At 70.8% G+C, this 114004-nt stretch carries 102 protein-coding genes, 2 tRNA genes and 2 pseudogenes (2 of these 106 only partly in view); 54 read left to right on the top strand and 52 right to left on the bottom strand.

Annotated elements, in window-relative coordinates:
- The 3 genes from OG700_RS26855 to OG700_RS26845 form a co-directional block, all read right to left on the bottom strand.
- On the bottom strand, positions 1-1059 hold the 5' portion of the coding sequence (locus OG700_RS26855; protein WP_405617831.1) for a hypothetical protein. The gene continues 1044 nt to the left of window position 1, outside the view; only the first 1059 of its 2103 coding nucleotides appear in the window; it begins with the start codon at positions 1057-1059; the stop codon falls past the left edge of the window.
- Between the two features lie 358 nt (positions 1060-1417).
- A complete protein-coding gene (locus OG700_RS26850; RefSeq protein ID WP_405621997.1) occupies positions 1418-2686 on the bottom strand; it encodes an MFS transporter in 1269 nt (422 codons plus the stop codon).
- Positions 2687-3011: 325 nt separating this feature from the next.
- The gene (locus OG700_RS26845; RefSeq protein WP_405621995.1) at positions 3012-3812 is read right to left on the bottom strand and encodes an APH(3'') family aminoglycoside O-phosphotransferase; all 801 of its coding nucleotides are present in this window, start codon (positions 3810-3812) and stop codon (positions 3012-3014) included.
- A gap of 477 nt (positions 3813-4289) precedes the next feature.
- Between OG700_RS26845 and OG700_RS26840 the strand changes: the two genes are divergently transcribed.
- The gene (locus tag OG700_RS26840; RefSeq protein ID WP_405617829.1) at positions 4290-5561 is read left to right on the top strand and encodes a monodechloroaminopyrrolnitrin synthase PrnB family protein; all 1272 of its coding nucleotides are present in this window, start codon (positions 4290-4292) and stop codon (positions 5559-5561) included.
- 17 nt (positions 5562-5578) lie between these two features.
- Here the strand turns inward: OG700_RS26840 and OG700_RS26835 are convergent, their stop codons facing one another.
- The 5 genes and pseudogenes from OG700_RS26835 to OG700_RS26815 form a co-directional block, all read right to left on the bottom strand.
- Positions 5579-6124: a DUF6630 family protein gene (locus OG700_RS26835; RefSeq protein WP_405617827.1), complete on the bottom strand. Its 546-nt coding sequence runs from the start codon at positions 6122-6124 to the stop codon at positions 5579-5581.
- Between the two features lie 184 nt (positions 6125-6308).
- Positions 6309-6584: pseudogene (locus tag OG700_RS26830) on the bottom strand (MFS transporter); the annotation flags it as partial.
- A 271-nt stretch (positions 6585-6855) separates the two neighbouring features.
- Positions 6856-7359 carry a GNAT family N-acetyltransferase gene (locus tag OG700_RS26825; RefSeq protein WP_405617825.1) on the bottom strand — a complete coding sequence of 168 codons (504 nt, stop codon included), beginning with the start codon at positions 7357-7359 and terminating at the stop codon, positions 6856-6858.
- Positions 7356-8681: a DUF4032 domain-containing protein gene (locus OG700_RS26820; RefSeq protein WP_405617823.1), complete on the bottom strand. Its 1326-nt coding sequence runs from the start codon at positions 8679-8681 to the stop codon at positions 7356-7358. Before OG700_RS26820 ends, OG700_RS26825 begins: the two co-directional genes overlap by 4 nt.
- A 53-nt stretch (positions 8682-8734) precedes the next feature.
- Positions 8735-9976: a damage-control phosphatase ARMT1 family protein gene (locus OG700_RS26815; RefSeq protein ID WP_405617821.1), complete on the bottom strand. Its 1242-nt coding sequence runs from the start codon at positions 9974-9976 to the stop codon at positions 8735-8737.
- A 290-nt stretch (positions 9977-10266) separates the two neighbouring features.
- On the opposite strand from OG700_RS26815, the gene OG700_RS26810 reads away from it, so the two are divergent.
- A complete protein-coding gene (locus tag OG700_RS26810) occupies positions 10267-11100 on the top strand; it encodes a class I SAM-dependent methyltransferase family protein (protein ID WP_405617819.1) in 834 nt (277 codons plus the stop codon).
- On the opposite strand, the gene OG700_RS26805 is transcribed toward OG700_RS26810, so the two are convergent.
- Entirely contained in the window at positions 11081-11554 is a 474-nt protein-coding gene (locus OG700_RS26805) for a DUF1772 domain-containing protein (RefSeq protein ID WP_405617817.1), read from the bottom strand. The two genes, OG700_RS26810 and OG700_RS26805, sit on opposite strands and share 20 nt — an antisense overlap.
- A gap of 152 nt (positions 11555-11706) precedes the next feature.
- Positions 11707-13320, bottom strand: coding sequence for a von Willebrand factor type A domain-containing protein (locus tag OG700_RS26800; RefSeq protein ID WP_405617815.1), 1614 nt, complete (start codon positions 13318-13320; stop codon positions 11707-11709).
- A 368-nt stretch (positions 13321-13688) separates the two neighbouring features.
- Between OG700_RS26800 and OG700_RS26795 the strand changes: the two genes are divergently transcribed.
- Positions 13689-14519: a DNA-binding response regulator gene (locus OG700_RS26795; protein WP_405617813.1), complete on the top strand. Its 831-nt coding sequence runs from the start codon at positions 13689-13691 to the stop codon at positions 14517-14519.
- 113 nt (positions 14520-14632) lie between these two features.
- On the opposite strand, the gene OG700_RS26790 is transcribed toward OG700_RS26795, so the two are convergent.
- Together OG700_RS26790 and OG700_RS26785 are read right to left on the bottom strand one after the other, a co-directional pair.
- Positions 14633-15508 (bottom strand): ABC transporter permease, encoded by an 876-nt coding sequence (locus tag OG700_RS26790; RefSeq protein ID WP_405617811.1) that lies wholly within the window; start codon positions 15506-15508, stop codon positions 14633-14635.
- Positions 15505-18153: an alpha/beta fold hydrolase gene (locus OG700_RS26785; protein WP_405617809.1), complete on the bottom strand. Its 2649-nt coding sequence runs from the start codon at positions 18151-18153 to the stop codon at positions 15505-15507. Before OG700_RS26785 ends, OG700_RS26790 begins: the two co-directional genes overlap by 4 nt.
- A 111-nt stretch (positions 18154-18264) precedes the next feature.
- On the opposite strand from OG700_RS26785, the pseudogene OG700_RS26780 reads away from it, so the two are divergent.
- Positions 18265-18562, top strand: a pseudogene (locus tag OG700_RS26780) (GNAT family N-acetyltransferase); the annotation flags it as partial.
- A 19-nt stretch (positions 18563-18581) separates the two neighbouring features.
- On the opposite strand, the gene OG700_RS26775 reads toward OG700_RS26780, so the two are convergent.
- The 8 genes from OG700_RS26775 to iolC form a co-directional block, all read right to left on the bottom strand.
- Entirely contained in the window at positions 18582-19433 is an 852-nt protein-coding gene (locus OG700_RS26775; protein WP_405617807.1) for a class I SAM-dependent methyltransferase, read from the bottom strand.
- A gap of 88 nt (positions 19434-19521) precedes the next feature.
- Positions 19522-20571 (bottom strand): S1 RNA-binding domain-containing protein, encoded by a 1050-nt coding sequence (locus tag OG700_RS26770; protein WP_405617805.1) that lies wholly within the window; start codon positions 20569-20571, stop codon positions 19522-19524.
- Positions 20572-20633: 62 nt separating this feature from the next.
- The gene (locus OG700_RS26765) at positions 20634-21320 is read right to left on the bottom strand and encodes a DUF4291 domain-containing protein (RefSeq protein WP_405617802.1); all 687 of its coding nucleotides are present in this window, start codon (positions 21318-21320) and stop codon (positions 20634-20636) included.
- An 86-nt stretch (positions 21321-21406) separates the two neighbouring features.
- On the bottom strand, positions 21407-22906 hold the full coding sequence (locus OG700_RS26760) for a CoA-acylating methylmalonate-semialdehyde dehydrogenase (RefSeq protein ID WP_405617800.1): 1500 nt from the start codon (positions 22904-22906) through the stop codon (positions 21407-21409).
- A 73-nt stretch (positions 22907-22979) separates the two neighbouring features.
- The gene (iolD, locus tag OG700_RS26755; protein ID WP_405617798.1) at positions 22980-24866 is read right to left on the bottom strand and encodes a 3D-(3,5/4)-trihydroxycyclohexane-1,2-dione acylhydrolase (decyclizing); all 1887 of its coding nucleotides are present in this window, start codon (positions 24864-24866) and stop codon (positions 22980-22982) included.
- Positions 24863-25837 carry a 5-deoxy-glucuronate isomerase gene (gene iolB, locus OG700_RS26750; RefSeq protein ID WP_405617796.1) on the bottom strand — a complete coding sequence of 325 codons (975 nt, stop codon included), beginning with the start codon at positions 25835-25837 and terminating at the stop codon, positions 24863-24865. Before iolB ends, iolD begins: the two co-directional genes overlap by 4 nt.
- Before the next feature lie 78 nt (positions 25838-25915).
- Positions 25916-26797, bottom strand: a complete 882-nt coding sequence (locus tag OG700_RS26745; protein WP_405617794.1) for a deoxyribose-phosphate aldolase — start codon at positions 26795-26797, stop codon at positions 25916-25918.
- Entirely contained in the window at positions 26794-27897 is a 1104-nt protein-coding gene (iolC, locus tag OG700_RS26740; protein ID WP_405617792.1) for a 5-dehydro-2-deoxygluconokinase, read from the bottom strand. The genes OG700_RS26745 and iolC overlap by 4 nt, the downstream gene beginning before the upstream one ends.
- 126 nt (positions 27898-28023) lie before the next feature.
- Between iolC and OG700_RS26735 the strand changes: the two genes are divergently transcribed.
- Positions 28024-28935 carry a sugar phosphate isomerase/epimerase family protein gene (locus OG700_RS26735; RefSeq protein WP_405617790.1) on the top strand — a complete coding sequence of 304 codons (912 nt, stop codon included), beginning with the start codon at positions 28024-28026 and terminating at the stop codon, positions 28933-28935.
- 254 nt (positions 28936-29189) lie between these two features.
- Positions 29190-29387: an AlpA family transcriptional regulator gene (locus OG700_RS26730; protein ID WP_023541603.1), complete on the top strand. Its 198-nt coding sequence runs from the start codon at positions 29190-29192 to the stop codon at positions 29385-29387.
- Between the two features lie 102 nt (positions 29388-29489).
- Here the strand turns inward: OG700_RS26730 and OG700_RS26725 are convergent, their stop codons facing one another.
- Positions 29490-31757 (bottom strand): MMPL family transporter, encoded by a 2268-nt coding sequence (locus OG700_RS26725; RefSeq protein WP_405617787.1) that lies wholly within the window; start codon positions 31755-31757, stop codon positions 29490-29492.
- Between the two features lie 153 nt (positions 31758-31910).
- On the opposite strand from OG700_RS26725, the gene OG700_RS26720 reads away from it, so the two are divergent.
- Positions 31911-32642 carry a TetR/AcrR family transcriptional regulator gene (locus OG700_RS26720; RefSeq protein ID WP_405617785.1) on the top strand — a complete coding sequence of 244 codons (732 nt, stop codon included), beginning with the start codon at positions 31911-31913 and terminating at the stop codon, positions 32640-32642.
- Between the two features lie 143 nt (positions 32643-32785).
- Positions 32786-33103: a heavy-metal-associated domain-containing protein gene (locus OG700_RS26715; RefSeq protein WP_405617783.1), complete on the top strand. Its 318-nt coding sequence runs from the start codon at positions 32786-32788 to the stop codon at positions 33101-33103.
- A 588-nt stretch (positions 33104-33691) separates the two neighbouring features.
- Here the strand turns inward: OG700_RS26715 and OG700_RS26710 are convergent.
- The 5 genes from OG700_RS26710 to OG700_RS26690 form a co-directional block, all read right to left on the bottom strand.
- Positions 33692-34981, bottom strand: coding sequence for a citrate synthase (locus OG700_RS26710; protein ID WP_382564490.1), 1290 nt, complete (start codon positions 34979-34981; stop codon positions 33692-33694).
- A 208-nt stretch (positions 34982-35189) separates the two neighbouring features.
- Positions 35190-37484, bottom strand: a complete 2295-nt coding sequence (locus OG700_RS26705) for an ATP-dependent RecD-like DNA helicase (RefSeq protein WP_405617780.1) — start codon at positions 37482-37484, stop codon at positions 35190-35192.
- A gap of 325 nt (positions 37485-37809) precedes the next feature.
- The gene (locus tag OG700_RS26700; protein WP_405621993.1) at positions 37810-38601 is read right to left on the bottom strand and encodes a sugar phosphate isomerase/epimerase family protein; all 792 of its coding nucleotides are present in this window, start codon (positions 38599-38601) and stop codon (positions 37810-37812) included.
- A 92-nt stretch (positions 38602-38693) separates the two neighbouring features.
- Entirely contained in the window at positions 38694-39923 is a 1230-nt protein-coding gene (locus OG700_RS26695) for a dihydrodipicolinate synthase family protein (protein WP_405617778.1), read from the bottom strand.
- Complete coding sequence (locus tag OG700_RS26690; protein ID WP_405617776.1) at positions 39920-41071, bottom strand: Gfo/Idh/MocA family protein; 1152 nt, start codon at positions 41069-41071, stop codon at positions 39920-39922. Before OG700_RS26690 ends, OG700_RS26695 begins: the two co-directional genes overlap by 4 nt.
- Before the next feature lie 124 nt (positions 41072-41195).
- Between OG700_RS26690 and OG700_RS26685 the strand changes: the two genes are divergently transcribed.
- The 3 genes from OG700_RS26685 (at position 41196) to OG700_RS26675 (ending at position 44203) form a co-directional block, all read left to right on the top strand.
- Positions 41196-42257, top strand: coding sequence for a LacI family DNA-binding transcriptional regulator (locus OG700_RS26685; RefSeq protein WP_405617774.1), 1062 nt, complete (start codon positions 41196-41198; stop codon positions 42255-42257).
- A 160-nt stretch (positions 42258-42417) separates the two neighbouring features.
- Positions 42418-43389, top strand: a complete 972-nt coding sequence (locus OG700_RS26680) for a GNAT family N-acetyltransferase (RefSeq protein ID WP_405617772.1) — start codon at positions 42418-42420, stop codon at positions 43387-43389.
- A 13-nt stretch (positions 43390-43402) separates the two neighbouring features.
- Entirely contained in the window at positions 43403-44203 is an 801-nt protein-coding gene (locus OG700_RS26675; RefSeq protein ID WP_405617769.1) for a sugar phosphate isomerase/epimerase family protein, read from the top strand.
- Between the two features lie 53 nt (positions 44204-44256).
- Here OG700_RS26675 and OG700_RS26670 read toward each other — a convergent pair whose 3' ends face one another.
- Complete coding sequence (locus OG700_RS26670; protein ID WP_405617767.1) at positions 44257-44913, bottom strand: class I SAM-dependent DNA methyltransferase; 657 nt, start codon at positions 44911-44913, stop codon at positions 44257-44259.
- Positions 44900-45832, bottom strand: coding sequence for an EamA family transporter (locus OG700_RS26665; protein ID WP_405617765.1), 933 nt, complete (start codon positions 45830-45832; stop codon positions 44900-44902). Before OG700_RS26665 ends, OG700_RS26670 begins: the two co-directional genes overlap by 14 nt.
- A gap of 113 nt (positions 45833-45945) precedes the next feature.
- On the opposite strand from OG700_RS26665, the gene OG700_RS26660 reads away from it, so the two are divergent.
- Positions 45946-46854 carry a LysR family transcriptional regulator gene (locus OG700_RS26660; protein WP_405617763.1) on the top strand — a complete coding sequence of 303 codons (909 nt, stop codon included), beginning with the start codon at positions 45946-45948 and terminating at the stop codon, positions 46852-46854.
- Positions 46855-47079: 225 nt separating this feature from the next.
- Here the strand turns inward: OG700_RS26660 and OG700_RS26655 are convergent, their stop codons facing one another.
- Positions 47080-48507 carry a S28 family serine protease gene (locus OG700_RS26655; RefSeq protein ID WP_405617761.1) on the bottom strand — a complete coding sequence of 476 codons (1428 nt, stop codon included), beginning with the start codon at positions 48505-48507 and terminating at the stop codon, positions 47080-47082.
- Positions 48508-50224: 1717 nt separating this feature from the next.
- On the opposite strand from OG700_RS26655, the gene OG700_RS26650 reads away from it, so the two are divergent.
- Positions 50225-50851 carry a phosphotransferase gene (locus tag OG700_RS26650; RefSeq protein WP_405617758.1) on the top strand — a complete coding sequence of 209 codons (627 nt, stop codon included), beginning with the start codon at positions 50225-50227 and terminating at the stop codon, positions 50849-50851.
- Between the two features lie 421 nt (positions 50852-51272).
- On the opposite strand, the gene OG700_RS26645 is transcribed toward OG700_RS26650, so the two are convergent.
- The 4 genes from OG700_RS26645 to OG700_RS26630 all read right to left on the bottom strand — a co-directional run bounded on the left by OG700_RS26645 (position 51273) and on the right by OG700_RS26630 (position 59711).
- Positions 51273-55172 (bottom strand): ABC transporter ATP-binding protein, encoded by a 3900-nt coding sequence (locus OG700_RS26645; protein ID WP_405617756.1) that lies wholly within the window; start codon positions 55170-55172, stop codon positions 51273-51275.
- A gap of 182 nt (positions 55173-55354) precedes the next feature.
- On the bottom strand, positions 55355-57064 hold the full coding sequence (locus OG700_RS26640; RefSeq protein WP_405617754.1) for a thiamine pyrophosphate-binding protein: 1710 nt from the start codon (positions 57062-57064) through the stop codon (positions 55355-55357).
- A complete protein-coding gene (gene speB / locus OG700_RS26635) occupies positions 57061-58074 on the bottom strand; it encodes an agmatinase (RefSeq protein ID WP_405617752.1) in 1014 nt (337 codons plus the stop codon). Before speB ends, OG700_RS26640 begins: the two co-directional genes overlap by 4 nt.
- A gap of 128 nt (positions 58075-58202) precedes the next feature.
- Positions 58203-59711 carry a sodium:solute symporter gene (locus OG700_RS26630; protein ID WP_405617750.1) on the bottom strand — a complete coding sequence of 503 codons (1509 nt, stop codon included), beginning with the start codon at positions 59709-59711 and terminating at the stop codon, positions 58203-58205.
- Positions 59712-59840: 129 nt separating this feature from the next.
- Here OG700_RS26630 and OG700_RS26625 point away from each other — a divergent pair, with 129 nt between their 5' ends.
- The 3 genes from OG700_RS26625 (at position 59841) to OG700_RS26615 (ending at position 63551) form a co-directional block, all read left to right on the top strand.
- Positions 59841-61289, top strand: coding sequence for a PucR family transcriptional regulator (locus OG700_RS26625; RefSeq protein WP_405617748.1), 1449 nt, complete (start codon positions 59841-59843; stop codon positions 61287-61289).
- A 172-nt stretch (positions 61290-61461) separates the two neighbouring features.
- Positions 61462-62619 carry an acyl-CoA dehydrogenase family protein gene (locus OG700_RS26620; RefSeq protein ID WP_405617746.1) on the top strand — a complete coding sequence of 386 codons (1158 nt, stop codon included), beginning with the start codon at positions 61462-61464 and terminating at the stop codon, positions 62617-62619.
- A gap of 29 nt (positions 62620-62648) precedes the next feature.
- Entirely contained in the window at positions 62649-63551 is a 903-nt protein-coding gene (locus OG700_RS26615) for an acyl-CoA thioesterase (RefSeq protein ID WP_405617744.1), read from the top strand.
- A 143-nt stretch (positions 63552-63694) separates the two neighbouring features.
- Here the strand turns inward: OG700_RS26615 and OG700_RS26610 are convergent, their stop codons facing one another.
- On the bottom strand, positions 63695-64483 hold the full coding sequence (locus tag OG700_RS26610) for a phosphatase (protein ID WP_405617742.1): 789 nt from the start codon (positions 64481-64483) through the stop codon (positions 63695-63697).
- 177 nt (positions 64484-64660) lie between these two features.
- Between OG700_RS26610 and OG700_RS26605 the strand changes: the two genes are divergently transcribed.
- Positions 64661-65146 (top strand): peroxiredoxin, encoded by a 486-nt coding sequence (locus OG700_RS26605; RefSeq protein WP_405617740.1) that lies wholly within the window; start codon positions 64661-64663, stop codon positions 65144-65146.
- A 67-nt stretch (positions 65147-65213) separates the two neighbouring features.
- Here the strand turns inward: OG700_RS26605 and OG700_RS26600 are convergent, their stop codons facing one another.
- Positions 65214-65828, bottom strand: a complete 615-nt coding sequence (locus tag OG700_RS26600; protein ID WP_405617738.1) for a TetR/AcrR family transcriptional regulator — start codon at positions 65826-65828, stop codon at positions 65214-65216.
- 88 nt (positions 65829-65916) lie between these two features.
- Between OG700_RS26600 and OG700_RS26595 the strand changes: the two genes are divergently transcribed.
- The 4 genes from OG700_RS26595 to OG700_RS26580 are packed head-to-tail and all read left to right on the top strand — an operon-like array spanning position 65917 to position 71660.
- Positions 65917-67548 (top strand): carboxyl transferase domain-containing protein, encoded by a 1632-nt coding sequence (locus tag OG700_RS26595; RefSeq protein WP_405617736.1) that lies wholly within the window; start codon positions 65917-65919, stop codon positions 67546-67548.
- Positions 67549-67603: 55 nt separating this feature from the next.
- On the top strand, positions 67604-69571 hold the full coding sequence (locus OG700_RS26590) for a biotin carboxylase N-terminal domain-containing protein (protein WP_405621991.1): 1968 nt from the start codon (positions 67604-67606) through the stop codon (positions 69569-69571).
- On the top strand, positions 69568-70503 hold the full coding sequence (locus tag OG700_RS26585; RefSeq protein ID WP_405617734.1) for a hydroxymethylglutaryl-CoA lyase: 936 nt from the start codon (positions 69568-69570) through the stop codon (positions 70501-70503). The genes OG700_RS26590 and OG700_RS26585 overlap by 4 nt, the downstream gene beginning before the upstream one ends.
- Positions 70504-70505: 2 nt before the next feature.
- Positions 70506-71660, top strand: a complete 1155-nt coding sequence (locus OG700_RS26580) for an acyl-CoA dehydrogenase family protein (RefSeq protein ID WP_405617732.1) — start codon at positions 70506-70508, stop codon at positions 71658-71660.
- Between the two features lie 101 nt (positions 71661-71761).
- On the opposite strand, the gene OG700_RS26575 is transcribed toward OG700_RS26580, so the two are convergent.
- Together OG700_RS26575 and OG700_RS26570 are read right to left on the bottom strand one after the other, a co-directional pair.
- Entirely contained in the window at positions 71762-72211 is a 450-nt protein-coding gene (locus OG700_RS26575; protein ID WP_405617730.1) for a hypothetical protein, read from the bottom strand.
- A 173-nt stretch (positions 72212-72384) separates the two neighbouring features.
- Complete coding sequence (locus tag OG700_RS26570; protein ID WP_405617728.1) at positions 72385-72738, bottom strand: VOC family protein; 354 nt, start codon at positions 72736-72738, stop codon at positions 72385-72387.
- 151 nt (positions 72739-72889) lie between these two features.
- Here OG700_RS26570 and OG700_RS26565 point away from each other — a divergent pair, with 151 nt between their 5' ends.
- Positions 72890-73918, top strand: a complete 1029-nt coding sequence (locus OG700_RS26565) for an ABC transporter substrate-binding protein (RefSeq protein ID WP_405617725.1) — start codon at positions 72890-72892, stop codon at positions 73916-73918.
- 3 nt (positions 73919-73921) lie between these two features.
- Positions 73922-74812 carry a siderophore-interacting protein gene (locus tag OG700_RS26560; protein WP_405617723.1) on the top strand — a complete coding sequence of 297 codons (891 nt, stop codon included), beginning with the start codon at positions 73922-73924 and terminating at the stop codon, positions 74810-74812.
- Positions 74813-74820: 8 nt separating this feature from the next.
- Here the strand turns inward: OG700_RS26560 and OG700_RS26555 are convergent, their stop codons facing one another.
- From OG700_RS26555 to OG700_RS26545, 3 genes are all read right to left on the bottom strand, one after another.
- On the bottom strand, positions 74821-75498 hold the full coding sequence (locus OG700_RS26555) for a lysophospholipid acyltransferase family protein (RefSeq protein ID WP_405617721.1): 678 nt from the start codon (positions 75496-75498) through the stop codon (positions 74821-74823).
- Between the two features lie 121 nt (positions 75499-75619).
- Positions 75620-75919, bottom strand: a complete 300-nt coding sequence (locus OG700_RS26550; RefSeq protein WP_405617719.1) for a hypothetical protein — start codon at positions 75917-75919, stop codon at positions 75620-75622.
- Positions 75920-75964: 45 nt separating this feature from the next.
- Complete coding sequence (locus OG700_RS26545) at positions 75965-77302, bottom strand: MFS transporter (RefSeq protein WP_405617716.1); 1338 nt, start codon at positions 77300-77302, stop codon at positions 75965-75967.
- Positions 77303-77412: 110 nt separating this feature from the next.
- Here OG700_RS26545 and OG700_RS26540 point away from each other — a divergent pair, with 110 nt between their 5' ends.
- The 4 genes from OG700_RS26540 (at position 77413) to glmS (ending at position 81221) form a co-directional block, all read left to right on the top strand.
- Positions 77413-77871 carry a winged helix-turn-helix transcriptional regulator gene (locus tag OG700_RS26540; RefSeq protein WP_405617715.1) on the top strand — a complete coding sequence of 153 codons (459 nt, stop codon included), beginning with the start codon at positions 77413-77415 and terminating at the stop codon, positions 77869-77871.
- Between the two features lie 134 nt (positions 77872-78005).
- A complete protein-coding gene (locus tag OG700_RS26535) occupies positions 78006-78899 on the top strand; it encodes a DUF4429 domain-containing protein (RefSeq protein ID WP_405617712.1) in 894 nt (297 codons plus the stop codon).
- Positions 78900-79044: 145 nt separating this feature from the next.
- On the top strand, positions 79045-79326 hold the full coding sequence (locus OG700_RS26530) for a hypothetical protein (protein ID WP_405617710.1): 282 nt from the start codon (positions 79045-79047) through the stop codon (positions 79324-79326).
- A gap of 65 nt (positions 79327-79391) precedes the next feature.
- On the top strand, positions 79392-81221 hold the full coding sequence (gene glmS, locus OG700_RS26525) for a glutamine--fructose-6-phosphate transaminase (isomerizing) (RefSeq protein WP_405617708.1): 1830 nt from the start codon (positions 79392-79394) through the stop codon (positions 81219-81221).
- A gap of 22 nt (positions 81222-81243) precedes the next feature.
- Here glmS and OG700_RS26520 read toward each other — a convergent pair whose 3' ends face one another.
- Positions 81244-81765, bottom strand: coding sequence for a universal stress protein (locus OG700_RS26520; RefSeq protein ID WP_356590306.1), 522 nt, complete (start codon positions 81763-81765; stop codon positions 81244-81246).
- A 486-nt stretch (positions 81766-82251) separates the two neighbouring features.
- Here OG700_RS26520 and OG700_RS26515 point away from each other — a divergent pair, with 486 nt between their 5' ends.
- The 8 genes from OG700_RS26515 (at position 82252) to OG700_RS26480 (ending at position 87137) form a co-directional block, all read left to right on the top strand.
- The gene (locus OG700_RS26515; protein WP_405617704.1) at positions 82252-82557 is read left to right on the top strand and encodes a hypothetical protein; all 306 of its coding nucleotides are present in this window, start codon (positions 82252-82254) and stop codon (positions 82555-82557) included.
- 361 nt (positions 82558-82918) lie between these two features.
- Entirely contained in the window at positions 82919-84139 is a 1221-nt protein-coding gene (locus OG700_RS26510; protein ID WP_405617701.1) for a GlxA family transcriptional regulator, read from the top strand.
- 10 nt (positions 84140-84149) lie between these two features.
- Positions 84150-84743, top strand: a complete 594-nt coding sequence (orn, locus tag OG700_RS26505; RefSeq protein WP_405617699.1) for an oligoribonuclease — start codon at positions 84150-84152, stop codon at positions 84741-84743.
- A 126-nt stretch (positions 84744-84869) separates the two neighbouring features.
- Positions 84870-84942 (top strand) — tRNA-His (locus OG700_RS26500).
- 544 nt (positions 84943-85486) lie between these two features.
- Entirely contained in the window at positions 85487-85885 is a 399-nt protein-coding gene (locus tag OG700_RS26495; RefSeq protein ID WP_405617698.1) for a hypothetical protein, read from the top strand.
- The gene (locus tag OG700_RS26490; RefSeq protein ID WP_405617696.1) at positions 85882-86106 is read left to right on the top strand and encodes a hypothetical protein; all 225 of its coding nucleotides are present in this window, start codon (positions 85882-85884) and stop codon (positions 86104-86106) included. The genes OG700_RS26495 and OG700_RS26490 overlap by 4 nt, the downstream gene beginning before the upstream one ends.
- Before the next feature lie 127 nt (positions 86107-86233).
- Positions 86234-86794 carry a DUF5565 family protein gene (locus OG700_RS26485; RefSeq protein ID WP_405617694.1) on the top strand — a complete coding sequence of 187 codons (561 nt, stop codon included), beginning with the start codon at positions 86234-86236 and terminating at the stop codon, positions 86792-86794.
- Between the two features lie 10 nt (positions 86795-86804).
- Positions 86805-87137: a hypothetical protein gene (locus tag OG700_RS26480; protein ID WP_405617691.1), complete on the top strand. Its 333-nt coding sequence runs from the start codon at positions 86805-86807 to the stop codon at positions 87135-87137.
- A gap of 50 nt (positions 87138-87187) precedes the next feature.
- On the opposite strand, the gene OG700_RS26475 is transcribed toward OG700_RS26480, so the two are convergent.
- Complete coding sequence (locus OG700_RS26475; RefSeq protein ID WP_405617689.1) at positions 87188-87619, bottom strand: DUF6233 domain-containing protein; 432 nt, start codon at positions 87617-87619, stop codon at positions 87188-87190.
- A 272-nt stretch (positions 87620-87891) separates the two neighbouring features.
- Positions 87892-88533 (bottom strand): hypothetical protein, encoded by a 642-nt coding sequence (locus OG700_RS26470; protein ID WP_405617687.1) that lies wholly within the window; start codon positions 88531-88533, stop codon positions 87892-87894.
- Between the two features lie 155 nt (positions 88534-88688).
- Here OG700_RS26470 and OG700_RS26465 point away from each other — a divergent pair, with 155 nt between their 5' ends.
- Positions 88689-89024 (top strand): hypothetical protein, encoded by a 336-nt coding sequence (locus OG700_RS26465; protein ID WP_405617685.1) that lies wholly within the window; start codon positions 88689-88691, stop codon positions 89022-89024.
- A 33-nt stretch (positions 89025-89057) separates the two neighbouring features.
- Entirely contained in the window at positions 89058-89252 is a 195-nt protein-coding gene (locus OG700_RS26460) for a hypothetical protein (protein WP_405617683.1), read from the top strand.
- A gap of 52 nt (positions 89253-89304) precedes the next feature.
- Here the strand turns inward: OG700_RS26460 and OG700_RS26455 are convergent, their stop codons facing one another.
- Together OG700_RS26455 and OG700_RS26450 are read right to left on the bottom strand one after the other, a co-directional pair.
- Positions 89305-89793 (bottom strand): hypothetical protein, encoded by a 489-nt coding sequence (locus tag OG700_RS26455; protein WP_405617681.1) that lies wholly within the window; start codon positions 89791-89793, stop codon positions 89305-89307.
- Positions 89794-89903: 110 nt separating this feature from the next.
- Positions 89904-90350 (bottom strand): DUF6221 family protein, encoded by a 447-nt coding sequence (locus tag OG700_RS26450; protein WP_405617680.1) that lies wholly within the window; start codon positions 90348-90350, stop codon positions 89904-89906.
- Between the two features lie 522 nt (positions 90351-90872).
- Between OG700_RS26450 and OG700_RS26445 the strand changes: the two genes are divergently transcribed.
- Together OG700_RS26445 and OG700_RS26440 are read left to right on the top strand one after the other, a co-directional pair.
- Positions 90873-91025 (top strand): hypothetical protein, encoded by a 153-nt coding sequence (locus OG700_RS26445; protein WP_405617678.1) that lies wholly within the window; start codon positions 90873-90875, stop codon positions 91023-91025.
- Between the two features lie 168 nt (positions 91026-91193).
- Positions 91194-91283, top strand: coding sequence for a hypothetical protein (locus OG700_RS26440; RefSeq protein ID WP_405617676.1), 90 nt, complete (start codon positions 91194-91196; stop codon positions 91281-91283).
- Positions 91284-91486: 203 nt separating this feature from the next.
- On the opposite strand, the gene OG700_RS26435 is transcribed toward OG700_RS26440, so the two are convergent.
- Positions 91487-91726 carry a helix-turn-helix domain-containing protein gene (locus OG700_RS26435; protein WP_405617674.1) on the bottom strand — a complete coding sequence of 80 codons (240 nt, stop codon included), beginning with the start codon at positions 91724-91726 and terminating at the stop codon, positions 91487-91489.
- Between the two features lie 481 nt (positions 91727-92207).
- Between OG700_RS26435 and OG700_RS26430 the strand changes: the two genes are divergently transcribed.
- From OG700_RS26430 to OG700_RS26415, 4 genes are all read left to right on the top strand, one after another.
- Positions 92208-93581: an ABC transporter substrate-binding protein gene (locus OG700_RS26430; RefSeq protein ID WP_405617672.1), complete on the top strand. Its 1374-nt coding sequence runs from the start codon at positions 92208-92210 to the stop codon at positions 93579-93581.
- A 5-nt stretch (positions 93582-93586) separates the two neighbouring features.
- Positions 93587-94588, top strand: coding sequence for a carbohydrate ABC transporter permease (locus OG700_RS26425; protein ID WP_405617670.1), 1002 nt, complete (start codon positions 93587-93589; stop codon positions 94586-94588).
- On the top strand, positions 94585-95451 hold the full coding sequence (locus OG700_RS26420; RefSeq protein WP_405617668.1) for a carbohydrate ABC transporter permease: 867 nt from the start codon (positions 94585-94587) through the stop codon (positions 95449-95451). The genes OG700_RS26425 and OG700_RS26420 overlap by 4 nt, the downstream gene beginning before the upstream one ends.
- 115 nt (positions 95452-95566) lie before the next feature.
- Positions 95567-96991, top strand: coding sequence for a glycoside hydrolase family 1 protein (locus OG700_RS26415; protein WP_405617666.1), 1425 nt, complete (start codon positions 95567-95569; stop codon positions 96989-96991).
- 221 nt (positions 96992-97212) lie between these two features.
- On the opposite strand, the gene OG700_RS26410 is transcribed toward OG700_RS26415, so the two are convergent.
- Together OG700_RS26410 and OG700_RS26405 are read right to left on the bottom strand one after the other, a co-directional pair.
- A complete protein-coding gene (locus OG700_RS26410) occupies positions 97213-98616 on the bottom strand; it encodes a sensor histidine kinase (RefSeq protein ID WP_405617664.1) in 1404 nt (467 codons plus the stop codon).
- Positions 98613-99347: a response regulator transcription factor gene (locus OG700_RS26405; RefSeq protein WP_405617662.1), complete on the bottom strand. Its 735-nt coding sequence runs from the start codon at positions 99345-99347 to the stop codon at positions 98613-98615. Before OG700_RS26405 ends, OG700_RS26410 begins: the two co-directional genes overlap by 4 nt.
- A 51-nt stretch (positions 99348-99398) precedes the next feature.
- On the opposite strand from OG700_RS26405, the gene OG700_RS26400 reads away from it, so the two are divergent.
- Entirely contained in the window at positions 99399-99953 is a 555-nt protein-coding gene (locus tag OG700_RS26400; protein ID WP_405617660.1) for a hypothetical protein, read from the top strand.
- A gap of 67 nt (positions 99954-100020) precedes the next feature.
- Here OG700_RS26400 and OG700_RS26395 read toward each other — a convergent pair whose 3' ends face one another.
- The gene (locus OG700_RS26395) at positions 100021-100977 is read right to left on the bottom strand and encodes a spermidine synthase (RefSeq protein WP_405617658.1); all 957 of its coding nucleotides are present in this window, start codon (positions 100975-100977) and stop codon (positions 100021-100023) included.
- Between the two features lie 45 nt (positions 100978-101022).
- Positions 101023-101475 (bottom strand): hypothetical protein, encoded by a 453-nt coding sequence (locus OG700_RS26390; RefSeq protein ID WP_405617656.1) that lies wholly within the window; start codon positions 101473-101475, stop codon positions 101023-101025.
- 290 nt (positions 101476-101765) lie between these two features.
- On the opposite strand from OG700_RS26390, the gene OG700_RS26385 reads away from it, so the two are divergent.
- Positions 101766-103166, top strand: a complete 1401-nt coding sequence (locus OG700_RS26385) for a tetratricopeptide repeat protein (RefSeq protein ID WP_405617654.1) — start codon at positions 101766-101768, stop codon at positions 103164-103166.
- A gap of 96 nt (positions 103167-103262) precedes the next feature.
- On the opposite strand, the gene OG700_RS26380 is transcribed toward OG700_RS26385, so the two are convergent.
- Positions 103263-103859 (bottom strand): histidine phosphatase family protein, encoded by a 597-nt coding sequence (locus tag OG700_RS26380; protein ID WP_405617652.1) that lies wholly within the window; start codon positions 103857-103859, stop codon positions 103263-103265.
- A 232-nt stretch (positions 103860-104091) separates the two neighbouring features.
- On the opposite strand from OG700_RS26380, the gene OG700_RS26375 reads away from it, so the two are divergent.
- From OG700_RS26375 to OG700_RS26340, 8 genes are all read left to right on the top strand, one after another.
- On the top strand, positions 104092-105192 hold the full coding sequence (locus OG700_RS26375; protein WP_405617650.1) for a phosphatase PAP2 family protein: 1101 nt from the start codon (positions 104092-104094) through the stop codon (positions 105190-105192).
- Positions 105092-106336, top strand: a complete 1245-nt coding sequence (locus tag OG700_RS26370) for a hypothetical protein (RefSeq protein WP_405617648.1) — start codon at positions 105092-105094, stop codon at positions 106334-106336. The genes OG700_RS26375 and OG700_RS26370 overlap by 101 nt, the downstream gene beginning before the upstream one ends.
- The gene (locus OG700_RS26365; RefSeq protein WP_405617645.1) at positions 106327-108081 is read left to right on the top strand and encodes a hypothetical protein; all 1755 of its coding nucleotides are present in this window, start codon (positions 106327-106329) and stop codon (positions 108079-108081) included. The genes OG700_RS26370 and OG700_RS26365 overlap by 10 nt, the downstream gene beginning before the upstream one ends.
- Positions 108078-109457: an AAA domain-containing protein gene (locus tag OG700_RS26360; protein WP_405617643.1), complete on the top strand. Its 1380-nt coding sequence runs from the start codon at positions 108078-108080 to the stop codon at positions 109455-109457. The genes OG700_RS26365 and OG700_RS26360 overlap by 4 nt, the downstream gene beginning before the upstream one ends.
- A gap of 254 nt (positions 109458-109711) precedes the next feature.
- Positions 109712-110323, top strand: coding sequence for a hypothetical protein (locus tag OG700_RS26355; RefSeq protein ID WP_405617641.1), 612 nt, complete (start codon positions 109712-109714; stop codon positions 110321-110323).
- A gap of 154 nt (positions 110324-110477) precedes the next feature.
- Positions 110478-110825, top strand: a complete 348-nt coding sequence (locus OG700_RS26350; RefSeq protein ID WP_405617639.1) for a hypothetical protein — start codon at positions 110478-110480, stop codon at positions 110823-110825.
- Between the two features lie 118 nt (positions 110826-110943).
- Positions 110944-111606: a hypothetical protein gene (locus OG700_RS26345; RefSeq protein WP_405617637.1), complete on the top strand. Its 663-nt coding sequence runs from the start codon at positions 110944-110946 to the stop codon at positions 111604-111606.
- A 107-nt stretch (positions 111607-111713) separates the two neighbouring features.
- Positions 111714-111787 (top strand) — tRNA-Lys (locus tag OG700_RS26340).
- A 45-nt stretch (positions 111788-111832) separates the two neighbouring features.
- On the opposite strand, the gene OG700_RS26335 is transcribed toward OG700_RS26340, so the two are convergent.
- The gene (locus OG700_RS26335) at positions 111833-113149 is read right to left on the bottom strand and encodes a M6 family metalloprotease domain-containing protein (protein ID WP_405621989.1); all 1317 of its coding nucleotides are present in this window, start codon (positions 113147-113149) and stop codon (positions 111833-111835) included.
- A 309-nt stretch (positions 113150-113458) separates the two neighbouring features.
- On the opposite strand from OG700_RS26335, the gene OG700_RS26330 reads away from it, so the two are divergent.
- On the top strand, positions 113459-114004 hold the 5' end (the start) of the coding sequence (locus tag OG700_RS26330) for a putative bifunctional diguanylate cyclase/phosphodiesterase (RefSeq protein WP_405617635.1). It continues 1392 nt past the right edge of the window; 546 of the gene's 1938 nt are visible here — the first part of the coding sequence; the start codon lies at positions 113459-113461; its stop codon lies off the right edge, out of view.

The raw sequence follows: 114004 nt of genomic DNA, 5'->3' as shown, positions 1-114004 counted from the left end.
CATCGCGCCGCGCCACAGCGTGCCGACGAGGCTGGTCCCCGGGTAGTCGGGCAGGCCCAGCTCGGCCCAGCCGATGGAGCGGGCGTTCTGCACCCGGCCGGTGAAGGTGAGGCCGGTGCCGGTGAGTTGGCGGGTGGCGGGGTCGTAGCGGCGCAGCTCGCTCTTCTGGATGAGATAGACGCCGCCGTCCGCGTCCGGCGGGGAGATGTTGAGGCCGTGCGCGTCGGGGATCTCGTCGGTCCAGGCGCGGGCGGCGAGGTCGTAGACGAACATCGGACCGGGGAAGGCGCTGCCCATGCGGGCGTAGAGGCGGCCGTCGTGGATGTCGAGGTCGTACACCACCTGGCCGTCGGCGGACGGCAGTCCCGGCGGCTTGGGCAGCTCGGTGAAGGTGCGGGTGGCGGGGTCGAACTCGGCGATACGGGCCTGGGAGTACGCGCCGCTGTAGACCTTGCCACCGGCGCAGGCGAGGCTCTTGACGTACGTCTGGTCGGCGATCGGGCGGCCGAAGTCCTCGACGGCGCCGGTGTCGGGGTCGTAGCGGAAGAGGTGGCCGTTCGGCGACCCGCCGCCCCAGACCTTGCCGTCGGCGTCGACGGCGAGCCGCCAGACGAACGTCTCGCCGGGGACGGGCACGCCGAGATCCTCGACGGTGTCGCCGCCGCGCCAGCGGTAGAGCCGGCCGCCGTTGCCGTACGAGCCCACGTACACGGCTCCGTCGGGGGCGGCGGCCGTCGCCCAGGCGCCCTGGGCGCCGGGGAGGGGTGCGGAGACGAGGACGTCGCCGGTGGCGGGGTCGATGGCGTTGAGGTGGGCGGGCGCGCCGGTGGACACGTTCCAGCAGGCCGGGCGGCCGTCCGGGCCCGGCGCCACGGTGCCGCCGATGAGGAGCACGTCGGTGAGGGGAACGCCGAGGGAGTCGGGGCCGGCCGGCACTGGGCCGTTCGGGGCGGCCGCCCGTACTGGGGCCGCCGCTGTGGCTGTGGTTGCGGCTGCGGGCAGGGCGGTGGCGGACAGTGCTGCGGTCGTGCTCACCAGAAACGCACGGCGCGTCGGCATGGTGTGGAACACCTCCGGTTCCGGGCTTGAGTTACGGCGCCTGAGTTACGGCACTAGCCGAAAGTGATACGCCGTGCCCTAAGGGGCCGTCAAGACTCTGTTCGTGTCCGCAACTTGACCGCAACCATTGACGGTAGGCGTCAGGCTCGCTCTACTTACGGCACTGACCGAAATCTAGACCAGGGGGTGGAACGCCCATGAGGCATTGATCCCTCGCGTTGCCCCTCGCGTTGCCCCTCGCGTTGTCCCTCGGTCTGCTGCTCGGTCTGCCGCTCACCCTTCTCGGCATCACGCCACCCGCCGACGCCGACATCGGCGGGTGACCCGCGGCACCACGACATGCTGTCGGCCTTCCGGATCACGGACTTCCGCCGACCGGGGGCGCCTCCGGCCTGAGTGCGGCCGGGGCCGGCAGTTCTCTGCCCAGGCGCGCGAGAGGGGAAAGCGCCATGAAGAGCGGAGACAGAAGCATGCCGATGACGGTCAGCAGCACGCCGGTTCGTAAATCCAACCGGGTGGCGAGAAAGCCGCCGAGCAGCGAGCCGAGTGGAGTCAGCCCCATGCCCACGAAATCGAGCGTCGCGACGACTCGGCCCTGTATCGACAGCGGCGTGATCGACTGCCGAACGGCCATGACCGTGACATCGACCAGCTGACTGAAAGCGCTGAAAAGGAAGTTGATCGCCATGAGGGCGGCGATCGTAAGAGCGGCGGAGCCACGCAGCGCGGGTACGAACAGCATCACGCCTTCGGCGAATACCGCCGAGGACACCAGCACCACGCCGTAGCCGAATCTCTTCGGCAGCCTGGCCGACAGCACGGAACCCACGAGCGCGCCCGGACCCATGGCCGCGAGCACCAGGCCCACGGCCGTCGCCGAGAGGTGGAGCGTGCGGGAGAGGAAGAGCAGATAGACGGTCATCAGGGCCGCGAAGAAGAAATGGAAGAGGGCCGAGGCGAGACCGACGGCCCGCAATGAGGGATCGCCGACGACGAAACGGAGACCTTCGGCGATCTGCCGTCGCATCCGGGCGGGTCGTTCGACGTGCCGGGGTATCGGCTCACGGTGCCGAATGCGCCGGATCGACAGGAAGGACACGGCGAAGAAGAACGCGCCCGTGACGACGGCGATCGGTGCCGTGAGAAGCGACACGAGCGCACCACCGAGCGCGGGTCCGCCGATCTGCGCCGCGGATCTGCTGCCCTCCAGCGCACTGTTTCCCTGCACCAACTGATCGCGTCTGACGAGCCGTACGAGAGCGGCCTGGTAAGCCACGTCGAAGAACACCGTGAGTACGCCGACGAGAAAACCGAGAACGAGCAGTAACGGAATTCCGAGTACGCCGAAAAGAAAGGCGACCGGGATCGCGGCCAGTGCCACCGCCCGGCCGAAGTCCGCCAGCACCATCACGTTGCGGGAGCGCCAACGGTCCACCCACACGCCGACGAAGAGCGAGAACAGCAGGATCGGTACCTGCTGGACCGCGCGGAGCGCGCCGAGTTGAGTGGCGTCGGCGTTGAGCGCCACCACGGCGAGGAGCGGTACGGTCACCTGGCCGGCCTGCGCCCCGAACTGGGAGGCGGTCTGGCCTGCCCAGAGACTACGGAAGTCGTGATCCCGCCACAGACTCGGCACAGCGGGCCGGGCCTTTCGGGGCGACCGGGCCGGTTGTGGCGGGCGGGGTGGGCGGGGTGGGCGCGGCGGCGGCGGTTGACCGGAGTTGGAGAACGGAGTGGGCACGGACGGCACAAGGCCCCCTTGGAGTTGCTGGGACGAAACCCGCTGAAATGGGGCGGGGAAGCGTTCGCTGTGCCGCAGCTCAAAGGGCAGCACGCGATGACAGGTCGGTCGTGACCTACGACGTCAACGCGCGCTCGGGTAACCGGGCATCTCAACTCCTCTGGAATCACTTGGTGGTTCGAGACTGAAGCGGTGCCTCAGCCCCAGAGCCTCAGCCCCACGTGAGCGGGTCGAGGCGCAGATAGAACTTCTCCCGGTCACGGTCGAGCACGATGCCGTACCTCTTCGCGAACGCCTCGTCCGCGGAGTTCGCCTGCCGTTCGTCCGCCCACGTCTCGCGGGAGTTGGCGAGCAGGAGGGCGATATCGACGTACGGGTCGGCTCCTCCGAGGCGGCCCAGATCGATGAAGCCCGCCACGTTCATGGTCTCCGGGTCGAGGATGATGTTGGGCAGGCACAGGTCCCCGTGGCAGACGACGGTCTCGGCGGCCTCCTGAGCGAGGCGCTGTTCGAGCTGCGGGACGAGGCGCGCGAGCAGTTCGTCGGGGGAAGTCCGCCGCTGGTCCTCGGAGAGGAAATCCGGATTGACCGCCCCTCGCGCGACGACATCACGGGCGGTCGCGAACATCCCCGAGAGGTCGCGCGTGAACGGGCACCGCCGCACCGGCAATTCGTGCAGCCTGCGCACGGCATCCGCGATCGACTCCCACGCCGCCTGGAGTCCCGGAGCCGGCACACGGTCGGCGGGGACTCCCGAGACGGCGCTGGTCACCAGGCAGGCAGCGTCGGGGGTGTCGCGCCAGTCGAGTACGCGTGGACCTGGAATGCCCTGCTCGCCGAGCCAGCGGACACGCTCGCGCTCCTCCTCCAGCGAGGTCGCGGAGTCGGCGGGGACGCACTTGGCGTACCGCGAGCCGTCTTCCGAACGAAAGACACTCGCCTCGGACTCGCCGTCCGTGACGGGCTCCCAGGCGCCACCGCCGTGGCCGGCGTTCAGCAGTGTTCGGAACATCGAATCGATCACGATGGCCAGCCTAGCCAGCACGGCCCCGATCGCACTCGGTTTTAGGCCCTGTCCGGCGAGGACGGGGCGGGACGAGTCAAACCCCTGCCAAGGGTGACACCGCCGCCGGTACGGGTTGTGCGGAGGCGTTCCGCGAATCATGAACGCCCCCGATGCCATCTGTGACCCACCACCCCAACTGGCTACCTTCAGTGGTGAGTCGAACGCAGAAGGCGACATTCGCTGATGGTGCGCCTCTGCTCCTCGCCGCGCATGATCACGGCGAGGAGCAGAGGCGCACCACCCGAGGAGCGAACCACCGTCGACAGGGGCCACGGCCGCGCCGAAGCCGATACGGCACGGCCGTGGCGCCCGTATGAAACTCTTTGGACCTGGACAGCAGGTCACGATTGGTCCTGGTGGCCGGGCCGTCGGGGCGGTCGGATGGGGCGAGCAGCCTTTCCCGACCTTTGGAGGACCCACGCCGTGAACAGCGCCGCTGAGGACTTCGACCGGTGGATCAGGAACGACTTCGTCGCTCTCAACACGCGGCTGGAGGAGGCGTACTTCGCGGCCGGGACACAGATTCTGCACGGTCGACCGGAGCTTGAGACGGTCAAGCGGAGGATCGGCCGAGAGGGTGCCGAACTGGTTCTCCGGGCAGCGGAAGGCGGCTCGACGCCCTCGCCGCGCCCGACACCCTCGGTGCGCCCGATACTTTCGACACCCTTGCTGCCCTCGATGCCCACGGGTGACGACGAACGGTACGAACTCCTGGGCTTGGTGGGGTTCTACCTCGCCGCGTGCCGCCGTCATGAGATCGACGGGCCGCAGTCCGCCGCCTGGCCGCTCGCCCAGTTGCTGGCGTCGTCGCTCGGCGTCGCGCCGCGCTTCGTCTTCGCCCATCAGGCTCTGTACAACCGGGCGGTCGGGGACACCTTCCGTACGTTCACCTCGCTGGCCGACGAACGCGCCTTCATCCTCTACAACGGCCTGTCGGTGCTCGCCTACCAGCGCACGGCCACCGCTCTGCGGCGCATAGCGGCGCTCGGGGTCTCCAGCCCGCTGACGGCGTATCTGCTGCGGGAGGCGCGGTCGGGGCTCGACGACGTGCTGGACCTGGGCAGGACGCTGGGCAAGACACTCGACGTCGACCGGTTCTTCCTCAACATCCGGCCGTACTTCAAACCGCATCGCGTCGGCGGCACGCAGTACCGGGGCGTGAACGCGGGCGACTTCGCGGCGATCAACTCCATCGACGTGCTGCTCGGTCTCTGTTCGCCGTACGACCCCTTCTACCAGGCGCTGTTGACGGAGAAATACCCGTACACACCGCCGGAGGACCAGGCGCTGCTGCGGGCCACCGCCACGGCCGAGCCACTGCTCGACGCCTTCCTCCGGGAGACGGCGGCCGGACCGCTCACGCCTCAACTACGCGACAACACCGAGCTGTTCCTCACCGTCTGCCGTCTGCACGGCGCCGCGTCCGCCTTCCACCACCACCGGCTCGTCGTCCCCTTCCTCCAGGAGCCCGCCGCCCGCGTGCCGCAGGACCAGGAGCCCGAGGCGGCCGACCTGACGACGAGCGGGCCGCCGCTCCACGTGGTCATGGGCACCCTGGCGCGCCTGGTCGACCTCAGGACCGCGCGGCGGCGGCCAGGGGCGGACAGCGGCGCGCGGACGGCGCTCGACCAGCTGCGGCACGCGCTGGACGCCGCCCCGGACACCCATCTCAAGCCCGCCCCCACCTCCACATAGCGGCCGGTCGGGCAGTTCTAGACACCGAGCGGCCAGACGGCGAGGCCCGCGTCCTTCGCGAGCGACACCAGTTCGTCGGCACGCCGGGCCCGCAGGCACGCCACCGGATAGCAGTCCGACTCGATGTCGAGCACCACCAGGGCCGCGCCGACCTCGCGGTAGTGCCGGCCGCACGCCTCAAGGAAGTCATGGGTCGGCAGCTCCGTCTCGCCCTCGTCGAACAGCACCCAGGGATCGACGGACGGGCGTGAGGCCAGCCCTCGCAGCCGGCACCGGATCTCGTCCGCGTCCTCCTTCCAGTCGAACTCCGCGAGCAGCTTGTGCTCGTCGAGCGCGTCCACGAGGGATATCCAGGCGAGCCCCGGAAACGGCTCACCGATGCCGCGGTCCTCCAGCCGGTCCGCGTACGTACGCACGTAGCCCTCGGGGTCCTCGTGGGCGTGCCGCACCTGTTCGGCGACGGCGGGCAGGTCGGGCGCCAGCAGTGCCGCCGCGCCGGTCAGGGACGTGAGGGCTCCGCTGTCGGCAGGACCGGGAACGGGGCCGGAACCGGGACCGGACATGGGTGTGCTCCTTCTGCGGCCAAGGTCAACGAGTCGAAGAGTGCGCGTCGTTCGGCACCTGAATCACCTTGCCACAGGGGTACGACAACGGGCCGCGGCGGTCGCTAGCGTCCGGTCGCCCCCCGCCCCCGGCCCCGTGGACTCCCCCGGCGCCGTGGACGGCGGCGTGCCCGTCGCCCGAGTCCATGATCCGGCGGTGTCCCACGATGTCGGCCAGCCGCCCGCCGAGGGCGAAGAACGCCGCCAGCGTCAGGGGATACGCGTTGATCACCCACTGCATCCCGGAGGACGAGAGCCCGAGTTCGCCGACGATGTCGGGTGCGGCGATGGAGACGATCGCCTGGTCGATGAACGTCATCGAGACGGCGAACAGCATGGCCGCGAGGGCCACTGTCTGATTCGGCGCGCCCTTCGTACTAGGTCCTGTCCGGCGGATCTTCGGGGAGCGCCGGGGTCCGATGAATCGTCTCTTTCACTCATGGGCCGGAATTTTTTTCCCGTTCTGTCACCTTGCGTATATTCGGCGCGCATGATGACGAAGGGTGACAGGTGTTCGCCGACGCGGACACGTCGAGCCTCGGTTCCCCACCGGGTGCCGGCCCGAGTACCGGCCCGGAACGGCGCTTCCGCCGGAGTGGTCCGCGCCGCATGAAGGCCTATGTGTAAGCGGCGGGCCGCAGGGCATCCGCACCCAAGGTCCCGCCGCGTTTCCCCCGTCGCGGCGGGGCCGCTCAGCTGCTCCGGCCGGGCCAGGCGATCTCGTAGAACTTCAGCCGGCCGTCGTCCGCGATCAGCCGCATCCCCACCGAGACCATGACGTGCTGGGATCCGATGTTGTCGTGATCGGTGTCGCCTCTTACGGAGGTGACACCGCCGGCCCACGCGAAGAGCAGCAGGCCGCGCAGCGCCTCGGAGGCGTAACCCCGGCCCCGTACGGCGGGGACGAGGCCGTAGCCGATGGTCACGGCACCGCTGTCGTCCGGCGGGCCGTGGAAGTCCACCCCGCCGACCGCCTGGCCGGTGTCCCTGAGGCGGATCTCGTACGTGCCGAACGGCCGGGGGTCGCCGACGGCCGCACAGGTCGTCAGGAAGCGCGTGGCACCGGAGACGTCGCCCTCGTCGGGGTAGCCGGGCGCCCAGTGCGCGCCGCTCGTCCGGTCGCCCGCGACCAGGCGCTCGGCCTCCGGGGGACTCAGCGGGTGGAGCAGCAGCCGCTCCGTCACCAGGTCGCTCATGCCCCGTGGACCCCTGTTCCGTCGAGCGGCTCACCCGAGTCCAGCGGCCTACCCGGATCCGGCTGCTCACCCGGCTCCGGCGGTTCCTCCATGAGGAGATCCGGCGCGGACGGGTCCGGCGTACGCGGCAGTATGTTGGCGACGTAGTCCTCGATGGTCGCGTCCAGCCCCACGTCGTTCCCGGCGCTCTCGGACAGATACCACCGGTGCTCCAGCACCTCGTGGTAGATCTGCGCCGCGTCCGCCCTGTGGCGCAGATCCAGCGGTACGGCCCGTACGGTCGGCCGGAACACGTCCCGCACCCAGCGGTGCGCCAGAACCTCGGGGCGTGCCCCCAACGGGTCGCCCGGCGCGTAGTCGTCCTGGCCGACCATCCAGCTCTCCAGGTCGTTGAGCAGGCGCCGGGCCTGGTTCTCCTCCGCGTCCAGACCCGTCAGCCGCAGCAGTTGGCGCTGGTGGTGGCCCGCGTCGACCACCTTGGGGAGGAACGTGACGGTGCCGCCCGCAGGCGAACGCTCTATCTGCATCTCCGCGACATCGAAACCCAGTTCGTTGAGCCGACGGATCCGGCGGTCGATGTAGTGCCGCTTGTCGACCGGGTAGACGGACTCACGCGTCAGCTCGTGCCACAGGTCTTCGTAGCGCCGTACGATCGCCGCCCCGAACGGCACCGGGTCGACCGACGGATGGAGCGAGCCCGAGGCTTCGAGGTCCATCAGCTCCCCGGCGATGTTCACACGCGCCAGCTCTATGTCGTAGTCGCGCTGGCCACGGCTGAGCTTCGGCTGGATCTGGCCCGTCTCGGCGTCCACCAGATACGCGGCGTACGCGCCCGCGTCACGCCTGAAGAGCGCGTTCGACAACGAGCAGTCGCCCCAGGCGAAGCCGGTCAGATGCAACCTCACCAGGAGGACGGCGAGCGCGTCCATGAGGCGATTCACGGTGCTCGGCCGCATGGTCGACTCGAACATCGAGCGGTACGGCAGCGAGCCCTTCAGGTGCCGCGTGATCAGCGCGGACTCCAGCGGCCTGCCGTCCGCGTCCACCCGCCCCGTCACCACGGCGACCGGGTCGACCGCCGGTATGCCCAGCCGGTGCAGATCCCTGAGCAGCCCGAACTCGCGCACCGCCGGACGCTCGGCGATCTCCTTGACCGCCAGCACCTCGGAGCCCGCGTCGGCGAAACGCACCACATGGCGCGAGATGCCGCGCGGGAGCGCCACCAGGCAGTCGTCGGGCCACTCTTCGAGTGGGACGCCCCAGGGCAGGTCGAGGAGCACGGCCGGCTGCTCCGGGTTGGTCGCGCTGATCTGGAGCGCCATGGCGCCTGCCTCCGAGGTTCGTCTCTTCGTTCCGTGTCGCCGACTCCGCTTGGCTAGGGTCTGACCTGGACGAGCGCGTGCGTTCCGCTCGTGCGCCAGGCCCCGTTCGCCCCGTCCCCCGTGACCGTGGCTTCGAGTCGCGCCACGGTGCGCGGGGCGAGGCCGACGATCACATCGGACTTCAGGGTACGCAAAGCGGCCACGGGCCCCGGAAAGTGCGCCGTGCGCTCGGCGAACGACGTGGTGGGCGGCCAGAGACGGTCATCGACGAGGCGACGGTAGTTGAGGTCGCCCTTCACGATCGTCAGGGCGGCACCCGCGAACTCCCGCCGCAGGTCGGCGGGCATCGCACGGTAGGGGAACGGGGCGCAGAAGAACCCGTGCGCCCGCACGTCGAGCCGCCCGTCGCCCATCGCGGCCCAGAGCCGCTTTCCCGCCTCGCCCGCGCTGCCCGACGCCTGGGCCAGGCGGCGCGCGCAGTCCACGACGTCGGCCATCGTGGCGTCGGACACGTAGTACGGATACGGCTTCACGTGCAGAACGACGTCGTCCGCGCGCCCCGTCGTAAGGAGGTGGTCGACAAGGACGAGGTCGGGGATCAGCTCGCGGCCGGAATTGTCGGCGATGACGTGGACGGTGGTCCGCACGGCGCCGGGCGAGCGGCCGGTGGCCAGCAGCGACCACAGCACCTCACTGTCGTCCGCGACGAGGGGCGGCGGCTCCTCACCGGCGGAGCCACCCCCGGAGCCCTCGAAGCCCTCAGAGCTCCCGGGGCCCTGCGCACCGACCGAGAAGCCGAGGTCCGCGCGGTTTCCCCACAGCGAGCCCTGGAGGTAGGCGGCGGCCCGCTCCTCGGCCGGTCGTCGGGCGAGCGCGTCGAGCGCCGCGAGTTCGTCGTCGACGAGCGAGCCGCGCAACTCGGCCCGTTTGAAGGGCGCGAACGGGTCGATGCCCTGCCACGGCCCCGGAGCGAAGTAGCCGACCGCTTCGAGGAGCCGGCGGTAGAAGTAGCTCTCGGACCAGAGGAACGGCACGTCGAACCACGAGCGGCCGAAGTACTCGCCGCCCCACGCGTCCCACCGCGCACGGTCGTGCGCGTCCGGACCCAGCGGTTCCAGCACGCCCTCCGTACAGGAGCGGAGCAGCGCGTCGAGCGCCCGGTGCCGTTCCGGGGACCACGGGAAGGCGACCCGTACCTGCTGGATGAGGGCGGGATGGCGCTCGGCCAGCACGCTCCGCGCGAACGAGCCGGGTGCGCTGCTCACGATCACGGGCGCGTCGTCCGCTTCAGGCATGGCTTCCCTGTCCTCCGGAGCTGCTCGGTGCCGGCCGATGTCACCGCCGGTCGCGGTGACCGTCGGTCGCGGTGACCGTCGCACCGTACCCCCCGCGATCGCGCCCGCTCGTCACGCCTCCGCCGCCCCGCTCGGCCCCGATCGGGAGCGTACGCAGAACTACTCATACCCCGCCCGAGTAGCCGCGCGGATACCGAGGCCCGAGCTCCGGGCCGACGCTGATGCGCATGATGAAGACGAACGCGAAGACGCACACGCGGAGGCAGAGGCAGACTCCGACGCACTCGACCGTGGCGGCCCCTCGGAAACGGACCGGTTCGCTGAAGGGCGCGCGGTGGGCGGCGATGCGCGTCCTGCTCGGCACCGTCGGCCGTGCGAGCGCCGGGGTCCGGATCGGATACCGGCACGGCTTCGACAGCGGATCGATGCTGGACTACGTGTATGTGAACAAGGCCGGCGGCTTCCCGGTCGTCGGACACCTCATCGACCGCGTGTATCTGAACGCCGTCGGATGGCGCGCCATCCGGGCCCGTCGTGAACTGCTCAAGGACGTCCTCCGTAAGGAGATCGCGCGGCGCGCGGGCGGCGGCACCGGGGGTGCCGACGGCGGCGTGCGCGTACTGGACGTGGCGTCGGGGCCCGGACGGTACCTCCAGGACCTGCTCGCGGAGTACGAGCCCGGCACCCTGCGCGTCGAGTGCCGCGACATGGACCGCGCGGGTCTCGCGCAGGGCGGGCGTCAGGCGGCCGAGCGCGGGCTGACGGGGATCTCGTACGCGTACGGAGACGCCCTCGACCCGGCGCCCGCCTCCCGGGCACCCGACATCGTCGTCGTGTCGGGGCTCTACGAACTGCTGCTGGACGACGCCGTCATCGCGGCGTCCGTCGCGCGGCTGCGCGGGATGCTGGCACCCGGCGGGGTGCTGGTCTTCACGACGCAGACCCACCATCCTCAGTTGGAGTTCATCGCGAACGTGCTGCCGAACCGCGAGGGCGTCCTGTGGGAGATGAAGTGTCGTCCCGTGGAGCTGGCCGAACAGTGGGCCGCTCAGGCCGGGTTCGGGGAGGTCGCGAGCCGGCGGGAGTCCGTGGGGCTGTTCACCGTCACGACAGCGAGGCGCTGACGATCAGCGCGAATCCCCCGACGGCGAAGAGCGTACGGACGGCGTGGAAGCGGTTCCAGCGGCCCTCGAAGGCCGCGCGGACGGCACTGTCGGGGTTGGTCCCGGGCGAGGCCTCCGACGCCGCGAGGGCGTTGTTGAGCGGGATGTTGCCCGCGACGGTGACCAGGTGGTTGACGACCACGCAGATCAGGCCGGCCAGCAGCAGCCACCCGTGGGTGTCCGAGCGGCCGTCGACGGGGACGGCGAGCGCGGCGGCCGGGAAGGCCACTTCGGCGAGGAACACGAGCACGAACAGCCCGCGCGGGACTTCCTCGTTGATCCGGCGCATGGCCACCACGAACTGGCCGTCCGTGAGCCGGGTCAGCGCGGGCATGATCCCGGTCAGGAAGATGAGCATCATGCCGGCGTACAGACCGGTGAAGACGACAGCGAGCGCGAGCAGAATGGTGGCCATGCCACACATCATGGCTCGCCGGGAGGGTCGGCGCGGCACCATTTCCGCCGGTGACCTTCCGGCGGACCGCCGCACCACCCCCCTACCGCCGATGACTTGACCCGCGACAGGCCCTCACAGCCACCCCGGTTCGGCCCCGGATCAGCCCTCGGTCACTCCCGGACGCGGCCCGCCTGATCGATCGCCTCCGCCAGCTTCCGCACCGATCCGTCCTCCGTCGATTCGGCCAACGCGTGTGCCCGCTCGGCCAGTTCACCGAGACCGGGAGCGCCGGGCAGGGTGCCGTCGGCTGTCGCACCGCCGCGCAGCGCCTCGGCGAAGTACGCGGCGAGGGCCGTGACCTGGAGCCGCGGCTTCGTGTCACCCCAGAGCCGGGGGTCGACCGCGCCCGCGCCGACCGACCCCGACCGCTCGCGCGGCGCCCGGGTCTCGGGGTTCAGCCAGCGCACCGTGGCCTTGGCGACTTCGCCGCTCGCGCCGGGCCGCAGCCTGACGGCGTACAGCGCCGTCACCGTGTGTCCCGGCCCGACCTCGCCGCCGTCGACCCGGTCGTCACGGAAGTCCTCGTCCGCGACGGCCCTGTTCTCGTAGCCGATCAGCCGGAACCGTTCGACCGTGTCGCGGTCGAACGCCACCTGAGCCTTGGCGTCCCTGGCGCGCAGTTCGACGTTCATGGGGAGCTGATCGACGAAGACCTTCCTGGCCTGTTCCCTGTCGGAGACATACGTCGTGTGTCCGTCGCCCTTGTCTGCCAGCTGTTCCATCAGGGTGTCGCCGTAGTCGCTTCCGACACCGACACCGACGCCGAAGAGGGTGATCCCGTGCTCGGTACGCGCGTCCGCGACGCGTTCGAGGATCCCGTCCGCCTGCGTCTCGCCGGTGTTGGCCAGCGCGTCCGACAGCAGGACGACCCGGTTGGCCGCGCCGCTCCTGCGGCCGTCGACGGCCTCGTCGTAGCCCGCCTCGACGCCCGCCCCGACGTTGGTCGAGTCGGACGGTTCCAGCTCCTCGATCACGTCGTGGATCCGGGAGCGGCTGTCGGCGACACGGGTCATCGGCAGCCGGGTCTCGGCCTCGCCGCTGAAGGTGACCAGGGCGATCGAGTCGTCGCCGCGCAGCTCGTCCGTAAGGATGCCGAGTGATTCCTTGACGAGGTCGAGGCGGCCGGACTCGGCCATGGAGCCGGAGATGTCGATCACGAACGTGAGTGCGGCCGGCGGGCGTTCACCTCCGTGGTCGGCCTGGCGGGTGGCGAGCCCGACGCGCAGGAGGGACCAGTCGTCGTCCGCGCCGGGCGCCGCGGCACCGTCCATCGTGACGGAGAAGCCGTCTCCCTCGGGCCGTTCGTAGTCCTGGCGGAAGCTGTTGACGAACTCCTCGGGCCGTACGGTGCCGGGATCCGGCCGCCGTCCCTCACCGAGGGTGCGGAGCGCGTATCCGTAGGAGGCGGTGTCCACATCCAGGGCGAAGGTCGACAGAAGGTCCGGCTCCGGCGCGAACTCCCCCGCCCGCCCCTTGTCGCGCTGACCCTGTTCGCCGTCCCGCCGCCCTTCCCGCCCTTCGCCCTGCTCGACGCCGTCGGCCGACCCCGTGGCACCCGAGCCCGCGGTGGACCCCGAGCCGCTGCCGGGCTCGCCCGCGCCGGCCGGTCTGTCGGCCGCCTTGCTCATGTCCCCCTCGACGCCGCCGGAGCAGCCGGTGAGCAGCAGGGCGCCCGCCAGCAACGCGGCCACCGCCACTCGATACGTCCTCGTGCGGAGCCTCATCACGGTCCCCCAGGAATCGTCAACACGTGTGCATGCGACGTCCGGGACGGCCGGCGGGACCGGCACGGGAGGTTGCGGATGAATCTCAATGCCGCAACGGGCCAAGGGAGTTGCCCGTCGCCGCCCGCTCTTCGCGCCCGCGCCGCGTGAACTCGTTCGCCGCCCGGCGCCGTTGATGCGCGATTCGACTCGTTTGGCATGGAGTCGCCACTCCCTGAACTGGCACTTGTCACGGTGTGCAGTCTCGTGAGTACATGGAGTGGCGTACGGCTCCGAGGGGATGGCGGGGGTGGTCAGCCGTGGCACATGTTCCGGGCTCTGTACTCGACAGGTCGGCCCTGCCGAGAAGCGCACTGCGGGGGGACGCGGTGGAGACTCTCCGACCGGCCGGCCGATCGGTCCGCGGCGCCCATCAGGTGGCCGCCGCGTTGGCGGCGCTCGTCCGTTCCGCGCGTCACGAGCTGCTGACGTTCGACGATCCGGGCCGTTCCCTGGGGAGGGGTCTGCCACCGCCGTTCCTGGAGTTCGCCACCGCGTGCGTCCGCGCGGCCGCGGAACGGGCGGACCCGGAGGCGCCACCCGACGCGGGGGACGACCCGTGTCCCGGCGTGGGGTCCGACGCCGGGATCGCTCCGCTGCCCGCCGTTCCGCTCACGGTCCGCCGGATCGTGCCGCGCCGGGGCCTGGAGGGGCTGCCGTACGCGCTGCGGGTGCTTGCCCGCGGCGCACGGCAGACGGAGTCGATCCCGTTCAAGATGGTCCTCGTGGACCGTACGACGGCCGCGCTCCCCCTCGACTTCGATCTCCATTTCAACGGGGTGCTGTTGATCAGGGACCCTGTCGTCGTCGGGGCTCTGGTCCGTATCCATCAGCACTGGTGGGACCACGGGGAGGAGTTTCCCGTAGAGCCGGATCCACCGGCGCGTCCACCGGCGGGCTCACCGAGGGACCCGTCCGACCCGGCACCGGTCGCCGTGGGGGCGGATCCCGGGGCCGGTTCCCGGGCGGGTGTCCTTCCCTCTCAGTTACGGCCCGTGCTCGATGCCATGTTGTGCGGACTCACCGACGAGGCGGCGGCTGCACGGCTCGGCATGTCACCCCGTACGTACAGCAGACGGGTCGGCGAGCTGCTCACCGCCCTCGGCACGACGAGCCGCTTCCGCGCGGGGGCGGAAGCGGCTCGTCGGGGCTGGGTATGAACGCGACGCGGGGGCCGGCTCACGGCGTCGGGCCACCCGCTCGATTCGGCCGCCCGACCCGACCACCCGCTCGACAGCTCGCTTCAGTGCGGCTCGGCTCAGTGCCGCTCGGCTCAGCTCACGATGTCCTTGCGGGAGAAGTTCCTGAACGCGAGCGCGAAGAGCACCAAGGCGTACGTCACCGAGATCGCCGAGCCCTTCAGCATGCCGCTCCACTCCAACTGGGGCTGGAGCGCGTCCGCCCAGGCGAACTGCCAGTGCGCGGGCAGGAAGTCCCGCCACGTCCCCAGCGCCGTCACCTGGTCCAGGACATTGCCGATGATCGTCAGTCCGACCGCGCCGCCGACCGCGCCGAGCGGGGCGTCGGTCTTCGTGGAGAGCCAGAACGCGAGGCCCGCCGTGACCAGTTGGGAGACGAAGATGAACGCGACCACGATCGCGAGGCGCGGCACGGTGTCGGCCGTGCCCAGCGACCCTCCGGTGGGCAGCTCCAGCGGCCCCCAGCCGTAGGCGGCCGTGCCCGCCGCCAGCGCGACGACCGGCAGCATCACCATCGCCGCCAGGCTCATGGCGAGCGCCACCGCCAGCTTGCTCCACAGCAGGCGGGCGCGCGGCACGGGCGCGGCGAGCAGATAGCGCAGGGAGGACCAGCTCGCCTCGGAGGCCACGGTGTCCCCGCAGAACAGCGCGACGGGTACGACCAGCAGGAAACCCGCCGAGACGAAGAGGCAGGTGGCGGCGAAGTTGGCCCCGGACGAGGTCGCGGTGTCCATCAGGTTCAGCCGACTGCCGCCACCGCCACCGCCGTTCTCGTCGGCTCCCGGTGTCCCGCCGATGGCGAAGGCCACGATCAGCACGAACGGCAGGACGGCGAGCACCCCGCCCATCGCCATCGTCCGCCTGCGCTTGAGCTGTCGTACGAGTTCGACACGGAGCGGGAGGGTGCGGCCCGCCCGGTAGCCCGGAGCCGATTCGGTCAGCGCGCTCATGCGGAGGCTCCTGAGATGAGAGTGAGGAAGGCGTCCTCCAGGCGGCGGTGCGGTCCGACGCCGGTCAGCGTCACATCCATCCGGATGAGCTCGGTGACCAGGGTGTTGGTGTCGGCCCCGTCGAGCCGTACGAGCAGTCCCTCGTCCGTACGGATCGCGGATCCGATCCCGGCCATCGCGGCGATCTTGTCCATGACCGGATCGGGCACCTGTCCTTCCGTGGTGACGAGCACGGTGTCGCCGGAGCCGGTGATCTCGGCGACCGGGCCGGCCTGGACGAGCCGGCCGCGGTCCATGACCACCAGGTGCGTACAGGTCTGTTCGACCTCGGAGAGGAGGTGGCTGGAGACGATGACGGTCCGGCCGTCGGCCGCGTAGCGGATCATCACGTCACGCATCTCGCGGATCTGCGGCGGGTCGAGGCCGTTGGTCGGCTCGTCAAGGATGAGGAGGTCCGGCAGGCCGAGCATGGCCTGCGCGATCGCGAGGCGCTGCCGCATGCCCTGCGAGTAGGTGCGCACCGCGCGGGCGAGGGCGTCGCCGAGCCCGGCGATCTCCAGGGCCTCCTCGATGTGCGAGTCCTCTGCGGGGCGGCCGGTGGCCCGCCAGTACAGCTCCAGATTCTCCCGCCCGGACAGGTGCGGCAGGAATCCGGCGCCTTCGACGAAGGATCCGACGTGCGACAGCACGGGTGCGCCGGGCCTGATGGAGTGCCCGAAGACCCGGATGTCTCCGGCGTCGGGGGTGATGAGGCCCATGAGCATGCGCAGGGTCGTCGTCTTGCCCGCGCCGTTCGGACCGAGGAGCCCGAGCACCTGGCCCTTCTCGACCCGGAAGGAGAGATCCCGTACGGCATAGCGGTCGGCGGACTTGGCGTAGCGCTTCGACAGGTCCGTGATCTGGAGGGGGACGTGGGCCAGTTCCGGATCGGGCGCCGGCGCGCTGACCCGGCGGCGCGCGGTGAGCAGCAGCGCGGCGGCGATCAGCGCGCCTGCCAGTGGCAGGCCCCAGACCCACCAGGCGAGGGTGGGCGCGGCGGTGGTGAGGGCGGGCGCCGTGGGTACGGACAGGCCGCCGTCCAGGGTGACGGTGTAGGTGGCGGGTGCGGCGGGTGAGGCGTAGGCGAGGTCGGTCGCGGCGAAGACGACACGTAGCCGGTGCCCGGCCTCCACCTTGTGGTCGATGGCCGGCAGTGTCAGGTCGACGGTCCTGCCGTCGCCCGCCTTGACTCCCTCGACCCTGATCGGGGCGACGAGTTGTGAGGGCAGTACCTGTTGGCGGCCGTCCGGGCCCACGTCGTAGACCTTGCCGAAGAGCACGGCGTCGTCGCTGTCGGCCTTGACGTTGACACGGACGGTCGGTGAGCCGGTCACCTGGAGCGACGTGTCGAGCGGCCGGGAGTCGAAGCGAGCGAACTGGCCGGGGAAGTCGAGGGCGAGGCCCATACCGAACGAGGACAGCTGGGACAGTCCGCTGCCGAGGCCCGGCACGGTGGAGATGGCGGGCGGGCTCGCGCCGGCGGGATTGTCGAACGACTGCTCGCGCCCGGTCAGCGGGATGTTGGCTATCCCGCTCCGCAGGCCCGGATAGCTGTCGCTGCTGGCCCCCCTCAACAGCGCCCGACCGTCGGTGGAGTCGACTCCTCCGGTCCGGCTGACGCGGAACGCGGGCCCGGTGTCGACGCCCGTGTCCTTCTTGAGGTAGTGGTCGAACCAGGAGGAGATACGGCTCTCGACGCGACCGGTCTCGGCGTTCCCGCCGTCGTGGCCGCCCGCCATCCAGTCGACGGCGACAGGCGCGCCGTTGGCCTTGATCGTCTTCGCCATGGCGTCGGACTGGCCGAGCGGGAACAGGGAGTCGGTCTGGCCCTGGATGATCAGCGAGGGCACCTTGATGCGGTCACCGATCGCGGACGGGCTGCGCTCCGCGAGGAGTTCCCCGGCCGCCGCGTCGGGCTTCCCGGCGACGGCGACCCGGTCGTACATCTCGCAGAGCTGCTTCTCGAAGGTGTCGCAGCCACCGCCGGTGGAGAAGAAGATCCCGGCCCAGAGCTTCTTGAAGACGCCGTCGGGGAAGAGCGAGTCGGCGAGATTCCAGTAGGTGATCACGGGCGCGATCGCGTCGACGCGCGGGTCGTAGCCGGCGCCGAGCAGGGAGATGGCTCCTCCGTAGGAGGCTCCGCTCATGCCGACGCGTGGGTCGCCGTCGGCGTCGAGCTGGACCTCGGGACGCTCGGCGAGCCAGTCGATCATCCGCGAGACGTCCTTGACCTCGTGGGCCGGGTCGTTGAGTCCGATCTTGCCGGTGGACTTGCCGAACCCTCGTGCCGACCAGGTCAGTACGGCGTATCCGTCGCGTGCGAGCTTCTCGGCCTGCGCCCGTACGTCGTTCTTGCTGCCGCCGAAACCGTGGCCGAGCAGGACGGCGGGCCTGCGCCCTTCATCGCCGCCGTCACCGGCGGTGAAGTACGAGGTGTCGATCCGGGCGCCGGGCATCTCCATCGTCTGGTCGTCTCGCTGCACGGTGGGCGCGCTGTCCGAGGCGACGGCGGTCCAGGTGCCGGCGCCGACGAGCACGGCGGCGGCGGCCACGCCCGCGAGCCATCGTTTGCGCAGCCGTGGCCGTCGGGGGGTTGGGATCTCCATGCTTGAACCCTAAACGGCCCTTCGCACCGCCCGCGCTGACACCAGTCGGAACTCACCAGCCTCCTTGAGGAGTACGGGGGAGCGTCGCCGTACACCAGGCGTGGTACGCGGCCCCCGGAGGCCCGGCCGGAGTGGGCGGAGCGCTTTCTCGCCGCTCCGGGTCATCTGATGCTGATCGCCCATGTCGAAGGCGTCCCGGCCGAATCTGTCTCCGGTATCGAGATGCCGCATCCGGACAAAGGCGTCGAGATGTGTCTGTACGAGCTGTCCGTGGACGAGTCGTACCGCCGGCGCGGCATCGGGCGCGCGCTGGACGAGGCCCCCAGGTATCGCCCGCGAGCGCGGCTGCCACGACATGTGGGACGAAGGCCGATTCGCCATGCCGACCTGGGAGTTCCCGAACTCGTAGACCATGCGGAATGCCCTGCTCAGGGGCGCTCGGCGGTGACGAGCCACAGGCGGCTGGTCAGCCGTACGCCCTGCCGGGTCTCGAAGGCGTGGAACGCTTCCGTGGCGGCGTCGTGCGCCCGCGTACGCGTCCGCTCGTCGGCCTCCGCCAGGGCCAGCCAGTGTTGCAGAGGCCCCCACCCCATCAGGAAGGCCGAGGCTTCGGAGGCGTCCCTGCCCCAGTGCTGGGTCAGTGCCAGTGCCCGCAGACCGATGCCTTTGAAGCCCGCCTCGCTCAGCACCCGCTCGGTGTGCGCGGGGTCCGCGAAGGAGGTCGGCTGGTGTCTGCTGTCCTCGTGGAGGGCGGGCAGCGTGACCTGGGTGCCGATCGCCGCGAAGATCACCGCCTGGTCCATCAGGCTGAACGACTGTGGGCAGACGAAGGCGAGCCGCCCACCGGGCCGTAACGCCCGTCCGATGTTGCGGAACGCGGCGGCGGGATCGGCGAAGAACATCACCCCCAAGCGGCTCACGGCGATGTCGAAGGACGCCTCCTCGAAGGCGTGCACCTGTGCGTCGCCCCGCACGAACGTGACGTCCTCGACCTCCTCCGCCACCGCGGACTCCCTGGCCCGCGCCAGCATCGGGGCCGACAGGTCGATCCCGACGGCCCGAGCCCCACGGCGTGCCGCGAGCCGCGTGACCCGTCCGTTCCCACACCCGATGTCGAGGAGCCGGTCACCTTCCTTTATGCCCGCCGCTTCCAGCAGCGGGGCATTGGCCGCGTCGTTCAGATGGTCGTACCGATCCTGGTGCTCCGCCCAGTGCCTGCCCTCGTAGCCGTTCCACGCCGCGGCCTGGGCTGAATTCACCATGTCCGTCATGCCTTCCATACTGCCGCTCCTCCCGTCTTGCGCCCATAGCGTGGCGAGAACTCGACGCGCTCGGCGCGCCTGTTTCGCGGCGACGGTCGCGGAGGGGTCAGCCGGCCTCGCCGGTGGCGGAAGCCCGCACAGGCGCCAGCAGGATCCGGCGGGTCGTGGGGTCGACCGCGGTGATCCGCACCGTGAGCGGGTCGCCGACGCGGGCGGTGTCCCCGGCCGGTTCGGACGCCGGCACCAATCCTTCGAATCCGTCGTCCCGTTCCTCGATACGGACGAAGACACCAAAGGCTTCGATGCGCGTGACCCGACCGGTGACTGTCTCGCCCACGCGCTCGGCGAGCCGCGGCAGCGGATCCTCCTGAAGTGCCTTGAGCGACAGCGACACCCGTTCGCGGGTCGGATCGATGTCCAGGATCTCGGCGGTGACCTCCTGCCCGACAGCGAGGATGTCGGAGGGGTGGCCGACGCGCCTCCAGGACACCTCGGGAATGTTGATCATCGCGGTGAACCCGCCGATGTCCACGAAGGTGACGCCGAAGTCGGCGATCACGACGACGGTGCCGGTGACGACCTGACCCCGGCGCAGCGTCCTGAGGAAGGCCCAGTCGCGATCGCTCCGCGTCTGTTCGGTCCACCGTCGGGCCCGTAGGACATCGTCACTGTCGGGCAGGACGGCCGTCATCAGCGGGTGCCGCTCGTCGACGTACCTGGACAGAGCGGTCGCGGCGCGGGCGCCGGCGACGAGCGTGGCCAGCTCCGCGGATTCGCACCCGTCCGCGACGACGCCGGTGATCCTCCCTTCGCCGTCCTCCCATACGAGTTCGACCGGCCCTTCCTCCGGAAGGGCGGCGAGAACGGCCGCGACATCGGTGGACAGGCCCGGCCAGACCGTCAGTTGGGCGCGCGGGGCGAGCCGGCCGCGCACCACGTCGATGAGTCCGTCGTCCAGCCGGTGCCAGCGGGCGCCGTTGTCGACGTGGTTCTCCTCCAGCAGCCCGGCCCATCCCGTCGCCACGCACCAGGACAGCCGCTCCCAGAAGAGATCGTCGGCGGGCCGCTGCTCGCCGGGCCCGTGATCGCTGACCACGTCTTCGGTGCCGGTGCGGGCGCCCCGCTCGTCGCGGTCGGTGGGGTCGTACCTGGTCACGCGGTACACGAAGGGAAGCCCGTGCCGGCCGGGCACCCCAGCCCCTTCGGGGCGGACGGGGCTCACGGGCACAGGTGCCCCAGCAACTCTCCGTCGGCCTCGGCCGGATAGGGCGTCTCCACGGGCAGCAGCCCTTCCGCGGCTGCCAGTTCACGGTCCCGTACGAGCCCGTGCACCCGACGCGCCAACGGCGTCACATCCCGAACGGAAACGATCCACTCGTCGGCGTACCGCCGCGCGGCCTCCCCGGAGAGCCCGAGCTGAAGCGACCGGTACGGCAACGCCCCCAGCCGCAGATCACGTTCCGGATCCCACTGGACGCGGGCCGGACTCCGCTTCAGCTCCCGCTGCCACGTGGCCCGATCGGGGTGCACGTCCGGGTCGTAGTGCGACAGACAGGCGTGCCGCAGCGCCCACTCGAAACCCTCTCGGGTGATCTCGACCGCCAGGACGGTCTCCTGCCCCTCCTTCGTGCCCCAGCCGCAGCGATACATCATCCAGAGAAAGGAGGGCTTGATCCATGTCATCCTGCCGCGCTTCCAGGTGCTCGGAAAGCGTCCGTCGCGGGCGGCGGGAAGACCGATCGACGGCGGGTACGCCTGGTAGACGGTGATCGTCGAGGCGGTGTGGAGCGCGCGGACGCGGTACTTGGGTTCCGGCGGCTCTGCCGTAGGCGGAGTCCGGGGTGTCTGGTGTATCTCGGGTGTCTGATGTATCTGGGGTGTCTGGGGAGTTGTCGCTTCCGGCATGGGAACAGCGTGCTGCGGCGACGCCCGGGCGGCCACCTATTTAGTGAGGCGCCCGAGGTCTGCGTGCCAGGCGCCGCCGTTCGCGCTCAGTCGTTGCGAGGGAAGCCCAGGTCCACGCCCGACGGGGCGTCCGCCGGGTCCGGCCAGCGGGTCGTGGTGACCTTGCCGCGCGTGTAGAAGTGCACGCCGTCGTTGCCGTAGATGTGGTGGTCGCCGAAGAGCGAGTCCTTCCACCCTCCGAAGGAGTGGTAGCCCACCGGCACCGGCACCGGCACGTTCACGCCGACCATGCCCGCCTCGATCTCCAGTTGGAAGCGGCGGGCCGCGCCGCCGTCGCGGGTGAAGATCGCCGTGCCGTTGCCGTAGGGCGAGGCGTTCATGAGGGCGACGCCGTCGTCGTACGTCTCCACGCGCAGCACGCACAGCACCGGTCCGAAGATCTCGTCGCGGTAGGCGTCGGAGTCGGTCGAGACGTGGTCGAGGAGTGACAGGCCGATCCAGTGGCCGTCCTCGTAGCCGTCGACGCGCAGGCCGGTGCCGTCGAGGACGACTTCGGCGCCCTGCGCGGCGGCGCCCGTCACGTACGTGGCGACCTTGTCGCGGTGGGCCGCCGTGATGAGCGGGCCCATCTCGGAGGCCGGGTCGGCGCCGGGGCCGATCTTGATCTTCTCGGCGCGTTCGCGGATCTTCTGTACGAGTTCGTCACCGATGGCGCCCACCGCGACGACCGCCGAGATCGCCATGCAGCGCTCGCCCGCGGAGCCGTACGCCGCCGAGACGGCCGCGTCCGCCGCAGCGTCCAGGTCGGCGTCCGGAAGGACCAGCATGTGGTTCTTGGCGCCGCCGAGGGCCTGGACGCGCTTGCCGTTGGCTGACGCCGTCGCGTGGATGTATCGGGCGATCGGCGTGGAGCCGACGAAGGAGACCGCCGCGACGTCCGGGTGGGCGAGGAGCGAGTCGACGGCCACCTTGTCGCCGTGGACGACGTTGAGCACGCCGTCCGGGAGCCCCGCCTCGGTCGCCAGCTCGGCGAGCAGATTCGCCGCCGAGGGGTCCTTCTCGCTCGGCTTCAGTACGAAGGTGTTGCCGCAGGCGATGGCCAGCGGGAACATCCACATCGGGACCATCGCCGGGAAGTTGAACGGGGTGATGCCTGCGACGACGCCCAGCGGCTGCCTGATCGAGGAGACGTCGACCCGGTTGGAGACCTGTGTCGACAGTTCGCCCTTGAGCTGAGTGGTGATCCCGCAGGCCAGCTCGACGATCTCCAGCCCGCGTGCGACCTCGCCGAGGGCGTCGGAGTGGACCTTGCCGTGCTCGGCGGTGATCAGCGCGGCGATCTCGTCACGGTGCGCGTCGAGCAGTGCGCGGTAGCTGAACAGGATGCCGGTGCGCTTGGCCAGGGAGGACGTGCCCCAGGTGCCGTACGCGGCCTTCGCCGCCGTGACGGCCGCGTCCACCTCCTCCGCGGAGGCCAGCGCGACCTGCGTGGTGACCGCACCGGTCGCCGGGTCGGTGACCGGGCCCCAGTTGCCCGACGCGCCCTCGACGGTCTTGCCACCGATCCAGTGGTTGACGGTCTTCATTACGTCTCCTTCGAGTCCATCGGCGCGGGCGGCGCGCCCCGGGGTGGCGGTGCCGGAAAGGCGGTGCGGTGCGTCAGAGGTGGCGGCGGCGGGCCGCTGCTCTCCGGTCGTACTCCTCACGTGCCGTGACCGCGGACGCGCGGGTCGCCGTCTCGGCCACAGGAACATCCCACCACGCCTGGGCGGGAGGCGCGCCCGACACAGTGTCTGCCGTTTCGGTCTCCGCGTAGACACATGTGGGGACGTCGGACTCACGCGCGGCGGCGAGGGCTTCGCGCAGGTCACGGATGGTTTTGGCGCGGATGACGCGCATCCCGAGCGAGGCCGCGTTGGCGGCGAGGTCGACGGGCAGCGGGTCCCCCGTGTACGTCGGCGAGCCGATCGTGTCGGCCTCGCGGTAGCGGTACGCCGTGCCGAACCGTTCCGCGCCGACGGACTCGGAGAGACCGCCGATCGACGCGTAGCCGTGGTTCTGGAGGATCACCAGCTTCAGTGGGAGGCGTTCCTGGACGGCGGTGACGATCTCGGTGGGATTCATCAGATACGTGCCGTCACCGACGAGCGCCCAGACGGGGCGGCCCGGGTCGGCCAGCATCACGCCGATGGCGGCCGGGATCTCGTAACCCATGCACGAGTAGCCGTACTCGACGTGGTACTGGTCGCGGGAGCGGGACCGCCACAGTTTGTGCAGGTCGCCGGGGAGCGATCCGGCCGCGTTGATGACGATGTCGTCTTCGGTCACGAGTGCGTCGAGCAGGCCGAGAACCTGCGGCTGGGTGGGCCGCAGGAGGTCTTCCGAGGTGTCGAAAGCGGCGTCGACGCGGTGCTCCCAGCGCTCCTTGTCGTCGGCGTACTCGGTGGCGTAGGCGGCGTCGACGCGGTGGCCGGTGAGGGCGGCGGTGAGTTCTTCCAGGGCGGTGCGGGCGTCGGCGACGAGCGGGGAGGCGGCGAGCTTGTGGGCGTCGAAGCCGGTGACGTTGATGTTGAGGAAGCGGACGGACGGGTTCGCGAAGAGCGTCGCCGACGCCGTGGAGAAGTCGGACCAGCGGGTGCCGACGCCGATCACCAGGTCGGCGGTGCGGGCCAGTTCGTCGGCGGTGGCGGTGCCGGTGTGGCCGATGCCGCCGACGTCCGCCGGGTGGTCGTGGCGCAGGGAGCCCTTGCCTGCCTGGGTGGAGGCGACGGGGATGCCGGTCGCCGTCGCCAGGGCGGCCAGCGCGTCCTCGGCGGCGCTGTGGTGGACACCGCCGCCCGCGACGAGGAGCGGACGGCGGGCCGCCCGGACGGCCTGGGCGGCGTCGGAGAGTTCGTACGGATCGGGACCCTGCCTGCGGACCCGCCAGACGCGCTCGGCGAAGAACTCCTGCGGCCAGTCGTACGCCTCCGCCTGGACGTCCTGCGGCAGGGCGAGGGTCACCGCGCCCGTCTCGGCGGGATCGGTGAGCACCCGCATGGCGGCGAGCGCGGCCGGGACGAGCGCCTCGGGCCGCGAGACGCGGTCGAAGTACTTCGACACGGGCCGCAGCGCGTCGTTGACGGAGATGTCGCCCGCGTGGGGCACTTCGAGCTGCTGGAGGACGGGGTCGGCCGGGTGCGTCGCGAAGATGTCGCCGGGGAGCAGCAGGACGGGCAGCCGGTTGACGGTGGCGAGGGCGGCGCCCGTGACGAGGTTGGTGGCGCCGGGGCCGATGGAGGTGGTCACGGCGTGTGTGGACAGGCGGTTGCTCTGGCGGGCGTAGCCGACGGCGGCGTGCACCATGGCCTGTTCGCTGCGTCCTTGGAAGTACGGCATCTCCGGGCCGGCCTGGACGAGCGCCTGGCCGATGCCCGCCACGTTCCCGTGGCCGAAGATGCCCCAGGTGGCGTCGATCAGCCGACGGCGGTTGCCGTCGCGTTCGGTGTACTGGCGGGACAGGAAGGCGATCAGTGCCTGGGCCACGGTGAGGCGGCGCGTACTCATCGGTGGGTCTCCTTGTCCTCGTCCTCATAAGGAGGCTGGCTCGGCGGCCCCTGTGACGGCCGCGGCCCGGGCGCTTCGTACATCGGCAGTCGGGGATCGACCGGCCGGCCGGGCCAGGTGTCGCGGATCCAGCCGTGGTCGGGGTGGTCGCGGATCAGCCACTGTCTGGTCGCGCCCGGTCCGGCCATCACGTTGAGGTAGTACATGGCGCGGCCCGGTGCGGCGATGGAGGGGCCGTGCCAGCCGTCGGGGATGAGGACGGTGTCGCCGGTGCGGACCTCGGCGAGGATGTCGGTACCGCCGGGCCTGGAGGGCGAGACGCGGTGGTAGCCGAGGCCGCCGTCCTCGATCTCGAAGTAGTAGATCTCCTCCAGCTCGGACTCGACGCCGGGGTGGTCCTCGTCGTGCTTGTGCGGCGGGTACGACGACCAGTTGCCGCCGGGCGTGAGGACTTCGACGGCGATCAGCCGGTCGCAGTCGAAGGTGTCGGCGGCGGCGAAGTTGTTGACCTGGCGGGAGCAGTTGCCACTGCCCCGCAGTTCGACCGGAACCTCCGGTGCGGAGCCGTAGCGAGCGGGGAGTCGTCGCTCGCACTTCGCTCCTGCCAGGGCGAAGCGGCCTCCCGCACCGGAGGCGATCTGGGCGTGGGCGTCGCGCGGAACGTACGCGAAGTCCGTGACGGAGCTGAACACGCTTTCTCTGCCCAGCAGTTCAAAGATCTCGCCTTGCGTGTGCACCGTACAACCGCCGCTGAGGGGAAGCACGATCCATTCGCTGTCCCCGCTGTCCAGCGTGTGTGTGCCGCCGGGCGGCAGGTCGAGGACGCGCAGGGCGCTGTGCAGCCAGCCCGCCCGCCGCGGTTCGATGTCGAGGGCGTACGGTCCGCTCGCCGCGCTGCCCGCGCGCACGTGCCGTTCCAGGAATTCACCGTCGGAGCCCGTGTCGGTGTCGGTGTCGGTGTCCGTCGTCATGGTCGTTCCGTATCCCTCCGCACGTCTGCCTACTCTCCCCGTGTCCCTTACAGCTGGCGCGGTCCGGCGGCTCCGGCCCTACAACAGGCCCACGGCGGTGTCGACGGCCGCCGCGACATCGCCGTCCACCGGATAGAGCAGCGAACGCCCCACGACCAGGCCCTGCACCGTGGGCAGCCGCAGCGCCTTGCGCCACTTCTCGTACACGCCCTCCTGGTCGTCACCGATCTCGCCGCCGAGCAGGACGGCGGGCAGGGTGGATGTCTGCATCACCCGGGCCATGTCGTCCGGATTCTCGGTGACCGGCACTTTCAGCCAGGTGTACGCCGAGGTGCCGGCGAGCCCGGAGGCGATGGCGATGGAGCGGGTCACCGCCTCGGCCGACAGGTCGTTGGAGAGCCGTCCCTCCCTGCGGTGGCAGATGAACGGCTCGACGAAGACGGGCAGCCGCCGCTCCGCCATGGCGTCCACGGCGCGGGCGGCCGACAGGAGGGTGTCGGCCGAGCGCGCGTCTTCGTAGTCGACACGAAGGAGCAACTTGCCCGCGTCGAAGCGGAGGCGGGCGATGTCCTCGGCACGGTGGCCGGTGAAACGGTCGTCCAGTTCGAAGTCGGCACCCGCCAGTCCGCCGCGGTTCATGGAGCCGATGACGACACGGTCCTCCAGAGCGCCGAGGAGCAGCAGGTCGTCGAGTATGTCGGCGGTGGCGAGGACGCCGTCCACGCCCGGCCGCGACAGCGCGAGACACAGCCGCTCCAGCAGATCGACGCGGTTGGCCATGGCCAACCGGCGGTTCCCGACGGCCAGGGCGCCACGGGCCGGATGGTCGGCCGCGACAATCATCAGCCGTCCGCCGGGGCGCAGCAGGGGGCGGCGATGGCGGCGGCCGGCGGCCTCGGCGACCGCCTCGGGGTGGTGCGTACGGATCCGCGCGAGTTCCGTCGCGTCGACTCGGGTCACAGGGCGGCCTCCGGCGGCAGCGTTCCCAGTGTCGGGACGGGGCCCCCGCCGAGGACCTGGACGACTTCCCGGGCGTACGGCATGGCGGAGGAGCAGGCGAGCCGGGCGGCGACGATGGCGCCCGCGGCGTTGGCGTACCGCATGGCGCGCTCCAGGTCCCAGCCGGCCAGCAGTCCGTGGCAGAGCGCGCCGCCGAAGGCGTCCCCGGCGCCGAGGCCATTGACGACCTCTACGGGGACGGGCGGCACCTCGGCGGTGGTGCCGTCGCGGTGGACGGCGAGGACGCCCTTGGGTCCCTGTTTGACGACGGCCAGTTCGGGGCCCGCGGCGAGGAGCGCCCGGGCGGCGGCGTACGGTTCGCGCTCTCCAACGGCGACTTCGCACTCGTCCAGGTTTCCCACGGCGACCGTGGCGTGGCGCAGGGCTTGCGCGTACAGGGGCCGGGCCGCCGCCATGAGCGCTCGCGGATCGTCGGATCCGGATCCGGCCGCCGCGGAGCCGTCGGTCGTGGCCGGCTCCGGTGCCTTCCAGAACATCGGGCGCCAGTCGAGGTCGAAGACCGTGATTCCGGTGCCGGGCCGTCGCCCGGACTGCCGCCCCTCCGTGCCGTGCGACCGCGCCTCACCGCGCGTACGCAGGGCCGTCAGTGTGGAGGCCCGGCTGGGCTCCTCGCACAGCCCGGTACCCGTCATCCAGAAGATCCGTGCGGACCTGATGGCGTCCAGGTCCAGCTCATGGGGATGGATCTCCAGATCGGGCGCCTTGGGCTGCCGGTAGAAGTACAGCGGGAAGTCGTCCGGGGGGAAGATCTCGCAGAACGTCACCGGAGTGGGCCACCGGTCGACCGGTGTCACCCACCGGTCGTCGACCTCGAACTCCCGCAGCGCGTGGTGGAGATAGTCCCCGAACGCGTCCCGTCCGGTGCGGGTGATCACCGCCGTACGGTGGCCGAGCCGGGCGGCGGCCACCGCCACGTTCGTCGCCGATCCGCCGAGGAACTTGCCGAAGGTGTCGACCTGCGCCAACGGGACTCCGGTACGCAGCGGATAGAGGTCCACGCCGATCCGCCCCATGGTGATCACGTCGTACGGCTCAGGCATGCGCGTCCCCTCGTTTCGACGGCTGTTCCCAGGTCTAGTGCTCTCTCCCGACCTCTGTCAACGTTTTGTCCTTACATTCGGACGAAGGCTTGACACTCTTCTCGGACGGCCGGGAGGCTGACCGGTATGACCTCCTCCGTACCCCCGCTGAACCGCATCAGGGTCGGGTCGGCGCCCGACTCCTGGGGCGTGTGGTTTCCCGACGATCCCCAGCAGGTTCCCTGGCAGCGTTTCCTGGACGAAGTGGCCGACGCCGGATACGAGTGGATCGAACTCGGTCCGTACGGCTACCTCCCGACCGATCCGGCGCGCCTCGCCGAGGAGACGGCCGCACGCGGTCTGAAGGTCTCCGCCGGCACCGTGTTCACCGGACTTCACCACGGGCCCGCCGTCTGGGACAGGACCTGGGCGCATGTCGCCGACATCGCCGCGCTCACCAGGGAGATGGGCGCGGACCATCTCGTCGTCATCCCGTCCTTCTGGCGTGACGACAAGACGGGGCAGGTGCTGGAGGACCGGACCCTCACCTCGGAGCAGTGGCACGAGCTGACGGCTCAGACCGAGCGGCTCGGCCGCGAGGTGCTGGACCGCTTCGGGCTGAACATCGTGGTCCACCCGCACGCCGACACCCACATCGACAGCGAGGAGAACGTCGGCCGTTTCCTCGACGCCACCGATCCGGCCCTGGTGTCACTGTGTCTGGACACCGGGCACTATGCCTACTGCGGCGGCGACAGCGTCAAACTGATCGAGACCTACGGCGAGCGGATCGGCTATCTGCACCTCAAGCAGGTGGATCCGGAGATCCTCGCGGACGTCGTCGCCAACGAGGTACCGTTCGGGCCGGCCGTCGGACGGGGCGTGATGTGCGAGCCGCCGACCGGGGTACCCGAGCTGGGGCCGGTGCTGACGGCCGCCCAGAAACTGGACGTCGATCTCTTCGCCATCGTCGAACAGGACATGTATCCCTGCCCGCCCGACAAGCCCTATCCGATCGCCGAACGGACGCGCCGGTTCCTCCGCTCGTGCGGCGCGTAACCCCGGTCCCCTGTCGAACAGTTGGGCCATCAACACACGCGACTCCCCTGCGCGGCTTCTGCCACAGAGATCCGCTTAACGTCACACATGTCTCCGTTACGCGGGTTTTCCGTCACAGGGACGCGACAGACCCTCCCTCACCATCACTCTGCGTCGTTGAACGGGCACAGGCTCAGTGATCACCAGCGTTTCAGTCGCAGCCCTCCCGACGGCCCCCCGGCCGCCGCTGCGGCGGACGCAGGGAGGTGCCACGCATGACGGACAGAAGTCTCTGGTCCTACAAGGAGATCGCCGCACACATCCGGGTACAGCCGGACACCGTCCGTTCGTACCGCAAGCACGGTCTACTTCCGCCGCCGGACCACGTGGAGAACGGCAAGCCCTACTGGTACGCGGACACCGTCCGCGCCTGGGTGGCCAAACGCCCGGGAAACAGAGGCCGCAGAGAGTAGGGCGCGGGATCCAACCCCGCGCCGGGTCCGTACAGGACCGAGTTCCGAGGGCTCCGTACTCCACCGCCGGTGGATGTACGGGGCCCTCGGCCCAGTTCAGGCTCAGACCCCGACCTTGTCCCGCTCACCCGCCCCGGACACGGCCCTGTCCGCGCCGTCCGCCTCGACCGCCGGCCGTGGCTCGCCCTCGCTCACCCCGAACCGGTCGTGGAAGCGGCGCAGCGGCCCCGGCGCCCACCAAGTCGCCTTCCCCGTCAGCTTCATCACCGCCGGAACCAGCAGACTGCGCACCACCATCGCGTCCATGACCACCGCGAGGGCGATACCGAGACCGAGCATCTTGGTGTTGGTCACCCGTGAGGTGCCGATGGCGACCATCACCACCGCCAGGATCACCGCTGCCGCCGTGATCAGCCCGCCCGTGCGCTGAAGCCCGAAGACGACGGAGTGCTCGTGGTCACCGCTGCGGTCGTACTCCTCCTTGATCCGGGATATCAGGAAGACCCCGTAGTCCATGGAGAGTCCGAAGGCGACGCAGAACATCAGCACCGGAAGGGTCGTCTCTATGTCCCCCGTTGAGGTGAAACCGAGGAGCCCGGAGAGATTGCCGTCCTGGAAGACCCAGACGACGGCCCCGAACATCGCCGTCAGGCTCAGCGCGTTGAGCACCACCGCCTGGATCGGTATGAGGACGCTGCCGGTGAGCAGGAAGACCAACAGCAGCGTCACCACGACGATGATGCCCGCGGCCAGGGGCAGCCGGTCCGCGATGGCGTCCTTCGAATCGACCAGCACGGCGGCCGTACCGGTGACCGAGGTGTCGAAAGCGGCGGGCTCGGACCGCAGTTCACGGACGAGTTGCTGGGCCTTCTGGCCCACCGCCTCGCCGCGCGGCAGCACGGTGAAGTACGCGTGGTCGCCGGAGACGACCGGACCGTCTATCCGCCGCACATCCGGCAGAGCGGCCACCCGGTCGCGGTAGTCCGCGTACTCGGCGGCGGTCGCCCCGCCCTCGCCCAGCACTTCGAGCCCACCGCCGGGACTGCCGGGGAAGCCGCCCCTGATGTCCTCCTGGACCACGCGGGCCTGCGAGCTCGATGGCAGCTGCCGGTCGTCCGCCGTGCCGAACTTGACCCCCAGGAAGGGCAGTCCGAGCAGCACCAGGCCCGTGGCCGTCGCGACGGCGAAGAGCGGAGCCCTGCGCATCACCAGCGCCGCCGTGCGCCCCCAGCCACCTCCGGACTCGGCCCGCCCTCCTGGAGGGGATGCGGCCGCGATCCCGGCGCCGGGCACCGGCGTGTTCCGCCCCCTGCGGAACAGCCGCCGCAGATCGAGGGAGTTGACACGGTGACCGAGCAGCATCAGCGCGGCCGGCAGCAGGATCAGCGCGGCAGCGGCGGCGAGCAGCACCACCGCTATCCCCGCGTAGGCGAACGAGCGCAGGAAGTACTGCGGGAAGACCATCATCGCCGCGAGCGACACCGCCACGGTCAGCGCGGAGAACAGCACCGTCCGCCCGGCGGTGCGCAGCGTGGTGCCCACCGCGTCCCGCACTTCCGCGCCCTCGGCCAGCTCTTCCCGGAATCTGCGCACGATGAACAGCGCGTAGTCCACGGCCAGTCCGAGCCCCAGTGCCGTGGTGAGGTTCTGCGCGAAGACCGAGACATCCGTGATCTCGGTGATCCCGCGCAGCACGGCATTGGTTCCGAGGATGGCGACGATGCCGATACCCAACGGCAGCAGCGCGGCGATCGCGCTGCCGAAGACCATCACGAGCAGGACCAACGTGACCGGCAGCGCGATCAGCTCGGCCCTCAGCAGATCCTCCTGGATGATGACCTGCATCTCGTGCCGCACGGCGACCGGCCCGCCGACCGAGACGTCCACCGGCCCCTGTGCGCCACGGAATTCGGGCGCTATCCGCTCCAGGGTCTCGCCGGCCTCCTTCTCCTTACCCACGATCCTGGCCGCGATCAGCGCCTCACCCCCGTCCTCGGCGCGCAGCGCGGGCGCCCGCGTCTGCCAGTACGACCCGACGCCCACCACGCCCTCCTCGGCAGCCAGCCGCTCGGTGAGCCGCTTGGCCTCAGCGGCGACGGCGGGGTCGTCCACCCCCTTGTCGCCCGCGTCGACGAGCAGCAGGAGATTCGGCTGGGACGCCGGGAACTCACGCTCCAGCGCCTGCGTGGCGTAGGTCGACGAGGCGGTGGGGTCCTCCCAGCCACCGCTGCCCATCCGGTCGCCGACCCCGCTCCCCGCGACGACCGCCAACGCCGTGATCACCAGGGCGACAAGGAGCGAAAGCCGTGGGCGGGCCGTGACGAACCGGGTCCAGCCGCCGATTCGCGGCCCCCTGTTGACTTCGGACATAGTGCGGTGTCCCCTTCACCGTGACCCAGCGCATGGGTCGACGACTGCCATAGAATGACAAACACGAGTGGTCGCTCGCATAAATCAAGAATGCGAGCGAGGACTCGTGTTTGTCAACCGTCGTCAACCGATTGAGGGATCCTGGGGATTCACGTGCCTGAAACGAGGAGAGGCGGAGCCGTGGAGCGAGACAGCCAGGACAGCGCGACCCAGGACGGCCTCGCCGGCGGCACGGGGAAGCCGCGCCGCCGCCAGGCCCGCGGCGAGCGCCGTATCGCCCAGCTCCTCGAAGCGGCGGGCCGGGTCTTCTGCGAGAGCGGCTACACGGCGGCGAGCACCAACTCCATCGCCCGCGAGGCAGGCGTCTCCCCCGGCACGCTCTACCAGTTCTTCCCGAACAAGGAAGCCATCGCCGTCGAGTTGGGCGACGTACTGCTGAATCGCTGGCGCACGACGTACGGCCAGGCGTTCCTGCCCGCCCACATGAATCTGCCGCTCCCGGAACTGCTGAACGCGGTACTCGATCCGCTGATCACGTTCAACTGCGAGAACCCGGCGTTCACGGTCCTGATGGACGGGTCGGAGATCCCGGGGCAGGTGACGGAGAAGCACGACGTCCTGCACTCCACCCTGCTCACCCGGGTCGAGGAGATCCTGGGCAGCTACCTCTCCGACACCTCCCGAGCGGAGCGGACCAGGACGGCGGAGTTCGTCTTCATCCTGTTCAAGGGCGGCATGGACCTGATCCTGTCCCACGAGGGCGAGGAGCGGGAGGCCTACATCGGAGAGCTGAAGAACGCCATGTTCCGCTACCTGCACCCCCTCGTCGGCGACGCGCTCCCCCACGGCTCACCGCCACAGGAGACGATGAGATCGGACTCCTGACTCCACACGAGAATCACGCACAGCGGCCCGCGGCTCGCATTTATACCCCCTAGGGGTATAGTCTGTGAGCGTCAGGGCGTTGCGGCATTTCCGCCACCCTCTGGCGCACCTTGATTCGCACGCTCGCCCCGGAGGAGAACGCCATGACCGCAGAGACGAAGATCGAGACGGAGACCGCCCAGGCCACCGGCTCCTGCTGCTCGCCCACCGGCTCCTGCCACGACGGCGCCGACGAGACGAAGACGGGCGCCGTCACCACGGTGTACGCGGTCACCGGCATGACGTGCGGCCACTGCGAAGGCGCGATCTCCGGAGAGATCTCCGCACTCCAGGGCGTCACGTCGGTGAAGGCCGAGGCCGCCACCGGCCGGGTGACCGTGACCTCCGAGGCCCCGCTCGACGAGAGCGCCGTGCGCGCGGCGGTCGACGAGGCGGGCTACGAGCTGACCGGCCAGATCTGAACGACCGCACCGAAGGGCCGCACGCGACCGGATCTCATCCCGGCCACATGCGGCCCTTCGGTCACTCCCGCCGCGACAGTCACACCCAACCCTGCCCAACCCCACGACCAGGGGCCTCGGGTACGGGATTTTCGTCTGTTTTCGTAGTAACCAACAATTTGCGGCCCCGCTCCTTCACATGAGGCACAGGACCTTCACAAAGAGATCTAGATCACATAGATTTGGGGGTAACCATCCGGGCAGCTCGCGAGTCTAAGAGGCGATGCCGAGAACGTCTTGGGGGACGTTCATGAGATGTCTTGGGGGATGTCTCAGGCAAGCGTTGGCCGGGGCACGTGCAATTGGGGAGCTTTGAGCGGCCCTCCTGGTTCGTACGTACCCCGGCAGACCGCGTGAAACTGGCTTCTGCCGGCAACCGCAGACGCCCGGCCCGGATCCCGTGGGGGGAATCCGCACCGGGGATATGGGAAGCGCCCCGCTATACCGACCCGTGGGGGGATCGGGAAGCGGGGCGCTTTCTGTTGCGCGCGGCCGACCGGCCGGTTCGCGGAACCGTCGGCCGGATCGCGAGGACCGTCGGCCGAAGGCTCAGCGGCTCTCGACCGGGACGAAGTCGCGCAGGACCTCGCCGGTGTAGATCTGGCGCGGGCGCCCGATGCGGGAACCGGGCTCCTTGATCATCTCGTGCCACTGTGCGATCCAGCCGGGGAGCCGGCCGATGGCGAAGAGCACGGTGAACATCTCGGTCGGGAAGCCCATGGCCCGGTAGATCAGACCCGTGTAGAAGTCCACGTTCGGGTAGAGGTTGCGCGAGACGAAGTAGTCGTCGGAGAGTGCGTGCTCCTCCAGCTTCAGCGCGATGTCGAGCAGCTCGTCGGACTTGCCGAGCGCCGAGAGGACATCGTGCGCCGCCGCCTTGATGATCTTCGCCCGGGGGTCGAAGCTCTTGTAGACGCGGTGGCCGAAGCCCATCAGACGGACGCCGTCCTCCTTGTTCTTCACCTTGCGGATGAAGGAGTCGACATCGCCGCCGTTGGCCTGGATGCCTTCGAGCATCTCCAGCACCGACTGGTTGGCGCCACCGTGCAGCGGGCCCCACAGGGCGCTGATGCCGGCGGAGATCGAGGCGAACATGTTCGCCTGCGACGAGCCGACCAGACGCACGGTGGAGGTCGAACAGTTCTGCTCGTGGTCCGCGTGCAGGATCAGCAGCTTGTCGAGGGCCGAGACCACCACCGGGTCCAGGTCGTACTCCTGGGCGGGGACCGAGAAGGTCATGCGCAGGAAGTTCTCCACATACCCCAGGTCGTTGCGCGGGTACACGAAGGGGTGCCCGATCGACTTCTTGTACGCGTACGCCGCGATCGTCGGCAGCTTGGCCAGCAGCCGGATCGTCGAGAGATGGCGCTGCTGCTCGTCGAACGGGTTGTGGCTGTCCTGGTAGAACGTCGACAGCGCGCTGACCACGGAGGACAGCATGGCCATCGGGTGCGCGTCGCGCGGGAAGCCGTCGAAGAACCGCTTGACGTCCTCGTGCAGCAGCGTGTGCTGGGTGATCTCGTTCTTGAAGGACGACAGCTCGTCGACCTTCGGAAGTTCACCGTTGATGAGCAGGTAGCCCACCTCAAGGAACGTCGAGCTCTCGGCCAGCTGCTCGATGGGGTAACCGCGGTAGCGGAGGATGCCCTGCTCACCGTCGAGATAGGTGACCGCGGATTTATAGGCGGCGGTATTGCCGTAGCCGCTGTCCAGAGTCACCAGGCCGGTCTGGGCCCGCAGCTTCCCGATGTCGAAGCCCTTGTCGCCGACGGTGCTGTCGATCACCGGGTAGGTGTACTCGCCATCGCCGTACCGCAGTACTACAGAGTTGTCGCTCACGTCATCCCTCACCGACGTAGTGCCTCTTCTTCGAGGTGCCCTGACTGTCTCTACCATCCCCCATTTGGCTCAGGAGAGTGCACTCGGGGTCGACCATTAGGCCTATTCGCGGCACTGAGTGCCGCGAACTTCCACATCCTGCCCCCTTCGACCCGGTTCCGAAAGTCCGGGGTGGGCATTCCCCTCTCCGGACACTCCCCTGGAGGGGTCAATACGCCCGGACAGGACCCGCCGTCCCGGCCCCGGGCTCATCCGGTCTCCAAAATCCATCCGGTCTCCGCTGGAAGTTCCCGGCCTGGAGGCTGCCGGACAGCCGGTGGTCGAGGGCGGTGCAGCGCCGGCCCGCGGAGACCGTACGGACAGCCTGGCCTATCGCCTTCCTGGAGCCCACCAGGACGACCAACCTCTTGGCACGGGTGACCGCCGTGTACAGCAGATTCCGCTGGAGCATCATCCAGGCGCCGGTCGTGACGGGGATGACCACGGCCGGGTACTCACTGCCCTGAGAGCGGTGGATCGTCACCGCGTACGCGTGCGCCAGCTCGTCCAGCTCGTCGAAGTCGTACGGCACCTCCTCGTCCTCGTCGGTCCGCACCGTCAGGCGCTGATCGTCCAGGTTCAGCGAGGTCACGACCCCGACCGTGCCGTTGAAGACCCCGTTCTGCCCCTTGTCGTAGTTGTTGCGGATCTGGGTGACCTTGTCTCCGACACGGAAGACACGGCCACCGAGCCGCTTCTCCGGAAGCTCGGGCCGGGCGGGGGTGATGGCCTGCTGGAGCAGGCCGTTGAGGGTGCCCGCGCCGGCCGGGCCGCGGTGCATCGGGGCCAGTACCTGAATGTCGCGCCGCGGGTCGAGTCCGAACTTGGCGGGGATCCGGCGGGCCGCGACATCCACCGTGAGCTTCCCGGCCTCCTCCGTCTCGTCCTCCACGAACAGGAAGAAGTCACTGAGGCCCTGCGTGATGGGCTGGACACCGGAGTTGATGCGGTGGGCGTTGGTGACCACCCCCGACTGCTGGGCCTGCCGGAAGATCCGGGTCAGCCGCACCTGGGGCACGGGCCCGCCGTCGGCCAGCAGGTCCCTCAGCACCTCGCCCGCCCCGACCGACGGCAGCTGGTCCACATCACCGACGAGCAGCAGATGTGCACCGGGTGCCACCGCCTTGACGAGCTTGTTGGCGAGCAGCAGATCCAGCATGGACGCCTCGTCGACCACGACCAGATCGGCGTCGAGCGGCCGGTCCCTGTCGTACGCGGCGTCCCCACCGGGTTTGAGTTCCAGCAGCCGGTGGACCGTGGACGCCTCGGCGCCGGTGAGCTCGGCGAGGCGCTTGGCCGCCCGGCCGGTGGGCGCCGCGAGCACCACCTTGGCTTTCTTGGCCCTGGCCAGCTCCACGATCGAGCGGACCGTGAAGGACTTTCCGCAGCCCGGTCCGCCGGTCAGGACGGCGACCTTACGGGTGAGGGCGAGCCGCACCGCGGCTTCCTGCTCGGGCGCCAGCTCGGCGCCTGTGCGGCCCGCGAGCCAGGGCAGGGCTTTCTCCCAGACGATGTCCTGGAAGGCGGGCATCCGGTCCTCTCCGGCGCGCAGCAGCCGCAGCAGCTGGGCTGAGAGGGACAGCTCCGCGCGGTGGAAGGGCACCAGATAGACGGCCGTGACCGGCTCGACCCCGTCGGGGCCCGGCACCTTCTCCCTGACGACCCCCTCGTCATCGGCGGCCAACTCGGCGAGGCAGTCGATGACCAGACCCGTGTCGACCTGGAGGAGCTTCACCGCGTCCGAGATGAGCTGCTCCTCGGGCAGGAAGCAGTGACCCTGGTCGGTGGACTGGGAGAGCGCGTACTGCAGTCCGGCCTTGGCGCGGTCCGGACTGTCGTGCGGGATGCCCACGGCCTGGGCGATGCGGTCGGCGGTGAGGAAGCCGATACCCCAGACGTCGGCGGCCAGCCGGTAGGGCTCATTCTTCACGACGGAGATCGAGGCGTCGCCGTACTTCTTGTAGATGCGGACGGCGATCGAGGTGGACACACCGACGCCCTGAAGGAAGATCATGACTTCCTTGATGGCCTTCTGCTCCTCCCACGCGGCGCCGATCAGTTTCGTCCGCTTGGGGCCGAGGCCGGGAACCTCGACGAGACGCTTGGGCTCCTTCTCGATGATCTCCAGTGTGTCGACGCCGAAATGCTCGACGATCCGCTCGGCGATGCGCGGACCGATGCCCTTGATCAGGCCCGAGCCGAGATAGCGGCGGATGCCCTGGATCGTCGCGGGCAGGACTGTTGTGTAGTTCTCCACCGTGAACTGCTTGCCGTACTGCGGGTGCGAGGCCCAACGGCCCTCCATCCGCAGTGATTCCCCCGGCTGCGCGCCGAGGAGCGAGCCGACCACGGTGAGCAGATCGGCGCCACGGCCGGTGTCGACGCGGGCGACCGTGTAGCCGTTCTCCTCGTTGCTGTACGTGATCCGCTCAAGAACGCCTTCGAGCACGGCCAGATTGGACATGATCCGACGCTACCGCCCGGCTACGACAGTCGGCCCGCCCTGTGGGCAACTCCCCGCCGGGCAGGGCTCCGAGGCAGCCTCCGGAACAGCTTCAGGGGCCCGGTCCACCGGACCGGGCCCCACGCGCTCCCCCCTCCGAACAAAGCTTCCCGATCCCCCCGGACCCCTCCCCGGAAGCTCTGATGCCATGTACGACCGACGTCACCGCGAAAGGGTTGCACGATTGCGGGCAGTTGTTTTTTCTGCCATCAGAAATGCAGATAGAAGGTGACAGAAGCGTTGATTTGACTATGCGAGCGCCTTCGTCAAGGCAGACGGACGTCCCTTACAGCGTATGTCTCACATACCGCTCCGCGACGTCGGCCAGCAGCTCCACACCGTCGCGCACCCACAGCGTGTCGTTGAAGAGCTCGACCTCGATCGGCCCGTCGTACCCGGCCGCGTCGACGCGTTCGCGCCATGCCCGCAGGTCGATGGAGCCGTCGCCGATCAGGCCCCGGCCGTTCAGCACCCCGGCGGGCAACGGGGTGGTCCAGTCTGCCAGTTGGAAGGAGTGAATCCGGTCCGCCGCCCTGGCGATCGCCGCCGGAGCCCGGTCGTCCCACCAGAGGTGGTACGTGTCCACGACGACCCCGACCTGCTCGGCGGGGAAGCGCTCCGCCAGATCCAGCGCCTGGTCGAGCGTGGAGACGACACAGCGGTCGGAGGCGTACATCGGGTGCAGCGGCTCGATCGCCAGCCGCACCCCGCGCTCCCCGGCGTACGGCGCCAGGACCGCGAGCGCGTCCGCGATCCGTTCACGCGCCCCGGGCAGATCACGGCTGCCGGGCGGCAGCCCGCCCGACACCAGGACCAGGGTGTCGGTGCCCAGGGTCACGGCCTCGTCGATCGCCGCGCGGTTGTCGTCCAGGGCGTCGGCCCGTGCCACGGGGTCGATCGCCGTGAGAAAGCCGCCGCGACACAGGGTGGTGACGGCGAGCCCGGCGTCGCGTACGAGCTTGGCGGCGCCCTCCGTGCCGTACGCCTGCACCGGCTCCCGCCACAGCCCCACACCCGGCACGCCGAGCCGCACGCACGCCTCGGTGAGTTCGGGGAGGGTGAGTTGCTTGACCGTCATCTGGTTGATGCTGAAGCGGCTGAGGTCGCCCGGCAGCCGGGTCGTGCTCGCGTTGATCACTTCGGTCACGTCCGTCGCCTCGTTCACGTGCGTCACTGGTCCACTCCGTACACGCCGAGCAGGGACTTCATCCGGGCCTCGGCCGCCGTCGGGTCCGGGAACAGGCCCAGTCCGTCGGCCAGTTCGTACGCCCGCGCGAGATGCGGGAGCGAACGGGCCGACTGGAGGCCGCCAACCATGGCGAAGTGGTCCTGGTGCCCGGCCAGCCAGGCCAGGAACACGACGCCCGTCTTGTAGAAGCGGGTGGGGGCCTGGAAGAGATGGCGGGACAGCTCGACCGTGGGGTCGAGCAGTTCCCGAAAACCCTTCGCGTCACCCGTGTCCAGAACGCGTACGGCTTCGGCGGCCACCGGCCCGAGCGGGTCGAAGATGCCCAGCAGCGCGTGGCTGAAGCCGCGTTCGTCACCGGCGATCAGCTCGGGGTAGTTGAAGTCGTCGCCCGTGTAGCAGCGCACGCCCTGCGGGAGACGTCGGCGCAGCTCGACCTCGCGGCGCGCGTCCAGGAGCGAGACCTTGATCCCGTCGATCTTGTCCGGGTGTTCGGAGATGACTTGGAGGAACGTCTCGGTGGCCGCGTCGAGGTCCGTGCTGCCCCAGTAGCCGTCCAGCGCCGGATCGAACATCGGGCCGAGCCAGTGCAGCACCACGGGTTCGTCCGCCTGCCGCAGCAGATGGGCGTAGACGGCCAGATAGTCGTCGGGACCCCCGGCCGCGGCGGCGAGCGCGCGTGAGGCCATCAGGATGGCCTGGGAGCCGGTCTCCTCGACGAGCGCGAGCTGCTCCTCGTACGCCGCCCGCACCTCCTCCAAGGAATGTGCTCCCGGCGCGAGTTGGTCGGTGCCCACCCCGCAGGCGATCCGGCCTCCGGTGGACCGTGCCTCCGCCGCCGAACGGCGGATCAGCTCGGCCGCCCCCGCCCAGTCGAGGCCCATACCGCGCTGAGCGGTGTCCATGGCCTCCGCGACCCCGAGGCCGTGCGACCACAGATGGCGGCGGAAGGCGAGCGTGGTGTCCCAGTCGACGGCGACCGGCGCTCCGGGGCTGCTGTCGGCGTACGGATCGGCCACGACGTGCGCGGCGGAGAAGACCGTACGGGAGACGAGAGGGGCTGCGTCGGCGCCCTTGGTGGTGAAGGCGGCCGGTTCGCGGCGCGGCCGGTACGTACGCAGCCGGCCGTCCGCGTCCGGGAGCCGGAGGCCCGGCCCCGCCCTCCTTACGGAGGGGTCGCCGGACGCTGTGGGGGGTGTGGTTCGCGTGGTCACAGCGAGAGCTCCGGTACGTCGAAGCGGCGTCCCTGCGCCGAGGACTTGAGCCCGAGTTCCGCGAGCTGTACGCCACGTGCGCCGGCGAGCAGGTCCCAGCGGTAGGGCTCGCCGAGCGTGACGTGGCGCAGGAAGAGCTCCCACTGCGCCTTGAAGCCGTTGTCGAACTCGGTGTTGTCCGGGATCTCCTGCCACTGGTCGCGGAAGGACTCGGTGGCGGCCAGGTCCGGGTTCCAGACGGGCTTGGGGGTGGCGCTGCGGTGCTGGACGCGGCAGCGGCGCAGCCCGGCGACGGCGGAGCCGTGGGTGCCGTCGACCTGGAACTCGACGAGCTCGTCCCGGTTGACCCGTACCGCCCAGGAGGAGTTGATCTGCGCGACGATGCCGCCCTCCAGTTCGAAGATCCCGTAGGCGGAGTCGTCGGCGGTGGCCGCGTACGGTTTGCCTTGCTCGTCCCAGCGGCGCGGGATGTGTGTGGTGATGTGTGCCGAGACGGAGTTGACCTTGCCGAACAGCTCGTGCAGGACGTACTCCCAGTGAGGGAACATGTCGACGGCGATGCCGCCGCCGTCCTCGGTCCGGTAGTTCCAGGAGGGGCGCTGCGATTCCTGCCAGTCGCCTTCGAAGACCCAGTAGCCGAACTCGCCTCGCACGGAGAGGATCTCGCCGAAGAAGCCGCCGTCGATGAGTCGCTTCAGCTTCAGCAGGCCGGGAAGGAAGATCTTGTCCTGGACGACACCGTGCTTGATGCCGGCGCTCTGCGCGAGGCGGGCCAGATCGAGGGCGCCTTCGAGGTCGGTCGCCGTCGGCTTCTCCGTGTAGATGTGCTTTCCGGCGGCAACGGCTTTCTTGATGGCTTCGACCCGCGCGGAAGTCACCTGCGCGTCGAAGTAGATGTCGACGGTGTCGTCGGCGAGGACGGTGTCCAGGTCGGTGGACCACTCTGTGAGGCCGTGCCGCTCCGCGACTTCTCTGAGGGCGTGTTCACGGCGGCCGACGAGGACGGGCTCGGGCCAGAGCACCTCGCCGTTGCCGAGGTCCAGTCCGCCCTGTTCGCGGATCGCGAGGATGGAGCGCACCAGGTGCTGCCGGTATCCCATCCGCCCCGTGACGCCGTTCATGGCGATCCGCACTGTCCTGCGTGTCACGAAGTTCCCTCCATACGGCCGTAGCAAGCGCTTTCTATAAGGTATGAAGCTAGCCTGCCGAAAGCGACCGGACAAGAGTCCGGCGCCGATCCACCACATCGCCCACCCTCCGGAGGAACCGCCGATGACAGTCACCCTGGCCGATGTGGCGGCCCGCGCCCGGGTGTCGCCCGCCACCGTCTCCCGCGTGCTGAACGGCAATTACCCGGTGGCCGCGTCCACCAGGGAGCGAGTACTGCGGGCGGTGGACGAGCTGGACTACGTGCTGAACGGCCCGGCCAGTTCGCTCGCCGCCGCCACGTCCGATCTGGTCGGGATCCTGGTGAACGACATCGCCGACCCCTTCTTCGGGATCATGGCCGGGGCCGCGCAGACCGAGATCGGCGGCCAGGAGGGCACCGGCCGGGCCGGCGGCGAGAAGCTCGCCGTCGTCTGCAACACGGGCGGCTCCCCAGAGCGGGAACTGACCTATCTCACCCTCCTCCAGCGCCAGCGGGCCGCCGCCGTGATCCTCACCGGCGGGGCCCTCGAAGACCCCACTCATATCGCGGCGATGTCGGCGAAGCTGACCAAACTCGCCGACGCGGGGACACACGTCGTGCTGTGCGGGCGGCCTCCGCTGCCGGGCAGCAGCGCGGTCGTCGCGTCACTGGCCTTCGACAACCGGGGTGGCGGGCGGCGGCTGACGGAGCATCTGCTGGCACTGGGACACCGCAGGATCGGGTACGTCGCGGGCCCTGCGGAGCGCACCACGACCCGGCACCGGCTGGAAGGCCACCGGACGGCGCTGGCCGCCGCGGGGCTGACGGAGGACCAGGGACCGCTGACGGTGCACGGCCCCTACGACAGGCGCTCGGGCTACGAGGCGACGCTGGAACTGCTGCGGCGCTCGCCGGACCTGACCGCGGTGGTCGCCGCGAACGACACGGTGGCGCTCGGCGCGTGTGCGGCGCTGCGTGACCAGGGGCTGCGCATTCCGCAGGACATCTCGGTGGCGGGCTTCGACGACCTGCCGTTCTCGGTCGACGCGGTGCCGGCGCTGACGACGGTGCGGCTGCCCCTGTACGAGGCGGGAGCGCGAGCCGGCCGGCTCGCGATGGGGACCGAGGCTCCGCCGCCGGGCGGGATCGCGACGATCGCCGCGGAATTGATGGCGCGGGCCTCGACGGCGCCGCCGCGGGGATGAGGCCGGGCGGAGGGCTGAGCGGGGGCGGGGCCGTGTCGAGGCCGGGAGCCGGGGCCAGGCTCGGGGGTTCACCCGATCGAGTGTCTTGCCGAGCTTGGCGACCCCGGCATACCGTTGACTCAGTCAAGAAAAAAATGGATGAGTGAAGGGTCGGGGGGCCATGACCATTCAAGAGATCCGCGCGTTCAACCGCTTCTACACCAACCTGATCGGCGCGCTGAATTACAGCAAGCACCTCTATACGCCGTACACGCTGACCGAGTCACGGTTGCTGTACGAGCTGGCGCACACGCCGTGCACGGACGCCGCCGTACTCCGTGCCGAACTGTCGCTGGACGCGGGCTATTTGAGCAGGATGCTCACCAAGTTCGAGCGGGACGGGCTGGTGGAGCGCGCGCCGTCGGAGCACGACGCCCGGCGGCAGCGGATCACCCTGACACAGCAGGGGCACGGGACCGCCGCGCTGCTCGACGAGCGGTCGCGCGAGGCGGTCGGCACCCTGCTGGACCGGGTCGAGCCGGACGAGCGACCACGCCTCGTGGAGGCGTTGCGGACGGCCAGGAAGATACTGAGCGCCGGCGAGCCGGCCACCGGCGGCCGCCGGGCGTCCACGCGTCGCGACGGGCCCGTGCTGCGTGAGCCGGTCCCGGGCGACCTGGGCTGGATGGTGCAGCGGCACGGCGCGGTGTACGCGGCGGAGTACGGGTGGAACGCGACGTTCGAGGGCCTTGTCGCCAGGATCGTCGCCGACTTCGCCGCAGACCACGACGCGCGGCTGGAGCGGGTGTGGATAGCCGAGCTCGACGGGCGGCCGGTGGGCTCGGTGATGTGTGTACGGGACGAGGCGCCCGGCGCCGCGCGGCTGCGGCTGCTCCTCGTCGAGCCGGAGGCACGCGGGCACGGCCTGGGTGAGCGAATGGTCGAGGCGGTGGTGGATTTCGCCCGCGGTGCGGGGTATCGGGAGGTGGTGCTGTGGACCAACGACGTGCTGACCGCCGCCCGCACGTTGTACGTGCGGGCGGGATTCACGCTCGTCGCCGAGAATCCGCACCGTTCCTACGGAGCGGACCTGGTCGGCCAGGACTGGCGACTCCCGCTCACCGACGAGTCCGTCGTGGACTCTCACTCCTGAAAGGAAAACACGGATGAAATTCGCCTTCTCGACCCTCGGTGTCCCTGGCCTCCCCATCTCCGAGGTGGCCGCCCTCGCCAGTGGGACCGGCTACCAGGGGGTGGAGCTGCGCGCCCATCCGGAGGAGCCCGTGCACGTGGGCATCGACGCACGGGAACGGGCCGCCGTGGTGGACGAGTTCAAGCGTCACGGGGTCGAGATCCTGACGGTCTCGGGATATGCGCGGGTGGCCGCCGAAGACGGTGACGAGGAGCAGTTGGGCCATGAGCTCGACGAACTGATCCGGCTGGCCCGCGACTTGGGCGCTTCCTACGTACGCGTCTTCCCGGGCGGCGGCGACCAGGACTCCGAGGTCGCCGACGCGACGGCAGCCCGTCGACTGGCCGCGGCGGCACCCCTCGCCGCGGAGTCGCGGGTGCGGATCCTGCTGGAGACGCACGACTCCCATCGCACGGGCGCCGACGCGATCCGCATCCTCGGACTTGTCGGCCACCAGCAGGTGGGTGCGATCTGGGACGTGCTGTCCACCTGGCTCGGCGGTGAACGCCCGGTCACCAGCCACGCGTCGCTGTCTCCGCACCTCGGCTACGTACAGGTCAAGGACGTCGCGTCGGCCGAGGACACCACGCCGTTGGCGCTGGGCGCGGGGGTGCTGGCGCTGGGCGAGTGTGTCGGCCTGTTCGCCGGGGACGGGGACGACGGGTGGCTCTGCTGGGAGTACGAGAAGCGCTGGTATCCGGATGCGCCAGACCTTCCCGACCTGCTGATCCCCGGCCGCGAGTATCTGGAGGCGCTGCTGGCACGGGGACACTGACGGAGGTCGAGTCGGATCAGGTCGGGGCGCGTCGGGAGCTCGGAGGCCCTGGGTCAGGGCTGCTGGGGCTTGCGGGCCAGCATGTGCGCCTGGGGGACTGCCGATGACAACTCGTACCCGTAGGGCTCGCGCACAAGGCGGGCGTTCACCTGGAACCCGGCCTGGTTCAGCAACTCGGCGATGCGGTCGGGCGACAGCCTGCGGAAGTCGAGGCAGACGGAGTGGCCGAAGGCCTCGTCGAAGTGCAGAGGCTCGTCGCCGACCTGGAAGGCGAGCAACAGGTGGCCGCCGGGGGCGAGCACCCGGTGGAACTGTGCGAAGACGAGCGGCAGTTGCTCCGGCACGATGTGAATGATCGAGTACCAGGCGACAGCGCCGGCGAGGGAGCCGTCCGGCAGATCCAGGTCGGTCATCGAGCCTTCCTCGAACCGCAGCTCCGGGAAGGTCCGGCGGGCCAGCGCGACCATCGCGGGTGACAGGTCGATACCGGAGATGTCGAGGCCGAGCGTGTGCAGATGGGCGGTCACCCGGCCGGGCCCGACGACGGGACCGGCGCCGTCGGCCTGGACGTATTCGGCGAAGGTGCCGAGCATCGCACGCCCCAGCGGGTCGACCTCCAGGACGGATTCGAAGCGCTCGGCGTAGTCGACGGCTATGGCGTCGTAGCCGGCTCGGGTGTCGCGGAGATAGGAGGGTTCAGGTGCGGTCATGGGCGACGAGGTTAGCCGCCGGCCCGGTGGCCATCGGTGAGGGGGGTGCGGAGGTGCGGCCGCCTCCCCCGCGCCCCAGGGACGTCAGGCCGACGCCGCCCACCAGCAAGGCCGCCGCGAACCAGCGTAGGGGGGTGAGGTGTTCGTCCAGCAGCAGGGCGGCCGAGGACATGCCGAACACCGGGACCAGGAGGGAGAACGGCGCGACCGACGAGGCCGGGTAGCGGCGGAGCAGGAAGCCCCAGGCGCCGAAGCCGAAGATGGTGGTGATCCACGCGACGTAGAAGACGGTGCCCACGCCGGTGAGGTCGAGCGCCCGCAGTGCGGCGAGGTCCGCGTCCGGGCCCTCGATGAGCAAGGAGAGGCCCAGCAGGGGCAGTACGGGGACGACGGACACCCAGACCATGAAGTTCAGCGCATCCGGTGGGGAGGCCTTGCGGGTCAGGACGTTGGAGGCGCCCCAGCAGGCCGCGGCGGCGACGACCAGGGCGAAGGCCGCCAAGGGACCCGAAGTTCCTTCGTCCACCGCCGCGACGGCGATGCCGGCCAGGGCGACCGCCATACCCGACAGCCGCACCCGGCCGGGCCGTTCGCCGAGCACCAGCGCGGCGAAGACCACTGTGAACACCGCCTGGACCTGGAGGACCAGAGAGGAGAGTCCGGCGGACATGCCCTGATCCATCCCGACGAACAGCAGGCCGAACTTGGCGACGCCGAGCACCAGCCCCACACCGGCCACCCACTTCCAGGCGACCTTGGGTCGGCCCACGAAGAAGACCGCGGGCAGCGCTGCGGCGAGAAAGCGAAGGGCGGAGAAGAGCAGTGGTGGAAAGTGGTCGAGGCCCACCTCGACAACCACGAAGTTCAGTCCCCAGACGGCGGCGACCAGAACGGCGAGAGCCTTGTGTGCGGTACGCATAGGGCGAGGATCACCGACGACGACCATGTAGCACCAGCGCGAATGACTTCATGGTTGGATTGAGCACCGCTTATCAATACGCGTCGCCGGAGCGGCGGCGCCGAGGAGTGCGCATGCTTGATCTGGGTCGGCTCCGTGCCCTGCACGCCGTATCGGTCCACGGGTCGGTGGCCGCGGCGGCCTCCGCGCTCGGGTACACCCCGTCGGCCGTGTCGCAGCAGATCACCAAGTTGGAGCGGGAGACCCGGACGACCCTGCTGGAACGGCGGGGGCGGGGTGTCGCACTCACCGAGGAGGCGCGTCATCTGGCTGCCACCGCACAGGAGTTGCTCGCGATAGTGGAGCGCGCCGAGACCACTCTGGAGGAGCAGCGGGGGCAGCCGACCGGCCGGCTCACCGTCGGGGCCTTCGCGTCGGCCGCACGGGGTCTGCTGCCCGGCGTGCTGGCCGAACTGGCCCTGCGCCACCCGGGGCTCGACGTACGGCTCCAGGAGGTCGACCCGCACCTGTCCATCGATCTGGTGGCTCGCGGGATGATCGATCTGGCGGTCGCGCACGACTGGGACATCGCACCGCTGCCCACGCCCGAAGGCGTCGAGCAGGCGGTCATCGGGGACGACCGGTGCGACGTTCTCGTACCGGAGGGTCATCCGCTGGCCGCACGGGCCGCCGTGCGGCGGGAGGATCTGGCGGACGAGCGGTGGATCACCCAGCCGCCCGGGACGGTGTGCCACGACTGGCTGACGCGTACGCTGCGCGCGGCCGGCTGTGAGCCCGACATCGTCCATCAGGCCGAGGAGAGCCACACCCAACTGGCGCTCGTGGCAGCCGGTCTGGGCATCTCGATGATCCCTCGGCTGGGACGTGGACCGTTGCCGGTCACCGTGCGCGCCGTCGCGCTGGAACCGGTGCCGATGCGGCGGCTCTACGCCCTGTGGCGCACGGGCGCGGCACGGCGCCCCGCCGTCACGGCGACGGTGGAGACACTGCTGCGGCACTGGCCCGACGCGGAACGGGCCTGAGGCTTTTCCATGAAATAGCCGGAATCTCCGCTTCCTGGGAACCTCCCGTGGTGCCCGCCCGTCCTCATCCACGTGCTCCCGTCGGCTTTCCGCAGCGCGGTGTCGGCCCTCGTACTCACCGGCTACGATCGCTGACTCCCCTCTCCAGGCCGCCTGCGGCCGGGCAGCACACCGCCACCGGTGCGCCCCCCTTGTTTGCGCCGGTGGCGGTCTCGTGCTCGTGGGTTACGGACGCAGTGTCGGCATCCGCTCCATGTCCTGCTTGTCGAGCTTCGCGTCGTACGCGGCCAGCGGCTTCGCCTTGGCGGCGTCCTCCTGCACGGTGACCGGCGCGACATCCGCCCAGTCGAGGATCCGCGCCGTGGCCTCGGCCTTCTCGTCGGCCACGAGACCGGCGACGTTGGCGCCGTGGTTGGCGCCCGGCGCCGTGTAGACGTGGCTGTCACGCGTGCCGCGGCCGGGCCGGAAGCGTTCGGCGCCCCACGGGTCGTTCTCGCCGTAGACGAACATCATCTGGTTCGCGTGGCGGCGGACCCAGTTGTCGACGGACGGCATCTCCCACGGCCTGAACTTCATGGGGATGTCGCGCGGGACGAAGTTCCGCGGCGGCTGGTAGCCGTAGCGGCTCAGGTTGCCGAGGTGGGGCAACTTGACGTGGGGCGAGCCGAGTTCGGTGCCCGCCTGGTAGTAGTACGGCGTGTACGGGGCGAGGCCCTGGTCGGTGTAGAAGGAGAACCCGGAGATCGCGTCGATGATGTTGTAGATCTCCTCGTCCGACGCGGTGGCCGGCGGGATGTCCGCGCAGTCGGCTGCCAGGCTGTACTGCCAGAAGGCCCAGACGAAGTCGAGCACCACGGCCTCGTACGCCTTGTCGAGCGTGCCGACGGTGGTGAACGTCGCGCCTTCCGCCGCGGCCCACGTCTCGTACCTCTTCTTCAGCGGCTCGCGCCTGATCAGCGCTTCGCGCTGCACGGCGTTGAGCTTGGCGCGGCACTCGGCGGTGCCGACCTGCTCGAAGAAGCGGTCATAGGCGGAATCCTCGTTGTTCACCACGTCGTTGGGTGCGACGTAGGCGACGACGCCGTCCATGTCCCGGGGGTGGAAGCGCTCGTAGTACGTGGCGGTCATGCCGCCCTTCGAGCCACCGGTGGCGAGCCACTTCTGTGGGTAGATCTTCTTCAGCGCGCCGAAGATCCGGTGCTGGTCGGCCGCGGCCTGCTCGTAGTCGAGCTTCGACCAGTCGGCCGGGTCGGGCCGGGACGGTGTGAAGAAGCGGTATTCGAGCGAGACCTGGTTGCCGTCGATGATCCGTGTCGGCTCACTGCGGCTCGGGTTGGTGGACACGCCGTACCCGCTCGTGAAGAAGACGGTGGGACGGCTGGTGTCCTTGTGCAGCAGCGTGAGGCGCTGCTTGAAGGTGCCCTTCGACGGCCGTTTGTGGTCGACCGGCTGGGTGTAGTTGAGGACGAAGTATCGGTAACCGGGGTACGGCTTCTCCTCGATCAGGCTCATCCCCGGGATGGCGAGGATCTGGTCCTTGATGTCGGGGGCCGCGGATCCCGCGTTCCCGTCGGCGGCTGTTGCCGCACCGGCCGCGCCCAGCGTGCCGACGAGCAGCACGAGCGACAGCAGCCATCTCAGCGCCTTGCGCATTCACACTCCCTGTGTTCATGACAGACGCCGCGAACCTAGCCGGGGAGGTGCCCGCGCCGCCAGCCCCCACGAGGTTGTCGCCCCCGGATGGCGCCTGTGGATGACGCCTCCGGGGGCGGCTCCGGGGCCGGCCCCCGGGCACCTCTCACGCCTGCCGCGTACGCGCCCCGGCCGGGCCGACGCCCAAGAGCCGACGGAAGGGTGCGAAGGAGGCGCGAAGAGAAGGTGGAGGGCGGTTCGGGGCCGAAAGCGGAACCGGTCGCCGACTATTCGGGACCGCAATTCCCGGCCGCCCCCCAAGTGGACTCACCCGCCTCCACCGACACTTAACAGAGCTGACACAACAAGAGCATCGCCCTTCCGTCACGTAACCGGCGCGGCGCCTTGCCGGGTACGGAATAGCATCGTCGGACGCACGCCCCGGACGCCATCGAACCGGCCATTCGGCCGTTTATCAACCCTGCCCACGACGGCCCCAATTGGTTGTCTCAGGATCACTTCCCGCCTCGCGGGACCGGGCGCCCTGGTGGGGCGCCCGGTCTCCGGCGCAGGCCTCGGCCGGCACCCGACCGCACCGTCGAGACGTCCGGCGGACACCCTGCCGAGGTACCGAGTCGCGACGTTCCGGACATCACCGCACCCAGGGGACTCACGACAGCCCTGAATGGATACCGTGATCCGCGTCACACATTCCGGGCGTGTCGCACCACCCCCGAACGCCCGCCGCCAGGGCGGAAAAGTGAAGCTGGGAGACCGTGCGGGCACCCCCCGGACCGACCGGTGACGAGCCGACAGCACAGGGCGATCGCATCCCACCCTGTTCACCTCCCCCGTCGGACCGTTTGAACATACGAAGTGGAGGCGAGGTGGAGAGGTGTCATGGCCGCGACTGGCCGACGCCTCGCCCAGATCGAACGCGGGAGAAGACCAACTCCCGCACACGGGCGAACGGATCGGAATACCACTCCGGTCCGATGACTGAAACGGGGGCAGGAATTGACTGACGTATAGACCGGAAGTCCGTACTTCCCGGACCACGCTCGACCGAACCGGAGACAGCCGCTCTTCCGGTGGCAGCACTGCGAACGAGCTTGCTGTCTCGGACCGTCGAGCACCTCGGAATCCGGCGCCTCACCGCCGGACGACCGTGAGGTTGATACAGGTGAATCCACGAAGTGCCCTCAGAGCCCCCCACCTCGGACTGGAAAACGATCACTTGAGAATCCTTCAACTCGTGTCGCAGGGCTGCACCATGGCGCAGGTCGCACGCCGAATGGGAATGAGCGACCGCACACTGCGCCGCAAACTGCGGACCATATGCGAGCGCGTCGACGTCGAAACGCCGATCGAAGCGGTGGTGTGGGCCGTGCGGCGAAGAATCGTCTGATCCCCCCGTCCGATCCATGAACCGACGCCCGCACAACAAGCACCATGCGTCACGGCACCACGCATCACGGCACCAGTGTCACCGCACCGCACATGACGCACCACGCAGGACGCATCACGCACGCGGGCGGCGAGAATACGGAGTTCCTGGTTCGGACAAGTCGGTCCACGAGCGGCGGCATCGCGTGACGGTTGGCGGAGGAACCGTCACCGACCGCCGTTCCCCGGCCCGAACCTCGCGCGACCTCCCACGCGGGTACGGCTGTCCCGGCCGGCCCGCGTGGGGGCGGCACGACGGACCCGACGCAGACGGCAGGCGGCGTACGGCGGCGTGCGCGGCGGTCCCGCACGTTTCCCGCGCCCTGAATTCCTGGACGGCGACGAGGAACGGCGGCTGCTGGTATTCGGGATGCTCGACGGCGTCCGGTCGGGCAGTGAACTGGCCGCGGAGGAGGAGTTCACCGAGGCGATGTCGGCGCAGGCCGGTCGCACGATGGCCGCGCTGCACCAACTGCCGTTCCAGTCGGCGGACTTCCCCGGACCGGACCCGCATCCGTACCCGCCCGTCGAAGACCTGCGGTCACTGCCGCTGGAGCACTACGTCAACGCCACCGGCGCGTTCATCCAGGGCTGGGGGCTGCTGCAGCGCGACGCCGCGCTGCCCGACGGGCTCGAACGGCTCCGGGCGGCCGAGGCCGACGCGGCGCGCGTGCCCATCCACGGGGACCTGAGGCCGGATCAGTTCCTGCTCACCGAATCGGCGTTGTACGTCAACGACTGGGAGGAGTTCCGGCTCGGCGATCCGGCGCGTGACGTCGGGGCGTACGTCGGCGAGTGGCTGCACCGCGCGGTGCCGCGGATTCCCGCGCAGGAGACGGACGACGCCTTCTCGGCGACCCTCACCCACGAGGAGGTCGTGGCGCGCGGCAGGCCGGCTGGTCCCCTCCCCTGCCGGTGACCACAGCGTCCTGCTCACCGGCGAGGAGGTCACCGGCGGCGACCCGGCGCTCGACCTGGGCTGGGTCCTCGGCGAACTGCACGAGCTGCGTGCCGCCGCCGCCCGCGGTCTCGGCGCCGCCGGGCAGGCACCGCCCGTGGACTATCCGGCGGCGGCCCGTGCCCTGCCGGCTACCTCCGTAAGGAGGAGAACAGGGAGGGCGGCGACACCAGCCTCCTTACGGAGTACGCCGCAGCGGAACTGCCACCACCCGGCACCGGCCGCGCCGCCACCCTCCGACTCGCCATCCACATGCGGGACTTCGCGTCCTTCGTGCGGCTGGCACGAGGATCTGCGCCACTACGCCCATCTGCTGGCGGAGACCCTCGACGCGGACGGCGCGCCCACGTTGCGGTGGTGAGCGCCCGCGTCCGGACCACCGTCACGCCCCGGCGACGACGGCTCGCTCCCCCTCGGGCTCGGCCTCGCCGACGAAGCTGCGCCACAGCCGCGCGTACGAGCCGCCGAGCGCCAGCAGTTCCGTGTGCGTACCGTCCTCCACGACCCGCCCGTGGTCCAGCACGACGACCCGGTCGGCCCGCGCCGCCGTCGTCAGCCGGTGCGCGACGACCAGCGTCGTCCGCCGCCCCGACAGCCGGTCCGTCGCCTGGTTGACCAGCGCCTCGGAGGCGAGGTCGAGCGCGGCGGTCGCCTCGTCCAGCAGGAGGACGTCGGGGTCGACCAACTCGGCGCGGGCCAGGGCGATCAGCTGCCGCTGACCGGCGGAGAGGTTACGGCCACGCTCGGCGACCTCGTGCAGATAGCCGCCGTCCAGCGTGGCGATCATCTCGTGTGCGCCGACCGCGCGGGCCGCCGCCTCCACCTCGGCGTCGGTGGCCCCCGGCCGCCCGTAGGCGATGGCGTCGCGCACCGTACCGGCGAAGAGGTACGCCTCCTGCGGTACGACGCCGAGCCGGTGCCGGTACGCGGTCATGTCCAGGTCGCGCAGGTCGGTGCCGTCCGCCGTGACACGGCCGGACGTCGGGTCGTAGAAGCGGGCGACGAGCTTGACGAGCGTGGACTTGCCCGCGCCCGTCTCACCGACGAAGGCGACCGTCTGGCCCGCCGGGATAAGGAGGTTGATGCCCATGAGAGCGGTCTCGTCCTGGACCGGGGCCTTCGTCAGGACCGGGGCCTTCGTCAGGACGACGGCCTCGTCCGGGTCGCCCGCGCCACCGCCCTCCACCAGGCCGCCGTCCAGGCCGCCGTCCAGGGTCCCGTACGCGAAGTGCACGTCCTCGAAGGCGATCTCGCCGCGCAGCGACTCCACGGCGAGCGGCTTCTTCGCCGCCTCCGTGGACGTCGGCTCGCGCAGCAGCTCCTGGATGCGTCCCAGCGAGACCGTGGCCTGCTGGTAACCGTCGAAGACCTGCGACAACTGCTGCACGGGCGCGAAGAACAGCTCGATGTAGAGCAGATACGCGACGAGTGCGCCGGTCGTCAGCGTCCCCGCCTCCACCCGGCCCGCGCCGACGATCAGCACGGCCGCGGCGGCCACCGAGGACAGCAGCTGGACGAACGGGAAGTAGACCGATATCAGCCACTGGCCGCGCACCCGCGCCTGCCGGTAGTGGTCGCTGCGGCCCGCGAACCGCCGCGCGCCGTCCTTCTCGCGCCCGAAGGCCTGCACGATGCGCAGCCCGGACACCGACTCCTGGAGGTCGGCGTTGACGACGCTGATGCGCTCGCGCGCCAGCTCGTACGCCTTGACGCTCTTGCGCCGGAAGAAGACGGTGCCGACGATCAGCACGGGCAGGGTCGCGAAGACCACCAGTGCCAGCTCCACGTCGATGACGACCAGCACGACGAGGATGCCGAAGAAGGTGACGACGGAGACGAAGGCCGTGACGAGTCCGGTCTGGAGGAAGGTGGACAGCGCGTCCACGTCCGTCGTCATACGGGTCATAATGCGGCCGGTCAACTCACGCTCGTAGTAGTCGAGTCCGAGCCGCTGGAGCTGCGCGAAGATCTTCAGGCGCAGCGAGTACAGCACGCGTTCGCCGGTACGCCCGGTCATCCGCGTCTCGCCGATCTGCGCCATCCACTGGACGAACACCACGACCAGGCCCAGCAGGGACGCGGCCCACACCGCGCCGAGCGCGAGCTGTTCCACGCCGTTGTCGATGCCGTGCCTGATCAGGACCGGCAGCAGCAGGCCCATGCCGGCGTCGATGGCGACCAGCGCCAGGCTGGCCGCAAGGGGCAGGCCGAAGCCGCGCAGCAGCCGGCGGAGCCCGTACGACGACTCGGCGGTGACGGCGCGCGCCTCGTCGATCGACGGGACGTCGGTGGCCGGCGGCAACGCCTCGACCTGCGCGAGGAGTTCGGGGGTCGCGCCGGGCGCCGCCGACTCCTCGGCGGGCGCCTCCTCGCGTTCCCACAGGGTGGGGGTGATGCCGCGTTCGGCGTCGAACGCGGCGTCCATCTCCTCCTGGACGGTGCGGTCGTCCTCGGCCGCCGTGGAGCCGACGTGGGCGGGGGTGTGGCCGGGGGACACGCCGCCGAGTTCGTCCGGGTCGGTGAGCAGGCGCCGGTAGAGGGCGGAGCGTTCCTGGAGTTCTTCGTGGGTGCCGATGTCGGCGAGGCGTCCCTGGTCGAGCACCGCGATCCGGTCGGCGAGGCCGAGGGTGGAGCGGCGGTGTGCGATGAGCAGCGTCGTACGGCCGGCCATCACCGAGCGCAGCGCCTCGTGGATCTCGTGCTCGACGCGGGCGTCGACGGCGGACGTGGCGTCGTCCAGGAGCAGCAGGCGGGGGTCGGTGAGGATGGCGCGTGCCAGGGCGATGCGCTGGCGCTGGCCGCCGGAGAGGGTCAGGCCCTGTTCGCCGACGGTGGTGTCGTAGCCGGCGGGCAGTTCGGCGATGAAGCGGTCGGCCTGGGCGGCGCGGACGGCGCGTTCGATCTCCTCGTCGGTGGCGTCGGGCTTGCCGTAGGCGATGTTGGCGCGGACGGTGTCGGAGAAGAGGAAGCTGTCCTCGGGGACGAGCCCGATGGCGGCGCGCAGGGAGTCGAGGGTCAGTTCGCGTACGTCGTGGCCGCCGACGAGGACGGCGCCGTGCGTCACGTCGTAGAAGCGCGGCAGGAGCAGCGACACGGTGGACTTGCCGCTGCCTGAGGAGCCGACGACGGCGACGGTCTCGCCGGGGCGGATCTCCAGCGAGAAGCCGTCCAGGACGGTGCGGCCGTCTCCGTAGGAGAACGTCACGTCGTCGAACTCGACGGATGCCTCGGCGTCGGCGGGGAGGTCCTTCGTGCCGTCCTGGATCGACGGCTCGGTGTCGATGAGTTCGAGGACCCGCTCGACGCCGGCGCGGGCCTGCTGTCCGACGGTCAGGACCATGGCGAGCATCCGGACGGGGCCGACGAGCTGCGCGAGGTAGGTGGAGAAGGCGACGAACGTGCCGAGGGTGATCTCGCCGCGGGTGGCGAGCCAGCCGCCGAGCGCGAGCATCGCGACCTGCCCGATGGCCGGTACGGCCTGGAGGGCGGGGGTGTAGCGGGAGTTGAGCTTGATCGTGCGCAGCCGCCCCGCGAACAGCTTGCGGCCGGCGGCGCGCAGCTTGCCGGTCTCCTGGTCCTCCTGGCCGAAGCCCTTGACGACGCGTACGCCGGAGACGGACCCGTCGACGACTCCCGCGACGGTCGCGGCCTGCGACTGCGCGTACCAGGTGGCGGGGTGCAGCCGGGTGCGGCTGCGGCGGGCGATGTACCAGAGGGCGGGGGCGACGGCGACGGCGACGAGCGTCAGGGGCAGCGACAGCCACGCCATGATCACGAGAGAGATGATGAAGAGCAGGACGTTGCCGATGGTCATCGGCAACATGAAGAGCAGGCCCTGGATGAGCTGGAGGTCACTGGTGGCGCGGCCGATGACCTGTCCGGTGGACAGCTCGTCCTGGCGGCGGCCGTCGAGCTTGGCGATGGTGCCGTACATCTCCGTACGGAGGTCGTGCTGGACGTCCAGGGCGAGGCGTCCGCCGTAGTAGCGGCGGATGTACGTCATGGCGTAGATGACGACGGCCGCGGCTATCAGAAGGCTCGTCCAGACGGCGATGGACCGGGTACCGGTGCCGATCACGTCGTCGATGACGACCTTGGTGATCAGCGGGACGAGGGCCATGACGGCCATGCCGGCGAGGGACGAGCCGAGGGCGAGGATCACATTGCGCCGGTAGCGCCAGGCGTAGCCGACGAGACGCCGGGCCCAGCCCGGCGTCTCCCGCTCGCCCGCCCCGCTCCCGCCGGGCTTCTCGCGCTCCGGGTCTGTCCGCTCCGCCGCCACTGTCGCCGCCTCCCGTTGCCCTGCCGCTCGTTCCGGTGCGGGCGTCCCCCGTGGACGACCACCTGCCGAAAGGCATCAACGCGGCCATGTGCGGATTTCATCCCACCGCAACAAATACCCGTCGCTGGTCGTAGGTGCCCGTCGGAGGAACTAGGACTGATGACCAGGTCGGTACGGCCCCGCTACGTCGGGGGCAGGTTCGTCGAGGGCAGGTGCGTCGGGGCGAACAGCTTCAGGAGCGCCGGGAGCACCACCACCGACGGGCCGGGGGCCGCCAGCGCCTTGGACAGGTCTTCCCGCAGCGTCTCGGGGGTCGTACGGACCGCGGGCACCCCGAAGGACTCGGCGAGCGCGACGAAGTCCGGGCGGGCCAGCTCCGTGCCGGTGCTCTCGCCGAAGGCGTCCGTCATGTACTCGCGCAGGATGCCGTAGCCGCCGTCGTCCACGATCAGCCAGGTGACGGGGAGGTCGTACTGCCTCGCCGTGGCCAGCTCGGCGATCGAGTACATCGCGCCGCCGTCGCCCGAGACCGCGAGAACGGGTTTCGTACGGTCGGCCGCCGCCGCGCCCAGGGCCGCCGGGAAGCCGTAGCCGAGACCGCCGGCGCCCTGGCCGGAGTGCATCGGGCCCGGCCAGGCGGACCAGGCCCAGTAGGCGAGGATCGTCATGTCCCAGAAGCTGGGCGAGGTGGCGGGCAGCGCCTTTCGTACGGAGGCGAGCACCCGCTGCTCCAGCGCCAGATCCTGGGTGTCGATCCGCTTGCGTACCTTCGCCAGCACCGTACGGACCGCGTCCCGCGCGGAGTCGGCGGCGGCCGGGGTGTCGCGGCCGGTGACCGATTCCAGCAGCGCGGACAGGGCCTCCCGCGCGTCGGCGTGGATGCCGAGCGCCGGGAGGTTGGACTCCAGCTTGCCGAGGTCGGCCTCGATCTGGATCACCCGGCCGCGCGGGCGGAACGTGTAGTAGTTGGAGGACAGTTCGCCGAGCCCGGAGCCGACGACCAGCACGACATCGGCTTCCTCCAGGAAGTCGGTGGTGTGCCGGTCCTCCAGCCAGGACTGGAGCGACAGCGGATGCTCCCAGGGGAACGCGCCCTTGCCACCGAAGGTGGTGACGACGGGGGCGGCCAGCTTCTCGGCGAGGGCCCGCAGCTTGCCGGTGGCGTCCGACCGTACGACTCCGCCGCCCGCGATGATCACGGGGCGTGCCGCGTGGGACAGGGTGTGTGCCGCCACGGCGATCAGCTCCGGGCGCGGCAGCAGTTCGCGCGGGGTGGCGTCGACGGCGGTGACGAGCGGCAGCGTCGTCTCCTTGAGGAGGACGTCCTGCGGGATCTCGATCCAGACGGGTCCGTGCGGTGCGGTGAGCGCGGATTCCCAGGCCGCCGCGATCGCGGACGGGATCTGGGAGGCCGTACGGACGACGTGCACGGACTTGACGATGTCGCGGAACGAGGCCTGCTGGTCGCGCAGTTCGTGGAGATAGCCGTGCCGGCCGCCGCCGAGGCCCGCCGACGGGATCTGGCTGGAGATCGCGAGCACGGGCGAGGACGCCGCCGCGGCCTCCTGGAGCGCGGCGAGCGAGGTCAGCGCGCCCGGCCCGGTGGAGAGCAGCAGGGGCGCGACTTCGCCGGTGACACGGCCGTAGGCGTCGGCGGCGAATCCGGCGTTGTTCTCGACGCGCAGCCCGATGTACTCCAGGTCGGAGCGGCGCAGCGCGTCGAACATGCCCAGCGCGTGCTGGCCGGGCAGGCCGAAGACGGTGGTGGCGCCGAGGCCGTGCAGCGTCTCCACGACGAGGTCGCCGCCGTTGCGCCCGGCGGGCGGGTTCAGGGCCCGCGCGGTCTGCTCGGGGGTGTGGCGGGGGATCTCGTGGTGGTGGTCGTGTGTCACTTCGCGCGGACCTCCGCGATCTGGCGGGACATGATCGTGGTCAGTTCGTACGCCGTGTGGGAGGCGGCGACGGACGTGATCTCCGCGTGGTCGTACGCCGGGGCGACCTCGACGACGTCGGCCGAGACGAGGTGGCAGGAGGCCAGTCCCCGCAGGATTTCGAGGAGTTCGCGCGAGGTGAGCCCGCCGGCCTCGGGCGTGCCGGTGCCGGGCGCGTGGGCCGGGTCGAGCACGTCGATGTCGATGGAGATGTACAGCGGGCGGTCGCCGATGCGCTGCCTCAGCTGGTCGGCGACCTCGTCCACGCCGCGCCGCATGACGTCGGCGGAGGTGACGATGCCGAAGCCCATCCGGTGGTCGTCGTCCAGGTCCTTCTTGCCGTAGAGCGGTCCGCGGGTGCCGACGTGCGACAGCGCCTCGGTGTCGAGGACGCCTTCCTCGACGGCCCGGCGGAACGGGGTGCCGTGGGTGTACTCCGCGCCGAAGTACGTGTCCCAGGTGTCCAGATGCGCGTCGAAGTGGAGCAGCGCGACCGGGCCGTGCTTCTTGGCGACCGCGCGCAGCAGCGGCAGCGCGATCGTGTGGTCGCCGCCGAGGGTCATCAGGCGCGCGCCGGTGGAGAGCAGGCCGTCGGCCGCCGCCTCGATCGTGTCGACGGCCTCGTTGATGTCGAACGGGTTGGCGGAGATGTCCCCGGCGTCGGCGACCTGCGCGAGCGCGAACGGCGACGCGTCCTGGGCGGGGTTGTAGGGCCGCAGCAGCCGGGACGCCTCGCGGATCGCGTTCCCGCCGAAGCGGGCGCCGGGCCGGTAGGACACCCCGCTGTCGAAGGGGACACCGACCACGGCGACATCGGCGGCCCCGACCTCGTCCAGCCTGGGCAGCCGGGCGAAGGTGGCGGGCCCCGCGAACCGGGGCACGCGGGACGAGTCGACGGGCCCGCGTGGGCCGCCGTCCCGGCTCTCGGCCGCCCCGGTGTGGGGGGTGTCGGGTCCTGCTGCGCTGCTCATGCTCGTGGAGCCCCTTTCGTGGTGCGTGTTCGTTTCCAGCATGACCCCTCCCACTGACAACGCTGACAACACTGACAACGCTGCCAACGCCGGCGGCGGCGCTGCCGGTGGGCGGGGCCGGGCAGGGCTCAGCTCGTGCTTCCGGCCGGGACGGACGGCTCCCGAGAGCCGTCCCCGGTCCCCTCGTTCCCGTCCGCGCCCTCACCCGCGAGGCGGCGGCGCCACGCCGCCAGCACGGCCGCGTCCGTCGGCTTCGTCAGCAGGCTGACGACGAGGTAGACCGCCAGCGAGGCGAGCAGCCCGTAGTAGATGGGCTCGTTGGCCAGGATGCCGTACGCCGCCATCAGGCCGACGACGGTCAGCCCGCCCACGATCATCGCGGCGAGCGCGCCCCGCACCGTGCCGCGCTTCCACAGAAGGCCGCCGAGGATGGGCACCAACAGGCCGCCGACGAGCAGGTTGTACGCGACGGTCAGCGCCCTGACGACGTCGTTGAGCGCGATGGCGATGCAGATGACGGCGAGGCCCATGACCAGGATGAAGGCGCGGTTGTCCTTCACCTCGTCGCGCTCCCCCGCCGGGTCCGCCGGCCCCGCCCGCCGCCCGAGCAGCTCCCGCAGCCGCGCCCAGATGTCGTTGTTGGCGACGGTGGCGCAGGCGATCAGCGCGCCCGAGGACGTCGACATCACGGCGGCGAGGGCGGCGGCCAGCACCAGCCCCCTTACGCCTGGCGGGAGTTCGTCCTTGACGATGGTGGCGAACGCGTCGTCGGCGCTCGGCAGCTTCGGGTAGAGGACCTTGGCCGCCGTACCGATGACGGCCCCGGCGATCGCGTAGACGAGACAGTAGGTGCCGGCGACGGTGCCGCCCCAGCGGGCGGTCGTGTCACCGCGGGCGGTGAACACCCGTTGCCAGATGTCCTGTCCGATCAGCATGCCGAAGGTGTAGATCAGCACATACGTGAAGATCGTCTCGCCGCCGATGCCCAGCGGGTCGAAGTACTCCGTAGGAAGCTTCGCCTTCATTTCGCCGAAGCCGCCCGCCTTGACGACGGCGATGGGCAGCAGGAGCAGCAGCACCCCGATCGTCTTGACGACGAACTGCACCATGTCCGTGAGCGTGATCGACCACATGCCGCCGAGCGCCGAGTACGCGACGACGATCGCACCGCCCAGGATGATCGCGACGGTGCGGTGCATGTCGAAGAGGACGTCGAAGATCGTGGCGTACGCGATGGTCGAAGTGACCGCGAGCATCAGGGTGTAGGCCCACATCACCAGTCCGGATATGAGACCGGCGCGTCCTCCGTACCGAAGGTCGAGCATCTCGGAGACGGTGTAGACCTTCAGCCGGGCGATGCGCGCGGAGAAGAACACCGACAGGGCCAGCAGCCCGAGGCCGATGGTGAAGACCATCCAGGCGCCGGAGAGGCCGTACTGGTAGCCGAGGCCGACGCCGCCGATGGTGGAGGCGCCGCCGAGCACGATGGCGGCCATCGTGCCGGAGTACATCCAGGGACCGAGCCGGCGCCCCGCCACCAGGAACTCGCTCTTGGACTTGGCGCGGCGCATGCCCCACCAGCCCATGGCGAGCATGCCGGCGAGATAGACGACGATCACCGCGTAGTCCACAGCCATGGGGCTTCCTCCTGATCGACTCCGGGGACCGGAGGTCCGGCCTCGTGTGGGTCGACGGTAGGTGGCGGGAAAGAAACGCTGAAGTGTACGTTTCATCCATTCCTTCCGCCTCCGATGGATGGACCGTCCATGCCGGAACCCTCCGCTCCGCCCACCCCGCCGGTCCCGCTGGCCGCGCTGCTCGCGGACACCACGCTTGGCCTGCGCCTCGTCGCGGGTCTGCCGGGCGACGCGGCGGGCGTCCCCGTCCACTGGGTGCACACCTCGGAGATGGCCGACCCGTACCCGTATCTGCTCGGCGGTGAGCTGCTGCTGACGGCGGGCGTACAGCTCGTGGACGCGCACGCCGACACCTACGTGAGAAGGGTCGTCGAAGCGGGCGCGACGGCTCTCGGCTTCGGGGTCGCGCCGGTGTACGACACGGTCCCGGACAGCCTGGCCGACGCGTGCGACCGGCACGGGCTGCCGCTGCTGGAGATCCCCCGGCGTATCCCGTTCACCACCGTGGCGCGCGGGGTGTGGCGGCTGATGGCCGAGGCCCGCCACCGGGAGCTGCGCCGGGTGACCGAGGCCCAGCAGGGCCTCGCGGCCGCCGCCGCCCGCCCCGACCCGGTCCCCGCGGTGCTGCGCCAGCTCGCGGTACGGCTCGGTGGCCGCGCGGTGCTGTTCGCCCCGGACGGCGCGGAGTTGCACGCCACGGGCCGCGACCCGGCGCCCGGCTCACGTACGGCGCTGGTCCGGCTGGCCCGCGTGGTGAACCCTCCGGGCGGGGTCTCCGCGCCCGCCTCCGCCACCGACACCGTCGGGGACGCGCGGCTGGCCGCCTACGCGCTGGGCGGCGGCCAGGGCCTCGTCCTGGGCGTCGCCGCCGGAGGCCGGGAGGCCGGGGACCACACCGTCACGGGTGTGGCCGTCGTCCTGCTGTCGCTGCTCACGGCGCCGCACCAGGGCGCGGCGGAGGCCGCGCGCTCGGCGGCGCTCGTACGGCTGCTGCTGGGCGCCGAGCCCGCCGAGGCGGCGCCGCTGCTCGGCCCCGGTCCCTGGACCGTCGTGCACGCGCACGGGGGCGCCACGCCCTTCGCGGCGTCCGCGCTGGCGGCGGCGCTCGGCAGCGCGCTGGCCGAGACGGACGGTGGGACCGTACGCGTCCTGACCGACCGTCCGGTCACCGCCCAGCCCGGCTGGACGCTCGGAGTGAGCGCCCCCGCCGGCCCCGCCGCCCTCGCCGAGGCCGACACCCACGCGCGGCGCGCGCTGCGCCACGCGGCGGCCACCCGCACCGACCTCGTACGCCACCGCGAGCCCGGCCCCGACGCCCTGACCGCGCTCGTCTCTCCTGAGGAGGCCGCCGCCCACGCCCGTGCCCGACTGGCCCCGATCGCCGGCTCCCCCGCGCTGACCGAGACGCTGCGCACCTGGCTCTCGCTGCACGGCAGTTGGGACCGTACGGCGGTGGCCCTGGCCGTCCACCGCAACACGGTCCGCCAGCGCGTCGCCCGCTGCGCGGCCCTGCTGGACGCGGACCTGGACGAGACGGACGTCCGGATGGACCTGTGGTTCGCGCTGCGCAGGCTGTGACGCCTTCAACTCCCTGCGCGTCTGGACACCCGTGCGAACCGCCGGGTAACTTTGACTGAGCAAGCGCTTAGACAGGTGGCCGGCCAGTGCGCTCGGAGCGTGCGCCCCGAGCGCCCCCGAGCGGGTTGGGTCGGGTTGGGTTGGGTCGACAGGTCGATACAGGAGGCTTCACGTGCGCCGTACGGTGTTCAACGAGGACCACGAGGCGTTCCGGGAGATCCTGCGCGCCTTCATCGAGGCCGAGGTCGTCCCCGTCTACGACGAGTGGTACGCCGATGGCCTGGTCCCCCGCGACTTCTACTACAAGCTCGGCGAGCTGGGCATCTTCGGCATCGAGGTGCCGGAGGAGTACGGCGGCGCGGGCGAGGAGTCCTTCAAGTTCCAGGCGATCGTCTCCGAGGAGTGCGCCCGTGCGGGTGTCTCCTTCGGAGGTTCGTCCGTGCATGTCGCGCTCTGTCTGCCGTATGTGAAGGCGTACGCCACCGAGGAGCAGAAGAAGCGCTGGCTGCCCGGCTTCGTGACCGGCGAGACCATGTACGCCATCGCCATGACCGAGCCCGGCACCGGATCCGACCTCGCGGGCATGAAGACCACGGCCAAGCTGTCCGCCGACGGCTCGCACTACGTGCTCAACGGCTCGAAGACCTTCATCACCGGCGGCGTGCACGCCGACCGCGTCATCGTCTGCGCCCGCACCGCCCCGCCGGGCCCGGAGGACCGCAGGCACGGCATCTCGCTGTTCGTCGTGGACACCAGGTCCGAGGGGTACGCGGTCGGCCGCAAGCTCGACAAGCTGGGCCTGAAGTCCTCGGACACCGCCGAACTGTCCTTCAGCGACGTCAAGGTGCCCGTCGACGACCTGCTCGGCGAGGAGAACAAGGGCTTCTCCTACCTGGGCCAGAATCTGCCGCAGGAGCGCCTGGGCATCGCCGTCGGGGCGTACGCGCAGGCGTCGGCCGCGATCCGGTTCGCCCAGAGCTACGTGCGGGACCGCACCGTCTTCGGCAAGACCGTGGCCTCCTTCCAGAACACCAAGTTCGAACTGGCCGCCTGCAAGGCCGAGGTCGACGCCGCCGAGGCCGTCTGCGACCGCGCGCTCGAAGCCCACGACGCGGGCGAACTGACCGCCGCCGAGGCCGCGTCGGCGAAGCTCTTCTGTACGGAGGTCGCACACCGGGTGATCGACAAGTGCCTCCAGCTGCACGGCGGCTACGGCTACATGAACGAGTACCCGATCGCCCGCCTCTACGCGGACAACCGCGTCAACCGCATCTACGGCGGCACCAGCGAGGTCATGAAGATGATCATCGCGAAGTCCATGGGCCTGTAAGGCCGTACGGCACTGACAGACTCGGAACCATGAATCCCGCACTGGAGTCACTCCTCGGCCTGCTCGACCTGGAGCGGATCGAGGAGGACATCTTCCGTGGCCTCAGCCGCTCGGCGGCGATCCCCCGTGTGTACGGCGGGCAGGTCGCCGCGCAGGCCCTGGTGGCCGCCGGCCGTACCGTCCCCGCCGACCGCCCGGCCCACTCCCTGCACTCGTACTTCCTGCGGGCGGGCGATCCGGGCGCGCCGATCGTCTACACGGTCGACCGCATCCGCGACGGCCGGTCCTTCACCACGCGCCGGGTCGTGGCCGTCCAGCACGGGCAGCCGATCTTCCACCTCTCGGCGTCCTTCCAGACGTACGAGGAGGGCCTGGAGCACCAGGCCGCGATGCCACCCGCGCCGGATCCGCGGAGTCTGCCGACCGCGGCGGAGCTGCTGCCGCGGTACGCGGACCGGTTCGTCGACCCGTCGGTGGCGGACCGGCTGCTCCAGGCGCGGGCCGCGGTGGATCTGCGCTACGTGGACGCGCCGCCGTACGCGACGGCCGGGCAGCCGCGCGAGGCGCGCTCGCAGGTGTGGTTCCGCACGGTCGACAAGCTCGCCGACGACCCGCTGCTGCACGTCTGCCTGGCGACGTACGTCTCCGACATGACGCTGCTGGACTCGGTGCTGCTCGCGCACGGCAGGGGCGGCTGGGCGACCGGTGACATCGTCGGGGCGAGCCTGGACCACGCGATGTGGTTCCACCGCCCCTTCCGCGCGGACGAGTGGCTGCTGTACGACCAGACGTCGCCGTCCGCGTCCGGCGGCCGGGGGCTCGGCCAGGCCCGCATCTACACGCAGGACGGACGGCTGGCGATCTCGGTGATCCAGGAGGGCGTCATGCGCGTGCCCAGGGAGCCCACAGGGACCGGGGCGGGGCGCGACTGAGCCCGGCCGCTGTTCTCAGCGCCGGGCCGCTGTGGTGCCGTGGTGCGCTCGGGAGGCGGGTGGGTGCGGGGTCTCGTACGCCGCTGCCGGGGGTGCGCGCGGGGTCGGACTCAGACGGTGCGGGGGTGCGCGCGGCGTCGGACTCAGACGGTGTTCGTGAGGCCCGCCTCGTTCAGCAGGTACTCCGTCATCGGATCGTAGAAGCGCGGGTCCGTCACGTGGTCGTCCAGCGGGACCGTCACCTGGAGGGTGCCCTCCGCCTCGCCGATGAACAGGGCCGGGTCGTTGCAGTCCGCGTACCCGATGGAGTCGAGCCCTCGCTGGCCCGCGCAGCCCGCCCAGCCGTGGTCGGCGAGCACCAGGTCCGGCTGTGGTCTGCCCTCGCGCTCCAGGCCGTCCAGGATGGCCCGCATCGGCTCGGGCGAGTGCGTGTGCCACAGCGTCGCCCCGCGCTCCAGCATCGCGACGCCCGCGAACTGGAAGACCATGCCCTCGTCGGCCATCAGGCCGCCGGGGATCCGGACGATCTCGCAGCCCGCCTGCCGCAGCGCGTCGGCCGTCTGCCGGTGCACGTCCAGCAGGCCGCCGGGGTGGCCGGTGGCGAACAGCACCCGCTCGCGGCCCGCCGCCGCCTTCCGCAGCCGCGCCGCCATCCGCTCCAGGGCGTCGACGGTCAGTTCGGGGTCGATGGTGTCCTGGCCGTGCCGGTGTTCCGGATCGTCGCTGACGCCGCACCGCTCGGCCATCACGGCGAGCACGTCCTGCTCGTCGGTCCAGCGGTCGCCCAGCTCCAGGCCCAGCCAGAAGTGGCGGTCGCCGTTGGCGAGCTTGCGATAGTGGGAGAGGTTGTTGTCCCTGGGAGTGGCCACGTCTCCGGCGATGCGCGCACGGACGAGGTGGTCGATGAGAGCTTCGCGGCTGGGTATCGGCATGAGCCCATTGTGCCGTCAGGTGTCGGCGCGGTGCCGCTCGTCCCGGTGACTGGATGTCCCCGGCGCGATCCGGGACGGCGTCCGCGCCGAAGAAGACGAAGAAGACTACGAAGAGCGCGTGGACATCAGGAGTGCGTGGACCGGTGGTGCACGCGAATATCAGTGAAGGAGCCTCTTGTGGCAGCGACACCCGGTCTCGGCCGTCCGGTGGAGAGCTTCGCCCTGCCCGGCGGGGTGCTCGACGGGGACGACACCTTCGTACGGAGGGAGTACCGCCTCGACGAGCGCCGTGGCCGTCCGCTGGTCCTGGCCTTCTACCCCGGGGACGACACCAGCGTCTGCACCAAGCAGCTGTGCGCGTACTCCACCGGTCTGGAGACGTTCACCGATCTGGGGGCCGAGGTCTGGGGCATCAGCCCGCAGGACGTCGACAGCCACGAGGCGTTCGCCCGTAAGTACGGCCTGCGGATGCCGCTGCTCGCCGACACCGACCGGGCGGTGGCGCGGACGTTCGGCATCACCGCGCCCGGGATCGGGGTGCGCCGCGCGGTCTTCCTGATCGCGCCGGACGGGACGCTGCACTGGAAGCATGTGGCGCTGCTCGGCGCGACGTTCCAGCCGGTTCGGACGCTGGCCGAGGAGCTGACCGCGCTGACGTCCTGACGTGTCGCGCCGGGTTGCCTCGCGCCGGGTTGCCTCGGATCGGATCGCGTCGCGTCGCCTCGCGTCGTTACGGAAACGTCCCGCCGTCCTCCTCGCCGAGGGCGGCGAACGCGCCGTGCGCCAAGCGGCGCAGGAGCGTTTCCGCCACCGCGCGCCGGGGGGTGCCGCGGCCGTTGGGGCTCAGATGGGGCGTCGAGTTCAGCAGGCCGAAGACGGCGTGCACGGCGCCCCGGGCGACCGGCTCGGGAAGGTCCCGGTGGATCTCGCGGACGACGCCGACCCACAGCTCCACGTACTGCCGCTGGAGCTGCCGTACGAGCTTGCGGTCGCTGTCCCTGAGCCGGTCCAGTTCGCGGTCGTGCAGCGTGATCAGCGGGCGGTCGTCCAGGGCGAAGTCGATATGGCCGTCGATCAGCGAGGCGAGCACGGCCGCCGGGTCGCCGGTCGTGGCGGCCACGCGCTTCCTGCCGCCGTCGAGGAGCCGGCCGCTGATGCCGACGAGCAGTTCGGCGAGCATCGCGTCCTTGCCCGCGAAATGTCGGTACAGGCCGGGCCCGCTGATGCCGACGGCCGCCCCTATCTCATCGACGCCCACGCCGTGGAAGCCACGCTCGGCGAAGAGCCTGGCGGCCTCGTTGAGGATCTGCTCGCGGCGCGTCGGTGCCGCGGTCCTGGTGCTCATGGAGAACCATTCTAGACAGGACGGTTAGCGGTCGTTAACCTGAGAGGGATACGTTAACGCTCATTAACCGAGCAAGGGAGCTCGACCGATGCAGCAGGCACCCGTGCTGGCGAGCGCCGCGGACCCGGCGTCCGCGGCCTGGCGCGCCAATGAGGCGGCGCATCAGGAGCTCTCCGGCGCACTGCGCGACCGGCTCGCCGCCGCCCGGCTCGGCGGCGGTGAGAAGTCCCGCGCCCGCCATGTGGCGCGCGGGAAGCTGCTGCCCCGGGACCGGGTGGACATCCTGCTGGACCCGGGCTCTCCCTTCCTGGAGCTGGCCCCGCTGGCGGCGGAGGGCATGTACGGCGGCCAGGCGCCGGCCGCCGGGGTGATCGCCGGGATCGGCCGGGTCGGCGGCCGTGAGGTGGTCGTGGTCGCCAATGACGCCACGGTCAAGGGCGGGACGTATTACCCGATGACGGTGAAGAAGCATCTGCGCGCCCAGGAGGTCGCGCTGGAGAACAGGCTGCCGTGCGTCTATCTCGTGGATTCGGGCGGCGCGTTCCTGCCGATGCAGGACGAGGTCTTCCCCGACCGTGACCACTTCGGCCGGATCTTCTACAACCAGGCGCGGATGTCCGGCGCCGGCATCCCGCAGATCGCGGCCGTCCTCGGCTCCTGCACGGCGGGCGGCGCGTACGTGCCCGCGATGAGCGACGAGGCCGTGATCGTCCGCGGCCAGGGCACGATCTTCCTGGGCGGCCCGCCCCTGGTGAAGGCGGCCACCGGCGAGGTAGTCACCGCCGAGGAGCTGGGCGGCGGCGAGGTCCATTCCCGTACGTCGGGGGTCACCGACCATCTCGCCGAGGACGACGCGCACGCGCTGCGGATCGTCCGCACGATCGTCTCGACCCTCCCCCGGCGCGGCCCGCTTCCCTGGAAGGCCGAGCCGGCCGAGGAGCCGAAGGTCGACCCCGCGGGGCTGTACGGGGCGGTGCCGGTCGACTCGCGCACGCCGTACGACGTGCGGGAGGTCATCGCCCGGCTGGTGGACGGCTCGCGGTTCGCGGAGTTCAAGTCCGAGTTCGGTACGACACTGGTGACCGGCTTCGCGCGGATCCACGGACACCCGGTGGGCATCGTCGCCAACAACGGCATCCTGTTCTCCGAATCGGCCCAGAAGGGCGCGCACTTCATCGAACTGTGCGACCAGCGGGGCATCCCGCTGCTGTTCCTCCAGAACATCTCGGGGTTCATGGTCGGCAAGGCGTACGAGGCGGGCGGCATCGCCAAGCACGGCGCGAAGATGGTGACGGCCGTGGCGTGCACGCGCGTACCGAAGCTCACCGTCGTGGTCGGCGGTTCGTACGGCGCGGGGAACTACTCGATGTGCGGCCGGGCCTACTCCCCCCGCTTCCTGTGGATGTGGCCCAACGCCAAGATCTCGGTCATGGGCGGCGAGCAGGCCGCCGCGGTGCTGGCGACGGTCAAGCGCGACCAGATCGAGGGGCGCGGCGACCAGTGGCCGGCCGAGGAGGAAGAGGCGTTCAAGGACCCGGTGCGCGCGCAGTACGAGACGCAGGGCAACGCCTACTACGCGACGGCGCGGCTCTGGGACGACGGGGTGATCGACCCGCTGGAGACCCGTCAGGTGGTGGGTCTGGCGCTGACGGCCTGCGCCAACGCGCCGCTTCCCCAGAAGGACAGCACCGCCCCCGGCTTCGGCGTCTTCCGGATGTGAGTGACAGATGACCACCAGGACCACCCAGCACGGCACCACCCCTTCCACGACCGGCATGTTCGACACGGTCCTCGTCGCGAACCGCGGCGAGATCGCGGTGCGCGTCATCCGCACGCTGCGCGCGCTCGGCATCCGTTCCGTCGCCGTCTTCAGCGACGCCGACGCCGACGCCCGGCATGTACGTGAGGCGGACACCGCCGTCCGCATCGGCCCGGCGCCCGCCTCGGAGAGCTATCTCGCGAGCGACCGGCTGCTGGAGGCCGCCGCCCGTACGGGCGCCCAGGCGGTCCACCCCGGCTACGGCTTCCTCGCGGAGAACGCGGCGTTCGCGCGGGCGTGCGCGGACGCCGGGCTGGTCTTCATCGGCCCGACCGCGTCTGCCATCTCCCTGATGGGAGACAAGATCCGCGCCAAACAGACCGTGGCGGCGGCCGGTGTGCCGGTGGTGCCCGGCTCCTCGGGCAGCGGTCTGACCGATGACCAACTGGCCGACGCCGCCAGGGAGATCGGGATGCCGGTGCTGCTGAAGCCCTCGGCGGGCGGCGGCGGCAAGGGCATGCGGCTCACCCGCCTGGAGTCGGCCCTGCGCGACGAGATCGCGGCGGCCCGGCGCGAGGCCCGCGCGTCCTTCGGCGACGACACGCTCCTGGTGGAGCGGTGGATCGACCGCCCGCGCCACATCGAGATCCAGGTGCTGGCGGACGGGCACGGCAACGTGGTCCATCTCGGCGAGCGCGAGTGCTCGTTGCAGCGCCGCCACCAGAAGATCATCGAGGAGGCGCCGTCCGTCCTGCTGGACGACAGGACACGGGCGGCGATGGGCGAGGCGGCGGTGCAGGCCGCGCGCTCGTGCGGCTACCGGGGCGCGGGGACGGTCGAGTTCATCGTCCCGGGCGAGGACCCGGCCTCGTACTTCTTCATGGAGATGAACACCCGCCTCCAGGTGGAGCACCCCGTCACCGAGCTGGTCACCGGCCTGGACCTGGTCGAGTGGCAGCTGCGCGTCGCCGCCGGTGAGCGGCTGCCGTTCAGCCAGGAGGACATCACCCTCACCGGGCACGCGATCGAGGCCCGGATCTGCGCGGAGGACCCGGCGCGCGGCTTCCTGCCGTCGGGCGGCCGGGTGCTGTCGCTGCGCGAGCCGCAGGGCGACGGTGTGCGCACCGACTCGGGCCTGAGCGAGGGCACGGAGGTCGGGAGTCTGTACGACCCGATGCTGTCGAAGGTGATCGTGCACGCCCCGGACCGCGCGACGGCGCTGCGCAAGCTGCGGGCGGCCCTGGCGCGGACGGTGACGCTGGGCGTCCCGACGAACGCCGGCTTCCTACGGAGGCTGCTGGCCCACCCCGCCGTGGTGGCGGGCGAGCTGGACACGGGCCTGGTGGAGCGGGACGCGGAGACGCTGGTGCCCACGGAGGTGCCGGCCGAGGTGTACGAAGCGGCGGCGGCGGTACGGGAGTCGGAGCTGGCCCCCGCGCCCGCCTCCGGAGGCGGATCGGGCTGGACCGACCCCTTCTCCGTACCGAACGGCTGGCGGATGGGCGGCATGACCGTGCCCGTCACCCACCAGCTGCGCGTAACGGGACATGAACCCGTCACTCACCAACTGCTCGGCACCGGACCGTCGCACGTGGAGCCCGGCCGGGTGACCGTCACGGTGGACGGGATGACGCACACCTTCCACCGGGCGGCCGACTGGCTCGGCAGGGACGGCGACAGCTGGCACGTCCAGGACCACGATCCGGTGGAGGCGGCGCTGCTCGGCGCCGCCGGCGCGGGAGGTGTGGACGCGCTCACGGCCCCGATGCCCGGCACGGTCACGGTCGTGAAGGTGGCGGTCGGGGACGAAGTGGTCGCGGGCCAGGGCCTGTTGGTGGTCGAGGCGATGAAGATGGAGCACGTCGTCTCGGCCCCGCACGACGGCACGGTCACGGAGCTGGACGTGACGGCGGGCTCCACGGTCGCCATGGATCAAGTGCTGGCGGTCGTCGCCCCGGCCACGGCTCCCGTGGAGGAGAAATGACACTCCCCATGACCGTCATGGACGAGGGCCTGCCGACCCGGATCCGTATCCACGAGGTGGGCGCTCGTGACGGCCTCCAGAACGAGTCGACGATCGTCCCGACCGAGATCAAGGCGGAGTTCATCCACCGCCTCGCCGCCGCCGGGCTCACCACCATCGAGGCGACCAGCTTCGTCCACCCCAAGTGGGTGCCCCAACTGGCGGACGCCGAGCGGCTGTTCCCGATGGTGCGGGACCTTCGGAGCGTACGGCTGCCCGTCCTCGTCCCGAACGACCGCGGTCTCGACCGGGCGCTGGCCCTCGGCGTCCGTCAGGTGGCCGTCTTCGCCAGCGCGACCGAGTCCTTCGCCAAGGCCAATCTGAACCGGTCGCTGGACGAGTCGCTGGCCATGTTCGAGCCGGTCGTCGCCCGCGCCCGCGACGAACGGCTCCATGTCCGGGGCTATCTGTCGATGTGCTTCGGCGACCCGTGGGAGGGCCCGGTCCCCGTCGGCCAGGTCGCCCGGATCGTCAGGACCCTCATCGACATGGGCTGCGACGAGGTGAGCCTCGGCGACACGATCGGCGTGGCCACCCCCGGCCATGTGCAGAGCCTGCTCGCGACGCTCATCGAGGAAGGCGTGCACGTCTCGAAGGTCGGGGTGCACTTCCACGACACCTACGGCCAGGCGCTCGCCAACACCTTCGCCGCGCTCCAGCACGGGGTGACCACCGTCGACGCGTCGGCGGGCGGCCTCGGGGGCTGCCCGTTCGCGAAGAGCGCCACGGGGAATCTCGCCACCGAAGACCTCCTGTGGATGTTGCAGGGCCTCGGTATCCACACCGGGGTCGATCTCGCCCTCCTCACCGCCACCAGCGTGTGGATGGCCGAACAGTTGGGGCGACCCAGCCCCTCCCGCGCGGTAAGCGCCCTCTCCCACAAGGAGTCCTAGCCATGGCCCTGGACCACCGGCTCTCCGCCGAGCACGACGAACTGCGCCGTACCGTCGAGGCGTTCGCACGGGACGTCGTCGCGCCCAAGATCGGCGACTTCTACGAGCGGCACGAGTTCCCGTACGAGATCGTGCGCGAGATGGGCCGGATGGGCCTGTTCGGCCTGCCCTTCCCGGAGGAGTACGGCGGCATGGGCGGCGACTACATGGCGCTCGGCATCGCCCTGGAGGAGCTGGCCCGCGTCGACTCCTCCGTGGCCATCACCCTCGAAGCCGGCGTCTCGCTCGGCGCGATGCCGCTGCACCTCTTCGGTACGGAGGAGCAGAAGCGGGAGTGGCTGCCGCGCCTGTGCTCCGGCGAGATTCTGGGCGCCTTCGGCCTGACCGAGCCCGAGGCCGGCTCGGACGCGGGCGGCACCCGCACCACGGCCGTACGGGACGGCGACGAGTGGGTCATCAACGGCTCGAAGTGCTTCATCACCAACTCGGGCACGGACATCACCGCCCTGGTCACGGTCACGGCCGTCACCGGCCGCAAGGAGGACGGCCGCCCGGAGATCTCCTCGATCATCGTCCCGTCCGGCACCCCGGGCTTCACGGTCGCGGCCCCGTACTCGAAGGTCGGCTGGAACGCGTCGGACACCCGCGAGCTGTCCTTCTCCGACGTCCGGGTGCCGCTGACGAACCTGGTCGGCGCGGAAGGCCGGGGGTACGCCCAGTTCCTCCGCATCCTGGACGAGGGCCGTATCGCGATCTCCGCGCTGGCGACGGGTCTGGCGCAGGGCTGTGTGGACGAGTCGGTGAAGTACGCGAAGGAGCGCCACGCCTTCGGCCGCCCGATCGGCGCGAACCAGGCCATCCAGTTCAAGATCGCCGACATGGAGATGCGGGCCCACATGGCCCGCCTCGGCTGGCGCGACGCGGCGTCCCGCCTGGTCCACGGCGAACCGTTCAAGAAGGAGGCCGCACTGGCGAAGCTCTACTCCTCCACGGTCGCGGTGGACAACGCCCGCGAGGCCACCCAGATCCACGGCGGCTACGGCTTCATGAACGAGTATCCGGTGGCCCGGATGTGGCGCGACTCCAAGATCCTTGAAATCGGCGAGGGCACGAGCGAGGTCCAGCGGATGCTGATCGCGCGGGAGTTGGGGCTGTAAGCCCCCGGACGGGCTGGTGCCGTGCCGCAGTACGTTTCGGCCGGGACCAGGCCCTGTCCGGCGAACAAGACGTCTCCTAGGCCCTGTCCGGCGGACAGGACCTAGCCGTCGATGTCCACCCCGCGTCTGCGCAGATGTTCCTCGGCCCGCTCGGCCAGGCGGCGATAGTGGGGCCAGACAGGGGTAGCACTTGGCGTGTGGGAATCGCGATGTGCCAGAAACGGACCCGCGGCGCGTTTCAGTGTCACCAGTGCGGGGGCCCAGAGATCGAGGAAGTCCTCCTCGTTCACGTATTTCTTCTTGCAGTAGAACCCGGCGACATCAAGCGTCGCCAGCGCCCTGTTCGCCAGCTCGTACTGCTCAGGGGTCAGGCTTTCGACACCTCCCCGCATTTCATGCAGCACCTTCCGTCCGGACTGGAGCTTCGGGTCGATCAGTGACTCGTGCAGCTTCAGGGAAACATCTCGTCGGTCATTTCGCACCGACCTCAACAGCGAGTACAGGCTGATCAGTAGCGCAACGCCCGAGATCACGACAGCGGAGCTATTCACAGCTTTGTCCCTCGTGGCGAGTTGATCGCACAGGCATGGCGTCCCCCAGGACGTAGCGGTACGAGAGGACCATCATGCGCCTCGTCGAGGCCGAGTTGGCGGCCCTTGCCGAGATGGTGCGCCGGTAGTACGGCACGCGGGAAGATTCACGCACGAACCGTCGCGTCCTCCCGTCAGCGGTGCCCCAGCACGTTCACGACCCGCCCGTTGGGGTCGCGGACGAAGAAGCGGCGGACGCCCCACTCCTCGTCCCGCAGCGTGTGCACGATCTCCGCGCCGCTCGCGAGTACGGCGGCGTAGGCCGCGTCCACGTCGTCCACCTCGACGCTCATGTCGGCGACGACCGGCCCCGTCGCGTCCTCCGTAAGGAAGCTGACCTGGGCGGCGGGGGCGGCCGGAGAGGCGAGGGTCAGGATCCAGCCCTGGTTCATGACCTCCTCGAAGCCGAGCAGGCCGTAGAACTCCCGGCTCCGCTCCAGCCCTTCGGGCTGTACGCGGACGTTGGGCACGACGCGGCGAACGGACATCGCTGACTCCTGTGGCGAGAGGGGACGACTGCCTCCACTCTGCCCCGGACCTCGGACACTCGCCCCGTACGCGATAGTAAGCAAGGTTAGGCTAACCTACCCAGATCGGCCTACCGGCCGGTCTTCGGCTCGTACGAAAGCGGAAACCCACATGCCCAGCGCCCTCAACTCGCCCCTCAGCCGCCGCGGTGTGCTCACCGCCACTGGTGCCGTCGGACTCGGCGTCGCGCTCGCCGCCTGCGGGAACGGCGACTCCGACAAGAGCACGGGCGCGGGCGGCGACGCGAAGGCGGGCCCCTGGTCCTTCAAGGACGACCGCGGCGAGACGGCGAAGGCCGACAGCGTCCCGAAGAGCATCGTCGCCTTCACTGGCACCGCCGCAGCGCTCCACGACTACGGGATCAAGGTCAGGGGCGTCTTCGGGCCGACCACCACCAAGGGCGGCGAGCCGGACATCCAGGCGGGCGATCTCGATGTCACCAAGGTCGAGATACTGGGCAATGTCTGGGGCGAGTTCAACGTCGAGAAGTACGCGGCGCTCGCCCCGGACCTGCTCGTCACCACGCAGTGGGTCGAGGGTGAACTCTGGTACGTCCCCGAGCAGTCCGAGGACAAGATCCTCAAACTGGCCCCCAGCGTGGCGCTCCTGGCGGCGGAGACCACCGTCCCCAAGGCGATCCAGCGCCACGCGGACCTCGCCGAGTCCCTGGGCGCGGACCTGAAGGCCAAGAAGGTGACCGACGCCAAGGCCAGGTTCGAGAAGGCGGCGGGCCGGCTGCGGGCCGCCGCGAAGTCCAAGCCCGACATCACGGTGATGATCGGCTCGGCCAGCCAGGATCTGTTCTACGTCTCCCTCGCCAAGATGTCCGCCGACACCCTCTACCTCCAGGAACTCGGCGTGAAGTTCGTCGAGCCGAAGGTGAACGCGCAGGGTTTCTTCGAGGAGTTGAGCTGGGAGAACGTCGACAACTACCCGGCCGACATCATCATGATGGACAACCGCTCCTCCGCCCTCCAGCCCGAGGCCCTGGCCTCGAAGCCGACCTGGGCGCGGCTGCCCGCCGTCAAGGCGGGCCAGATCGTCCCGCGCGTCACGGAGCCCATCTACTCGTATGACAAGTGCGCGCCGATCCTGGAAGACCTCGCCGCGGCCATCGAGAAGGCCAGGAAGGTCGCCTGACCCATGACGCCAAGGACTCCCAGGACTCCCAGGACGACCGCGACGCCCGGCACGCCGCCCGGCACCGCCCCGTTCCGCTTCTTCGCGCTTCAGGTCCTACGGACCCGGCGGCTCGGCCCGTCGCTGGTCCGCGTCACCTTCGGCGGCGACACGATGCGCGGCGACGGCCTCACCGGCTTCGCCGCCGGCGGACGTGACCAGAGCCTGTCGCTGTTCCTGCCCCTGCCGGAGCAGTCGGCCCCCGTCGTCCCCGTCGAGGAGGGCGACGGCTGGTGGGCGGCCTGGCGGGCGCTGCCGGAGGACGTACGGGCCGTGATGCGCTCGTACACGGTGCGCGAACAGCGCCACGACCCGGACGAGTTGGACATCGACTTCGCCCTGCACACCGACGGCGGGCCGGCCTGCCGCTGGGCGGGTGCGGCGGCCCCCGGCGACCGTGTGCTCGTCCTCGGGCCGGCCGTCGCGGAGAACACCGGGGTCCGCTTCCGGCCCCCGGCCGACACCGACTCCGTACTGATCTGGGCCGACGAGACGTCCCTGCCCGCGGCCGCCGCGATTTTGGAGTGGCTGCCCGCCGGGACGAAGGCGCGGGTCTGGCTCGACGTGCCGTACGCCGCCGACCGTATGGAGCTGCCGACGGCGGCCGACGCCACCGTCCACTGGCTGGCGCGCGACGAGGACGCCCCCTCGGCCCTGGAGGCGGTACGCGCCGCCGAGTTGCCCGGCACCGCGCCGTACGCGTGGCTCGCGGGCGAGGCGGGGAAGGTGCGGGAGCTACGGCGCCATCTCGTACGGGAACGCCAACTCGACCGCGCGCACGTCACGTTCGTCGGCTACTGGCGGCGCGGCCTGAGCGAGGAACAGTTGCGGGAGGAAGCGGCGAAGGCACCGTAAGCGGGCCGTCAGACGGTCGCCGCGACCCGAGCCGGGGCCGCGGGCGTCACGGCCAGGCCGGCCGCGCTCCGCCATGCCGCGGTGACCGCACCGTGGGCCTGAGCCGTCGCGGTCCGCGGATCGCCCGTCAGCCGCACCGGGGCGCCGATGTGCACCCGCAGCTCCGGGCGGCGCAGCGGCGCGCTCGCCAGGCGCGCGAACTGCCCCGGCCCGCTGCCCGACATGACGCGCCGGGCTCCGGTCTGCCCGAGCGGCACGACAGGTGCCCCCGTGGCGGCGGCGAGGCGGGCGAGGCCGCTGCGGAACGGGTGGGGCGGCGTCTCCGTATCGCTCTCGAAGTCGGGTATGCGGCCCTCGCCGTAGATGAGGACGAGTCGGCCACGGGCGAGCGCGGCGGCGGCGTCTTCGAGGCAGTTGGCGGCCCGTGGGTCGGCGCGGCGGACGGGGACGTGCCCGTCACGGGCGAGCGCCCGCCCGAGTAGCGGCACGCGCCACAGTCCCGCCGCCGCCATCACGACCGGCTCGACGCCCAGCCGGCGCAGCGCGGCGAGCACGATCGCCGGGTCGCTGAGCGACGTGTGGTTCGCGGCGACGATGCTCCCGGGCGCCAACTCGGCGTCCCCGTCCAGCGTGACCGTGAGACGCCCGAAGAACGGCACCAGTGCGGCGGCTGTGCGGCTGAGCATGAGGGGCCTCCGGGTTGGGTGACGAGCGGTGGCTCCCATGGTCGCCGGGGGCGCGGACGGCGGCGTGAGTACGCGTACTCAACCGCCCCCCGCCCCGCCGTCCCGCGCCGCACGCCCGCGCTCAGGGGTTGTCCGGGAACCCCCACTCCAGATCGACCGCGGCCGACGGCGCCACGCCTCGCACCGCCGCCGTGACGTCGCGCTCGAACTCGGCACTCCACGCGCCGAATCCAGTAATGATCATCGGCCACTTGCCCGTTGTCGCCTTCACCGAGATCGGCTCCCGGAACTTGCGGAGATTTAGCTCATCGCCGAGCCGGTGCTTCCGCAAGACCTCGGCCAGCGCCATCTTCACCGCCTCCGCCTCTCCGAGGGATTCGAGTGTGTCGACGCGCAGCTTCAAGTGAATATTCACAGACATGCGCGGCACCCTATTGAGGGCCGTCGACCACCACAAATCCTTCTTTCAGCCCGTGAGTTCGTCGGCCGCGCCGGTTCCGGACGGGGCCGGACGGGGCGACGCGGCGACGTCCGGGGCAGTGTGTCGAGTGAACGCCCACAGCACGAGCCCGAGGCAGCTGAACGCGGCCCCCAGCGCGCATACGGCGCCCCAGCCGGCCACCGTGTAGAGGGAGGTTGCGGCGATGGCGCCGGTGGCGCTGCCGATCGAGTAGAAGACCATGTATCCGCCGATCAGCCGACTGCCCGCGTCCGGGTGCAGCGCGTAGATCAGGGTCTGATTGGTGACATGGACCGCCTGTACGGCGAGGTCGAGAAGGATCACCCCGGCGGCCAGTGCCCAGAGCGAGCTGCGGGTGAAGGCCAGGGGCAGCCACGAGGCGGCGAGCAGGGCCAGGGCGACGCCGGTGGTCCGCCGGGAGAATCCGCGGTCGTTCAGGCGGCCCGCCGCCGTCGCGGCCAGGGCGCCGACGACACCGATCAGCCCCAGCGCCCCGATCGCACTGTGGGACATGAAGTACGGGGCCTCGCTGAGCGGCAGCGCGACGCTGCTCCACAGGGTGCTGAAGGCGGCGAAGACCAGCAGACCGAACAGGGCCCGGAGCCGCAGCACTCGTTCCCGTGCGAACAGGATGACCGTGGAGCGCAGAAGCTGTCCGTAGCGCAAGGTCGCCGGCGGAGCGCCACCATGGCGCGGCAGCACTCGGTTCAGGACCAGAGCGAGCAGAGCGGTGAGTGACGCCGAGGCGAGGTACACGGAACGCCAGCCCGCGAGATCGGCCATGAGGCCGGAAACGGTACGGGCGAGCAGGATCCCGATGACCACGCCGCCGGTGACCGAACCGACGACCCGGCCGCGCTTGGCGGGATGGGCCAGTGACGCGGCGAAGGCCACCAGTGACTGGGTGACGACCGCGAGCAGCCCCGTCGCGGCCATGCCCGCGAGCAGGATCGCCGCCGTGTGGGCGGTGGTCACCACGGCCAGCGCCACCACCAGGAGCAGCAGTTGGGCCACGATGAGCCGTCTGCGGTCGGCCACGTCGCCCAGCGGCACGAGGAGGAAGAGTCCCAGCCCGTATCCGGCGTGCGTGAGGGTGACCACGCCGCCGACGAGTGCGGGGCTCATGGCGAGGTCGTGGCCCATGGTCACCAGGAGCGGCTGGGAGAAGTAGACATTGGCCACCGCGGCCCCGCAGGCGACGGCGAACAGGAGGACGACGCCACGGGACAGGACGAATCCCGAGTCTTCCCCCCTTCGGGGGGCCTGGTTCCGTCGTGCCGCAGTTGCCTCAGTTGCCGCAGTTGCCTCAGCTTTCGCGGTTTTGTCGTTGCCGGGCATCGGCATTCCTCCGCCTGTCTTGTCTCATCCATCTGGTTTCATCTTGCTACCAATGACACAGCGACGGTAGCCGCACTTGGTAGCATGTTGCAACCAATATGGGAGTGAGGGACACCATGGTGACCAGGACGCGCTTCGACGACAGCGACTGCCCCGTCGCCCGGTCGGTGGACGCGATCGGCGACTGGTGGTCGCTGCTGATCGTGCGGGACGCCTTCGACGGAAGCCGGCGCTTCGGGGAGTTCCAGCGCAGCCTCGGCGTGGCGAAGAACATCCTCACCACGCGTCTGCGAACCCTGGTCGCCGGCGGCATCCTCGAATCCGTCCCCGCGTCGGACGGCAGCGCCTACCGCGAATACGTACTGACCCCGAAGGGCAAGGCGCTCTTCCCCGTCATCGTGGCACTGCGGCAGTGGGGCGAGCAGAACTCCTTCGCCCCCGGCGAACCACACTCGGAACTGGTCGACCGCCGCCAGGGACAGCGCCTGCGCGCCCTGGAAGTGCTGTCCGCCGACGGGCGCCGGCTGAACCCCGACGACACCGCCGTCCACAAGGTCTCCCACCCGGCGGTCTGAGCCGACCACCGGGGCCGACCACCGGGGCCGACCAGCAGGGCCGACCAGCAGGGCCGACCAGCAGGGCCGCCGACCGGAGCGGCGCCCGGCGGAAGGACGGGATGGGCGAAAGGGCCGGATGGAAGAATCGGCGTATGGCGGAAATCATCCAGACGGACGGCACCTGGACCTTCGACGGCGACACGGTGCGCATAGTGCCCGGCAACGACAAGCGGGTGAGCCTGCTGCGCAAGTCGCTCGGCGAAGTCGCCGTCCCGCTCCAGGCGTTGGCGGGTATCACCTTCGAGCAGGGCCGTAAGTCCGGGCGGCTCAGGCTGCGGCTGCGCGACGGCGCCGACCCGCTGACGAGGGTCGCCGGGGGCAAGCTGGACGACGGCTCCGACCCGTACCGGCTGACCGTGGAGAACGACCGCGCGGGCGTCGCCGAGTACTTCGTCGACGAGGTGCGCAACTCCCTGCTGCTCGACGAGGTCGACGCGGGTCCCACCGAGCGCTATCTGCTGCCCGGCCCCGCCCTGCCGATCACGATGGGCGCCGGTGACGGGACGGCCACCTTCGACGGCGATGAGATCCGGCTGGAGTGGAACTGGAAGACCGAGGAGTCCAAGTCCTCGCGGGGCACCACCACCCTCTCGCTCGGCGATGTGGAGTCCGTGGAGTGGCGGCCGAGCGCCGGTATGGAGAACGGCTTCCTGCGCTTCCGGGTCGGCAGGGGCAACTCCCCGGCGCCCAAGCACGATCCGCACGCCGTGGAGCTGTACGGCTTCCGGAAGGACCCGCTGATGGCGCTGGTCGGCGCCGCCGTGGTCGGCCGGCTGCCGCACCCGAACGCCGCCCCCGCCGCGCCCGCGCCCGCCCTCCTCGCCAAGACATCCGAGGGCACCGACGCCGCCCCCGCCCTCGCGAGTGGCGACGAACATGACGCGCTGCTGCGCAGGCTGCGGGAGCTGGGCGAGCTGCACCAGGCCGGGATCCTGACGGCGGAGGAGTTCACGACCGCCAAGCAGGCCGTACTGAAGCGCCTCTGAACAGCGCCCCCGAGGGGCATCCGAGCGGCTCACGAGCGGCCTCCGGGCGGCCTCCGGGCGGCCTCCAGAGAGAGATCATGGACACTCCTGCCCGGAATCGGGCAGGATTCTTGCAAAGAGCCTCGTCCACCCGCAGTATCTACGGGTGCTCGAACGCCGTTCACCCTCGTCCCACGACGACCTCGTCGACCATCTGGTCCGCAGCACCGCGCTCCCGCGCGGCGAGGCGGCCCGGGTGGTGCTGGACGTCCTGGCGTACTTCGACGAGACCACCGACGAGTTCGTCCGGCGCAGGCACCACGAGCTACAGGCCGGCGGCGCCGTGAACGCGGAGATCTTCGAGCGGATCGCGGCCGAACTGCCGCACCGCGCGGTGGCGCCGCCCGAGCTGTCCCTCAGACAGCTCCGGCGCATCGTCTACGGCTGAGCCGAGCACCGGCACCACTGAACAAGCACCACTGAACAAGCGTCGACGGAGGGGCAGAGACTGATATGTGCGGGATCGTCGGTTACATCGGAAGGCGTGACGTCGCTCCACTGCTGCTTGAGGGCCTGCAGCGGCTGGAGTACCGGGGTTACGACTCCGCCGGGCTGGTCATCACCGGCAAGGCGACCGCGGGCAAACCCGCGGCCCTGAAGATGGTCAAGGCCAAGGGCCGCGTCCGTGAGCTGGAGTCCCGCGTCCCCAAGCGTTTCGCCGGCACCACCGGTATCGCGCACACCCGCTGGGCCACCCACGGCGCGCCGAGCGACGAGAACGCGCACCCGCACCTCGACCCGGAGAACAAGGTCGCCCTCGTCCACAACGGCATCATCGACAACGCCACCGAGCTGCGCGTGAAGCTGGAGGCGGACGGTGTCGTGTTCCTCTCCGAGACCGACACCGAGGTGCTGACCCATCTCATCGCGCGCTCGCAGGCCGAGACGCTGGAGGACAAGGTCCGCCAGTCGCTGAAGCTGGTGGAGGGCACGTACGGCATCGCCGTGCTGCACGCCGACTTCGCGGACCGTATCGTCGTCGCCCGCAACGGCTCGCCCGTCGTCCTGGGCATCGGCGAGAAGGAGATGTTCGTCGCCTCCGACGTCGCCGCGCTGGTCTCGCACACCCGTCAGGTCGTCACGCTGGACGACGGCGAGATGGCCACCATCAAGGCCGACGACTTCCGTACGTACACCACCGAGGGCTCGCGCACCTCGGCCACGCCGACCACCGTGGAGTGGGAGGCCGAGTCGTACGACATGGGTGGCCACGACACGTACATGCACAAGGAGATCTCCGAGCAGGCCGACGCCGTGGACCGGGTGCTGCGCGGCCGGATCGACGACCGGTTCTCGACCGTGCACCTGGGCGGCCTGAATCTGGACGCGCGGGAGGCGCGGGGGGTGCGGCGCATCAAGATCCTCGGCTGCGGCACCTCGTACCACGCGGGTCTCATCGGCGCCGGGCTGATCGAGTCGCTGGCGCGGATCCCGGCGGACGCCGAGCCCGCGTCCGAATTCCGTTACCGCAACCCGGTCGTGGACCCCGACACGCTCTACATCGCCGTGTCGCAGTCGGGCGAGACGTACGACGTCCTGGCCGCCGTGCAGGAACTCAAGCGCAAGGGCGCCCGGGTGCTCGGCGTGGTCAACGTCGTCGGCTCGGCGATCGCCCGCGAGACCGACGGCGGCGTGTACGTGCACGCGGGGCCCGAGGTCTGTGTGGTCTCCACGAAGTGCTTCACCAACACGGTGGTGTCCTTCGCGCTGCTCGCGCTGCATCTGGGCCGGATCCGCGACCTGTCGGTGGCCGACGGCAAGCGGATCATCGCGGGGCTGCGCAGGCTGCCCGCGCAGATCGAGGAGATCCTTGAGTCCGAGGCGGACATCAAGAAGGTGGCGGAGCAGTACGCGGACGCGAAGTCGATGATGTTCATCGGCCGGGTACGCGGCTATCCGGTGGCACTTGAGGCCTCGCTGAAGCTCAAGGAGATCTCGTACATCCACGCCGAGGCGTATCCGGCGTCCGAGCTGAAGCACGGACCGCTCGCGCTCATCGAGCCGGCGCTGCCGACCGTGGCGATCGTGCCGGACGACGACCTGCTGGAGAAGAACCGCGCGGCGCTGGAGGAGATCAAGGCGCGCAGCGGCCGGATCCTGGCGGTCGCGCACCAGGAGCAGCCGAAGGCCGACCAGACGATCGTGGTGCCGAAGAACGAGACGGAGCTGGACCCGATCCTGATGGGGATCCCGCTCCAACTGCTCGCCTATCACACGGCGTTGGCGCTGGGCCGGGACATCGACAAGCCGCGTAACCTCGCGAAGTCCGTGACGGTGGAGTAGCCGGGGCGGGACGGGGCGGGGGCTACGGGATGACCACGACGGGCCGTTGGGCCCGTCGTGCCAGCCGCCCCGCCACCGTGCCGAAGATGCGTCCGACGATGCCGTGCGTGGAGCCGACGACGATCGCGTCGGCCGAGTACTCCTGGCCGACCTCTTCGAGTTCGTGGCAGATGTCGCCGCCGCGCTCGACGAGGATCCACGGCACCTCTGCGAGGTAGTCGGCGCAGGCCAGTTCGAGACCGAGGACTTCGGTGCGGTGGTCCGGCACGTCCACGAAGACGGGGGGCTCGCAGCCCGCCCAGACGGTGGTCGGCAGCCGGTTGGCCACATGCACGATGATCAGGGCCGAGCCGAGTCTGCGGGCCATGCCGATGGCGTACGCGAGCGCGCGCTCGCTGGAGGTCGAGCCGTCGAAGCCGACCACCACTCCGTGCCGGAAGGCGGGATCGCAGGAGTGGCGCGTCTCTTCCGCCGCTTGCAGGTCCGACGCGGGGTCGGTCAACTGCTCGCGGTCAGCGGGTTCGGGGATTTCGTGGCCGGCCATCGATGTCTCGGCGAGGGAGATCCTTGTGTGAAGGAGCAACAATTGACGGGGCAACGGTGCTGTGTCTGGGAATCATCTTCCCAACCCCTTACCCGTAAGGGTACGGCGACACTCCTCTTCTGCCCAGGCACCGGCGCCGCATATGCGGCGCCCTTGGGGAGCATGCCCGAGCCCGTCCGGGATCGCAACGCCGGATGGCACGTACACAGGGACGGGCACGGGGACGGGCACGGGGCCGGGCACGGGCACGCGTGCCGGGACGCGCACCCGGGCGCGCACCGGGAGGCGCGGGGCGGGCCACCTGGGGGGTGGTAAGTGACCGGACGGCCGGGCGCCTCGTTGATCATGGGTCCCCGTGGTCGACGCGGTCACTCCGGTCACCACAGTCACCCCCGTCACCAGGGAGCTCACGTGTCCGTACGACCGCACCACCACGCCTCCCCCTCGGGACCGGACTCCGCGCCGGCCGCGTCAACCGCATCGGCCATGTCAACCGTGTCAACCACATCGGCCGAGTCCGCGAGCGATGTGGTTCGCTGGGCCGCGTTCAGCTGTGTGCTTGTGCCGGTGGCGCTCGTCGTGTTCGGTACGTCCGTCGGCGGAGCCGCCGTATCCGCGCTCGGACTTGTCGCGGTGACGGCGGTCTGCCGGCTGCTGCTGCGCCGCTCGGAGCAGGCCGCCCGGACCGGCGTACGGCGGGTAACTCCCGGTCCCAGGGGGCGCGTCGGGGCGCACGGGCACCTGGCTGAAGTGCGCGGGGAGACTCGTACGTCCGGGCCCGCACACCCGTAAGTTTTCAGCCAACTTCACCCCTGCGACCCATCCTTGGCGAAATGGCCTGCCAACCGCCTTGTCACCAGGGCAGCGAGGTCGTTTCCAGCCGCGAAGAGCCTACGGGGACGGGCCATGCGCGTGAGGCGTACTTCCCTGCGGGCCCCTTGAGTGGAACGCTTCGTGATCGAATGCTTCGCGCCACGTTGCCTTGTCGACATAGTGCTGGATTGCGAACTTGTCACGCCGGCACCACGGGACACAGTAGATTCGATCATGAGTATCGAAGAGTGGGGTCCCGTGCAAAACCGAGGGGAATCGTGCAGGAGCGAAAGACCCGACGCGAACGGGGAGACGCGAACACCGAGGGGGGCTTAGCGCCATGAGCCAGGACTCCATTGCCGCACCGGAGTCAGCACGGAAGCTTTCCGGCCGCCGCCGCCGGGAAGTGGTCGCAGTGCTGTTGTTCAGCGGCGGGCCCATCTTCGAGAGCTCCATCCCGCTCTCCGTGTTCGGCATCGACCGCCAGGATGCCGGGGTCCCGCGCTACCGGCTGCTCGTGTGCGGTGGGGAGGAAGGTCCGCTGCGCACCACCGGCGGGCTCGAACTCACCACGCCGTACGGCCTGGAGGCGATCGGCAGAGCGGGCACGGTCGTCGTCCCGGCCTGGCGGTCGATCACCTCGCCGCCACCGCCCGAGGCGCTCGACGCGCTGCGCCGGGCGCACGAGGAGGGCGCCAGGATCGTCGGACTGTGCACCGGCGCGTTCGTACTCGCCGCGGCCGGCCTGCTCGACGGCCGCCCGGCGACCACGCACTGGATGTACGCGCCGACACTCGCCAAGCGCTATCCGTCCGTCCACGTCGATCCGCGTGAACTGTTCGTGGACGACGGCGATGTGCTCACCTCCGCGGGCACGGCGGCCGGAATCGATCTGTGTCTGCACATAGTGCGTACGGATCACGGGACCGAGGCGGCCGGGGCACTGGCGCGCAGGCTCGTCGTCCCACCGCGGCGCAGTGGCGGTCAGGAGCGCTACCTCGACAGATCTTTACCAGAGGAGATCGGCTCCGACCCGCTCGCCGAGGTCGTGGCCTGGGCGCTGGAGCATCTGCACGAGCAGTTCGACGTGGAGACGCTGGCCGCCCGCGCCTACATGAGCCGCAGGACGTTCGACCGCCGCTTCCGTTCACTCACCGGCAGCGCGCCGTTGCAGTGGCTGATCACGCAGCGCGTGCTCCAGGCGCAGCGGCTGCTGGAGACCTCCGACTACTCGGTGGACGAGGTCGCCGGGCGCTGCGGCTTCCGCTCGCCGGTGGCGCTGCGCGGGCACTTCCGGCGTCAGCTGGGCTCGTCCCCCGCCGCGTACCGGGCCGCCTACCGGGCCCGCCGTCCGCACGGGGACCAGCTCGCCTCGGCGGCGGTGGAGCAGGTCGTACCGGCACAGGTGTCCCCGCAGGCCCGGCGGGCCGCGGCGGCTGCCGCCCCGTCCGGTTCCGCGACGGCCTCGTCGCCGGTGCCGGAGCCGGTCAAGTCCTACTCGGAGGCCTTCGCCTCCGGTCAGGGCCGCCCGAGCCTGCCCGGCCAGCGGAGCGCACCGTAGGGTAAGGCGTATGAACGATCGAATGGTGTGGATCGACTGCGAGATGACCGGGCTCTCGCTGACGGAGGACGCACTCATCGAGGTGGCCGCGCTGGTCACCGACTCGGAGCTGAACGTGCTCGGCGAAGGGGTCGACATCGTCGTGCGTCCCCCGGACGCGGCGCTGGAGACCATGCCCGAGGTGGTGCGGCAGATGCACACCGCCTCGGGCCTGCTGGACGAGCTGGCCGGCGGCACGACCCTGGCCGAGGCCGAGGAGCGGGTGCTCGCGTACGTACGTGAGCATGTGAAGGAGCCGGGCAAGGCGCCGCTGTGCGGCAACACGGTCGGCACCGACCGCGGCTTCCTGCTGCGGGACATGCCGGAGCTGGAGGGCTACCTCCACTACCGGATCGTGGACGTCTCGTCGGTCAAGGAGCTGGCCCGCCGCTGGTATCCGCGCGCCTACTTCAACAGCCCGGAGAAGAGCGGCAACCACCGGGCGCTGGCGGACATCCGCGAGTCCATCGCGGAGCTGCGCTACTACCGTGAGGCGGTCTTCGTGCCGCAGCCCGGCCCGGACTCGGACACGGCGAAGGCGATCGCGGCGAAGCACGTGCTGTAGGGCGTACGGGCCGCAAGGCCGGGCCGGGGCAGGACCCCTCGGCGCCCGCCGTAACTCGGGCGCGAGCACCCTCGCGGACCCTGTACACTTTTTCTCGGCCGGTCGGGCAGGGATTGACCGGGCGTGGTGGGTATAGCTCAGCTGGTAGAGCACCTGGTTGTGGTCCAGGATGTCGCGGGTTCAAGTCCCGTTACTCACCCTGAATGATCAAGGCCGGACCTGGGAAAACAGGTCCGGCCTTCGTCATGTCCGAAACTTTGGGAACACAGCGGGAACACAGGCGCCCCAGATAGTCCTGTCCCCCCATGGCGAGCATCGTGGAACGGCCCAAGAAGGACGGCACGGTTACCTACCAGATCAAGTGGCGGCAGGACGGCCAATGGCAGACCGAGAACTTCGGCGAGCCCGACGCCGCCGGCCAGTTCAAAGCCCTCGTAGAGCGCACGGCGGCCAGTGGCCGCACGGATGGGTCCGCGGGCACGGCTTCGTCGAACCTGACGCGATCCCCGGGACCCGCTCCTCATCGACTACGCCACTCGGTACGTGGACCGGCTCACTGGCGTCGATGTCCGCAGGCGCGAGGACTATCACCGCGAGGTACGGATCCACTTCAGCCTGCTCGTCCGTACCAGGACTGACGGCGTGATGATGCCGGCGACGATCGGGAACCTCACGCGGGAGGACGTGACGGACCGGGTACGGGCCGAGCAGGAGGGCGAGCCGGACCCGGACGACAAGAAGAAGTGGCTGCCAGAAAGGCTGACCCGAAGAGCATCCGCAACCGGCACGGCCTGCTCTACTGCATCATCGAGGGCATCCATGGAGTCCACACCGCAACTGCGCACAACGAACTGCTGCAAAAAGACCAGCCTCCCCCGGCTCGGAACGACTGCGAGCAGTGCGGCCAGCACGTGACCGCGAACCTCGAAGCGGCCAACCGGGCGCAGCAGGTGATCGACGGCCTGCGTGCCGGCCTGGAGCAGGCCCGCGAGCGCCTCGACGTCATCGACGCGTGCGCCACCGCGTGGTTGCGGCCCGACATGAGCGAGCCGTGCCATGCGGCAGGCCGACACCTGAAGACGCTGCTCTGCGTCACCGCCGCCGGGTCCGGTGGGCAGGCCGAGGAGGGGGCGCAGTCGTGACCGAGACCCGTCGCGACGTTTCCTGGACCGTCGTCTTCCGACTCGACGGCACGAACGTCTGGACCGAGTGGTCGACCGGCCACCGGGCGCACGAGGACGCCGTGAGGAACGCCGAAGTCCTCGCCCGAGTCCCGGCCGTGGCCAAGATCCGATTCGACCGCGTCACCGTCCAGCGCGACCGGCACACCCTCAACGACCTCGCACGGATGACCGACGCCTGACCCCGGTGTGGCGCGCCTTGCCCCCACCGGGCGCGCCACACCCCCCCACAGCCCCGCACACTTGTTTGGCGCACCCGGACACCACCGAGGGCGCTACAAAGGCGCACAACACCACGGGGAATTCCCAATGAAGAAGATCCAGACCCTGTTCGTCCGCGACTTCACCGCCCGCCCCTCGCACGTCCTGCCCCAAGTCGCCCCCGGCTGCGAATGGGTGACCGACGAGGAAGGCGTCGCGACCCGCAAGTACGACGGCACGTGCGTCATGCTCGACGAGCACGGCGCATGGTGGGCCCGTCGCGAGGTCAAGCCCGGTAAGACCACGCCGACGGGTTACGTGGCGATCAGCACCGACGAGGAGACCGGCAAGACCGTCGGCTGGGAGTCCATCGAGCATTCCAGCTTCGCGAAGTTCCACGCCGAGGCCATCGGCAACTCGGCAGTGAGCACGCCCGGCACGTACGAGCTTCTCGGCCCGAAGATCAACGGCAACCCGGACGGCTACGACGCGCACCTCCTCATGCCACACGGCTGGTCCGCCCTGTCTATCCGCGAGGACTTCGCCACCGCGCCCCGCGACTACGACGGGCTCCGGGACTGGCTGCGCGCCCGACCCTACGAGGGCATCGTCTGGCACCACCCCGACGGGCGCATGGCCAAGATCAAGGCGAAGGACTTCCCGCGATGACCGCCCCGTGATGTACCTCGTCATCCCGCTGCGGCTCCTCGCCGCGTGCGCGTGGCTCATCGCGCTCCTCACGTCGGAGCGGCGCGACGCACACGCAGTAGATCGGCGGGCCGAACGGGCGGCCCGCCCCGGCACCCCGCGCGAAGACCAGCTCGACCGGCAGAGACGAGACACCGAGTGCTGGCGGCGCGTCGCCGAACGCTGCAAGACCGAAGCGAACACCGCCGAGGCCGCCCTCACCGAGCACGCCAAGAACCACGGCCTCACGGTCCTGCCGTACGAAGCGATTGCCGCCGCCGAGCACTGCGGGCAGCAGCAGGTGGAGTACACCGCCGCCCCGTAGTCGTCTGTACCGAACGCCCGCCCTCATCCAGGGCGGGCGTTCGTGCGCCTTCAGTCCAGCACGCCGGGTTCCTTGTCCGGCTCGCACTGGGGGCAGGGCGGTACACCACCGCGCGTCAGGGACTCGATGGCCTGCGCCCTGGTGATGCCGCGCATGAAGAACGGGTTCCAGCACGCCGAGGTGTGGGCCATCTTCGGCTTCCCGCGCTCCCCAGCCTGGACTGCCCAGTCTGGTGGAGGTGGGGGCGGCCGGCGCCGGGCGTGCTCGGCGGCCCGTCGTTCCTCGTCCTGGATCCACAGGTCGGTGCGCGCTAGGGCGTGTTGCGAAAGTAGCGCCGTCCGCCCGAAGGGCGGGGCCGACGGCGTCTGGTGCGTGCGATCGCAAGGCGGAGGATCGTTCTCGTACTGGACGTACTTGGATGATTCCGACAACGCGGCGAGTGCGCGTGCCAGGCGTCGTCGGCCAGGCGGGACTTTCGACACAGGGCCTAGCTAGGCCCTGTCCGGCGGTCTGCGGCCTGGACGCGGCGCAGGAAGTGGAGCGCGCGTAGGCGTTCCCCCGGAGTAGAATCGGACACACGTTCGAGTGTAGATGGCGGGTACCTGAACAGCGCCATCCCCTAAATCCACTGTCCTGTCGCACTGATCGTTGAGCGAACCTCATCGGAGCCTGACGGATTGCATTTCGTCCCGCTGAAGGTTGACTACACAGGTCAGGGCGGCAGCGATGTACGCCGACAACACCGAGTTGGTGGTCACTGCTTCCGCTCTCCAGCCGTGAACGGGCCGGTTGCGGGGGCTACGCGCTTGTCGACGACGGTCTCCTCGCCGGCTGCCGAGCCCTCCAAGCAGAGCCGTCCGCCCTTGTCACGCAGGTCGAGGAAGAACCGTGTGGTCGCACCGGACTGCTTGAGGTCGTGGATGCGCTCGTCGACATAGCCGAGGTCGTTCAGGATCGCCCTGACCTTGGCGGGGGTGGGCTCCAGCAGATCCGAGAGCGCCTGGGTGACGCGCTCTTCATGGAGGGCGCTCGCGCACCAGTCGCGAGCGTTCAACTCCACTTCTGGCCCCGCAGTAGGGGCGATGGGCTCGATCGCGTCGCTCGGCGGTGTCTCCGCAGAACCGGTTGGCGGCACCTCCGCCGGGGCCGTTGGCGGCACCTCCGCCGGGGCGCTGGGGGGACACGGCTGCGCGATCTTGTCCAGCATCGCCGTGAAGGCCGCGTCGGGCCGGTCTCCGACGGCGGCTGGGGGCTTGGCCTGCTCTCCGCCGTCGTTCGTCCCCTCGGTACCGCATGCGCCAAGTGCGAGCGCACCAAGGGCGGTTAGTACGAAGGAGAGCCGCGGCCGGCGCGAGGAGCGGGCGAACTTGCCGGTCAAGGCAGGGATTCGTCTCATGCGCATAGTCTCCGATCAAACCTCCCCCTGGGCCTGAGTGCGCATACTCATCTCATTCCCGTACCAGTTGACTCAACTCCGCAGCCGCCAGCGGACGGGTACGGGATGCCCTGTTCCGCCCCGCGCCCGGCCATCCCCCCGCTACCGTCCGAATCGTGCCGTACACCTACCGCTGCGAAACCTGCGCCGTCACCGCCCCGCGCCGTACAACCGCGCCCGACGCCAAGGCCGACCGGCGCGAACACCGGGCCGCCGCCCACTACGGTCTCGCCCCGGACGGGGACGCGGTCCTGGAGACCACGGGCTGGGCATCCACGGTGCTGCGCGCGACGGCCGGCGGGATCGCCGAGGCCGTACGGAAGTCGGCGCAGAAGCCACGCTCGCGGGAGGAACCGCCGGAGCACTGGCGGCAGGCCGTGCTGCTCCTCGCGGTCGGCGTCGGGGTGCTGGTGCTGCTCGGCATGCTCGTACGCGCCGTCACCGGCACGTAGACACACGCCCCCAACTCGCCCATGAGGAGCCCCATGACGACCACACCCAACCGTGCCGACGACCGCGACCTGCACATCGCTGCCCTGCGGGCGGCACTCGGCACCGCCAAGAACATGGTGGCGCACGCCGCCGGGCGGGAGGCGGCTGCCGATCCGGCGTACGCAGCCCGGTTGATGGCCGCCGCAGAGAGCATGGAAGACGTCCTGGCACACACCGCCCCTGAGTGACGTGCCAGCACGAAGCCCCGACCATGACGGCCGGGGCAGGGGTGTGCACGCGCTACAGGTCCAGCACCGCCCACAGCCGGCGGCCGTCCTCCGCGGTGTCCGCACCGCACGACGACGCACCCAGCGCGGCCACCGCAGGCAGCACGCTCTCGTCGGTCACCGAAAGCCCGGATCGGTGGGAGAGAACGACGATCAGCGCCTGACGGTCCTGGTCGGCGAGATGCAGGCTCACCCGCCGGCCCCCGTCGTCGACGGCCTTGCCGACGAGGAGGTTCGTCACGTCTCCGGCCATCGCGTCGACCGACCGGTACCCCCACATGTGCAGCTGGTCGACCACGTGCGTGCGGGCCTTCGCCGCTGCCCACGGGGCGGATTCCAATCCCCAGTTCGCGGCACGCCGGTTGACCATGCTCATGCGCTGGCGGCCCCGTACCGCCACGGTGGCGGTCTTGGTGTCCGGCGTGGGGCGCGGGGGTTGGACGGGGCGCTTCGGTGGGGGCGGGGTTTTCGGCGGGTGGTCGGGGTGGTGCTCGGTGTCCATTCGGGCTCCCAACGGGGCGTGTGGGGTTACCCATCGTAGAACGTTGGTTACAGGGCGCACCGGGAATCGACGAAGCCCCGGTGCGCCGGGGGCTCGGTCGTGCGCGCGGGCTACGGGCGCGACGCCGCTTGGTAGTCGGGGTGAGCGGCATACGGGAGGGCGAGCAGGCGCAGCAGCGGCAGGTCACCGGTCGACGTGTACTTGCACCCGTTGCGCTCGAAGTCGTCGGCGTCGCAGCAGTCGCCGAACTCGGCGTCCATGTCGGCGGCGTGCTCGAACGCGACGCGGATCATCCGCCGCTTGGCGTCGATCTCGGCCAGTACGCGGGCTGGGTCGTGGCGGGCGAAGTGCTCGGCGGCGACCAGGCTCTGACGGCCCTCTCCTGTCGTAGCGACGCGCACCGCATCCACCCCGAAGACGGCCTCCTCGGAACGACCCGAAGCGGTGCTGTGGTGCCGGGCGGTTGGAGCTTGCCGCCACGGGGCGGGCGGCGCCTCTGGCGCCACCACCTCATCGTGGTCCAGCCCGGCCCGGAGGAAGTGCACCAGATCATCCACCGTCGGCCTCCTCCCTCGGCCACCGCGCCGACGAGGCGCATCGGCAGACAGGACGTGGCGAGTTGGTACGGGTGCTCGGCGTCCGGTGGGCCGACGGCCCGGTCCCGGGTCATGACGTGCTGGTCGCGGGCCCCGCCGGACAGGACTAGGGCGTGTTGCGAAAGTAGCGCCGTCCGCCCGAAGGGCGGGGCCGACGGCGTCTGGTGCGTGCGATCGCAAGGCGGAGGATCGTTCTCGTACTGGACGTACTTGGACGAGTCCGACAACGCGGCGAGTGCGCGTGCCAGGCGTCGTCGGCCAGGCGGGACTTTCGAAACATGCCCTAGGGCCTCTCGTTTGGATCTTGCCGGGCTCGCAGTCCCTGGCACCGCGCCTCGCCGCGTTGATGGCGGAAGGGGAGGCGCGGCTCCCGCCATGCCTCCCTCCTCATGCGGACTCGTGTACGACGTGCGCCCTTCGCGCGGACGGCAGTTACTGCCAGGCGGCGGCGCGCCTGGTGCGCGAGGAGAGGGAGGCCAGGCGATGAGCGAGCGACGGCTGCCGGAAATGCCCGCCGAGCGCGTCCACATCCCGGGGTTGTGCTGGATCCCACGACCGGGCTCGGGACAGCGCTGCACGGAGAGCGCCGGCCACGTGAACCCGCTGCATTTCGACTGCTACACGAAGGACGAATGACCGCGCCGCGCGGGCGAGACACAGTGAGCGACCCCGGCTACCTGCGGGCGCTGCACGGCCTCACCCCATGATTCCCGCCCCGGACGCTTCCCTGCCAGGACTCCGGCCGGGGCGGGACCAACGGCGCGCGCCGCAAGGGGTGCGCGCCATCATCACAGGAGGCACCATATGTGCGGTGGATGCGGATCGAGCAACGGAAGACGACTCAACGACGGAAACTGGCAGTGCGACGACTGCGGGTCAGTCACCGCCGGATGACACCGACCGTACGGCGTGGGACGCAATCGACCCTGAAGTCCGCGCACGGCTCCCGTTCCTGGACCCGGAGGACTTCACCATCGACAGTGGCCGGGCCCCCGCAGCGGGCGACTGGGACGCGATGAACCAGGCGCTCGACACCGCCGCCGGCTACGAAGCGCTGTAGACCACCCCGGCCGGTACATCCCCCATCGCCGACCGGGCTACTCGCGGACCAACTCGGCGAGCGGTACACCGATGGCATCGGCAATGCGGATCAGCGTGTCGAGCAGGGGCGAACTGTGCGCCTGCTCGATCCGGTTGTACGAGACAAGGCCCATGCCAGCCCGGAGGGCAACTGTCTCCTGGGTCAGGTGGGCGTAGAGGCAGGCCGCACGGATCTGGTCGCCGATGGCCCGGCGGCGGGCGAGCACCCGGTCCGTGGGTGGCGACGAGGAGGACACCCGCCAACGCTCACCGGGTCATGATCCTGAGACGGCCCTCCACGTTCCTTGCTCCCGGGCAGGAGTGGAGCGGTCGAAATCGCCCCCGCCTCGGTGGGGGCGTTGTTGTTCCCCGCTGTGCGGGCAGCGGCTTTTCCACTCACCCTCGCCGCAACGTCCGCGATCTTCGAAAGCCGCTGTTCCCGTGGGGACAAGAGGGGGGATCCGAGGGCGTGAAGTGGTCGCCAGTGGTCGCCAGTGGTCGCGAATGGCACCCATTTGACCCGGTATTCCGCATCGCCGCAGGTCAAGAGTGGGTAACAAAGCTGGTTCAAGTCCCGTTACTCACCCTGATCGATGGAGGGCCGGTCGCGCGAGCGGACCGGCCCTTCATCGTGTCGTCCGCCGTGTCGCCGCCCGGTCCCTTGACACCTCCCATGTGAGCGGGGACGCTCGACCCGTTCCATGGGAGCGCTCCCACATCTGGCCGGGGAAGGACGTCATGCGCACACATTCCCGCACGTCCCGGCGGCGAGGACAGGCCCTGGTGGGCCTCGTGGCCGCCGTCGTCCTGGGGGCCGGGTCGCTGGCCGGGTGTGCCGAGGACCCCGCCGAGCCCCCGATCGGTGGAGCGAGCGGCGGTGGTGCGAACGGCGGCGGTGGTGGCGGTGGTGGCGGCAACCGCGGGACCACGCTCACGGTGGGAGTCTTCGGGGCCTTCGGTCTCAAGGAGGCCGGGCTCTACGACGAGTACATGAGGCTCAACAAGGACGTCGCCATCGAGCAGACGTCCATCGAGCGGAACGAGAACTACTACCCGCAGCTCCTCACCCACCTGGGCAGCGGCAGCGGACTCGCCGACATCCAGGCCGTCGAGGTCAACAACATCGCCGAGGTCACCGCCACCCAGGCCGGCAAGCTCGTGGACCTGGGCCGGGCCGAGGGCGTACGGAAGGACAGCTTCCTGCCCTGGAAGTGGTCGCAGGCCACCACCGCCGACGGCAGGACCGTCGGCCTCGGCACGGACATCGGGCCGCAGGGCATCTGCTACCGCAGGGATCTCTTCGCCAAGGCCGGGCTGCCCACCGACCGTACGGCGGTGGGGAAGCTGTGGGCGGGCGACTGGCGGAAGTACCTGGCGGCGGGGAAGCGGTTCAAGGCCCGGGCGCCGAAGGGGACGGTCTTCGTCGACTCGGCGGCCGGGGTGATGGCGGCGATCACCGGCGGGAACGAGAAGCGGTTCTACGACGCGGACGGCAGGGTCGTCTACAAGACCAACCCGGCCGTACGGCAAGCCTGGGACACCGCCGCCGAGTTCGCCCGTGAGGGGCTGACCGGCAGGCTCCAGCAGTTCACGCCCGCCTGGGACCAGGGCTTCGCCAACGCCACCTTCGCCACCGTCTCCTGTCCGGCCTGGATGCTCGGCTACATCGAGGACAAGGCGGGCGAGGCGGGCCGGGACAAGTGGGACGTGGCGGCGGCGCCCCGGCCGAGCAACTGGGGCGGGTCGTTCCTGACCGTGCCGCAGGCCGGGCGGAACAAGGCGGCGGCGGCCAGGCTCGTCGCCTGGCTGACCGCGCCCGAGCAGCAGGCGAAGCTGTTCGAGAAGCGCGGCAGCTTCCCGAGCGCCCGCGCCGCGTACGACCTGCCGGCCGTCTCCGAAGCGCGGCACGCCTACTTCGGCAACGCGCCCATGGGGCGGATCTTCGCCGACGCGGCGCGGCGCGTGCCGGTCCAGATCGTGGGTCCGAAGGACCTGGTCATCGCCCAGAACCTCGCGGACGTCGGCATGCTCCAGGTCGACCAGAAGGGCCGGTCGTCCCGGCAGGGCTGGGACGCCGCGGTGAAGTCGATCGACAACGCGCTGGACGAGTGAGCGACATGGCAGGCGACACAACCACGGTGGTGCCCTCCGAGTGGGAGGAGGGTACGGCGCGGATTCCGGAGCCGGCCGGCGGGCCGGCCGGGCGCAGGCCACGACGGAGCCGGTGGCACCGCTGGGACACCCGGTGGAGCCCGTACGCCTTCGTCGCCCCCTTCTTCCTCTTCTTCGCGGTCTTCGGGCTCTTCCCGCTGCTCTACACCGGCTGGGCCTCGCTGCACCGGGTCGAACTCACCGCGCCCGACGACATGGAGTGGGTGGGGCTGCGCAACTTCTCGCGGCTGCTGAGGGACGAGTTCTTCTGGAACGCCCTTCAGAACACCGTGACCATCGGGCTGTTGTCGACCGTCCCGCAGTTGCTGATCGCGCTGGGCGTCGCGCATCTGCTCAACTACCGGCTCCGCGGCTCGATGTTCTTCCGGGTGGCCGTCCTGACGCCGTACGCCACGAGTGTCGCGGCGGCCACCCTGGTCTTCGTGCTGCTCTTCGGCCGTGACCACGGGATGATCAACTGGGGTCTGGGGCTGGCCGGGCTGGACGCGGTCGACTGGCAGAACGGCACATGGACGTCCCAACTGGCGGTCTCCACCATCGTCGTCTGGCGGTGGACGGGCTACAACGCGCTGATCTATCTGGCGGCGATGCAGTCGATCCCCGGCGAGCTGTACGAGTCGGCGGCGCTCGACGGGGCCTCGCGGCTCCAGCAGTTCCGCCATGTCACGCTGCCGTCCCTGCGGCCGACGATCCTCTTCACCTGTGTCGTCTCGACGATCGGCGCGACCCAGCTCTTCGGTGAGCCGCTGCTGTTCAACGGCGGCGCGGGCGCGACCGGCGGCGCCGACCACCAGTTCCAGACGCTCGGGCTCTATCTGTACGAGCAGGGCTGGGTGAATCTGCATCTCGGCCGGGCGTCGGCGATCGCCTGGGCGATGTTCCTGATCCTGCTGATCATCGGAGCGGTGAACTGGCTCGTCGCCCGTCGGCTGCGGAGGAGTTCATGACGTCCGGGACAAGAAGCACCACAACGCGACGCGGCGCCGGGCGGCACCGGCACGCCGGGCGGCTCACCTACGCCGTACTGGCCCTGTTCGCCGCCGGCTCGCTGTTCCCGCTCGTGTGGACCGCGATCGCGGCGTCCCGCAACACCACCCGGCTGGCACAGACTCCCCCGCCCTTCTGGTTCGGCCGCAATCTCGTCCGCAACCTCCGTATCGCCTGGACCGACGCCAACATGGGTACGGCGCTGTTCAACACGGTCCTGGTGGCGGGGGCCGTGGCCGCCGGGACGGTGCTGTTCTCGACGCTCGCGGGCTTCGCCTTCGCCAAGCTCCGCTTCCGGTTCAAGAACCTGCTTCTGCTGCTGGTGATCGGCACGATGATGGTGCCGCCGCAACTCGGCGTCGTACCGCTGTACATGCTGATCGCCGAGCTGTCCTGGACCGACCGGCTCCAGTCCGTCGTCCTGCCCACGCTGGTCAGCGCGTTCGGGGTGTTCTTCATGCGGCAGTATCTGCTCCAGGCGCTGCCGACGGAGCTGATCGAGGCGGCACGGGTGGACGGCGCGAGCAGTTGGCGGGTCGTGTGGCACGTCGTCTTCCCGGCGGCGCGGCCCGCGATGGCCGTGCTGGGGATGCTGACCTTCGTGCTGGCCTGGAACGACTTCTTCTGGCCGATCATCGCGCTCACGCAGAGCGGCAACCCCACCGTGCAGGTCGCGCTCACGGGCCTGGGCCGCGGCTACATTCCCGACCAGTCGGTGATCATGGCCGGTGCGCTGCTCGGTACGCTGCCGCTGCTGCTGGCCTTCGTGATCTTCGGCAAGCATATTGTCGGTGGCATCATGACAGGTGCGGTCAAGGGCTGACCGCCCGTTTCGCCCGGTCCGCCGTACCACGACCGACGCGCACCACGACCGACCCGTTCCGCGACCGACCCGTTCCGCGACCGACCCCGCCCCCTCCCCGACCCGGAGCGCACCCATGTCCCTCAGCTTTCCGTCCGACTTCATATGGGGCACCGCCACAGCCGCCTACCAGATCGAGGGCGGCGCGCGGGAGATCGGCCGTACCCCGTCGATCTGGGACACCTTCAGCCACACGCCCGGCAAGGTCGAGAACGGCGACACCGGTGACACCGCCGCCGACCACATCCACCGCCGGGCCGAGGACGTGCGCCTCATGGCGGACCTCGGGGTGAACGCGTACCGCTTCTCGGTCTCCTGGTCCCGCGTCCAGCCCATCGGGCGCGGCCCGGCCGTGCAGCGCGGTCTCGACTTCTACCGCAAGCTCGTGGACGACCTGCTGGAGCGCGGCATACGGCCCGTCCTGACCCTCTACCACTGGGACCTGCCGCACGATCTGGAGACCGCGGGCGGCTGGCCGGTGCGTGAGACGGCGTTCCGCTTCGCGGAGTACGCGCGGATCCTCGGTGACGCGCTCGGTGACCGGGTCGACCGGTGGGTGACCCTCAACGAGCCCTGGTGCAGCGCCTTTCTGGGGTACGCCTCCGGGGTGCACGCGCCCGGCCGTACGGACCCGGTGCTCGCGCTGCGGGCCGCGCACCACCTCAACCTCGGCCACGGGCTGGCCACTCAGGCGCTGCGGACGGTGCTGCCCAAGCGGGCACAGATCACCGTCTGCCACAACACGGCCGCTGTGCGGGCCAGTTCGCAGTCGCCGGAGGATCTGGACGCGCGGCGCCGTATCGACGCGCTGGCGAACCGGATCTTCACCGGGCCGGTGCTGGCGGGCGCGTACCCGGAGGATCTGTTCAAGGACACGGCGCGGATCACCGACTGGTCCTTCGTGAAGGCCGACGACGCGGCGACGATCCATCAACCGCTGGACTGGCTGGGCATCAACTACTACACCCCGCACCTGGTGTCGGCCGCGACGGGCACCGGCGCGGACGCCGACCGCCGCGACAACCGCAGCCAGGCACCCGGCGCGGGCGAGAACTCCCCCTGGCCCGGATCCGAGTCCGTGACGTTCCATCAGCCGCCGGGCGAGGTGACGGAGATGGGCTGGTCGGTCGATCCGACCGGGCTGTACGACGTGCTGATGCGCTACACCCGCGAGGCGCCCGACGTGCCGCTGGTGATCACCGAGAACGGCGCGGCGTACGACGACAGACGGGACGCGCAGGGCGCGGTCCACGACCCGGAGCGCATCCGTTTCCTGCACGGGCATCTGTCGGCGGTGCACCGCGCGATGGCCGACGGGGCGGATGTACGTGGCTACTTCCTCTGGTCGCTGCTGGACAACTTCGAGTGGGAGCGGGGCTACGGGAAGCGGTTCGGGGTGGTGCACGTCGACTACGAGACACAGGCGCGCACCCCGAAGTCGAGCGCCCGCTGGTACGCGCGCCTGACGGAGACGGGCGTCCTCCCGGACCCGCCGGCATAGGGCTTGTCCTCAATCGCCGGACGGGCTCATTTCGAGCCCGTCCGGCGATTGAGGACACAACGGCCACCGGACGGACCCGAGCGGCGGCCGGTGGGGGACGGCAGCCGTGCGGTTCGTACGGTCTCGTGGCAGCACGCTAGCCGCCCCGGACCGGACAAGTCGCCGATAGCGGACGGGTGTTGCCGTTCTTGAGGTCCCCTTAAGGAACCATTGGGAGCGAGTTAACGGTCGGCCGGCCGCGGGCCGTCGCGCCGACGCCGCAGCCGGTGCCCCCGGCGCTCCCCGGCGGACCTCGTGGAGCGCCGTCCACCGAGCCCGATCCAGATCCGTACCTCCGTGCCGCCGAGCACCGAGCGCCCGATACGGACGTCCCCGCCGGTCGACTCGGCGACCGCGCGCACGATGTCCAGCCCGAGTCCCGTCGAGCCCTCGCCGGCCCCGCTGTTGCCCCGTACGAGCGCCGCCTCGGGGTCAGCGATCCCCGGTCCCGCGTCCGAGACGAGGACGATCACGGCGTCGTCGGCGTGGTGCACGTCGACGGCGAAGGCGGTGCCCTCTGGGGTGTGCCGGAAGACGTTGCCGAGCAACGCGTCGAGGGCGGCGGCCAGTTCGGGCCTGGCGACCGGGATGCGTACCGGGCGGCCGACCCCGGCCAGCCGTACCTCCCGGCCCTCGTCCTCGGCCAGGGCCGACCAGAAACCCATCCGCTCGCGGATCACCTCGGAGACGTCGCAGCCCACGCCGGGCGTCGTCGCGCGGGTCTGCGGCTTGGCCTTGCGGGCCGTACGGATGACGGTGTCGACCTCGCGCTCCAACTGCGCGACGGCCGCCCGTGTCTGGTCGGCGGCCGGACTCTCGCCCAGCGAAGCGGCGTTGAGGCGCAGCACGGTGAGCGGGGTGCGCAGCCGGTGCGAGAGGTCGGCGGCCAGTTCCCTTTCGTTGGCGAGGAGTTGGACCACCTGGTCGGCCATCGAGTTGAAGGCGATGGCCGCGGACCGCAGCTCGGTCGGTCCCTTCTCCGGGACCCGGGCGCCGAGTCTGCCCTCGCCCAGGTCGTGGGCGGCGCCCGCGAGCCGCTGGGCGGGCCGGACCATCCGTACGCCGAGCCGGTCGGCGACGGCGACCGAGCCCACGATCAGCGCGATGCCCACTCCCGCGAGCACCAGCCAGGCGGTGGCGACGCCGTTGGACACCTCGTCCTCGGGGACGAACACCTCGATGACGGCGATCTTGCCGGTGGAGATCGCGATCGGCTGGAGCAGCGCGGACCCGCCGCTGACCTCGGTGATCGAGGCCCTGCCCAGCCGCTCGGTGGCGAGCAGATCCCGCTGCGCCGCCCGGCGGGTGCCGATCTCCATGGGCACGCTGCCCGGCTCGCCGGAGGCCGGCACATGGACGGCCAGCTGTCCCGTGTCGCCGATGGGGCTGGAGCGGACGGCCCACTCCAGCTGTTCGCGGCCCCGGGCGATGGAGAGCACCGGGCCGAGGGTCGCGGCCTGCCGTTCGGCGTTGGAGAAGGCGCGGTCCTTGGCCATCTCCTTGATGACGAGCCCGAGCGGGACGGCGAAGGCGAGCACGACCATCGCGGTCACCGCCAGCGAGACCCTGACCAGGGCCCATCTCATGACGAGGGCTGGTGCGCGCCGGGGCCGGACGCCGGTGCCCGGGGGGCCGGCGGCTCCAGCTTCACGCCGACGCCGCGCAGCGTGTGCAGATAGCGGGGTCGGGCCGCAGTCTCGCCCAACTTCCGCCGTAGCCACGACAGATGGACGTCGATGGTCTGGTCGTCGCCGTACGTCTGCTGCCACACCTCGGCCAGCAGCTCCTTGCGTGCGACGACGACGCCGGGGCGTCCGGCGAGGAAGGCGAGCAGGTCGAACTCACGCCGGGTCAGATCCAGTAGCGCGCCGTCGAGTTCGGCCTGGCGGCGCAGCGGGTCGATGGCGAGGCCGCCGACGCGGATGACGCGCGAGGGCGGGTCGTCGGCGGTGGTGGCGCGCGACCGGCGCAGTACGGCGGCCATCCGGGCTGACAGGTGCTCCACCGAGAACGGTTTGGTGAGGTAGTCGTCGGCGCCGTCGTTCAACAGCCGTACGATCTCCGCCTCTTCGTCCCGCGCCGTGGCGATGATCACCGGTACGTCGGTGATGCCGCGCAGCATCTTCAATGCCTCGGATCCGTCGAGATCGGGCAGTCCGAGGTCGAGGATGACCACGTCGAAACGGAAGTGGGCGACCTCGCGCAGCGCCTCCAGGGCGGTTCCGACGCTGCGTACGGTGTGCGACGCGTCGGTCAAGTGCCTGATGAGGGCGGAGCGTACGAACTGGTCGTCCTCGACCACGAGCACACTTGGCATGGGCGGCACCGTACGCCATCCGAGGGACAGCTGTGGGGCGGGTGGTGCAGTATGGCCCCGATGCGCAGAGGACTCGTACATGCCATGGCGTGGACGCTCGCGACCGGGGCGGCGGTCACGCTGTCGTGGTGGGGCGTGCACACGGTCGTGGTGGGCACGGTGTACGACAGGCCGCGGGCGCTCCCGATCACCGGGGAGAACGCGACGACGCAGCGCGCCCGGCCGCAGTCCTCCTCGACGCACCGCCCGCCGAGCCCGCCGCCGCCGTCGGCGTCGGCGGAGGCGCCGAAGCCCTCGATACCGCCGCAGCCCCCGGAATCGCCGGCGCCTGCGTCGTCGTCCGAGGCTCCGGAGCCACCCACGACGCCGCCCCCGAAGGCGCCGGAGAACGTGAAGAGTTACCCGGTGGACGGCGGGCGGGTCGTCTTCGATCTCGGCAGCGAATCGGCCGAGTTGGTGTCGGCGACGCCGGAGGGCGACTGGCAGATGCAGGTGTGGAAGCAGGACTTCTGGATCCGGGTGACGTTCACACGGGGCGACCGGGAGGTCTCGGTCTTCTGTACGTGGCACGACTCGGCGCCACGGGTGCGGATCGACGAGCGGTAGCGCTGTGGCGGGGAAGGCTCACCGGGTCCGATCGAGGACCGGTAAGCCTGGTACGCCGCAGGGGCGTTCAGTCGAAAGTGCCGGGCGGTGGCACGGGTGACGGTTTCGCGTGCGCGTCGGTGACGACCGCCGCGCCGCCGGTGAAGTCCGTGAGGGCGCGCCCGTGTTCCACCCGCCCCGGATGCGGATCACTCGCGACCCGGCGCGTCAGCTCGGCGACCGGCAACTCCCGGTCCGACGCGAGGAGTACGGCGTTGCCGAAGCGCCGCCCGCGCAGGACGGCGGGGTCGGCGGCGAGGGCCAGCTCCGGGAAGACGGTGGCGGCTGTGGCGATCTGGGAGCGCAGATGCGCGAGCGGGGGGCCGTCCGCGAGGTTGGCCGCGTAACACCCGCCGGGCTTGAGCACGCGCCGTACATCGGCGAGGAATTCGGCGCTGGTGAGATGCGCCGGGGTACGGGCTCCGTCGAAGACGTCCGTGATCACCAGGTCCGCCCAGTCGTCGGGCACCTTGGCGAGCCCGGCCCGCGCGTCGGTGGAGCGGACCCGGATCCGGGCGCCGGGGTCCAACGGCAGTTCCCTGCGGACGAGTTGGACGAGGGGTGCGTCCAGCTCCACGATCTGCTGGGTGGACCGGGGGCGGGTCGCCGCGACGTAGCGGGCGAGGGTGAAGGCGCCTCCGCCGAGGTGCACGACGTGCAGCGGCCGGCCGGCGGGAGCGACGAGATCGGCGATGTGGCCGAGTCTGCGCTGGTAGGGGAAGGAGAGATGGGCCGGGTCGGCGAGATCGACGTGGGACTGCGGGGCTCCGTCGATCAGCAGCGTCCAGGCGCGGGAGCGCTCACGGTCGGGCACCAGCTCGGCGAGGCCGCCGTCGACCGGCTCGGTGGCGCTCTCGCGCCCCTGCTCTCGTCCGGAACCGCGACCGGGTCCGGGTCCGGGTCCGGGACCTCGACCGGGGTCGGGACCAGGGCCGGGGGCACCTCGTCCACGTCGCCTGTTCTTCGCCGCCGGGTTCTTCGCCACCGGTCCATTGTCACCCGGCGGCGGTGGCCCGCGACGCCGACCGGTCTACCGATGGCCGTCGGCCGCCTCGATCAGCCGGGCCGCCTCACCGAGGGCTTCCCGCAGCACCGCCGGGTCCGTGACCTCCCCGGTGTCGGCGTCGGGGGGCAGCAGCCACGCGCCGCCGGTGACGGGCGGCTCGGCCGGCACCCGCAGCCCCCGGCCGGCCGTCTCCGTACACGCGCTGCCGGGCATGTCCCAGCCCGCCGCCGTGCCGGGCGGCACCAGGAATCCGAGGTTGTCGCAGTTGCCGTCGAGGAGCACGGGCCCCACCGCCGGGGCCTCGCCCGCGCCACGGCGCAGGATGTCGACGGCCTCAAGCCCCTGGCGGGCCGGCACGGTCACCAGATCGCAGGGCACGCCGCGCCCCCCGCCACAGGTGTCACCGGGCGGCAGTTCGCTCGCCTCCCCGGTGGACCTGTGCTGAGCAGGAGTCCATGAGCCGTCACTGGTCTTCATACCGACCTCCAACTCCAACAAGGGAAACCCTCCTCGTCGAGTGGAGACACGTGGCGCGTCTCCACATGGTTCAACGCGCCGCGGCGTCAACGGCTACGGCCGGAGTCCGCCGCAAAGGATGGCAGTTCATGGCAGATCGTGGGTGAGATATCCGGTTTGTAGCCAAACTCTGCGTAGGCAACTCGTCACAACCGGTACGTTCTTGGACGCCGGACCGCCGGAACACCGGTGAACCGGCCACGAGGTGAACCGGCACACAGGACCAAGATGTCCCAAGAGAGGTCTCGGCCATGGTGTCGACCCGGGCAGTTCCCAATCACACCTTCCGCCGGCTGCGCGGCCGTAGCTCGCCGGGGGAGTTCGCGGCGGTCGTACGCAGGGCCGCGCGGGAGATCGGTGAACAGGTCGCGTGCGACGCACGTTATATCGGACGGGTGGAGGCCGGCGAGATCCGCTGTCCCAACTACGCGTACGAACGCGTCTTCCTCCATATGTTCCCCGGCCTCACCCTGGCCGATCTGGGCTTCTCGGCGCGCGAGACCGTGCGTGGCCGGGCGTCCAGAGCCACGGCCGACGCCCGTCCGGCGCCGGCTCCCCTCTCGAACCCGACCCCGATGCGCGGCGACACCGGTGACATCAGCGAGGAGAGCGACGTGCTGCGTCGCGCATTCATGACGAACGGCACCGCGTCGATGGCGGTCGCTTCTCTCGGCATCGGTATCGGTGTCGGTATCGGCATCGGCGCGCCCGCCGCCGCCGTGCCCGCCCCCCGGCAGGCGGGCGAGGCCGAGGTGAGCGCCCTGGAGGAGGCGGTACGCCGGATCCGGCTGCTGGACGACCGGCACGGCGCCGACGGCCTGTACCGGCGGGCGGCGCAGCCGCTGCGGACCGCGTACGCGCTCCTCGACGCGGGCACCGTCACCCGCGGCGCGACGGCCGACCGGCTGCACGCGAGCGCGGGCGAACTGGCGATCTCGGTGGGCTGGCTGGCGCACGACTCGGGCCGGTTCGACGACGCGCGTTCGCATTACGCGGAGGCGCTGGCGACCGCACGGGTCGCCGGTGACCCGGGACTTGAGGCGCACGCGTTCTGCAACACCGCGTTCCTGGCGAGGGACGCCGGCCGGCACCGCGAGGCGGTACGGGCGGCGCAGGCCGGCCGGCGCGCGGCCCGCGACCTCGCGTCGCCGCGGCTGCTGTCGCTCCTCGCGCTGCGCGAGGCGGGCGGCTGGGCCGGGCTCGGGGACCGTACGGGCTGCGAGCAGTCCCTCGGGCAGGCGCACACGCTCTTCGAGCAGGGTCCGTCGGACACCGATCCCGAGTGGATGTCGTTCTTCGGCGAGCCCGAACTCCAGGCGCTGGAGGCGCAGTGCCGCGCGGCGCTGGGCGACTGGTCGACGGCGGCCCGGCACGCGTACCGCGCCACGATCCTCCAGGACCCGCACTTCACCCGCAATCTCGCGCTCTACCGGGCGGAGTTGGCCACGGATCTGGCCCACGCGGGCTTCCTCGACGAGGCCGCCGCCGCCGGGCACCAGGCGCTCGACCTGATGGACGAGGTCCAGTCGTCCCGTATCCAGGGCATACTCGCGGGCATGGTGCGGGTGCTGCTGCCCAAGCGGCGTACGCCGGAGGTGGGCGCGTTCCTGGACCGCCACGCGTCGACGGCGTCGGCGGCGCACCGGGGCTGATGAAGCCCGTCCGGCGATTGAGGACAAGGCACCGGCCCGTCCGGCGATTGAGGACAGAGCACCGGCCCGTCCGGCGGGATAGAAGACAGCAGCGCCTCAACCCGCGAGGTGCCCCGTGTCGTTCCAGATGTCGATCGCCGGTGCCCCGTACGCCCAGTCCAGGACCGACAGCGATGTCGGCGCCAGCCTGATCCGGGACGCGAACGACACGTCCTCGCCCAGCCAGCGCGCGCCGATCGCGCGCAGGATGTGGCCGTGCGCGAAGACCAGCGCGTCGCGGTCGGCCGAGCGCGCCCACGCCACGACCTCGTCGGCGCGTGCGGCGACCTCGGCCAGCGTCTCGCCGTCGGGGACGCCGTCGCGCCAGATGAACCAGCCCGGCCGCACCGCCTGGATCTGCGCCGGGGTCATGCCCTCGTACGCGCCGTAGTCGAACTCCATCAACGCGTCCCACTCCCGCGCCCGTCCGCCGAACCCCGCGAGCGCGCAGGTGTCGCTCGCGCGCAGCAGCGGACTGGTGCGGATCTCCGCGTCGGGCAGGGCGGACCACGGTTCCCGGTGCAGCCGCTCCCCGAGCAGCTTGGCGCCGCGTCTGCCCTCGTCGAGCAGGGGGACATCCGTCCTGCCGGTGTGCCTGCCGGACAGCGACCACGCCGTCTGACCATGCCGGGCGAGGAGGATGCGCGGTGCCATGAAAGCTCTCCCTGAGGTTCACTACGGGTGCCGTCCCATCATCCCGCACCTGAACGGAGGGCAACCTCCGGGACGATCTCGGCGTCCCCATGGACAGCCGACGGCGAGGTCACGGCGGTTCCGTTGACGCACGAGGGTTCGCAGGGGGACCCCTCGCATGCGAGCGATCGCCTACACCGTACGGTTGAACGTCGGCGGAAGGCCGCGTAAATACATGAGGGAGAGCGTCCGGATGCCGCAGATCGTCCATGCGCGCACCGCCCACCGGCCCCGCTGGTGGGCCGAACTACTGCTCCTGGTGGTGGTGTACGCGGCGTACTCGGCCGGCCGGTTGCTGGCGCGCGGTGACGTGTCGACGGCCGTGGACCACGGCCTGGCGATCCTGCGAATAGAGAAGGCGTTCTTCCTGAACGCCGAGCATCCGCTCAACAGACTCTTCACCAGCACCCCGGCCCTCGGTATACCCGCCGACTTCGCGTACGCCTCGCTGCACTACGTCGTCACACCGGCCGTACTGATCTGGCTCTTCCGCCGCCGCCCCGCGCACTACCGCGTGGCCCGCACCTGGCTGATGCTCTCCACGCTGCTCGGCCTGGTCGGCTTCACGCTGCTCCCGACGTGTCCGCCGCGGCTGCTGGACGCCAGTTACGGTTTCGTCGACACGATGGCGCAGTACAGCTCGTACGGCTGGTGGGGCGCGGAGGCGAGCGCACCGCGCGGGCTCGGCGGGATGACCAACCAGTACGCCGCGATGCCGAGTCTGCATGTCGGCTGGGCGCTGTGGTGCGGGGTGCTGCTGTGGCGGCACGGCAGGACGCGGCTGATCCGGGGACTCGGCATCGCCTATCCGCTGCTCACCGTGATCATCGTGATGGGGACGGCGAACCACTACTTCCTCGACGCGGTCGCCGGCGGCGCCGTGATGGGGGCGGGCGCGCTGCTGACGGGGCGCGCGCTGCGGACCGCCGACCGGGGTTGGGCGCTGGCGGCCGAGCGGTACGCGTTCGTGGGCGGGCTCGCGCGGCTGCCGGAACCGGTGCGTGGCGGCCCCGTCGCGGTCGCGAAGTCCTCGGACGGATCCCCGGCCGTCCACTCCCCGGCGGTCCACTCCCTGGCGGTCCACTCTCCGCCGGTCGAGTCCCCGGCGGTCGAGCCCCCTGCGGCCAAGTCCACAGCGGCCAACTCCCCGGTCAAACCTCCGAATGTCAGTGACGGATGCGAGACTTCCGCGGGTGAGCGATTCCCCGGGCAGCGCACCCGCACCAACAGCAGCACCGGCGACCCCAGCAGCACCGGGGCCGCGGCCGACGACGCTCCGGCAGCGGCTCGCTGAGCTGCGCGGACCGGACGTCGCGCCGCACCCGCTGGACGCCCGCGCGCTGGCCGCACTCGCCGCCAACCCCGGCTGCGGACGCCGCGCGCTGCTGGACGGCGCGGGCGTCGACAAGACGGCGCTCGCGGCGGCGCTCGGCTCCCCCGCGCCGTTCGGGCAGTCGCAGTTCGCGTTCATGCGCGGCAACGCCTTCGAGGCCCGCGTCAAGGCCGACGGCGGCACGGAGTTGATGCGGCTGCTGCACGAGCGCATGGGCGCGGGATCGCCGCCGCCGGTGCCCGGTGAGGTGCGGGTCCCCGACCTGTCGGCGGCCGGCCCCGAGGGCCGCGCCGCGCGTACGGCGCTGGCGCTGCGCGAGGCGACCGGCGCCGAGGCGAAGGCCGGCGCGTCCGGCGGATCCGCCGCGTGGACGCTGCTCGTGCATCCGCTGCTCGCGCTGGAGGTGGCGGGCTCGCCCGCCTATCTGGAGCCGGACGCCGTGGTGGTGCATCCGGACGGCCGGTGGACGGTCGTGGAGATCAAGTCCTTCCCGATGATCGACAGTTCTGCCGACCCGTCGAAGGTGGGCGCCGCCGCGCGGCAGGCCGCCGTGTACGTGCTGGCGCTGGAGCGGGTCGCCGCGCGGGTGACCGGCGCCCGGGTGGACCACTCGGTGCTGCTGGTCTGCCCCAGGGACTTCTCCAACCTGCCGACCGCCTCGGTCGTGGACGTACGCAAGCAGCGGTCGGTGACCCGGCGGCAGCTGACCAGGCTCACACGGATCGAGGACATCGCGGCGACCCTGCCCGAAGGCACCAGCTTCGATCTGGAGCGGTGCTCGCCGGCGGAGCTGACGGCGGCGGTCGACGCGGTGACGGCGGCGTACGCGCCCGAGTGTCTGGCCGCGTGCGAGCTGGCCTTCCACTGCCGGGGCCGGGCGCGGACAGCCGGGGCCGTGGAGGCGCTGGGACGGGGTGTACGGGGCGAGTTGGGCTCCCTGACGACGGTCGGCGCCGTACTGGCGGCGGCGCGCGGCGAGTCGGCGCCGGGGACCGCCGGCGACGATCCGACGGTGCTGGCGCTGCGCCGGGCCGCCGCGCTGCGGGCCGAGGCGCTGGGGTCCGTGTCCGTCGTCCCGGAAGGCGCGGTCGCCGGATGTCGCTGATCAACACCCTGGCCCGGCTGGAGGCCGTCGAGAGCGGGCGCGCGCAGCCGCTCGCCACCATGTGCCACCGGCGGCTGTCGGCGCGCCCACTGGTGTTCGTACCGCTCACGACGGCCGGTGAGGCCGGTGCCCCGCTCGGCGCGCTCGTGGGGACGGACCGCGACGCGCCCCGGCTGCTGACCGTGGCGCAGCCGCGCGACCGCGATCTGCGCTTCGCGTTCCTCGCCGATCTGGCGGAGGTGCTGCTGCCCCATCTCGACGCGTACGCGGACGATGTGGAGCCCGCCGAGCGCAGCGAGACCGACCCGGAGACAGGCAAGCGCGTCAAGGTCGAGGTCGAACTGTGCGTGGACGCGCCGCAGTTGATCGTGCCGAACCGGCCGGGTGTCGACTTCGTACGGCTGCTGGGGCGTTCGATGCGGTTCCGGCGTACGGCGGAGCAGGACCCGGACACGCCGTATCCGGCACCGGCGCGGGTGCCGCTGCTGGGCCGCTGGCTGACGCACTACGGCGAGCGGGCGCGGGTGCCGGGGTCGTCGCTGCTGCTGGCGGCGACCGATCTGCTGAACAGGCACTGGGCGACGGGGCAGTCCAACCTGGAGGACCAGCATCTGGGGGCGTTGCTGGCCTGGATCGACCCGCCGGACGGCGGGTCGGGCCGGGACGCCGCGCTGCGCGCGGAGACGGAGCGGGACGGCCGTGGGCAGTTGAGCTGCCCGCCCGCCGGTCCGGCGACGGACCCGGCGTTCGACAACCGGCTGCTGGCGCCGGCGATCGACGAGTACGACCGGGCGCGGCAGTCGCTCGGGGCCGCCGAGGACGGGCTGGGCGCGGACGAGCAGTTGGGCCGGCTGACCAGGGCCGAGCGGGAGATCAGGGCGCTGCTGGCGAGCCAGTCGCGGCCGACGTGGGACGCGGTGTGGCGGGGGCTCGACCTGCTGCGGGAGCTGCCCGAGGGGGCGCGGGTCGCCGACCGCTGGACGCGCGACCGGTGGTCGTTCACCGGCCATCGCGACCGGGTGCGGTCCGGTGAGCCGCCGCAGCCGCGGCACGACGACGCGGTGACGGCGGCGCAGAAGCTGGCCTCGCGGGAGACGGCGCAGGCGCAGCTGGAGGCGCAGGAGGCGCTGGACGACCCGCTGGTGCTGGCCGGGCGGCGGTTGTCGGGCGAGGCGTTCATCGGTGAGGTGACGGACGTGGTGATGGCCTACAGCGAGAGCAAGCGCCCCAGTCCGCGCCCGCTGATCACGCTGTACAGCGAGGACCGTCCGCAGCTCGGTGAGCGTACGAAGGTCTACCGCTCGCTGGACGGCAAGCCGCAGTCGGCCGAGTTCGTCGGCCGAGGACCGGACGGGCCCGGCGGGGACGACGGGCACGACGGGCACAACATCCTGGTGGTGCGGCTGACGGACCGGATGGGGCGGGGCAAGGAGCCGGCCGAGGGCTCGCTCCCGGAGAAGGGCGACCGAATCGCCTGGACCCTGTTCGAACACGACCAGCGGAGCGGCCCGAAGCTGCCTTCCACGGAGGAGACGCCGTGGACGCACGGGGGGCCGCCGGGCACGGAGGGGGCGGGTGCGACCGCGGCCCCCGCTGCCGGTGCCGGTGCCGGTGGCGCCGACGCGGCCGGTCCCGTCCTCGGAGCCGTACACCTTCCTGAGTCCCGCGCGCCCGCCGGTGAGGCGCCCATGCCACTGCACCCACTGCCGCTTCCCGATCCGGTGACCGAGGAGGACTTCCTATGACCGCCGCCACCGCGTCCGACCGGGCCGGATTCGACCCGGGCGCCGAGGCCACGCGGGCGACCGACGCGATCCTGCACGACACGCTGTACGGGGCGTACCGGGGCGTGGTGGTCGACTCGCCGCCCGGCGCCGGGAAGTCGACGCTCGTGGTGCGCGCCGCGCTCGAACTGGCCGCGGCGGGGCGGCCGTTGATGGTCGTCGCGCAGACCAACGCGCAGGTGGACGACCTCGTCACACGGCTCGCCGAGAAGGCCCCCGACCTGCCGGTCGGCCGGCTGCACAGCAACGACCCCGATCCGTACGACCCGTCGCTCAACGAGTTGCCCTCCGTACGGAAGTCGGCGAAGGCGGGCGATCTCGCGGGCCTCGACGTCGTCGTGTCGACGGCGGCCAAGTGGGCGCACGTGCAGGGTGTCGAGCCGTGGCGGCACGCGATCGTGGACGAGGCGTACCAGATGCGTTCGGACGCCCTGCTGGCCGTCGCCGGGCTCTTCGAACGGGCGCTGTTCGTGGGCGACCCGGGCCAGTTGGACCCGTTCAGCGTGGTCGGCGCGGACCAGTGGGCGGGACTGTCGTACGACCCGTCGGCGAGCGCGGTCGCCACGCTCCTCGCGCACAATCTCGAACTGCCGCAGCACCGGCTGCCGGTGTCGTGGCGGCTGCCCGCGTCGGCCGCGCCGCTGGTGTCGGACGCGTTCTACCCGTACACACCGTTCCGCAGCGGTACGGGCCCGGCGGACCGGCGCCTGACCTTCGCCGTCCCCTCCGACGGCTCGGGACCGGACCGGGTGGTGGACGAGGCGGCGGCGTCCGGCTGGGGTCTGCTGGAGCTGCCCGCGCGCCGTACGCCCCGTACGGACCCCGAGGCGGTACGGGCGGTGGCCCTGGTCGTCCGCAGGCTGCTGGACCGGGGCGGCGCGACGGTCGGCGAGCGGGGCCCGGACGCCGCGCCGCTGACGGCCGACCGCGTCGCGGTCGGCACGGCCCACCGCGACCAGGCGGCGGCGATCCGCGCGGCCCTCGCGGAGCTGGGGGTGGCGGGGGTGGCCGTGGACACGGCGAACCGGCTCCAGGGCCGTGAGTTCGACGTCACGGTCGTCCTGCACCCGCTCTCGGGCCGCCCGGACGCGACGGCCTTCCACCTGGAGACGGGCCGCCTGTGCGTGCTCACCTCACGCCACCGGCACGCCTGCATCGTGATCTGCCGCGCGGGCGTGCCGGAACTGCTGGACGAACACCCCTCCACGGAGCCGGTGCAGCTGGGAGTCACGATCAAGTTCCCGGACGGCTGGGAGGCCAACCACGCGGTGCTCTCGCACCTCTCGGAACACCGGGTGAGCTGGACGCCAACTCCCCGGCCTTCACAGCGTCGGTGAACGGCGACCACGACTGCGTCGTCATCGTGACGACCTCGGCCCGCGGTGCTTCCTCTCGCGACGAGCAGGAACTTCGAGGGGTTTGTCGTCACAGCCCAGAGATGCTTCTGGCCTGTTTGATCAGCCCATGGACGGTTCTCATCGGGAATGCCCGAGGTTAGGCTGAGCCACCACTTGGTCGGTGCCCGGCAACCCGTGGGGCCGCCGGGCACCGACCCGGTCCACCCCTCACACAGGAACCGCGAAACTCGAACATGCTCGGCTACTGGCTCGCGACCGTGCGCCGCAGCGCCATGTCCACCGTCCTGACTGCCGTCGTCGTCAGCGGTGCCATGGCCGGTGTACTCATATCGGAGGACACGAGCGCCTGGGCGGGCTCGCTGCTCCAAGGGACGCTCTTCGGACTTGCGGCGGGAGCCGTCCTCGCCGTCGCGATCGCCACGTCGAACACGTGGAACGCCCGACGCACGACCGCACGGCACGGGCTGCCGCTGACGGCGAAGGCCGCGTTCGTGCCGTGCACCGCCGAGATCCGCGTCCCGGTGCCCACCGGCACGACTCCCTATCAGCTCACCGACAGCGTGCTGCACGCCCTCAAGAAGGTGCCGGCTCCCCGGATCGACGAGGTCGAGGAGTTCACGCACGGCAAGCTCACCGTTGTCTGTGGCAGTTCCTCCGGCAGCCCGGTGCGGCTGCGCATCTCGATCGTGACCGACCGGAACAGCGCGAGGGTGACGATGGACTCCCGCCCCGTGACCACCTGGAAGCGACTGGACGGCGGCGCGAGCTGGAGCGTCCTCACGGCCTTCGAACCGCATGTCGGCAGGGCCGTCCGATACGACACGGACGGCCCGAACGGCGACTGAGCGTGCCCGGGACCACCGTACGGCCGTCCGAGGCCGTCGGGCGGGGTCTGAGGCCCCCTTGCGCGGGGCGGGACAATGGACGGTGGCCGAAGCGACACGGACGACTTCACGGGCGACTTCACAGACGCCCGCACCAGGAGCAGCAGGAGGACACATGGCGGATTTTGAGTCGAGTCAGCGACGGCTGCGGCCCGCCCCGCTGCTGTTCGAGCCCTCGGAGGCGGCCTCCGATCCGGAGCGTTTCTTCGATCTGGAGTCGATCGACGATCCGGCCGCCCTGCTGGACCGGGCCACCGAGCTGACGCTCGCCTTCCGGGCTGCGACCGACCGGGCCGTGGAGTTCCAGGCCGTCGCCGCCGCACAGCTCGCCGATCCGCGGCGGTTCGACCGACTCACTCACGCGGACATCGCCGAACGGGCCGAGTGGACCGAGGACTACGCCAGGAAGATGGTGGAGTTCGGGCGCGATCTGCTGCGGATCGGGCGCAGGCCCGGGGAGTGACCGGACGGGGTCCGTCTGGCATATGCCGGGCCGTAGGTTACGCCTACCCGCACCACCCTGTCCCGGTTTCCGGCAACTCCCAGGAACGGGACCGTCACTCCAGGTAGATGTATTCGCCATGAGCGCATGGCTGCGAGATGAGTCCCCCCTGAGTCCGGGCGCCTGCGACGACGAGCGCCGGACCGACATCTTCACCTATCTCCGCGAGGAGGGCCGCCACCACGCCGCGCAGGTCACCGCCGCCGGCGCCGGCTGGCTCGCCTCCGCAGGGCCGTACCCCCGCTCCACGCTCTCCCTCTGGGAGGCCCGGCCGACCGCCCCCGGTGTACTGCCCTGCGGTGCCGTATTCGATGTCGTGAACGTGCCCGCGATCTTCGGCAGGCGCATGCTCGACCGGCTGTGGTCCGAGGGACCGGGCTCCGGGCCGGTCGCCACGCACCGGGGGCGGATGATGCTGTTCGCTGCGCCCGGCGCCGCCCAGCGACTGCCGTCGCTGCTGTCCTGGGAGGAGTGGGGGCGCTCGGCGCCGGAGGGCGCGGCGCCGGCCGTTCCGCCGCTGCTCTGCCACGGTTCCGGCGACGCGGTGACCGTCCCCTCACTGGTCCCCGGCAGCGGCCCGGCCCCGCGCTGGGTGGTGGCCCCCGACACCCGCCATCCGTGGCTGCCGGGTCCCGAGGTGCTGCTGTGGGCGTGCGTACGGGCGAGCCGTCCCACCCTGCGGCGACCGGTCACCCGCCTCGCGGCCGGCGCGGTGCGCGGCCTGCCGGGTTCGCGCCCCTGAGCCTGCCGGGTTCCCCGCCCCTGAGCAGCGCACCAGCGCCTTCCGGGGCCTGTCATATCGATTTTTCTTCGCACCGATCCTGGTGCTAAGGTCTACGACGTCAGCAGGCGCCGCTAGCTCAGTTGGTTAGAGCAGCTGACTCTTAATCAGCGGGTCCGGGGTTCGAGTCCCTGGCGGCGCACAGACAGGGAAAGCCCCTCGCGAGAGCGAGGGGCTTTCTCGTGTTTCACGCACCCGCCCGCACGTCCGCCCGTACCTCCGCGACCGCTCCCGCCCCTGTCGTCACCTTGACCGTCCACGCTCCCGTCCGCGTACGGTCGGCCACCTCCACCCTCGTGCCCTCCCCCGGCACCGTGAACGTCTCCCCGACCCCCAAGGGCGCGTCCGCCAGCGGCGGGTAGACCGACTGGTCCCAGCAGGCCTCGCTGTCCGGGTGCGCGTCCACCACCTCGATGGGGCCGTCGCCGGACTCCGCCTCGCCCCGCACCCGGTAGATCAGTACGCCCTCGGTGCAGGTGGTCGCGTCGTTCCCGGTCGAGCCGCGCGCCTCGATCGCCAGGACCGAGTGCGCGCCGGTCCTGACCACCGCGAGCCGGGTCCCGGCGCTCGCGCCGACCGGGGGTGTGGCGTCCAGCGGTTCCAGGGTGAGCATGCTGCTGCCCGTGGGCTTCACACAGCTCACCTGCCGCCGTTCGAGCCAGCCCAGTTTCCACTTGTGCCAGCCGAACAGGTCCGGCGCCAGGCCGAATTGACTGCCCATCACATCCCAGTCGCCGACGTGGGTGTCCCAGTCGCCCTTGCCGTCGGTCGGCCGGTGGTAGAGGTCGGGCAGGTCGAAGACGTGCCCGGTCTCGTGGGCCAGCACGTTGCGGTCCGGCGGGTGCCGCTCGAAGACGGTGACGACACGCTTGATGTCCGTGCCGTCCGCGCTCATGGGGTGATCGAAGTTGACCACCTTCGTCGCGTCGGAGTCCACGCCGGGCGCGTCCGGGTCGGCGACCAGATAGACGATGTCGTACCGCGAGAAGTCGATCAACGGATCGGCGACCGCCAGCGCGTCCCGCAGATACGCCGTACGCATCGACGGCTCCCAGTCGCGCTTTATGGCGTAGTCGGTGGAGGCCCGCGGCATCTCGACCCACTGGAGCCGGGGATGCGGGCGCAGCGCGAATTTCCCGTACGAGGCCCGCTCGAAGAACCTGCTGGTCGCGGGGAAGTGGTCGGCCACCAGCTCGGCGGGCCCGGTCCGCGGCGCCGCGTCGGGGAAGGACAGGAAGACCATGACCGCGTCGAGGGTCCTGGCCGGGCGCGGGTAGGAGGCGTTCCAGGTGTCGAGGCCGAGCGAGTGGTGCGCGGTGGTACGCGGCAGGGCGCACGGCCCGGCGGAGTTGGCGGCCACGGCGGGGCCGGCCACCAGTGACGTGGCGGCGACCGCGACGAGCGAGGTGAAGGCCGCAGCCGTTCTGCGCAGGCGCGGCCGGTCCACTCCCCCGGGTGTCGGGCGACGCTCCACGTAGACCTCCGGCTGCGGAATGCGGGACAGCTCACCCACCTTGTGTCTTTTTGTAGCGTTACGCCCTGTTCCGCTGGCCCAGTTGGGTGAGCGGGCCGACACCCCCGACACACACTCCACGGATCACCGAAAGTCACAACCGATCAGGACGGAGACAGGTCGCGCCACAGACGAGCAGAAACGATCGTCCGGCCACCTGGCGTCGACTTCGCGCCCCCGGGTTCACCACGGGGGAGCTGGAACGGCCGACCGGCCTGCCTCTATGATCGGCACACTTTCCTGCGCCGATCATCCCGAATCACACCCCTGTACGACACCACTGCACTGCGGGAGCGAGCCGTGAGCGGAACCTCCGAAGGGCCCCAGCCTGCGGCAGTCGCGGCGCCCCACTCCGCCACGCCGTCAGTCACCGAGTGTCACGCTCTGGCCATACAGGACGACCGGTACCACGCGCGCCCCGATCACCCCCTCCTCGACCCCGAGGCGCGCGACCACCAGCAGCAACAGCAACAGCAGAGACAGCAGAAGCAGCACGACCAGCAAGAGCACCGCCGGCGGCAGGAACAGCGCGACTACCGCGCCGCCTTCAACGCGGCCCAGCTCCCCATGGCCGTCGTGGACCGGCGCGGCACCGTCGTCACCGCCAACGACGCCCTCGCCGAACTGGTCGGCACCGCACGCGCCTCGCTGCGCGACCGCGCCGCCGCCGACCTGGTCGACCTCGCCTCCGACGACCGGACCTGGCACGCGTACCAGGAAGTGCTGCGCGGCCGTCGCTCCCGCTTCCGCTGCACCCGCCGCCTCAAGCACCCCGACGGCCGCGCGCTGTGGGCCGAGGTCACCGTCGCGCCCCTGCCCGACGGCGGCAGCGTCCTGCTCTCCCTC

The organism is Streptomyces sp. NBC_01508 (assembly GCF_045040315.1).
Lineage (GTDB): Bacteria > Actinomycetota > Actinomycetes > Streptomycetales > Streptomycetaceae > Streptomyces.
The sequence above is the reverse complement of the archived record's forward strand: the minus strand, read 5'-3'. Positions and strand labels throughout refer to the sequence as shown.

What these genes read in the sequence shown, in the direction of transcription:
- OG700_RS26845 (WP_405621995.1), bottom strand. Translation starts at nt 3,812, where the DNA reads ATGTTCCGAACACTGCTGAACGCCGGCCACGGCGGTGGCGCCTGGGAG.
- OG700_RS26835 (WP_405617827.1), bottom strand. Translation starts at nt 6,124, where the DNA reads ATGTCCGGTCCCGGTTCCGGCCCCGTTCCCGGTCCTGCCGACAGCGGA.
- OG700_RS26825 (WP_405617825.1), bottom strand. Translation starts at nt 7,359, where the DNA reads ATGAGCGACCTGGTGACGGAGCGGCTGCTGCTCCACCCGCTGAGTCCC.
- OG700_RS26820 (WP_405617823.1), bottom strand. Translation starts at nt 8,681, where the DNA reads ATGGCGCTCCAGATCAGCGCGACCAACCCGGAGCAGCCGGCCGTGCTC.
- OG700_RS26815 (WP_405617821.1), bottom strand. Translation starts at nt 9,976, where the DNA reads ATGCCTGAAGCGGACGACGCGCCCGTGATCGTGAGCAGCGCACCCGGC.
- OG700_RS26805 (WP_405617817.1), bottom strand. Translation starts at nt 11,554, where the DNA reads ATGGCCACCATTCTGCTCGCGCTCGCTGTCGTCTTCACCGGTCTGTAC.
- OG700_RS26800 (WP_405617815.1), bottom strand. Translation starts at nt 13,320, where the DNA reads ATGAGGCTCCGCACGAGGACGTATCGAGTGGCGGTGGCCGCGTTGCTG.
- OG700_RS26790 (WP_405617811.1), bottom strand. Translation starts at nt 15,508, where the DNA reads ATGAGCGCGCTGACCGAATCGGCTCCGGGCTACCGGGCGGGCCGCACC.
- OG700_RS26785 (WP_405617809.1), bottom strand. Translation starts at nt 18,153, where the DNA reads ATGGAGATCCCAACCCCCCGACGGCCACGGCTGCGCAAACGATGGCTC.
- OG700_RS26775 (WP_405617807.1), bottom strand. Translation starts at nt 19,433, where the DNA reads ATGGAAGGCATGACGGACATGGTGAATTCAGCCCAGGCCGCGGCGTGG.
- OG700_RS26765 (WP_405617802.1), bottom strand. Translation starts at nt 21,320, where the DNA reads ATGCCGGAAGCGACAACTCCCCAGACACCCCAGATACATCAGACACCC.
- OG700_RS26760 (WP_405617800.1), bottom strand. Translation starts at nt 22,906, where the DNA reads ATGAAGACCGTCAACCACTGGATCGGTGGCAAGACCGTCGAGGGCGCG.
- iolD (WP_405617798.1), bottom strand. Translation starts at nt 24,866, where the DNA reads ATGAGTACGCGCCGCCTCACCGTGGCCCAGGCACTGATCGCCTTCCTG.
- iolB (WP_405617796.1), bottom strand. Translation starts at nt 25,837, where the DNA reads ATGACGACGGACACCGACACCGACACCGACACGGGCTCCGACGGTGAA.
- iolC (WP_405617792.1), bottom strand. Translation starts at nt 27,897, where the DNA reads ATGCCTGAGCCGTACGACGTGATCACCATGGGGCGGATCGGCGTGGAC.
- OG700_RS26735 (WP_405617790.1), top strand. Translation starts at nt 28,024, where the DNA reads ATGACCTCCTCCGTACCCCCGCTGAACCGCATCAGGGTCGGGTCGGCG.
- OG700_RS26730 (WP_023541603.1), top strand. Translation starts at nt 29,190, where the DNA reads ATGACGGACAGAAGTCTCTGGTCCTACAAGGAGATCGCCGCACACATC.
- OG700_RS26725 (WP_405617787.1), bottom strand. Translation starts at nt 31,757, where the DNA reads ATGTCCGAAGTCAACAGGGGGCCGCGAATCGGCGGCTGGACCCGGTTC.
- OG700_RS26715 (WP_405617783.1), top strand. Translation starts at nt 32,786, where the DNA reads ATGACCGCAGAGACGAAGATCGAGACGGAGACCGCCCAGGCCACCGGC.
- OG700_RS26705 (WP_405617780.1), bottom strand. Translation starts at nt 37,484, where the DNA reads ATGTCCAATCTGGCCGTGCTCGAAGGCGTTCTTGAGCGGATCACGTAC.
- OG700_RS26700 (WP_405621993.1), bottom strand. Translation starts at nt 38,601, where the DNA reads ATGACGGTCAAGCAACTCACCCTCCCCGAACTCACCGAGGCGTGCGTG.
- OG700_RS26685 (WP_405617774.1), top strand. Translation starts at nt 41,196, where the DNA reads ATGACAGTCACCCTGGCCGATGTGGCGGCCCGCGCCCGGGTGTCGCCC.
- OG700_RS26680 (WP_405617772.1), top strand. Translation starts at nt 42,418, where the DNA reads ATGACCATTCAAGAGATCCGCGCGTTCAACCGCTTCTACACCAACCTG.
- OG700_RS26675 (WP_405617769.1), top strand. Translation starts at nt 43,403, where the DNA reads ATGAAATTCGCCTTCTCGACCCTCGGTGTCCCTGGCCTCCCCATCTCC.
- OG700_RS26670 (WP_405617767.1), bottom strand. Translation starts at nt 44,913, where the DNA reads ATGACCGCACCTGAACCCTCCTATCTCCGCGACACCCGAGCCGGCTAC.
- OG700_RS26665 (WP_405617765.1), bottom strand. Translation starts at nt 45,832, where the DNA reads ATGCGTACCGCACACAAGGCTCTCGCCGTTCTGGTCGCCGCCGTCTGG.
- OG700_RS26660 (WP_405617763.1), top strand. Translation starts at nt 45,946, where the DNA reads ATGCTTGATCTGGGTCGGCTCCGTGCCCTGCACGCCGTATCGGTCCAC.
- OG700_RS26655 (WP_405617761.1), bottom strand. Translation starts at nt 48,507, where the DNA reads ATGCGCAAGGCGCTGAGATGGCTGCTGTCGCTCGTGCTGCTCGTCGGC.
- speB (WP_405617752.1), bottom strand. Translation starts at nt 58,074, where the DNA reads ATGAGCAGCGCAGCAGGACCCGACACCCCCCACACCGGGGCGGCCGAG.
- OG700_RS26630 (WP_405617750.1), bottom strand. Translation starts at nt 59,711, where the DNA reads ATGGCTGTGGACTACGCGGTGATCGTCGTCTATCTCGCCGGCATGCTC.
- OG700_RS26625 (WP_405617748.1), top strand. Translation starts at nt 59,841, where the DNA reads ATGCCGGAACCCTCCGCTCCGCCCACCCCGCCGGTCCCGCTGGCCGCG.
- OG700_RS26615 (WP_405617744.1), top strand. Translation starts at nt 62,649, where the DNA reads ATGAATCCCGCACTGGAGTCACTCCTCGGCCTGCTCGACCTGGAGCGG.
- OG700_RS26610 (WP_405617742.1), bottom strand. Translation starts at nt 64,483, where the DNA reads ATGCCGATACCCAGCCGCGAAGCTCTCATCGACCACCTCGTCCGTGCG.
- OG700_RS26600 (WP_405617738.1), bottom strand. Translation starts at nt 65,828, where the DNA reads ATGAGCACCAGGACCGCGGCACCGACGCGCCGCGAGCAGATCCTCAAC.
- OG700_RS26595 (WP_405617736.1), top strand. Translation starts at nt 65,917, where the DNA reads ATGCAGCAGGCACCCGTGCTGGCGAGCGCCGCGGACCCGGCGTCCGCG.
- OG700_RS26590 (WP_405621991.1), top strand. Translation starts at nt 67,604, where the DNA reads ATGTTCGACACGGTCCTCGTCGCGAACCGCGGCGAGATCGCGGTGCGC.
- OG700_RS26585 (WP_405617734.1), top strand. Translation starts at nt 69,568, where the DNA reads ATGACACTCCCCATGACCGTCATGGACGAGGGCCTGCCGACCCGGATC.
- OG700_RS26580 (WP_405617732.1), top strand. Translation starts at nt 70,506, where the DNA reads ATGGCCCTGGACCACCGGCTCTCCGCCGAGCACGACGAACTGCGCCGT.
- OG700_RS26570 (WP_405617728.1), bottom strand. Translation starts at nt 72,738, where the DNA reads ATGTCCGTTCGCCGCGTCGTGCCCAACGTCCGCGTACAGCCCGAAGGG.
- OG700_RS26565 (WP_405617725.1), top strand. Translation starts at nt 72,890, where the DNA reads ATGCCCAGCGCCCTCAACTCGCCCCTCAGCCGCCGCGGTGTGCTCACC.
- OG700_RS26560 (WP_405617723.1), top strand. Translation starts at nt 73,922, where the DNA reads ATGACGCCAAGGACTCCCAGGACTCCCAGGACGACCGCGACGCCCGGC.
- OG700_RS26555 (WP_405617721.1), bottom strand. Translation starts at nt 75,498, where the DNA reads ATGCTCAGCCGCACAGCCGCCGCACTGGTGCCGTTCTTCGGGCGTCTC.
- OG700_RS26550 (WP_405617719.1), bottom strand. Translation starts at nt 75,919, where the DNA reads ATGTCTGTGAATATTCACTTGAAGCTGCGCGTCGACACACTCGAATCC.
- OG700_RS26545 (WP_405617716.1), bottom strand. Translation starts at nt 77,302, where the DNA reads ATGCCGATGCCCGGCAACGACAAAACCGCGAAAGCTGAGGCAACTGCG.
- OG700_RS26540 (WP_405617715.1), top strand. Translation starts at nt 77,413, where the DNA reads ATGGTGACCAGGACGCGCTTCGACGACAGCGACTGCCCCGTCGCCCGG.
- OG700_RS26535 (WP_405617712.1), top strand. Translation starts at nt 78,006, where the DNA reads ATGGCGGAAATCATCCAGACGGACGGCACCTGGACCTTCGACGGCGAC.
- glmS (WP_405617708.1), top strand. Translation starts at nt 79,392, where the DNA reads ATGTGCGGGATCGTCGGTTACATCGGAAGGCGTGACGTCGCTCCACTG.
- OG700_RS26520 (WP_356590306.1), bottom strand. Translation starts at nt 81,765, where the DNA reads ATGGCCGGCCACGAAATCCCCGAACCCGCTGACCGCGAGCAGTTGACC.
- OG700_RS26515 (WP_405617704.1), top strand. Translation starts at nt 82,252, where the DNA reads ATGTCAACCGTGTCAACCACATCGGCCGAGTCCGCGAGCGATGTGGTT.
- OG700_RS26510 (WP_405617701.1), top strand. Translation starts at nt 82,919, where the DNA reads ATGAGCCAGGACTCCATTGCCGCACCGGAGTCAGCACGGAAGCTTTCC.
- orn (WP_405617699.1), top strand. Translation starts at nt 84,150, where the DNA reads ATGAACGATCGAATGGTGTGGATCGACTGCGAGATGACCGGGCTCTCG.
- OG700_RS26485 (WP_405617694.1), top strand. Translation starts at nt 86,234, where the DNA reads ATGAAGAAGATCCAGACCCTGTTCGTCCGCGACTTCACCGCCCGCCCC.
- OG700_RS26480 (WP_405617691.1), top strand. Translation starts at nt 86,805, where the DNA reads ATGTACCTCGTCATCCCGCTGCGGCTCCTCGCCGCGTGCGCGTGGCTC.
- OG700_RS26470 (WP_405617687.1), bottom strand. Translation starts at nt 88,533, where the DNA reads ATGAGACGAATCCCTGCCTTGACCGGCAAGTTCGCCCGCTCCTCGCGC.
- OG700_RS26460 (WP_405617683.1), top strand. Translation starts at nt 89,058, where the DNA reads ATGACGACCACACCCAACCGTGCCGACGACCGCGACCTGCACATCGCT.
- OG700_RS26455 (WP_405617681.1), bottom strand. Translation starts at nt 89,793, where the DNA reads ATGGACACCGAGCACCACCCCGACCACCCGCCGAAAACCCCGCCCCCA.
- OG700_RS26445 (WP_405617678.1), top strand. Translation starts at nt 90,873, where the DNA reads ATGAGCGAGCGACGGCTGCCGGAAATGCCCGCCGAGCGCGTCCACATC.
- OG700_RS26440 (WP_405617676.1), top strand. Translation starts at nt 91,194, where the DNA reads ATGTGCGGTGGATGCGGATCGAGCAACGGAAGACGACTCAACGACGGA.
- OG700_RS26430 (WP_405617672.1), top strand. Translation starts at nt 92,208, where the DNA reads ATGCGCACACATTCCCGCACGTCCCGGCGGCGAGGACAGGCCCTGGTG.
- OG700_RS26425 (WP_405617670.1), top strand. Translation starts at nt 93,587, where the DNA reads ATGGCAGGCGACACAACCACGGTGGTGCCCTCCGAGTGGGAGGAGGGT.
- OG700_RS26420 (WP_405617668.1), top strand. Translation starts at nt 94,585, where the DNA reads ATGACGTCCGGGACAAGAAGCACCACAACGCGACGCGGCGCCGGGCGG.
- OG700_RS26415 (WP_405617666.1), top strand. Translation starts at nt 95,567, where the DNA reads ATGTCCCTCAGCTTTCCGTCCGACTTCATATGGGGCACCGCCACAGCC.
- OG700_RS26410 (WP_405617664.1), bottom strand. Translation starts at nt 98,616, where the DNA reads ATGAGATGGGCCCTGGTCAGGGTCTCGCTGGCGGTGACCGCGATGGTC.
- OG700_RS26405 (WP_405617662.1), bottom strand. Translation starts at nt 99,347, where the DNA reads ATGCCAAGTGTGCTCGTGGTCGAGGACGACCAGTTCGTACGCTCCGCC.
- OG700_RS26400 (WP_405617660.1), top strand. Translation starts at nt 99,399, where the DNA reads ATGGCCCCGATGCGCAGAGGACTCGTACATGCCATGGCGTGGACGCTC.
- OG700_RS26390 (WP_405617656.1), bottom strand. Translation starts at nt 101,475, where the DNA reads ATGAAGACCAGTGACGGCTCATGGACTCCTGCTCAGCACAGGTCCACC.
- OG700_RS26385 (WP_405617654.1), top strand. Translation starts at nt 101,766, where the DNA reads ATGGTGTCGACCCGGGCAGTTCCCAATCACACCTTCCGCCGGCTGCGC.
- OG700_RS26380 (WP_405617652.1), bottom strand. Translation starts at nt 103,859, where the DNA reads ATGGCACCGCGCATCCTCCTCGCCCGGCATGGTCAGACGGCGTGGTCG.
- OG700_RS26375 (WP_405617650.1), top strand. Translation starts at nt 104,092, where the DNA reads ATGCCGCAGATCGTCCATGCGCGCACCGCCCACCGGCCCCGCTGGTGG.
- OG700_RS26365 (WP_405617645.1), top strand. Translation starts at nt 106,327, where the DNA reads ATGTCGCTGATCAACACCCTGGCCCGGCTGGAGGCCGTCGAGAGCGGG.
- OG700_RS26360 (WP_405617643.1), top strand. Translation starts at nt 108,078, where the DNA reads ATGACCGCCGCCACCGCGTCCGACCGGGCCGGATTCGACCCGGGCGCC.
- OG700_RS26355 (WP_405617641.1), top strand. Translation starts at nt 109,712, where the DNA reads ATGCTCGGCTACTGGCTCGCGACCGTGCGCCGCAGCGCCATGTCCACC.
- OG700_RS26350 (WP_405617639.1), top strand. Translation starts at nt 110,478, where the DNA reads ATGGCGGATTTTGAGTCGAGTCAGCGACGGCTGCGGCCCGCCCCGCTG.
- OG700_RS26345 (WP_405617637.1), top strand. Translation starts at nt 110,944, where the DNA reads ATGAGCGCATGGCTGCGAGATGAGTCCCCCCTGAGTCCGGGCGCCTGC.